The 102,195-nt window shown below is 62.6% G+C and carries 89 protein-coding genes, 2 tRNA genes, 2 rRNA genes, 1 pseudogene and 1 riboswitch (1 of these 95 cut by a window edge); of the genes and pseudogenes, 56 read left to right on the top strand and 38 right to left on the bottom strand.

Features of this window, described 5'->3' with window-relative positions; genetic code table 11:
• From AC58X1_RS09685 to AC58X1_RS09635, 11 genes are all read left to right on the top strand, one after another.
• A 23S ribosomal RNA gene (locus AC58X1_RS09685) occupies positions 1 to 2,357 on the top strand; the annotation flags it as partial.
• A 126-nt stretch (positions 2,358 to 2,483) separates the two neighbouring features.
• Positions 2,484 to 2,599 (top strand): 5S ribosomal RNA (rrf, locus tag AC58X1_RS09680).
• 293 nt (positions 2,600 to 2,892) lie between these two features.
• The gene (locus AC58X1_RS09675) at positions 2,893 to 4,536 is read left to right on the top strand and encodes an acetolactate synthase large subunit (protein WP_101321786.1); all 1,644 of its coding nucleotides are present in this window, start codon (positions 2,893 to 2,895) and stop codon (positions 4,534 to 4,536) included.
• A gap of 228 nt (positions 4,537 to 4,764) precedes the next feature.
• A complete protein-coding gene (locus AC58X1_RS09670; RefSeq protein WP_497428746.1) occupies positions 4,765 to 6,702 on the top strand; it encodes a flavin monoamine oxidase family protein in 1,938 nt (645 codons plus the stop codon).
• A 144-nt stretch (positions 6,703 to 6,846) separates the two neighbouring features.
• Entirely contained in the window at positions 6,847 to 7,743 is an 897-nt protein-coding gene (locus tag AC58X1_RS09665) for a nitrilase family protein (protein WP_150570960.1), read from the top strand.
• Between the two features lie 9 nt (positions 7,744 to 7,752).
• Positions 7,753 to 8,913: a threonine/serine exporter family protein gene (locus AC58X1_RS09660; RefSeq protein ID WP_150570959.1), complete on the top strand. Its 1,161-nt coding sequence runs from the start codon at positions 7,753 to 7,755 to the stop codon at positions 8,911 to 8,913.
• Positions 8,910 to 9,902: an asparaginase gene (locus tag AC58X1_RS09655; protein WP_150570958.1), complete on the top strand. Its 993-nt coding sequence runs from the start codon at positions 8,910 to 8,912 to the stop codon at positions 9,900 to 9,902. The genes AC58X1_RS09660 and AC58X1_RS09655 overlap by 4 nt, the downstream gene beginning before the upstream one ends.
• A gap of 100 nt (positions 9,903 to 10,002) precedes the next feature.
• A complete protein-coding gene (locus AC58X1_RS09650) occupies positions 10,003 to 10,557 on the top strand; it encodes a UPF0149 family protein (RefSeq protein WP_150570957.1) in 555 nt (184 codons plus the stop codon).
• 144 nt (positions 10,558 to 10,701) lie between these two features.
• On the top strand, positions 10,702 to 11,331 hold the full coding sequence (locus tag AC58X1_RS09645; RefSeq protein WP_150570956.1) for a glutathione S-transferase family protein: 630 nt from the start codon (positions 10,702 to 10,704) through the stop codon (positions 11,329 to 11,331).
• A 30-nt stretch (positions 11,332 to 11,361) separates the two neighbouring features.
• The gene (locus AC58X1_RS09640; protein ID WP_259078897.1) at positions 11,362 to 13,392 is read left to right on the top strand and encodes a pyridoxamine 5'-phosphate oxidase family protein; all 2,031 of its coding nucleotides are present in this window, start codon (positions 11,362 to 11,364) and stop codon (positions 13,390 to 13,392) included.
• A gap of 69 nt (positions 13,393 to 13,461) precedes the next feature.
• Entirely contained in the window at positions 13,462 to 14,361 is a 900-nt protein-coding gene (locus tag AC58X1_RS09635; protein WP_150570954.1) for a LysR family transcriptional regulator, read from the top strand.
• Here AC58X1_RS09635 and AC58X1_RS09630 read toward each other — a convergent pair.
• From AC58X1_RS09630 to AC58X1_RS09585, 10 genes are all read right to left on the bottom strand, one after another.
• The gene (locus AC58X1_RS09630; protein WP_101321781.1) at positions 14,354 to 15,226 is read right to left on the bottom strand and encodes an aldose 1-epimerase; all 873 of its coding nucleotides are present in this window, start codon (positions 15,224 to 15,226) and stop codon (positions 14,354 to 14,356) included. The genes AC58X1_RS09635 and AC58X1_RS09630 overlap by 8 nt on opposite strands.
• Before the next feature lie 29 nt (positions 15,227 to 15,255).
• On the bottom strand, positions 15,256 to 16,182 hold the full coding sequence (locus AC58X1_RS09625; RefSeq protein ID WP_101321780.1) for an EamA family transporter: 927 nt from the start codon (positions 16,180 to 16,182) through the stop codon (positions 15,256 to 15,258).
• Positions 16,183 to 16,236: 54 nt separating this feature from the next.
• Positions 16,237 to 17,517 (bottom strand): TRAP transporter large permease, encoded by a 1,281-nt coding sequence (locus tag AC58X1_RS09620; protein WP_101321779.1) that lies wholly within the window; start codon positions 17,515 to 17,517, stop codon positions 16,237 to 16,239.
• Positions 17,518 to 18,045 carry a TRAP transporter small permease gene (locus AC58X1_RS09615; RefSeq protein ID WP_181089951.1) on the bottom strand — a complete coding sequence of 176 codons (528 nt, stop codon included), beginning with the start codon at positions 18,043 to 18,045 and terminating at the stop codon, positions 17,518 to 17,520.
• A 62-nt stretch (positions 18,046 to 18,107) separates the two neighbouring features.
• Entirely contained in the window at positions 18,108 to 19,079 is a 972-nt protein-coding gene (locus AC58X1_RS09610; protein ID WP_150570951.1) for a TRAP transporter substrate-binding protein, read from the bottom strand.
• Positions 19,080 to 19,136: 57 nt separating this feature from the next.
• Complete coding sequence (locus AC58X1_RS09605) at positions 19,137 to 20,021, bottom strand: glucurono-1,5-lactonase (protein ID WP_497428745.1); 885 nt, start codon at positions 20,019 to 20,021, stop codon at positions 19,137 to 19,139.
• A gap of 28 nt (positions 20,022 to 20,049) precedes the next feature.
• Complete coding sequence (locus tag AC58X1_RS09600) at positions 20,050 to 20,856, bottom strand: NAD-dependent epimerase/dehydratase family protein (RefSeq protein ID WP_497428744.1); 807 nt, start codon at positions 20,854 to 20,856, stop codon at positions 20,050 to 20,052.
• 184 nt (positions 20,857 to 21,040) lie between these two features.
• On the bottom strand, positions 21,041 to 22,279 hold the full coding sequence (locus AC58X1_RS09595; RefSeq protein WP_497428743.1) for an OprD family porin: 1,239 nt from the start codon (positions 22,277 to 22,279) through the stop codon (positions 21,041 to 21,043).
• 447 nt (positions 22,280 to 22,726) lie between these two features.
• On the bottom strand, positions 22,727 to 23,977 hold the full coding sequence (locus AC58X1_RS09590; protein WP_101321773.1) for a ribonucleotide-diphosphate reductase subunit beta: 1,251 nt from the start codon (positions 23,975 to 23,977) through the stop codon (positions 22,727 to 22,729).
• 578 nt (positions 23,978 to 24,555) lie between these two features.
• Positions 24,556 to 27,435 (bottom strand): ribonucleoside-diphosphate reductase subunit alpha, encoded by a 2,880-nt coding sequence (locus AC58X1_RS09585; protein WP_101321772.1) that lies wholly within the window; start codon positions 27,433 to 27,435, stop codon positions 24,556 to 24,558.
• Positions 27,436 to 28,165: 730 nt separating this feature from the next.
• Between AC58X1_RS09585 and AC58X1_RS09580 the strand changes: the two genes are divergently transcribed.
• Both AC58X1_RS09580 and AC58X1_RS09575 read left to right on the top strand, forming a co-directional pair.
• Entirely contained in the window at positions 28,166 to 28,870 is a 705-nt protein-coding gene (locus tag AC58X1_RS09580; RefSeq protein WP_101321771.1) for a response regulator, read from the top strand.
• Entirely contained in the window at positions 28,867 to 30,477 is a 1,611-nt protein-coding gene (locus tag AC58X1_RS09575) for an ATP-binding protein (protein ID WP_181089960.1), read from the top strand. The genes AC58X1_RS09580 and AC58X1_RS09575 overlap by 4 nt, the downstream gene beginning before the upstream one ends.
• On the opposite strand, the gene AC58X1_RS09570 is transcribed toward AC58X1_RS09575, so the two are convergent.
• Positions 30,474 to 31,175, bottom strand: coding sequence for a 4'-phosphopantetheinyl transferase family protein (locus tag AC58X1_RS09570; RefSeq protein ID WP_497428742.1), 702 nt, complete (start codon positions 31,173 to 31,175; stop codon positions 30,474 to 30,476). The two genes, AC58X1_RS09575 and AC58X1_RS09570, sit on opposite strands and share 4 nt — an antisense overlap.
• A 40-nt stretch (positions 31,176 to 31,215) precedes the next feature.
• A complete protein-coding gene (locus AC58X1_RS09565; protein WP_497428741.1) occupies positions 31,216 to 32,007 on the bottom strand; it encodes a dienelactone hydrolase family protein in 792 nt (263 codons plus the stop codon).
• Between the two features lie 134 nt (positions 32,008 to 32,141).
• On the opposite strand from AC58X1_RS09565, the gene AC58X1_RS09560 reads away from it, so the two are divergent.
• The 4 genes from AC58X1_RS09560 (at position 32,142) to AC58X1_RS09545 (ending at position 36,506) form a co-directional block, all read left to right on the top strand.
• Positions 32,142 to 32,747, top strand: a complete 606-nt coding sequence (locus AC58X1_RS09560; protein WP_101321767.1) for an outer membrane protein — start codon at positions 32,142 to 32,144, stop codon at positions 32,745 to 32,747.
• A 121-nt stretch (positions 32,748 to 32,868) separates the two neighbouring features.
• A complete protein-coding gene (locus tag AC58X1_RS09555) occupies positions 32,869 to 33,546 on the top strand; it encodes a response regulator (RefSeq protein WP_101321766.1) in 678 nt (225 codons plus the stop codon).
• On the top strand, positions 33,543 to 34,889 hold the full coding sequence (locus AC58X1_RS09550) for an ATP-binding protein (protein ID WP_101321765.1): 1,347 nt from the start codon (positions 33,543 to 33,545) through the stop codon (positions 34,887 to 34,889). Before AC58X1_RS09555 ends, AC58X1_RS09550 begins: the two co-directional genes overlap by 4 nt.
• 291 nt (positions 34,890 to 35,180) lie before the next feature.
• Positions 35,181 to 36,506 carry a dicarboxylate/amino acid:cation symporter gene (locus tag AC58X1_RS09545; protein ID WP_101321764.1) on the top strand — a complete coding sequence of 442 codons (1,326 nt, stop codon included), beginning with the start codon at positions 35,181 to 35,183 and terminating at the stop codon, positions 36,504 to 36,506.
• A gap of 173 nt (positions 36,507 to 36,679) precedes the next feature.
• On the opposite strand, the gene AC58X1_RS09540 is transcribed toward AC58X1_RS09545, so the two are convergent.
• Both AC58X1_RS09540 and AC58X1_RS09535 read right to left on the bottom strand, forming a co-directional pair.
• A complete protein-coding gene (locus tag AC58X1_RS09540) occupies positions 36,680 to 37,174 on the bottom strand; it encodes a SprT family zinc-dependent metalloprotease (RefSeq protein WP_150570945.1) in 495 nt (164 codons plus the stop codon).
• Positions 37,175 to 37,304: 130 nt separating this feature from the next.
• Positions 37,305 to 37,904 carry a Yip1 family protein gene (locus AC58X1_RS09535; RefSeq protein WP_101321762.1) on the bottom strand — a complete coding sequence of 200 codons (600 nt, stop codon included), beginning with the start codon at positions 37,902 to 37,904 and terminating at the stop codon, positions 37,305 to 37,307.
• Positions 37,905 to 38,189: 285 nt separating this feature from the next.
• Here AC58X1_RS09535 and ttcA point away from each other — a divergent pair, with 285 nt between their 5' ends.
• Entirely contained in the window at positions 38,190 to 39,014 is an 825-nt protein-coding gene (ttcA, locus tag AC58X1_RS09530; RefSeq protein WP_497428740.1) for a tRNA 2-thiocytidine(32) synthetase TtcA, read from the top strand.
• Between the two features lie 3 nt (positions 39,015 to 39,017).
• A complete protein-coding gene (locus AC58X1_RS09525) occupies positions 39,018 to 39,689 on the top strand; it encodes a DNA-3-methyladenine glycosylase I (protein WP_497428739.1) in 672 nt (223 codons plus the stop codon).
• A 174-nt stretch (positions 39,690 to 39,863) separates the two neighbouring features.
• Here AC58X1_RS09525 and AC58X1_RS09520 read toward each other — a convergent pair whose 3' ends face one another.
• The 3 genes from AC58X1_RS09520 to arsC are packed head-to-tail and all read right to left on the bottom strand — an operon-like array spanning position 39,864 to position 41,222.
• Positions 39,864 to 40,274 carry a DUF2069 domain-containing protein gene (locus AC58X1_RS09520; protein WP_312390240.1) on the bottom strand — a complete coding sequence of 137 codons (411 nt, stop codon included), beginning with the start codon at positions 40,272 to 40,274 and terminating at the stop codon, positions 39,864 to 39,866.
• A complete protein-coding gene (gene wrbA, locus AC58X1_RS09515) occupies positions 40,267 to 40,872 on the bottom strand; it encodes an NAD(P)H:quinone oxidoreductase (RefSeq protein ID WP_101321759.1) in 606 nt (201 codons plus the stop codon). The genes AC58X1_RS09520 and wrbA overlap by 8 nt, the downstream gene beginning before the upstream one ends.
• Positions 40,869 to 41,222: an arsenate reductase (glutaredoxin) gene (gene arsC, locus AC58X1_RS09510; protein WP_101321758.1), complete on the bottom strand. Its 354-nt coding sequence runs from the start codon at positions 41,220 to 41,222 to the stop codon at positions 40,869 to 40,871. The genes wrbA and arsC overlap by 4 nt, the downstream gene beginning before the upstream one ends.
• Positions 41,223 to 41,309: 87 nt before the next feature.
• Between arsC and AC58X1_RS09505 the strand changes: the two genes are divergently transcribed.
• Positions 41,310 to 41,777, top strand: a complete 468-nt coding sequence (locus tag AC58X1_RS09505) for a TlpA disulfide reductase family protein (protein ID WP_101321757.1) — start codon at positions 41,310 to 41,312, stop codon at positions 41,775 to 41,777.
• Between the two features lie 43 nt (positions 41,778 to 41,820).
• Here the strand turns inward: AC58X1_RS09505 and AC58X1_RS09500 are convergent, their stop codons facing one another.
• The 4 genes from AC58X1_RS09500 to AC58X1_RS09485 form a co-directional block, all read right to left on the bottom strand.
• Entirely contained in the window at positions 41,821 to 42,225 is a 405-nt protein-coding gene (locus AC58X1_RS09500; protein ID WP_101321756.1) for an META domain-containing protein, read from the bottom strand.
• The gene (locus AC58X1_RS09495; protein WP_101321755.1) at positions 42,222 to 42,659 is read right to left on the bottom strand and encodes a hypothetical protein; all 438 of its coding nucleotides are present in this window, start codon (positions 42,657 to 42,659) and stop codon (positions 42,222 to 42,224) included. The genes AC58X1_RS09500 and AC58X1_RS09495 overlap by 4 nt, the downstream gene beginning before the upstream one ends.
• Positions 42,660 to 42,690: 31 nt before the next feature.
• Positions 42,691 to 43,680 (bottom strand): 2-hydroxyacid dehydrogenase, encoded by a 990-nt coding sequence (locus AC58X1_RS09490; protein WP_150570943.1) that lies wholly within the window; start codon positions 43,678 to 43,680, stop codon positions 42,691 to 42,693.
• 85 nt (positions 43,681 to 43,765) lie between these two features.
• Positions 43,766 to 46,522 (bottom strand): response regulator, encoded by a 2,757-nt coding sequence (locus AC58X1_RS09485; RefSeq protein ID WP_497428738.1) that lies wholly within the window; start codon positions 46,520 to 46,522, stop codon positions 43,766 to 43,768.
• Positions 46,523 to 46,743: 221 nt separating this feature from the next.
• Between AC58X1_RS09485 and AC58X1_RS09480 the strand changes: the two genes are divergently transcribed.
• The 7 genes from AC58X1_RS09480 to AC58X1_RS09450 all read left to right on the top strand — a co-directional run bounded on the left by AC58X1_RS09480 (position 46,744) and on the right by AC58X1_RS09450 (position 55,059).
• Positions 46,744 to 47,457 (top strand): response regulator transcription factor, encoded by a 714-nt coding sequence (locus tag AC58X1_RS09480; RefSeq protein ID WP_101321752.1) that lies wholly within the window; start codon positions 46,744 to 46,746, stop codon positions 47,455 to 47,457.
• A 3-nt stretch (positions 47,458 to 47,460) separates the two neighbouring features.
• A complete protein-coding gene (locus AC58X1_RS09475) occupies positions 47,461 to 48,843 on the top strand; it encodes a HAMP domain-containing sensor histidine kinase (protein ID WP_101321751.1) in 1,383 nt (460 codons plus the stop codon).
• Positions 48,844 to 48,933: 90 nt separating this feature from the next.
• Positions 48,934 to 49,833 (top strand): cysteine synthase CysM, encoded by a 900-nt coding sequence (gene cysM / locus AC58X1_RS09470; protein WP_150573746.1) that lies wholly within the window; start codon positions 48,934 to 48,936, stop codon positions 49,831 to 49,833.
• Complete coding sequence (gene rlmD, locus AC58X1_RS09465; RefSeq protein ID WP_497428737.1) at positions 49,833 to 51,188, top strand: 23S rRNA (uracil(1939)-C(5))-methyltransferase RlmD; 1,356 nt, start codon at positions 49,833 to 49,835, stop codon at positions 51,186 to 51,188. Before cysM ends, rlmD begins: the two co-directional genes overlap by 1 nt.
• 99 nt (positions 51,189 to 51,287) lie before the next feature.
• Positions 51,288 to 53,528 (top strand): GTP diphosphokinase, encoded by a 2,241-nt coding sequence (gene relA, locus AC58X1_RS09460; RefSeq protein ID WP_101321749.1) that lies wholly within the window; start codon positions 51,288 to 51,290, stop codon positions 53,526 to 53,528.
• A 131-nt stretch (positions 53,529 to 53,659) separates the two neighbouring features.
• Positions 53,660 to 54,493, top strand: coding sequence for a nucleoside triphosphate pyrophosphohydrolase (gene mazG, locus AC58X1_RS09455; protein WP_101321748.1), 834 nt, complete (start codon positions 53,660 to 53,662; stop codon positions 54,491 to 54,493).
• A gap of 26 nt (positions 54,494 to 54,519) precedes the next feature.
• The gene (locus AC58X1_RS09450; protein ID WP_101321747.1) at positions 54,520 to 55,059 is read left to right on the top strand and encodes a DUF2058 domain-containing protein; all 540 of its coding nucleotides are present in this window, start codon (positions 54,520 to 54,522) and stop codon (positions 55,057 to 55,059) included.
• A 104-nt stretch (positions 55,060 to 55,163) separates the two neighbouring features.
• On the opposite strand, the gene AC58X1_RS09445 is transcribed toward AC58X1_RS09450, so the two are convergent.
• The gene (locus tag AC58X1_RS09445; RefSeq protein WP_101321746.1) at positions 55,164 to 55,343 is read right to left on the bottom strand and encodes a hypothetical protein; all 180 of its coding nucleotides are present in this window, start codon (positions 55,341 to 55,343) and stop codon (positions 55,164 to 55,166) included.
• Between the two features lie 450 nt (positions 55,344 to 55,793).
• On the opposite strand from AC58X1_RS09445, the gene AC58X1_RS09440 reads away from it, so the two are divergent.
• Positions 55,794 to 55,994 (top strand): hypothetical protein, encoded by a 201-nt coding sequence (locus AC58X1_RS09440; protein WP_497428736.1) that lies wholly within the window; start codon positions 55,794 to 55,796, stop codon positions 55,992 to 55,994.
• A 428-nt stretch (positions 55,995 to 56,422) separates the two neighbouring features.
• Here AC58X1_RS09440 and AC58X1_RS09435 read toward each other — a convergent pair whose 3' ends face one another.
• From AC58X1_RS09435 to purM, 3 genes are read right to left on the bottom strand one after another with little or no spacing between them, the layout of a single operon-like run.
• The gene (locus AC58X1_RS09435) at positions 56,423 to 57,133 is read right to left on the bottom strand and encodes a DUF3108 domain-containing protein (RefSeq protein ID WP_101321744.1); all 711 of its coding nucleotides are present in this window, start codon (positions 57,131 to 57,133) and stop codon (positions 56,423 to 56,425) included.
• Between the two features lie 8 nt (positions 57,134 to 57,141).
• Positions 57,142 to 57,792, bottom strand: a complete 651-nt coding sequence (purN, locus tag AC58X1_RS09430; protein WP_101321743.1) for a phosphoribosylglycinamide formyltransferase — start codon at positions 57,790 to 57,792, stop codon at positions 57,142 to 57,144.
• A complete protein-coding gene (purM, locus tag AC58X1_RS09425; RefSeq protein ID WP_101321742.1) occupies positions 57,792 to 58,850 on the bottom strand; it encodes a phosphoribosylformylglycinamidine cyclo-ligase in 1,059 nt (352 codons plus the stop codon). Before purM ends, purN begins: the two co-directional genes overlap by 1 nt.
• 336 nt (positions 58,851 to 59,186) lie before the next feature.
• On the opposite strand from purM, the gene AC58X1_RS09420 reads away from it, so the two are divergent.
• The 5 genes from AC58X1_RS09420 (at position 59,187) to AC58X1_RS09400 (ending at position 63,628) form a co-directional block, all read left to right on the top strand.
• Positions 59,187 to 60,242, top strand: a complete 1,056-nt coding sequence (locus AC58X1_RS09420) for a DUF2066 domain-containing protein (RefSeq protein WP_497428735.1) — start codon at positions 59,187 to 59,189, stop codon at positions 60,240 to 60,242.
• Positions 60,243 to 60,259: 17 nt separating this feature from the next.
• The gene (locus AC58X1_RS09415; RefSeq protein ID WP_497428790.1) at positions 60,260 to 61,333 is read left to right on the top strand and encodes an AI-2E family transporter; all 1,074 of its coding nucleotides are present in this window, start codon (positions 60,260 to 60,262) and stop codon (positions 61,331 to 61,333) included.
• A 156-nt stretch (positions 61,334 to 61,489) separates the two neighbouring features.
• Positions 61,490 to 62,194, top strand: a complete 705-nt coding sequence (gene hda / locus AC58X1_RS09410; RefSeq protein ID WP_101321740.1) for a DnaA regulatory inactivator Hda — start codon at positions 61,490 to 61,492, stop codon at positions 62,192 to 62,194.
• Positions 62,195 to 62,321: 127 nt separating this feature from the next.
• Positions 62,322 to 62,957: a C40 family peptidase gene (locus AC58X1_RS09405; RefSeq protein ID WP_101321739.1), complete on the top strand. Its 636-nt coding sequence runs from the start codon at positions 62,322 to 62,324 to the stop codon at positions 62,955 to 62,957.
• Between the two features lie 134 nt (positions 62,958 to 63,091).
• Positions 63,092 to 63,628, top strand: a complete 537-nt coding sequence (locus AC58X1_RS09400) for a C40 family peptidase (RefSeq protein WP_181108265.1) — start codon at positions 63,092 to 63,094, stop codon at positions 63,626 to 63,628.
• Positions 63,629 to 64,076: 448 nt separating this feature from the next.
• On the opposite strand, the gene AC58X1_RS09395 is transcribed toward AC58X1_RS09400, so the two are convergent.
• Entirely contained in the window at positions 64,077 to 65,396 is a 1,320-nt protein-coding gene (locus AC58X1_RS09395) for a PQQ-dependent sugar dehydrogenase (RefSeq protein ID WP_497428734.1), read from the bottom strand.
• Positions 65,397 to 65,477: 81 nt separating this feature from the next.
• A complete protein-coding gene (locus AC58X1_RS09390; protein WP_150572520.1) occupies positions 65,478 to 66,056 on the bottom strand; it encodes a hypothetical protein in 579 nt (192 codons plus the stop codon).
• 150 nt (positions 66,057 to 66,206) lie between these two features.
• Positions 66,207 to 66,359, top strand: a riboswitch (cobalamin riboswitch).
• Positions 66,360 to 66,478: 119 nt separating this feature from the next.
• On the opposite strand from AC58X1_RS09390, the gene cobO reads away from it, so the two are divergent.
• The 15 genes from cobO to AC58X1_RS09315 all read left to right on the top strand — a co-directional run bounded on the left by cobO (position 66,479) and on the right by AC58X1_RS09315 (position 79,018).
• Positions 66,479 to 67,090, top strand: a complete 612-nt coding sequence (cobO, locus tag AC58X1_RS09385) for a cob(I)yrinic acid a,c-diamide adenosyltransferase (RefSeq protein ID WP_101321735.1) — start codon at positions 66,479 to 66,481, stop codon at positions 67,088 to 67,090.
• Positions 67,087 to 68,382 carry a cobyrinic acid a,c-diamide synthase CobB gene (locus AC58X1_RS09380; protein ID WP_497428733.1) on the top strand — a complete coding sequence of 432 codons (1,296 nt, stop codon included), beginning with the start codon at positions 67,087 to 67,089 and terminating at the stop codon, positions 68,380 to 68,382. The genes cobO and AC58X1_RS09380 overlap by 4 nt, the downstream gene beginning before the upstream one ends.
• Positions 68,379 to 69,029, top strand: a complete 651-nt coding sequence (gene bluB, locus AC58X1_RS09375; RefSeq protein ID WP_101321733.1) for a 5,6-dimethylbenzimidazole synthase — start codon at positions 68,379 to 68,381, stop codon at positions 69,027 to 69,029. Before AC58X1_RS09380 ends, bluB begins: the two co-directional genes overlap by 4 nt.
• On the top strand, positions 69,026 to 69,934 hold the full coding sequence (gene cbiB / locus AC58X1_RS09370; protein WP_101321732.1) for an adenosylcobinamide-phosphate synthase CbiB: 909 nt from the start codon (positions 69,026 to 69,028) through the stop codon (positions 69,932 to 69,934). The genes bluB and cbiB overlap by 4 nt, the downstream gene beginning before the upstream one ends.
• Positions 69,927 to 70,919 (top strand): threonine-phosphate decarboxylase CobD, encoded by a 993-nt coding sequence (gene cobD, locus AC58X1_RS09365; protein WP_497428732.1) that lies wholly within the window; start codon positions 69,927 to 69,929, stop codon positions 70,917 to 70,919. The genes cbiB and cobD overlap by 8 nt, the downstream gene beginning before the upstream one ends.
• Complete coding sequence (locus AC58X1_RS09360; RefSeq protein ID WP_150572523.1) at positions 70,916 to 72,379, top strand: cobyric acid synthase; 1,464 nt, start codon at positions 70,916 to 70,918, stop codon at positions 72,377 to 72,379. Before cobD ends, AC58X1_RS09360 begins: the two co-directional genes overlap by 4 nt.
• On the top strand, positions 72,372 to 72,893 hold the full coding sequence (cobU, locus tag AC58X1_RS09355) for a bifunctional adenosylcobinamide kinase/adenosylcobinamide-phosphate guanylyltransferase (RefSeq protein ID WP_150572524.1): 522 nt from the start codon (positions 72,372 to 72,374) through the stop codon (positions 72,891 to 72,893). Before AC58X1_RS09360 ends, cobU begins: the two co-directional genes overlap by 8 nt.
• Positions 72,890 to 73,945 carry a nicotinate-nucleotide--dimethylbenzimidazole phosphoribosyltransferase gene (gene cobT / locus AC58X1_RS09350; RefSeq protein WP_497428731.1) on the top strand — a complete coding sequence of 352 codons (1,056 nt, stop codon included), beginning with the start codon at positions 72,890 to 72,892 and terminating at the stop codon, positions 73,943 to 73,945. The genes cobU and cobT overlap by 4 nt, the downstream gene beginning before the upstream one ends.
• A complete protein-coding gene (cobC, locus tag AC58X1_RS09345; protein ID WP_259078918.1) occupies positions 73,942 to 74,508 on the top strand; it encodes an alpha-ribazole phosphatase family protein in 567 nt (188 codons plus the stop codon). Before cobT ends, cobC begins: the two co-directional genes overlap by 4 nt.
• 1 nt (position 74,509) lies before the next feature.
• Positions 74,510 to 75,250 carry an adenosylcobinamide-GDP ribazoletransferase gene (locus AC58X1_RS09340; protein WP_150572526.1) on the top strand — a complete coding sequence of 247 codons (741 nt, stop codon included), beginning with the start codon at positions 74,510 to 74,512 and terminating at the stop codon, positions 75,248 to 75,250.
• Between the two features lie 126 nt (positions 75,251 to 75,376).
• Entirely contained in the window at positions 75,377 to 76,576 is a 1,200-nt protein-coding gene (locus AC58X1_RS09335) for a glycoside hydrolase family 5 protein (RefSeq protein WP_497428730.1), read from the top strand.
• Between the two features lie 53 nt (positions 76,577 to 76,629).
• Positions 76,630 to 77,034 carry a MarR family winged helix-turn-helix transcriptional regulator gene (locus AC58X1_RS09330; protein ID WP_101321724.1) on the top strand — a complete coding sequence of 135 codons (405 nt, stop codon included), beginning with the start codon at positions 76,630 to 76,632 and terminating at the stop codon, positions 77,032 to 77,034.
• Positions 77,035 to 77,099: 65 nt separating this feature from the next.
• Positions 77,100 to 78,302 carry an MFS transporter gene (locus tag AC58X1_RS09325; protein WP_150572528.1) on the top strand — a complete coding sequence of 401 codons (1,203 nt, stop codon included), beginning with the start codon at positions 77,100 to 77,102 and terminating at the stop codon, positions 78,300 to 78,302.
• Entirely contained in the window at positions 78,299 to 78,421 is a 123-nt protein-coding gene (locus AC58X1_RS09320; RefSeq protein ID WP_256585591.1) for a hypothetical protein, read from the top strand. Before AC58X1_RS09325 ends, AC58X1_RS09320 begins: the two co-directional genes overlap by 4 nt.
• Before the next feature lie 45 nt (positions 78,422 to 78,466).
• On the top strand, positions 78,467 to 79,018 hold the full coding sequence (locus AC58X1_RS09315; protein ID WP_497428789.1) for a glutathione peroxidase: 552 nt from the start codon (positions 78,467 to 78,469) through the stop codon (positions 79,016 to 79,018).
• A 2-nt stretch (positions 79,019 to 79,020) separates the two neighbouring features.
• Here the strand turns inward: AC58X1_RS09315 and AC58X1_RS09310 are convergent, their stop codons facing one another.
• Entirely contained in the window at positions 79,021 to 79,281 is a 261-nt protein-coding gene (locus AC58X1_RS09310) for a DUF2798 domain-containing protein (protein ID WP_150570929.1), read from the bottom strand.
• A 122-nt stretch (positions 79,282 to 79,403) separates the two neighbouring features.
• Here AC58X1_RS09310 and AC58X1_RS09305 point away from each other — a divergent pair, with 122 nt between their 5' ends.
• Positions 79,404 to 80,333, top strand: coding sequence for a LysR family transcriptional regulator (locus tag AC58X1_RS09305; RefSeq protein WP_497428729.1), 930 nt, complete (start codon positions 79,404 to 79,406; stop codon positions 80,331 to 80,333).
• Positions 80,334 to 80,368: 35 nt separating this feature from the next.
• Here AC58X1_RS09305 and AC58X1_RS09300 read toward each other — a convergent pair whose 3' ends face one another.
• From AC58X1_RS09300 to AC58X1_RS09290, 3 genes are all read right to left on the bottom strand, one after another.
• Positions 80,369 to 81,646, bottom strand: a complete 1,278-nt coding sequence (locus tag AC58X1_RS09300; RefSeq protein ID WP_101321720.1) for an OmpP1/FadL family transporter — start codon at positions 81,644 to 81,646, stop codon at positions 80,369 to 80,371.
• 146 nt (positions 81,647 to 81,792) lie between these two features.
• Complete coding sequence (locus AC58X1_RS09295) at positions 81,793 to 82,275, bottom strand: hypothetical protein (RefSeq protein ID WP_497428728.1); 483 nt, start codon at positions 82,273 to 82,275, stop codon at positions 81,793 to 81,795.
• A gap of 248 nt (positions 82,276 to 82,523) precedes the next feature.
• Entirely contained in the window at positions 82,524 to 82,748 is a 225-nt protein-coding gene (locus tag AC58X1_RS09290; protein WP_101321718.1) for a hypothetical protein, read from the bottom strand.
• Between the two features lie 956 nt (positions 82,749 to 83,704).
• Here AC58X1_RS09290 and AC58X1_RS09285 point away from each other — a divergent pair.
• Both AC58X1_RS09285 and AC58X1_RS09280 read left to right on the top strand, forming a co-directional pair.
• Positions 83,705 to 84,034, top strand: a pseudogene (locus AC58X1_RS09285) (sel1 repeat family protein); the annotation flags it as partial.
• Positions 84,035 to 84,215: 181 nt separating this feature from the next.
• Entirely contained in the window at positions 84,216 to 85,574 is a 1,359-nt protein-coding gene (locus tag AC58X1_RS09280) for a DNA recombination protein RmuC (RefSeq protein ID WP_178080838.1), read from the top strand.
• On the opposite strand, the gene AC58X1_RS09275 is transcribed toward AC58X1_RS09280, so the two are convergent.
• Positions 85,546 to 89,022 (bottom strand): hybrid sensor histidine kinase/response regulator, encoded by a 3,477-nt coding sequence (locus AC58X1_RS09275; RefSeq protein WP_150570926.1) that lies wholly within the window; start codon positions 89,020 to 89,022, stop codon positions 85,546 to 85,548. The two genes, AC58X1_RS09280 and AC58X1_RS09275, sit on opposite strands and share 29 nt — an antisense overlap.
• Positions 89,023 to 89,230: 208 nt before the next feature.
• Between AC58X1_RS09275 and AC58X1_RS09270 the strand changes: the two genes are divergently transcribed.
• Positions 89,231 to 91,105: an MFS transporter gene (locus tag AC58X1_RS09270; protein WP_101321714.1), complete on the top strand. Its 1,875-nt coding sequence runs from the start codon at positions 89,231 to 89,233 to the stop codon at positions 91,103 to 91,105.
• 496 nt (positions 91,106 to 91,601) lie between these two features.
• On the opposite strand, the gene sugE is transcribed toward AC58X1_RS09270, so the two are convergent.
• From sugE to rdgC, 3 genes are all read right to left on the bottom strand, one after another.
• Positions 91,602 to 91,919, bottom strand: coding sequence for a quaternary ammonium compound efflux SMR transporter SugE (sugE, locus tag AC58X1_RS09265; protein WP_101321713.1), 318 nt, complete (start codon positions 91,917 to 91,919; stop codon positions 91,602 to 91,604).
• Between the two features lie 114 nt (positions 91,920 to 92,033).
• Entirely contained in the window at positions 92,034 to 92,999 is a 966-nt protein-coding gene (locus AC58X1_RS09260) for a bile acid:sodium symporter family protein (protein WP_259078921.1), read from the bottom strand.
• 73 nt (positions 93,000 to 93,072) lie between these two features.
• Positions 93,073 to 93,990, bottom strand: a complete 918-nt coding sequence (gene rdgC, locus AC58X1_RS09255) for a recombination-associated protein RdgC (RefSeq protein ID WP_101321711.1) — start codon at positions 93,988 to 93,990, stop codon at positions 93,073 to 93,075.
• A gap of 206 nt (positions 93,991 to 94,196) precedes the next feature.
• On the opposite strand from rdgC, the gene AC58X1_RS09250 reads away from it, so the two are divergent.
• From AC58X1_RS09250 to AC58X1_RS09240, 3 genes are all read left to right on the top strand, one after another.
• A tRNA-Val gene (locus tag AC58X1_RS09250) sits at positions 94,197 to 94,272 on the top strand.
• A gap of 13 nt (positions 94,273 to 94,285) precedes the next feature.
• Positions 94,286 to 94,362 (top strand) — tRNA-Asp (locus AC58X1_RS09245).
• Positions 94,363 to 94,518: 156 nt separating this feature from the next.
• Complete coding sequence (locus tag AC58X1_RS09240) at positions 94,519 to 96,225, top strand: Hsp70 family protein (protein ID WP_497428727.1); 1,707 nt, start codon at positions 94,519 to 94,521, stop codon at positions 96,223 to 96,225.
• A 48-nt stretch (positions 96,226 to 96,273) separates the two neighbouring features.
• Here AC58X1_RS09240 and AC58X1_RS09235 read toward each other — a convergent pair whose 3' ends face one another.
• The 3 genes from AC58X1_RS09235 to map form a co-directional block, all read right to left on the bottom strand.
• Positions 96,274 to 98,922 (bottom strand): molecular chaperone DnaJ, encoded by a 2,649-nt coding sequence (locus AC58X1_RS09235; RefSeq protein ID WP_497428726.1) that lies wholly within the window; start codon positions 98,920 to 98,922, stop codon positions 96,274 to 96,276.
• Positions 98,919 to 99,611 (bottom strand): DUF1266 domain-containing protein, encoded by a 693-nt coding sequence (locus AC58X1_RS09230; protein ID WP_497428725.1) that lies wholly within the window; start codon positions 99,609 to 99,611, stop codon positions 98,919 to 98,921. Before AC58X1_RS09230 ends, AC58X1_RS09235 begins: the two co-directional genes overlap by 4 nt.
• A gap of 108 nt (positions 99,612 to 99,719) precedes the next feature.
• Positions 99,720 to 100,511: a type I methionyl aminopeptidase gene (gene map, locus AC58X1_RS09225; protein WP_497428724.1), complete on the bottom strand. Its 792-nt coding sequence runs from the start codon at positions 100,509 to 100,511 to the stop codon at positions 99,720 to 99,722.
• 426 nt (positions 100,512 to 100,937) lie between these two features.
• Between map and nirB the strand changes: the two genes are divergently transcribed.
• A protein-coding gene (gene nirB, locus AC58X1_RS09220) for a nitrite reductase large subunit NirB (protein WP_497428723.1) crosses the window boundary here: on the top strand, positions 100,938 to 102,195 show its start. It continues 1,295 nt past the right edge of the window; 1,258 of the gene's 2,553 nt are visible here — the first part of the coding sequence; it begins with the start codon at positions 100,938 to 100,940; its stop codon lies off the right edge, out of view.

Genomic DNA, 102,195 nt, shown 5'->3' with positions numbered 1-102,195 from the left:
TTGTTAGGTGACTGCGTACCTTTTGTATAATGGGTCAGCGACTTATATTCAGTGGCGAGCTTAACCGAATAGGGGAGGCGTAGCGAAAGCGAGTCTTAATAGGGCGTTTAGTCGCTGGGTATAGACCCGAAACCGGGCGATCTATCCATGGGCAGGTTGAAGGTTGGGTAACACTAACTGGAGGACCGAACCGACTACCGTTGAAAAGTTAGCGGATGACCTGTGGATCGGAGTGAAAGGCTAATCAAGCTCGGAGATAGCTGGTTCTCCTCGAAAGCTATTTAGGTAGCGCCTCATGTATCACTGTAGGGGGTAGAGCACTGTTTCGGCTAGGGGGTCATCCCGACTTACCAAACCGATGCAAACTCCGAATACCTACAAGTGCCGAGCATGGGAGACACACGGCGGGTGCTAACGTCCGTCGTGAAAAGGGAAACAACCCAGACCGTCAGCTAAGGTCCCAAAGTCATGGTTAAGTGGGAAACGATGTGGGAAGGCTTAGACAGCTAGGAGGTTGGCTTAGAAGCAGCCACCCTTTAAAGAAAGCGTAATAGCTCACTAGTCGAGTCGGCCTGCGCGGAAGATGTAACGGGGCTCAAACCATGCACCGAAGCTACGGGTATCACCTTTTGGTGATGCGGTAGAGGAGCGTTCTGTAAGCCTGTGAAGGTGAGTTGAGAAGCTTGCTGGAGGTATCAGAAGTGCGAATGCTGACATGAGTAACGACAATGCGAGTGAAAAACTTGCACGCCGAAAGACCAAGGTTTCCTGCGCAACGTTAATCGACGCAGGGTTAGTCGGTCCCTAAGGCGAGGCTGAAAAGCGTAGTCGATGGAAAACAGGTTAATATTCCTGTACTTCCGATTGTTGCGATGGAGGGACGGAGAAGGCTAGGCCAGCTTGGCGTTGGTAGTCCAAGTTTAAGGTGGTAGGCTGGGATCTTAGGCAAATCCGGGATCCCAAGGCCGAGAGCTGATGACGAGTTGCCTTTAGGCGACGAAGTGGTTGATGCCATGCTTCCAAGAAAAGCTCCTAAGCTTCAGACAATCGGGAACCGTACCCCAAACCGACACAGGTGGTTAGGTAGAGAATACCAAGGCGCTTGAGAGAACTCGGGTGAAGGAACTAGGCAAAATGGCACCGTAACTTCGGGAGAAGGTGCGCCGGCGAAGGTGAAGGGTTTACCCCGTAAGCTTTTGCCGGTCGAAGATACCAGGCCGCTGCGACTGTTTATTAAAAACACAGCACTCTGCAAACACGAAAGTGGACGTATAGGGTGTGACGCCTGCCCGGTGCCGGAAGGTTAATTGATGGGGTTAGCGCAAGCGAAGCTCTTGATCGAAGCCCCGGTAAACGGCGGCCGTAACTATAACGGTCCTAAGGTAGCGAAATTCCTTGTCGGGTAAGTTCCGACCTGCACGAATGGCGTAACGATGGCGGCGCTGTCTCCACCCGAGACTCAGTGAAATTGAAATCGCTGTGAAGATGCAGTGTATCCGCGGCTAGACGGAAAGACCCCGTGAACCTTTACTATAGCTTTGCACTGGACTTTGAATTTGCTTGTGTAGGATAGGTGGGAGGCTTTGAAGTGGGGACGCCAGTTCTCATGGAGCCATCCTTGAAATACCACCCTGGCAACTTTGAGGTTCTAACTCAGGTCCGTTATCCGGATCGAGGACAGTGTATGGTGGGTAGTTTGACTGGGGCGGTCTCCTCCCAAAGAGTAACGGAGGAGTACGAAGGTGCGCTCAGACCGGTCGGAAATCGGTCGTAGAGTATAAAGGCAAAAGCGCGCTTGACTGCGAGACCCACACGTCGAGCAGGTACGAAAGTAGGTCTTAGTGATCCGGTGGTTCTGTATGGAAGGGCCATCGCTCAACGGATAAAAGGTACTCCGGGGATAACAGGCTGATACCGCCCAAGAGTTCATATCGACGGCGGTGTTTGGCACCTCGATGTCGGCTCATCACATCCTGGGGCTGAAGCCGGTCCCAAGGGTATGGCTGTTCGCCATTTAAAGTGGTACGCGAGCTGGGTTTAGAACGTCGTGAGACAGTTCGGTCCCTATCTGCCGTGGACGTTTGAGATTTGAGAGGGGCTGCTCCTAGTACGAGAGGACCGGAGTGGACGAACCTCTGGTGTTCCGGTTGTCACGCCAGTGGCATTGCCGGGTAGCTATGTTCGGAAGAGATAACCGCTGAAAGCATCTAAGCGGGAAACTTGCCTCAAGATGAGATCTCACTGGGATCTAGAATCCCCTGAAGGGCCGTCGAAGACTACGACGTTGATAGGTTGGGTGTGTAAGCGCTGTGAGGCGTTGAGCTAACCAATACTAATTGCCCGTGAGGCTTGACCATATAACACCCAAGCAATTTGCTCATGCAGATTGTGGTGGTGAAGACGAAACGCCGAAGATTCGTACACAAACATCACATATCCGAATTTGCTGGGCCGTTCATCTGGACGTTCTGGCTACAGAATTTCTTGACGACAATAGAGCATTGGAACCACCTGATCCCATCCCGAACTCAGTAGTGAAACGATGCATCGCCGATGGTAGTGTGGGGTCTCCCCATGTGAGAGTAGGTCATCGTCAAGATTCATTTCGCAAAACCCCTATCTGCGCGAGCAGGTAGGGGTTTTGTCTTTTCCGCGATTCGGAAAACTGCGGCTGCATCTGGCACCCAAATCTACCTCCCTGCCAAACGCCTCGACATACCCCACCTCGAAGGTGCGACAATATTGCACTTTGATGACGTGACTTTCTCCTGCACCCTCAACGTCAAGACTTAACCCACGGGCACCTTGCGCCTGTGCAAAGACTCTTTCAGCACCCCTGTGCTGACCGTCCTGGACGTCCCCGGCGTCCAATTACTTGAGGTAACAAGCAAGATGGCTAAGGCCGCCGATGTCGTTGTGCAATGCCTGGAAAACGAAGGTGTCGAGTATGTATTCGGCATCCCTGGCGAGGAAAACCTCGACCTGCTCGAATCCCTGCGCAAGTCGAAGATCAAGCTGGTACTGACTCGCCACGAGCAATCCGCAGGCTTCATGGCCGCCACCTATGGCCGTCTGACCGGCAAGACCGGCGTCAGCCTGTCGACCCTCGGCCCAGGCGCGACCAACCTGGTGACCGCCAGTGCCTACGCCTACCTGGGCGGTATGCCGATGATGATGATCACCGGCCAAAAGCCGATCAAGAAGTCCAAGCAGGGTCGCTTCCAGATCATCGATGTGTGCGGCATGATGGCACCCATCACCAAGTACACCCACCAGTTCGCCTCGGCCGACAACATCCCAGCACGCATGCGCGAAGCCTTCCGCCTGGCGGAAGAAGAAAAGCCCGGCGCTGTGCACCTTGAGCTGCCTGAAGACATCGCTGCCGAGCAAACCGACAGCATGCCGATCCCGCCAAGCCTGAGCCGCCGTCCGCTGGCCGAGCACAAGGCCGTCGAAGCCGCTGTCGAGAAGCTGCAGAACGCGCGCAGCCCGATCCTGGTGATCGGCGCCGGTGCCAACCGCAAGATGACCGCCAAGGTCCTCAAGCAACTGATCGACAAGACCGGCATTCCTTTCATCACCACTCAGATGGGCAAAGGCGTGGTCGACGAGCGCCACCCTCGCTTCCTCGGCAACGCCGCGCTGTCGTCGGGAGACTTTGTCCATCGCGCCGTCGAAGCTGCCGACCTGATCATCAACATCGGCCACGACGTCATTGAGAAGCCACCGTTCTTCATGGTCCGTGGCGGCACCGAGGTCATCCACATCAACTTCCGCTCTGCCGAAGTCGATGCGGTGTACTTCCCGCAGATCGAAGTGATCGGTGACATCGCCAACGCCGTCTGGCAGATCGGCGAAGCCTTGACCGATACCAGCCACTGGGACTTCACCCGTCTGCTGACCATTCGCGAGGCCAACGAAGCCCAGATCGCCGAAGGCGCCGACGACGACCGCTTCCCGGTATACCCGCAGCGCCTGGTCGCCGACATCCGCCGCGCGCTGCCGTCCGAAGGGATCGTTGCCCTCGACAACGGCATCTACAAGATCTGGTTTGCCCGCAACTACAAGGCGCATAAGCCCAACACCGTCTTGCTCGACAATGCCCTGGCAACCATGGGTGCCGGCCTGCCATCGGCGATGGCCTCGCACCTGGTCTACCCGGACCGCCCGGTGATTTCCGTGTGCGGCGACGGCGGCTTCATGATGAACAGCCAGGAACTGGAAACCGCGGTACGCCTGGGCATGCACATCACCGTGGTGATCCTGCGTGACGACGGCTACGGCATGATCCGCTGGAAGCAGGCCAACATGGGCTTCACCGACTACGGCCTGGACTACGGCAATCCCGACTTCGTCAAATACGCCGAAGCCTATGGTGCCAATGGCCACCGCGTAGAAAGCGCCGAAGGCTTCCTGCCGCTGCTCGAGCACTGCATCAAGACCCCAGGCGTGCACGTGATCGACTGCCCGGTCGACTACAGCGAGAACGACCGCATCCTCAACAGCGAGCTGCGTGAGCGCGCGCTGGCGGTGTAACGCTTAGGTCAATCAGGGCCTGTATGTACAAAGCCGCTTCTGCTGGATAAGTGCAGCCTCAACAGCTGTATTTATCCGTGCAGGAGCGGCTTTGTGCTGAAATGGCCTTGCAGCTGATATCGCACGCCAGGCCCTATTAAAATGCTGACCGCGTGGTAATTACATCCCGCCAAGTAAAGCTGCTGTAGCCTCAAGCTTGCCCTTCGATTACTTCGAAGGACTGAGGCAATGACCATTGGATCTACCCACAACCATCCCGCAGATCTCGCCGTAGAGCCAGCGCTTCCGGCTCAACCTTGGGCTGCACGCTTTCCCAATCCACCAGACCTGTGTTTTGACTATCGCCGATTGGTTGAACAGCAAGGCGGTGTCGCTCAGGCAACTCAGAAGGATCAGCGCATTTGTATTGTCGGTGCAGGCGTCACCGGGCTTACCGCGGCCAGAGAGCTGCTGCGCTGCGGCTTCAGCAATATCACCCTGATCGAACAGGCCCAGCGCGTCGGTGGCAGACACCTGACCATACCTAGTGCGACTCAGCCACACCCGAAACCCTCGACCCCATTCGAAATGGGTGCCATGCGCATGCCATTTTTCAACCGCACCGGTGAGTCGCCCAGAGACGGCCGTTCGCTAATTGCGTACTACACCAGTCTGTTCGATCTGCATCTCTCGGACTTTCCAAATCCGGGCACTCCCTGGGTAACGAGTACAGGTATTTACCTGGAAGAAGGGCAATTTGACGACAGCGCTGAGCCAACGCTGTTGGTCTGGCGAAACCCAACCGGCGAATCGCCGCCCCCTACAGCTCGCCTGCAAACTGTTCAGGGCAAGTGGAAGCGTTTTGCCGAGCAACTCGCCGAGCGCGTTGCCGGGGTCTACGGGACCGTCGCCTGGGAAAAATTCTGGGCTGCAATTGTCGCTCGCTACTATCAACTGTCCTTCAGGGATCTGGTTCGCCTGCCAGCTCTAGAGCTATGGCGTGAAGATAATCCAGGGGACTTCGGCGGGCTGGGCATGGATGCCGATGAGTCGGCCATCTTCTATTCCATCGGCATCGGCGACGGCAGCTGGGGCGCGTTTTATGACGTCTGCTGCCTGTACCCGCTACGTACAGCCATCTTTGGCTTTAGTAGTCACCTGCAATTGGTTCACGGTCGGGTAGATGAACGGGGTGTACCTCTTGCTGCGCCTTGGTTGGGCCGGCCCGCGCTGCCTGACAGCAGCGAGCTGATGTTTCAGGGGCCGCGCTATCTCGGGTTGGCGGCGCTGGATGAGTGTCTGTTGTTCATGCCCATCGAGCAGTCCGATAAATCCTTGTATGCCCATCTCGCTGCGCGTGAAGATGGTCTGCTTACCGACAGCGCCGTCTGTGGGCTACGCAAGTTGGCTGATGGCCGTATCAGGGTCGATTACCGCTGGCACCACAGTAGCCCCCACAACGAGCAATTACGAAGCGGTGACTATGACGCCGTGATCGTTACCCTTCCGTCATGGTTGATCGAGACCAATATCAAACTCCAGGGGTTCAGCTCTGCAGAGTTACCCCAGCGCATCATCAAGGCCTGGAAGACTGCTCACTGGGAGACCAGTTGCAAGGTCTACGCGCCACTGAGCAAGCGCTTCTTCGACGAGGGCTGCAAGATCCCGCAGATCCTGGTCACCGACAGTTTCGTCCACGATGTCTACGCATATCGCTACAACGCTCACTATGCCCAAGACTGCATTCTGCTGAGCTACACCTGGGAGGACGATGCGACCAAACTGGCGGCTTTCACAGATGTTGAGCTTGGGCACAAGTGCCTGGCCGAGCTCGACAGGATCCTAATGCGCTGCACCAATATCCAGCAGCCGATATCGCCCTACGTCGATGCCAGCAACATCCAGATTCAACACTGGGTAACAGATAGTAATGCGCTGGGCTGCGCCAAACTATACCGAGCCGGGACCTATTACGACGCCGTCAGCTTGATGAAATACAATCGCGATCTCGGAGCTGGTTCCGGGCTGTATCTCGTCGGGGAATCGTTTTCAGTCGATGCCGGCTGGACCGAACCATGCCTGCGCACTGCCATCGACGCGGTGATCAATATCTGCGAGCGCAGCGGTGCAGTATTCAACGGCGGCTTCACCCTGGCTGATTATCCGCATTACCAACTGCAAAGCTGAGCCGGAGCGGGGCAGGGACCCTGTCTGCTTCCTGCCTACGCCGTAGATTTTTCCTACGATTTTGCCGGAGCCGCCTGGCTGTCGGAAACTTTGCCATCCCCGCTTTACTGGCCTCCTTCCCATAACCACAACAAGGAAGCCACCATGCCCCATACCCCCAATGCCGTTAGCCCGGTACGCATTGCTGTCATCCAGTACGACCCGCAAGTGGGTCTCGAACACTGTGACGGCAACCTGAGCAAAGGCCTGGCCTTGGCTCGCCGGGCCGTGCGCGAAGGTGCCACGCTGATTGTGCTGCCCGAGCTGGCCAATACCGGCTACACCTTCCATACCCGCGCCGAGGCCTATGCCCATGCCGAGCCTCTGCACGGCGGTCGCAGCCTTGAGGCGTGGAGCAACTTCGCCCGCAAGCATCAGGTCTATCTGGCTTCTGGCTTCGCCGAGCGTGATGGCCTCAAGCTATATGACAGTGCCGTGCTGTTCGGCCCCGATGGCCTGCTCGGGCACTATCGCAAGGCGCACCTGTGGAATCAGGAGAAGCTCTGGTTCACACCGGGGGACCTCGGCTTTCCGGTGTTTGAGACCCCCATCGGGCGTATCGGCCTGTTGATTTGCTGGGATATCTGGTTCCCCGAAGTACCCAGGCTGATGGCGCAGCAGGGCGCGGATATCATCTGCAGCCTGAACAACTGGGTGTGGACGCCGCCGCCGCTGTTCGATGATGCCGGGCGCTGCATGGCGTCTTACCTGACCATGACCGCAGCCCACGTCAACAATGTCTATATCGCCGCGGCCAACCGCATCGGCAAAGAGCGTGGCGGACGCTTTCTCGGTTGTTCGTTGATTGCCGGTACCAACGGCTGGCCCATCGGCCAGGTTGCCGAGGCCGAGGCTGAGTGCATCGTCTATGCCGACGTCGACCTGAGTGCTGCGCGTAGTGCGCCGATCTGGAACAGCCTCAACGACCTGCCTCGCGACCGCCGCACCGACCTCTACGATGAGACCCTCGGTTATCGCCTGCATCCAGCGCTGCCGCGCTGAGGAGGGGTGATGAACCGTACTCGATCGGCATCGCCCAGCGGTGCCTTGGAACTGCTCCTGATCGGGCTGGCCGGCGTGCTGGTGGCGCTGGTGCTGATTGGCGACTGGCCCGTTTACGCGCAGGTTGCGTCGACGCTAGAGCAACCCATCAGCTACCTGCGCTGGATTGTCGGCGACATCAGTGAAGTCGCTTTCTACAAGCATGAGTTGCCAGCGCTTGGCCTGTTGCTGGGCGCCGGGATTGGCCACTGGGCACATCGAAACGGGCGCCGCTGGCAGGGTTTCGCGATCTGCTACGGCACCGGTTTATGGCCATGGCTGTTGCTCAGTTCGCTGCTGGGGTTGCTGCTAAGCCATGTGCTGTGGGGGTGGACGCTGGCCAGCGGCGACTGGCAACCCACCTTCGTCGCTTTCGTCTCGTTGCCGGCGGCGATGGTGCTGCTGTTTGGAGGTGGTTGGCGGGTGGCGCTCAGTGGCGCACTGCTGGGCGCGGTATTGGTCACGCCTGCCAGCCTGCTGCTGGTCAACTATGTGTGTTACCCGCTGCAGCTGCCGGTGGTGGTTGGCAATGTGCTGGGCATGGCGCTGGCCAGCGCAGTGGCGTTTATTCTGTACAAACGCTTCCCGGGGCTTTTGGAAGAGCGCCGCAATTCTGCTCTGAACGATACTCCAGCCATCAACGCCAAACCTGACCATGGCGTGCTCTGGACGCTGCGCCGGGTGCTGGCTGATTTCAGCGAAGCACCGTTCTTCGGCAATGAGTGGGCCAGCCTTGGCCTCCTGCTTGGGGTTCTGCTGGCTCATGTACTGGCGCCTGCAGCCGCGGTGTATGGCTCAATGCTGGTATTGGAAATGGTCGCAGCCCAGGCGCTGGCTTCGTTGCTGGGCGTATTGCTGTGGCGGCGACAGTGGATTGCACGCGGCTGGTATCCAACTTACATTCCTATCGTTTCGGTGGTGCCAGCCGCGCTGCTGACTCTGGGCGGTAGCTGGCAGGTCATGCTCCTCAGCGCCAGCCTCGGCGCCCTTTTCGCGCCGCCGCTGGCGGTCGCGATCAGTTCCCGGCTGCCGAGCTATATGCACGGCTATATCGGTAACGTGCTGTCGATGGCGATCTGCACATTGGCGATAGTGCCGTTGCTCAGTTTGATTGCAGGAGAAGCAGGATGACTCACATCAGCAAGCGAGCAGTACTCTCGGTTGGCAGCCTGGGGGGCACCGTCAGCATGCAGGCGGCGGCACCAGGGCAAGGCGTCACCCCTACGCTCGACTGCCTGGGCCTGTTGGCGGTAGTCCCGCAATTGGCGGAGCTGGCCGAGCTGCGAACGGCCACCCTGTGCTTGCTGCCAAGCGCGTCACTGGGCTTTGCGCAACTGTTCGAAGTACTCGCCTGGGCGCAAGCTGAGGTAGAGCAGGGCGCCCAGGCCGTGGTCATTACCCAGGGCACCGATACGCTTGAGGAGACGGCTTATTTCCTCCACTTGCTGTGGTCATCGCCAACCCCGCTGGTGCTGACCGGCGCGATGCGCTCGGCCAGCCAGCCGGGCGCCGATGGGCCAGCCAATCTGCTCGCCGCAGCTCAGGTCGGGTTGGCAGCAAGCAGTCGCGGGCGCGGTGTGCTGGTGGTCATCAATGATGAAATCCACAGCGCTGCCAAAGTGCGCAAGGTCGCTAGCCTGGCGATGGCGGCCTTTGCCTCGCCGGGTGATGGTTGTGACGGTTATCTGCTGGAGGGCAAGCCGGTATATCGCCAGCCTGGTGCTGCCCGTAGTGTCTTGCCATTACCCACCAATCGTGGCCATACCGTCGCGCTGTTGGAAGCGAGCCTGGATGCCGACACCGGTCTGTTGGAGGCGCTGCCCAAGCTCGGCTATGCAGGGTTGGTGGTAGCCGGCTTCGGTGCCGGCCACGTATCGGCAAGCTGGGCCGAGGCACTGCAAAGGATCGCCGAACAGATACCGGTGGTGATCGCCACGCGCACCGGCAGCGGGCCGACGGCCACTGCCACCTATGGCTTTGTCGGCGGCGAGATTGACCTGCGCAGCAAACGGATGCTGATGGCCGGGCGCTTGTGCCCGCGCAAATGCCGGATTCTGCTCTGGCTGCTCCTCGGCTGTGGTCTTGAACAAGCCCTCGAGGAGCATCTGGGTCAGTACTGAGCGACGCCGGCTGTGGCGGCACACACTGCAACCTGCCACCAAAGCCGGCTAGCTATGCTAGGGTGCCTGCATATCCCGTAGTGCAGGAATCCACCGAACCATGCTGCCCCGTCTTGAAGAAAAAGAACTCGCCCGCCTCGAAGATTTGCTGATCACCTACGGCAACGATTTCTCGGTGCTGAACCTGGCCGAGCTCAATGGCTTTTTCACCGCACTGGCCAGTTCTCCGGTCAAGGTCAACCCTGAGCAGTGGTTGCCGGCAGTCAGCGGCGGCAAGGTGCCGAAGTTCAAGCGTCCAGCCCATGAGGAAGCCTACACCGCGCTGATGTTGCGCTATTGCAACGACGTGGCCGCGGAGTTGGCCGAACAGCTGGATGACTTCGAGCCGTTGTTCGAAGAGAGTGAAGGCGAAGAGGGCGTAGCGATCATTCTGGAAGAGTGGTGCTTCGGCTACATGCGCGGCACGCAAGTCGCGCAGTGGGGCGAGCTGCCCCCAGAGCAGGACGCCTTGCTCAAGGCCATTTCCTTGCATGGCCTGGAAGACAATTTCGAACTGCTCGACTCGATGAGTTTCGATGAACTTCAGGCCTGCGTGCCACTGGTGATCGACGCCGCGCGTGGCTTGTATCGCTACCAGAAGCAACATCGCCACTAATGCCCAAGGTGTGCGGCAGGCCCGTGATCAACTGAACGATTATTTCGCCTGGCGAAATTATGGATTGTCACGGGCACTGATTCTATTGGTTGGCGGATGGGCGCAGGATTGTCTGCGTCATCCACCCACCACGGAGTCAGGACCATGCCAGCCCCTATCAAGCTCTACAACTTCCCCAAGTCCGGCCATGCCCACCGCATCGAGCTGATGCTGTCGTTGCTCGGCTTGCCGACTGAACTGATCTTCGTCGACCTGGCCAAGGGCGAGCACAAGCAGCCCGCGTTTCTCGCCATCAACCCGTTCGGCCAGGTCCCGGTGATCGACGATAACGGTACGGTCATCGCCGACTCCAACGCCATCCTCGTGTACCTGGCCAAGACCTACGATCAGGGTAACTGGCTGCCTGAGCAACCTCTGGCCGCGGCGAAGGTGCAGCGCTGGCTGTCGGTTGCCGCCGGCCCCTTGGCCTTTGGCCCCGCTGCGGCGCGGTTGATTACCGTCTTCGGCGCTTCCTTCAATGCGGAGGAAGTGATCGGCCGCGCACACAACCTGCTCGCCGTGATCGACCAGGAGTTGGCCACCCAACCCTTCCTGACTGGCACCAGCCCGACCATCGCCGACGTCGCCAACTACTCCTACATCGCCCACGCCCCCGAGGGCAATGTGTCGCTGGAGCCGTACGGCAACGTCCGCGCCTGGCTGGCCCGCATCGAAGCGCTGCCCGGCTTTGTCGCCATGCCGCGCACTGCCGCCGGCCTGCACAGCGCCGACTGATCTGGCCCACGCCCTCCGAGGGACGCCGTCATGCATACGCAATCCAATGAGCCGAGCTCGCCCTGGCACGCCGGCGAGAGAGCCCTGCAAGAAAAGGCCGGCGTGGCCGAGCGGATGGCAGTGTTCGGGCAGAAGGTCATTCGTGACTACATGCCCGACCAGCACCGCCAGTTCTACCAGCAACTGCCGTTCATGATTGCCGCCAGCGTTGACCCTCAGGGCAGGCCCTGGGCGACCTTGATCGAAGGAGCGGACGGCTTTGTCAGTTCGCCTGATCCGCGTCAGCTGCGCCTGGCCGCCAAGCTTGCCAAGGATGATCCAGCCGCCGCTGGGCTGGCCGCCGGGCAGGCGATTGGCATGCTCGGCATCGAGCTGCACACGCGTCGGCGCAACCGTATCAATGGCGTGATTCAAACGGCGCTAGCTGGTCAAATTGACGTGCAGGTCGAGCACGCCTTCGGCAATTGCCCACAATATATCCAGCTGCGCAACTATCGGCGTGTCGAAGGGGGCGCGCAGCCCCGCGAGGACGCGACCTCGCTGGACGCATGTGCCACAGCACTGATCGAAGCCGCCGACACCTTGTTCGTCGCCAGCTATGTCGAGCATGCCGACGGTCAGCGTTCGGTGGATGTTTCCCACCGTGGCGGGCGGGCCGGCTTCGTCAAGGTCGAGGGCAATCGCCTGACCATCCCGGACTACGCTGGCAACCTGCACTTCAATACCCTGGGCAATCTACTGGTCAATCCACGCGCCGGCTTGCTGTTCGTGGATTATGTCAGTGGCGACGTGCTGCAGCTGTCAGGGCGCACCGAGTTGCTGCTGGACAGCCCGCTGACCGAGGCATTCGAAGGCGCCGAGCGGCTGTGGGTACTGGAGGTCGAGCAGGTAGTACGACGCCCCGCGGCAGTGTCGCTGCGCTGGGACTTCGAGGCCTATGCGCCAACCAGCCTGGCCACTGGCACCTGGGCTGAAGCGCAGCAACGCCTGCAACAGGCTCAGCGCCAGCAGGACTGGCTCGGCTGGCGGGTGAGCAGGGTCGAGCAGGAGAGTCGTGATATCCGCTCGTTCTATTTGCAACCCGCAGACGGCTCAGCAATAACCTTCGCGCCTGGGCAGCACATCCCACTGCGCTTGCCGCTTGATGCGCAATCCTCCGTGATCCGCACCTACAGCCTGTCCAGCGCGCCCTCGGACGGCTACCTGCGCATCAGCGTCAAGCAGCAGGGCGCAGCGTCGCGCTACCTACATGAGCAGGTGGGCGTCGGCGATGTGCTGCACGTGCGCCAGCCGGTGGGCAGCTTCAAGCTCGACAGCAGTAGCGAGCGACCATTGGTGCTGATCGCGGCAGGGGTCGGCATTACACCGCTGCTGGCGATGCTGCGCGAGCAGCTGGCGCTCAGTGCAAGGCGGTCGATCTATCTGTTCCAGGGCGCCCGTAGCCTGGCCGAGCTGCCATTTGGCCAGGAACTGAGTGCATTGCAACAGCAGGCCGGCGATCGCCTGCACCTGTACCGAGCGCTCAGCCAGCCCGAAGCTCAAGCGGTACTTGGCCAGGACTTCGAGATGGCCGGTCGGCTGGGCATCGAGCAGATCAAAGCGCGCCTGGCGCTGGATGACTACGACTTCTACGTTTGCGGCCCGGCCAGCTTCACCCAGGATATCTATGACGGCCTGCGCCGGTTGAGCGTGACGGACGCGCGCATCCATGCCGAGGCCTTTGGCCCGTCGACGCTGACTCGTCACGGCGACGGTGCTCAGCCTGCGCTGCAGCAGCCACCTGCAGCCAGTCAGCCGGTACCGGTGCATTTTGCCGGCTCGGCCAAGGAGGCGCGCTGGACGCCTGGCTCCGGCAGCCTGTTGGAACTGGCCGAGCGCCGCGGGCTGACGCCTGAGTTCAGCTGCCGTGGCGGTTCCTGCGGCACCTGCAAGACGCGCATCGTCAGCGGCCAGGTGCATTACCCGCAGCCGCCCGCCGAGCTGCCCGAGAGCGGCAGCGTGCTGATCTGCTGCGCTGTACCGGCAGATGACGGCGGCCAGCCGCTGGTGCTGGATCTTTGATCGATGCACCCTTGTGATCAGCCGCCCGCCCCGGGAATAATCGCAGCAGGATTGATACGGGGGCGGGGCATGGATCAGATCCATCTGATGAAGGTGCTGATTGCGGTGGGTGAGCTGGAAAGCTTTGCCGCAGCGGCGCGCAAGCTCGGCCTGTCGCCGGCGGCAGTGACGCGGGCGGTCAGTGCCCTGGAAGAGGCGCTCGGGGTCAAGCTGCTGCAGCGCACCACGCGCAATGTGCGCCTGACCGAGGCCGGCAGCCGCTACCTGGAAGACAGTCGCAATATCCTCGCCAGTATCCACGAGGCCAACGAGGCGGCGGCCGGGATCAACGCCGCACCCAAAGGCAATCTGTCGGTGACCGCGCCACTGCTGTTCGGTAAAGCCTTTGTCATGCCGTGCATCGTTGACTACTTGCAGGCTTACCCTGAGGTGGACGTGTCCGCCTACTTTCTCGATCGGGTAGTCAATCTGGTGGAGGAGGGCATGGACGTTGCCGTGCGCATCGGGCCATTACCCGATTCGGGGCTGAAGGCTGTGCGCGTCGGCCAGGTGCGCCGGTTGTTGTGCGCTTCGCCTGAGTATCTACAGCGCCACGGCAAACCGCAGCATCCCGCCGAGCTGGCCGAGCATACGATGATCGCAGCCAGCGGCGTGTCACCGCGATTGGACTGGACGTTTGGCCCTGAGCAGGCGCCTGTGCAGGTGCGGATCAAGCCCCGGCTGACGGTGACCAGCAACGACGCGGCAATCGTCGCCGCCACGGCAGGTCTGGGCATCGCGCGGCTGCTGTCGTATCAAGTGGCAGCGGAGCTGGCGGCGGGGCGCTTGCAGGTGGTGCTCGAGGATTACGAGCAAGTGCCGTGGCCGATCCATGTGCTGCACCGCGAAAGCAAATACGGCTCGACCAAGGTGCGGGCGTTCATCGACCGGCTGGCGAGTAACCTTCGCGCGCACCACTACCTCAATTGAGCGCTTGATACTGCATTCTGAAACCCAGGCTAACGTGCTCGCCTTTGTGCAGCAGGCGCAAGCCTGGGCGCCCAGGCAAATGGTGCGCATTGATCGGATGGCTGACCGGCTCGAAGCAGAAGAACGGCTGGTCCTGCGGACAGAACAACAGGTAATGGTCGGCTCCGCTGGCGCTGCAGCGTAATTGATAGCCGGCTGCCGGCTGGACAATCGTGCACTCGCCCTGCCAGCCGCTGAAGGCGTGATCGACAACTGTCGTTGGCAGCTCACTCAACTGCCCGAAGCGCCATTCGGGCGGGATTTCAACCTGACGCGATGGCAAGCAACCCTCATCGCCTACCCATACCTGACGCGCCGGTGCCAGCAGCAAGGTATCAGCATGGCGAGGCAAGTACGGGTGTAGCCCAAGCCCATGCCAGCAGGGCAATTCATCCAGATGCGTAACCTGCAGATCCAGGCTCAGGCAGCCCTCGTCGAGGCTGACATGCATTACCGCCCGATAGGCAAAAGGCAGCTCGCTGTCCAGCGTCAGGCAAGCATGATCAGTGCCTTGATGAGTCACCACCCAAGGCTGCTGCCAGGCACTGCCATGGATCGCGTAGGGCGAGTGCTCGGTGTTCGCGGCCAATGCCAGCCAGCCATCAGGGCGGGCAAAGCCACCGCTGTCGATGCGATTGGACCACGGCACCAGCGGATAACAACCCAGGCGCCTTGGCGTAGCGCTGTCCAGCGCCGCTTGATCGCTATGGCGCAGCAACGCCTGGCCACTGTCCTTGACCTGCCAGTTGACCAGGCTGGCGCCCAGCTCCGGGGCCAGGCTCAGGCGTGTCAGACGGTCTTCAAGATCCAGTTCGAATAAAGCCATTCAGCAAGCTCCAGGTGCAAACACGGTGATCAGGCCGAGCGCCGATAGGTCAGCAGTACAATCCCGCAGACCACCACCGCGCCACCGATCAACTGCATGCCGCTCAGGCGTTGATCGAGCAAGGCCCAGGCCAGCAACAGCGTGGCAATCGGCTCGATATTCATTACCGGCGCGTTCTGCGCCATGTTCAGCCGCGGCACGCAGACGAACAGCAGAGTAAACGCCACGCCATACAGCACCACCAGGCTGGCCAGAGCGATCCAGCCAGCGCTGCTGCTGGGCAGCGACAAGCCCGCCGGCACCCAGCCGCCGACCCCGGCTACCAGCATGCTGGCGAACACGATCATCAGGGTCAGCAAGCTACGCACCGGTCCGCGTACGCCGGCCAGCTTGTGATCGGTGATCCACAACGCACAGGCAAACACACAGGCAGCGCAGAAGGCGAGGCTCACGCCGAGGGTCCAGTCCGGGTTGGCCTCAGCGCTGTCGGCCAGGCGTGACGGTACATCCAGCGCCAGCACCAGACCGAGCAGAATCAGCCCCATCAGCAGCACGGTGCGCCGCGTCGGTCGCGGCCCGCCGAGGGCCCAGCTGAGCAGCGCCAACAGAATCGGGAAGGTGTTGCCGACCAGTAGCGCCAGCGCCACCGGGATCCGCGCCACCGCCGAGTACAGGCACAGGCTCTGGGTGGCAATCAGCAGGCCCAGCAGCAGTTGCCAGCGTCGCGAACCTGCGGGCAGGCCTAGCGACTGGCGCTGCCACAGCACCAGCGCCGCCAACGCCAGCAGGGTGATGCCCGAGCGACACAGAATCGCCAGCAGCACGCCGGTGTCGTTATCAAAGGCGATCCGCGCGGCGATGTGGTTGCCGGCAAAGGCACAAGCCAGCAGCGCTAACAGCGCCACCGCCAGCTTGCGCGGGAAGAGTGAGGTATTCGAAGAGGAGGCGACAGCCATGTGCACAAATCCATTTGCAGGGGGAGGGCGGGCCCGCAGGCCCGCCTGTCACAGTTACAGCACCACGCTCGGCAGCCACAGCGAGATAGCCGGGATGTAGGTCACTGCCATCAGCACCAGGAACAGTGCTACATAGAACGGCAGCAGTGCCTTGACCGTCGCCTCGATGCTGACCTTGCCGATGGCCGAGCCAACGAACAGCACCGCGCCCACCGGCGGCGTGATCAAACCAATGCCCAGATTGACCAGCATGATCATGCCGAAATGCACCGGGTCGACGCCGATGCCAGTGATCACCGGCAGCAAGATCGGCGTCAGGATCAGAATCAACGGCGCCATGTCCATCACCGTGCCCAACAGCAGCAGCATGAAGTTGATGCACATGAGGATCACGTAACGGTTGTCCGACAGGGTCAGGAACAGCGTGGTGATCTTCGACGGGATCTGCATCAGCGTCATCACGTAGCCAAAGCTTGCGGCAAAGCCGATCAGGATCATCACGATCGAGATGGTCCGCACCGTGCGGTGCATCAACTTCGGCAGGTCGCGCCACTTGTAATCGCGGTAGATGAACATGGTCACGAAGAACGACCAGACCACGGCAATCGCCGCCGACTCGGTCGCGGTGAACACCCCGGACAGAATGCCGCCGAGGATGATCACCATCGCCATCAGGCCCCACAACGCTTCACCGGCGATTTTCAGCGCCTGGCGTAGCGGGATCACCTCACCCTTGGGGTAGTTGCGGCGCTTGGCGAAGATCAGGCACAGGCCCATCAACACCGCGCTCATCAACAGCCCTGGCATGACCCCGGCCATGAACAGCGAGGCAATCGATACCGTGCCACCGGCCGCCAGCGAGTACAGCACCGAGTTGTGGCTGGGCGGAGTCAGCAGTGCCTGCACCGAGCCACTGATGGTCACCGCCGTGGAAAACTCACGCGGATAGCCCTTGCGCTCCATCTCCGGGATCAGCACCGAACCGACCGATGCGGTGTCGGCCACCGACGAACCGGAGATCGCGCCAAAGAAGGTCGAGGCGGTGATATTGACCAGCGACAGGCCGCCACGGACAAACCCCACCAGCACCCCGGCAAACGCCACCAGCCGCCGCGACATGCCACCCTCGGCCATGATTGCGCCGGCCAGCACGAAGAACGGAATCGCCAGCAGCGAGAACTTGTTAACCCCGCTGGCAACCTGAATCATCATTGCCTGCAGTGGAATATCTATCCACCAGGCCCCGACCAGAGCGGCCAGGCCCAACGCATACGCCACCGGCATGCCCAGCAGGATCAGGGCGATGAAGCTGCCCAACAAAATGAACGCATCCATTTATGCAGCTCCTTCGCTTTCTTCGACGACATCGAAGCGCATCACCTGGCGATGGCTCTGATCGCCATAGAAGAGTTTTTCCAGCACGAACAGCAGGGTGATCGCCCCGCCGACCGGGATCGGCGCGTAGGTCATGCCCACACGAATCGACGGCAGGGTGGCGAGAAACTGGTTCCAGGTAGTCACGCACAGCTTGATGCCATAGAAGGTCATGAACGCGCAGACCAGCAGCATCAACACTTGCACCAGCAGTGCTACAGCCTTGCGGCGTGCCGGTGGCAGGCGGTCGGTAACCGTGGTCACCGCCATGTGCGCACCGGCCCGATAGCTGGCGGCCGCGCCGATGAAGGCGAACACCACCATCAGCAGGATCGCCACCGGCTCCGGCCAGCTCGAGCCGCTGCCGAGCACGTAACGGGCGAAAATGCCCCAGGGAATGATCAGCGTCATGGTCAGGATCGACAGCCCCGCCACCCAGATGCAACCGCTGTACAAGGTATCGTTGACACGCAACACAAGTGTTTTCATAAAGCACCACCGAGGCTGCACGTAGCCGTGCAGCCGCATCTAGCTGGGGAGGGAGCCGCAGGTCACTGGACTTCGGCGATACGCTTCATCAGATCGGCGTATTGCGCGCCGTACTTTTCCCGCACTGGCGCAGTGGCGTCGAAGAACGGCTTCTTGTCGACCACGATGAACTCCACCCCGGCAGCCTTGAGCTTCTCTTCACTGGCGGCCGACTTGGCGTCCCACAACGCACGCTCTTCCATCTGCGCTTCACGGGCGACTTTCTTCACCAGGGTCTGCTGCTCAGGCGTAAGCTTTTCCCAGGTGGTCTTGGACATCACCACCGGCTCAGGCAGGATCAGGTGGCCGGTCAGGGTGAAGTACTTGGCGCTCTGGTAGTGGTTGTGCTCGAGCAGGGTCGGCGGGTTGTTTTCCGCGCCGTCGATCACCCCGGTCTGCAAGGCGCTGAAGATCTCGCCGGTGTCCATGGCAATGCCGTTGCCGCCCATCGCGTTCATCATGTCGATGAACAGCGGGTTACCCTGCACACGGATCTTCATGCCCTTGAGGTCTTCGATCTTGCGCACTGGTTTTTTCGTGTAGATGCTGCGCGTGCCGCCATCCATCCAGGCCAGGGCGACCAGGTTGAATTCGGAATTGGTGATCTTGTCGAGGATCTCCTGGCCGATCTCGCCATCGATGATCTTGCGCATGTGCTCATGATCGCGGAACACGAACGGCATGTTGAACACGTTCACATCCGGCACCACCGGGCCGACGATACCGAGGCTGACCCGGGTCATCTGCACCGCGCCGATCTGCGCCTGTTCGATGACTTCCTTCTCCGAGCCGAGCACGCCACCGGCGAACATCTTGAAGGTGATCTCGCCATTGCTGGCGGCTTCGAGTTTTTTACCCATGTTCTGCTCGGCAACTACGGTCGGGTAGCCGGCCGGATGGATCTCGGCGAACTTGATATCCAGCGCCGAGGCGGTGCCGGAGAGGCTGATCGCCAACGGGAGTACGGCCAGAAGCAGCTTGCGTTTGAAGACCATGGTGACGCTCCAGTGTTGTTATTATTTGGGTATCGCACGGGTGCAGCGGGATTCGGTTCAGCCGCGCCAGGCTGTTTCTGGCAGACCCTGCACGCCCGCGTCCAGGGCGAACACGCCACCGGCCAACGGCTGATCGTGCAGGTCGCCGCCGGGGCGGATCGAGGTCACGAACAAGGTGTCCAGGTTGCGCCCACCAAAGGCGCACATCGCCGGCTTTTTCACCGGCACATTGAGTGAGCGGTCCAGTCGTCCATCGGGAGTGAAGCGGTGCACCTGGCCTGCATCGTTGCCGCAGATCCAGTAGCAGCCGTCGGCATCCACGGCAGCGCCGTCAGGCCGGCCCGGGAAGCCGCGCATATCAACGAACAGGCGCTGGTTGTGCGGGGTACCGGTGTCGATGTCGTAGTCGAACTGCCAGATGCGCTGCACGTCGGGGTGGGAGTCGGACAGGTACATGCGCGTGCCGTCCGGGCTGAACGCCAGGCCGTTGGGCACAATCATCTGGTCCAGCTGCAGGTGCAGCGGCCGGCCCTCGCCGTCGTACCGATACAGGGCACCCAGCGGCGCCGCCTGCTGCATGTTCATCAGCATGCTGCCGGCCCAGAAACGGCCTTGGCGGTCGCAGCGGCCATCATTGAAGCGCATGCCCTCGGCGCCATGTTCAACCGCGCGCAGCAGGCGGCTGTCGAGCTTGCCCTGGGCATTGGCTGTCAGCGCATAAACGCCATCCTCCATGCCGGCAATCCAGCTGCCGTTGGCCGAGCGGGCGATGCAGGCGAGCATCTGCGGCGCTTGCCAGCTTTGATGAGCGCCATCTGCGGCCGTCCAGCGGTGCAGCTGGCCGGTAGGGATATCGACCCAGTACAGCGCCTGCTCGGCAACATCCCACACCGGGCTTTCGCCGGTGGCATTGCGTGCATCCACGATCAGTTCGTAGTTCACGGTAGACAGCCTCCTTGCGCGTGGTGAATCAGTCGAATGGCCCGGCAGCGACAAACGCGCCACCTTGATACACCATCGCCGGGTCATCGGCGGCTGGCGCTGGTTGCGCTTCGACCTTGGCGCGGAACACCTCGGAGGAGTCCTTCGGCTGGTAGCCCAGGTGCGCGGCATGGCGGTTGTCCCACCACACGTCACGGTTGGCCGAGGCGCCGTAGACCACGGTGTGGCCGACTTTCTCGGTGAACAGGCCGCGCTCGATCAGTTGGGTCAGGTCGTCATAGCTCAGCCAGGTGCTGAGCATCCGCCGGTTCTGCGGCTCGGGGAACGACGAGCCGATGCGGATACTGACGGTCTCGATGTCGTAGCGATCGAAGTAGAAGCTGGCAACGTCCTCGCCGTAGCACTTGGACAACCCGTAGTAGCCGTCCGGGCGGCGCAGGGCGTGGGCGTCGATCTGCTGGTCCTGCTGGTAGAAGCCAATGGTGTGGTTGGAGCTGGCGAAGATGATCCGCTTGACCCCATGCTTGCGCGCCGCCTCGTAGAGGTGGAACACGCCGCAGATATTTGGGCCGAGGATTTCTTCGAAAGGCCGCTCGACCGAAACACCGCCGAAATGGCAGATGGCGTCGACGCCTTCGACCAACTGGTGCACGGCGGCCTTATCGGCCAGGTCGCATTCGACGATTTCTTCCTGTGCACTGGTGGCAGGTGCCATGGGTGCAATGTCGGAGAGGCGCAGTACTTCGGCGTAGCCCTTGAGGCGCTCGCGAAGCACTTGGCCGAGGCCGCCTGCGGCTCCGGTGAGCAGCAGGCGCTTGAACGGTGTGATAGTCATGGCAAGCTCGTTTGTTTTGAGTTGTTGTAGGTTGTCGTATGACTGTGCTGGATTATCGGTAGTGATTCGCAAGGTTGTCAATGCTTGCCGTGTCTGTTTTTGTCACTGCCCCAGGCTCCCAGCGACCCCTGTGGGAGCGGGTTCACCCGCGAAGAGGCCAGCACTGACACCCCATAAACCGCTGTTACAGCAGAGACAACGGATAGTTGAAGATCAAACGGTTCTCGTCGAACTCGTTGCTGCTGAAGTCGCGGCGAATGGTCGAGTTGCGCCACTTGATGCTCAAGTCCTTGAACGTACCGCTCTGGATCACATAGGCCAGCTCCGACTCACGCACCCACTCCTTGCCATCGGTAACCGCTCCACTGTGCACCTCGCGGCCACTGATGTAGCGGTTCATCAGGGTCAGCCCAGGGACGCCGACAGTGGTGAAGTTGAAGTCATGCCGCGCCTGCCACGAACGCTCGTTGGCGTTATCGAAGCTGGCGTTGTAGCTATCGTTGGCCAGGGTGCCGCCACTGGTGCCGTTGACCCGCATCCAGGTATCGCCGCTGACCTTCTGCAGGCCGACATAGAAGGTGTTGCCGCCGACCTTGGCCGAGAACATCCCTGAGTAGGTCTTGTTGTCCAGCTCGCCCGCGCGCTTGGCGCCGTCGTCTTCACCCTGGAAGTAACCGAGGTTGGCGCCCAGAGTCCAGCTGCCGACCGGCTGGCTGTGGCTGACCTGCAGGTATTGCTGCTGATAGACGTCCTTGAGTACCGCGTTCCACAGCCCGAACAAGGTGCGGTCCTGGTTGAACTTGTACTCACCACCAACGAAGTTGAAGCGGTCCGAGGCAGCGCCGCCGTAGATCATGTCGTCCATGCTCGCGTCGTTACGCGGGCTGTTGCCCCGGAACTGACCGCCGTACAGGGTCAGCCCGGCGATCTCGTTGGACGTCACCTGACCGCCGCGGAACGTCTGCGGCAGCGAACGACCGTCGTCCGAGCGCAGGATCGGCAGCACCGGCATCCACTCGCCGATCTTCAACTCAGTCTTGGAGATCCGCGCCTTGCCCGCCACTGCAAGGCGGCCATAGTCATCTGCCGGCCGGCCATCATCATGCCGCGGCAGCAGCCCGGTGCCGTAGGTACCGCCACCGCCATCGAGCTTGACCGACCACATCCCCAGCACATCCACACCAAAGCCAATCGGCCCCTCAGTGAAGCCCGAGCGCGCATCGAGGATAAAGCTCTGGGTCCATTCCTCGGCCTTGCTCTGCGGGTTGGCCGGGTCGACGAAGTTGCGGTTGATGTAGAAGTTGCGCAGGCCCAGCGTGGCCTTGGCGTCCTCCATGAAACCTGCGGCAAAGCTCACCTGCGGCAATGCACCGAGGGCGGTTGCGGTGAACAGCGCGAGGGGAAGATGTTGGCGGATTTTCATTATTGTTGTGCTCCCTGAGGGTAAAGCTTTCCGTATGCCAGGCGCGTGCAAGCGGCCAGCGGCAGTGGCGGGGGTAGGCGAGGCCGGTCAGGCCAAACGGTTTCGAGCCTGCGCGCGAAGGCTAGCTGCCGCGGGCAGTGCTGGGCTGAAGAGGACGGCGGAGGCGAACAGCGTGGAGGAGGGCTGAGATCGTCATAGGGGCTTCACTGAATTGTTGTTTTTGTTGTGTGTTGTCGTACGACTTTGCGGATTATTAACGGCGGGGAAAAAGCTTGTCAATGGGGTGTTAGGCGGGATTCAGCGGCGGGGTAGGGGATGATACGCGCCCGAGGGCTCTGGTGCGGGGTGTTTGGGGTTGCTAAAGACATCGTATGACAGATTAAGCAAAGGGGCCGCAAAGCGGCCCCAATAATTCAGCTGACAGCCCGTTTCAGGGCTTCACCAAGATCAATCCCAGCTCAACGCCCCACCGGTCTGATACTCGATCACCCGCGTCTCAAAGAAGTTCTTCTCTTTCTTCAAGTCCATGATCTCGCTCATCCACGGGAACGGGTTGGTGGTGCCTGGGTACTCTTCCTTCAAGCCGATCTGAGTCAAACGACGGTTGGCGATGAACTTGAGGTAGTCCTCCATCATCGCTGCGTTCATGCCCAGCACGCCGCGCGGCATGGTGTCGCGAGCGTATTCGATCTCCAGCTGGGTCCCTTGCAGGATCATCTGGGTGGCTTCTTCCTTCATCGCCGCATCCCACAGGTGCGGGTTCTCGATCTTGATCTGGTTGATCACGTCGATACCGAAGTTCAGGTGCATCGACTCGTCACGCAGGATGTACTGGAACTGCTCGGCAACGCCGGTCATCTTGTTGCGACGGCCCATCGACAGGATCTGGGTGAAGCCGCAGTAGAAGAAGATGCCTTCCAGAACGCAGTAGTAGGCGATCAGGTTGCGCAGCAGTTCTTTGTCGGTTTCTGGGGTGCCGGTGTTGAATTCCGGGTCGGAGATGGCGCGAGTGTACTTCAAGCCCCAGGCAGCCTTCTTCGCGACCGACGGGATCTCGTGGTACATGTTGAAGATCTCGCCTTCATCCATGCCCAGCGACTCGATGCAGTACTGGTAGGCGTGGGTGTGGATCGCCTCTTCGAAGGCCTGGCGCAGGATGTACTGGCGGCACTCGGGGTTGGTGATCAGGCGGTACACGGCCAGGGCCAGGTTGTTGGCAACCAGCGAGTCGGCAGTGGAGAAGAAGCCGAGGTTGCGCATGACGATACGGCGTTCGTCTTCGGTCAGGCCGTCCTGGTCTTTCCACAGGGCGATGTCGGCGGTCATGTTGACCTCTTGCGGCATCCAGTGGTTGGCGCAGCCGTCGAGGTACTTCTGCCAGGCCCAGTCGTACTTGAACGGTACCAGCTGGTTGAGGTCGGCACGGCAGTTGATCATGCGCTTCTCGTCGACCGCAACGCGGGCCGCGGAGCCTTCCAGTTCAGCCAGGCCTTCGGCGATGTCGAGGTCGTCCAGGGCAGCCTTGGCACGCTTGACCGCGTCCGAGTCGGCAGCCGTGGCAGCACGCGCTTCAAGGGCGGCGGCGCCACCGGCGCTGTCGAGCTTGTCGAGAGTGGCGGCGGCTTTGGCCTGCGCCGGGGTGCTGCTTTTTACGGCAAGTTCGTCGTCTTCTTTGTCGAATTCGTCCCAGCTCAGCATGTCATGGCTCCTGCTAGAGGGTTGCGCGCGGCAACCGGTTGGATTTTCAAGTGATGCCTGTACAGCGCAATGCCCACAAGGCGTTACGGCGGGCGCTGAGAGCGTGCTCTCATCACATTTAAAGGTGTCTGGCTCAGCGCCTGGCCTGTCCTCGAACGAGGGGCCAGGGTGCTGGAAATCTTGTCGTCAGCTCGCCCTTTCGGGGGGCGCGAAGTATACCGGAAACGAGGCTGGATCGGGGGCCCCTCGGCCGCTACGGATGGTAATTTTTTGACCCGCAGAGCACGCCTGTGTTCACTCGATTCCAGCTGCTTGTTACGGGATGTGAGTCTAGCGCTAAATACGATTTGTTCCTACATCTTGTGCTTCTTTATTTTGCCGCACACTGCATATGGTGTTTTATCTTGATCAGGGTCAAACAGAAGGATTGCCCGTAAGCGCCTGACGACAGGGCGCGAGCGGGTGTCGCAAGGGCCTCGCCAAGCCTGACTCAAGCGCTGCCGTCCAGGCAAAAAAAACCGCAGCCATTACCGTGTGGGCAATGGCTGCGGTGGTGTCAGCTCAGCGCTGCGCCGGCCTTATTGGCAAGCTTCGCAATCCGGCTCGTCGATCGCGCAGGCCTTCGGCACAGGTGCTGGACCTGCGGCCTGGACCGGGGCGCTGTCGCCGCCGCTGGAAACGGCGTTGAGCTTGCCGGTGTTGATGGTCGACTTCTCGGTGCTGGTCGCGGCCAGGGCACGGAGGTAGTAGGTGGTTTTCAGGCCACGGTACCAAGCCATGCGGTAGGTCACGTCGAGCTTTTTGCCCGAAGCGCCGGCGATGTAAAGGTTCAGCGACTGCGCCTGGTCGATCCACTTCTGGCGACGGCTGGCGGCATCGACGATCCACTTGGTGTCGACTTCGAACGCGGTGGCGTAGAGGTCTTTCAGCTCTTGCGGGATACGCTCGATCTGCTGCACCGAACCATCGTAGTACTTCAGGTCGTTGATCATGACCGAGTCCCACAGGCCGCGGGCCTTGAGGTCGCGCACCAGGTACGGGTTGATCACGGTGAACTCGCCGGACAGGTTCGATTTCACGTACAGGTTCTGGTAGGTCGGCTCGATCGACTGCGATACGCCAGTGATGTTGGCGATGGTCGCGGTTGGCGCGATGGCCATGATGTTCGAGTTACGAATACCTTTCTGTACGCGAGCACGTACCGGTGCCCAGTCGAGGCTCTCGTTGAGGTCGACGTCGATGTACTTCTGGCCACGGGCTTCGATCAGGATCTGTTGCGAGTCCAGTGGCAGGATGCCTTTGGACCACAGCGAACCCTGGAAGGTCTCGTAGGCGCCGCGCTCGTCAGCCAGGTCACACGAGGCCTGGATGGCGAAGTAGCTGACCGCTTCCATCGACTTGTCGGCGAACTCGACGGCAGCGTCGGAGCCGTAGGCGATGTGCTGCAGGTACAGTGCGTCCTGGAAGCCCATGATGCCCAGGCCGACCGGACGGTGCTTGAGGTTCGAGTTACGTGCCTGCGGTACCGAGTAGTAGTTGATGTCGATCACGTTATCGAGCATGCGCACGGCAGTGTTGACGGTGCGTTGCAGCTTGGCGGTATCGAGCTTGCCGTCAACGATGTGGTTCGGCAGGTTGATCGAGCCCAGGTTGCAGACTGCGATCTCGTCCTTGTTGGTGTTCAAGGTGATCTCGGTGCACAGGTTCGAGCTGTGGACCACGCCGACGTGTTGCTGCGGCGAGCGCAGGTTGCATGGGTCCTTGAAGGTCAACCATGGGTGGCCGGTCTCGAACAGCATCGACAGCATCTTGCGCCACAGGTCTTTGGCCTGAATGGTCTTGAATACCTTAATCTTGTTGTACTCGGTCATGGCTTCGTAGTACTCGTAACGCTCTTCGAAGGCCTTGCCGGTCAAATCGTGCAGATCAGGTACTTCGTTCGGCGAGAACAGAGTCCACTGGCCGTCGTCGAAGACACGCTTCATGAACAGGTCAGGGATCCAGTTGGCGGTGTTCATGTCGTGGGTACGACGACGATCATCACCGGTGTTCTTGCGCAGTTCGATGAATTCTTCGATGTCCAGGTGCCAGGTTTCCAGGTAGGCGCAGACCGCGCCCTTGCGCTTGCCGCCCTGGTTGACCGCAACGGCGGTGTCGTTGACCACTTTGAGGAACGGCACGACGCCCTGGGATTTGCCGTTGGTGCCCTTGATGTACGAGCCCAGCGCGCGCACTGGCGTCCAGTCGTTGCCCAGGCCGCCGGCAAATTTCGACAGCATGGCGTTGTCGTGGATCGCGTGGTAGATGCCCGAGAGGTCATCCGGCACGGTGGTCAGGTAGCAGCTCGACAGCTGTGGACGCAGGGTACCGGCGTTGAACAGAGTCGGGGTCGAGGCCATGTAGTCGAACGACGACAACAGGTTGTAGAACTCGATCGCACGGGCTTCCTTGTCTTTCTCTTCCAGCGCCAGGCCCATGGCCACGCGCATGAAGAACACCTGCGGCAGCTCGAAGCGCACGCCATCCTTGTGGATGAAGTAGCGGTCGTACAGGGTCTGCAGGCCGAGGTAGGTGAACTGCTGGTCGCGCTCGTGGTTGATCGCCTGGCCCAGACGCTCGAGGTCGAAGTCGGCCAGGGCCGGGTTCAGCAGCTCGAATTCGATGCCTTTGGCAACGTAGGCAGGCAGGGCCTTGGCGTACAGCTCGGCCATCTCGTGGTGGGTGGCGCTGTCGGCTACGTTGAGGAAGCTCAGGCCTTCGGCACGCAGGGTGTCCATCAGCAGGCGGGCGGTGACGAACGAGTAGTTCGGCTCACGCTCGACCAGAGTACGGGCGGTCATCACCAGGGCGGTGTTGACGTCCTTCAGGGCAACGCCGTCGTACAGGTTCTTCAGGGTCTCGCGCTGGATCAGCTCGCCGTCGACTTCAGCCAGGCCTTCGCAGGCTTCGCTGATGATGGTGTTGAGGCGGGCCATGTCCAGCGGCGCCTTGCTGCCGTCGGCCAGGCTGATGCGGATCGACGGGTGCGGCTCGACCACGGCATCGTTGTTGGCGCGGGTAGCACGCTCTTTGGCGCGCTGGTCGCGGTAGATCACGTAGTCACGAGCCACTTTTTGCTCGCCGGCGCGCATCAGGGCCAGTTCGACCTGGTCCTGGATTTCTTCGATGTGGATGGTGCCACCCGACGGCATGCGACGCTTGAAGGTTGCGGTGACCTGCTCGGTCAGGCGCGCAACGGTGTCGTGGATGCGCGACGAAGCGGCGGCAGTGCCGCCCTCAACTGCAAGGAACGCCTTGGTGATGGCCACGGTGATCTTGTCGTCGGTGTAGGCGACGACAGTGCCGTTACGCTTGATCACACGCAGTTGGCCAGGCGCAGTGGCAGCCAGATCCTGGTTCGAATCAGCGGCCTGCGGCGCTTGGGCCTGCGGGTTCTCGCGAGTTGTGTCGGTTTGCATCGGTGGGTGTCTCCACAGTTTCAATAGTGTTCGGGCGTGTCATCCACGCCCACCGTTCCATCCGCCAGTTGGCTTGCCCGAGCGGGGAGCCCACGCGCACGTGGATCCGCCAGCTCGGGCGTGCCGACTTCGGGACAGACTCAGGAATAAGGGGCAATAGCTTGCCGCTCCCTGGCCGAAGTCAAAGGTTCTGCGTTACAACGCAAAATCTGTTGCTGTCGGGGTCGCCAGGCTGTGCCTGCAACACCCGTACCCGAACAAGCCCTGTGCAAGGCTTGCCTCGGTCTGCCTGCGCAGGAGCGCTTTGGCTGCTTGTATTGCCATAAGTTCAGGTCGAAAAAACGCTTGAATTTCGCCGCTGACTTGTGTTCTCGATTTCGGCCCAACCCCAACATCTAGTGGTTCGCCGCGATGGGGATACAAGATAATGCGGTCTGAGGGTGTTTGCAAGGCGACCGCCTGTGGATAACGTGTGTACAGATTGTGTGTGATTCGTGGGTATCGGCTGTAGGCCTTGTCCTCACGGCTTTTCACTTTTTTTCCGCACCGTAATGACCCGTTGCAGAATGTTACTGCTGTGCGGCGCATCACGCTAATTCGTCCTGGCCTGTCTCGGACCAGCGGTGCCGACAGAGCCGATTGGCAGGCGCAGATGTGCGACGTAGTATCCGCGAACAAGGCTACATTCAGGTGACCAGCGGCAGCCCATCCATAACAACAGAGGCCAGGCATGGACCAACCCAGCAACCGCATCCTCATCGTCGAGGACGATCAGCGTCTCGCCGAACTGACCGCCGAGTACCTCCAGGCCAATGGCTTCGAGGTTGCGGTCGAGGCAGACGGCGCGCGCGCGGTGCGGCGCATTCTCGACAGCCAGCCGGACCTGGTGGTGCTGGACCTGATGCTGCCCGGTGAAGACGGCCTGAGCATCTGTCGGCGGGTACGTGGCCAGTACCAAGGCGTGATTCTCATGCTGACTGCGCGCAGCGATGAGCTCGATCAGGTTCAGGGCCTTGACCTGGGCGCCGACGACTATGTCTGCAAGCCGGTGCGGCCGCGGCTGCTGTTGGCGCGTATCAATGCCTTGCTGCGGCGCAGCGACAGCCCCGACAGCAAAGTGCAGGCGCTGCGCTTTGGCCCGCTGCAGATCAACAACAGCCTGCGCGAGGCCTGGCTCGATGAGCAGCCGATCGACCTCACCGGTGCCGAATTCGACCTGCTCTGGCTGCTGGCCAGCCATGCCGGCCGGGTGCTGTCGCGCGAGCAGATATTTACCGCCCTGCGCGGCGTCGGCTACGACGGCCAGGACCGTTCGATTGATGTGCGTATCTCCAGGATTCGCCCCAAGATCGGTGACGATCCCATTCATCCGCGGCTGATCAAGACCTTGCGCAGCAAGGGCTATCTGTTCGTGGCTGAGGCGGCGCCGGCCTGATGAAGTCGATTTTCCTGCGTATTTATGGCGGCATGCTGGCGGTATTGGTGCTGGTGGCGGTGCTCGGCGTGGTCAGCCTGCACCTGGTCAACCTGGTGCGCGCCGAGCAGCACCGCGAGCGCCTGGCGCAAGGCACGTTCAGCCTGATGGCCGACAACCTCGCGCCGCAGAACCCGGTCGAGCGCCAGCGCTCGCTGTTGATGTGGGAGCGCCTGCTCGGCGTGCCGCTGGATGTCCGGCCAATGGCCGCGCTGACCCTCGACGGCGGCCAGCGCGCGCGGCTCTACCGCGACCTGGTGGTGGTCGACAAGACCGGCCCGCATGCCGCACGGGTATTGCGCCGGATCGGTCGCGAAGACCAGCTGCTGGTGGCCGAGGTCAAGCAGATTAGCGAGCAGCTGGCGCGGGCCACGGTGTACCTGCTGGCTGATGAGCTGGTGCGTTATCCGGTCAGCGAACAGCCGCAGCGCCTGGCGCAACTGCGCCAGAGCAAAGGCTTCGGTTTCGATATCGGCCTGCAACGGTTGGAGCGGGCGGCACTGGATGACGACCAGCGCCACCGGGTCGAGGAGGGCGATACGGTGATGGCGCTGGGCAAGGACGGTGATTCGGTGCGGGTGTTCTCCGGCGTGCCCGGCTCACCCTGGGTACTGGAAATCGGCCCGCTGTACCAGCTCAATCCCTACCCGCCGCAATTGCTGATTCTGATCGCGTTTCTCGGTTTGTGCCTGATCGGCCTGGTGGTGTACCTGCTGGTACGTCAGCTGGAGCGGCGCGTGTCCGGCCTGGAAGCGGCGGCCACGCAGATTGCCCAGGGCAGCCTCGATACCCGCGTGCCGGCCGGCGGCGCCGATTCGGTGGGGCGTCTGGCGGCGGCATTCAATGGTATGGCCGAGCACTTGCAGCGCTCGCTGAACATGCAGCGCGAGCTGGTCCGGGCGGTGTCGCACGAGCTGCGCACACCAGTGGCACGGCTGCGCTTTGGCCTGGAGATGCTCGAAACCGCCAGCACCGATCAGGCGCGGGCCAAGCACCTGGCGGGGATGGACGGCGATATCCAGGACCTCGACAAGCTGGTCGACGAAATGCTCACCTACGCGCGTCTCGAACAAGGCGCGCCGGCCTTGCAGTTTCAGGCCGTCGACCTGGATGCCTTGCTGGCGCGGGTCATCACCGAGCTGGCGCCGCTGCGCCCGCAGATAAATGTGCTGCGTGGCCTGTGCCAGGGCGCCGATGAGGACGGCGCCTGGGTCGAAGCCGAACCGCGCTATCTGCACCGTGCGCTGCAGAACCTGGTCGCCAACGCCATGCGCCACGCCGAGGGCGAAGTGCGCGTTAGCTATCACCTTGGTCAGCAGCGCTGCCGCATCGATGTCGAGGATGACGGCCCGGGCGTGCCGGAAAGCGTCTGGGAGCGCATCTTTACCCCATTCACCCGGCTGGACGACAGCCGCACCCGGGCCTCGGGTGGGCACGGGCTGGGCTTGTCGATCGTGCGTCGAATCATCTATTGGCACGGCGGGCGGGCGGTGGTTGCGCGCAGTGAAGGCTTGGGTGGGGCGTGCTTCAGCCTGAGCTGGCCGCGCCAGCAGGAAGCTGAAGACTAGACGCTGACCAGGCTCAACAGCTGCCCGTGGTTGACGCAGAAATGGCCCTTCAGCTCGGCGCCGTGGCGCCATTCAGGCGACAGGTCAGTCAGCAAGCGCAGCCGCGCCAGGCCGTCTGCAGACCACTCCAGCAGCTCTGCGTGCTCGAAGTAAAAGCGCTGCAGGGTCAGTGGATAGAGCGTCTTGAACAGGCTTTCCTTGAGCGAAAAGGTCAGCGTCACGCTAAGTGCCAGCTGGCTGCGGTCGAGCCGTTGCAGCTCGGCCGGGGTGAGGATCTCTTCGGCGAGGCGTTCGGCGCGGGCTTCATCCAGCAGTGCTTCCTGATCCAGGCCGATGCCTCGGCAGCTGGCAGCATCGGCCACCACGGCGGCGGCCCAGCCTTTGCCGTGGGTGATCGAGCCGCGGATACCTGCCGGCCAGATCGGTGATCGGTCGGCATGGGTCGCGGGCACATAGTCACGACCGTCCAGTTGCTGCAGAGCGGCGCGCGCGCAGACTCGGCCGGCCAGGTACTCGGCCTGGCGCTTGGCTACGGAGCGCTGGAGGCTGGCGCTGGGCTCGATGCCCGCGCGCTGGAAGTCGTCGGCAGCAAGCCTGGTCGGGTCGAACGCACAACTGACCAGCACCGCGCCAGGGATCGGGCGCGGTAGTGGCCAGTGGTGTTGCAAGGGGGCGCAGCAGGTCGGCAGTCGGTTCATGGCGCTATTGTGCCAGAGCTGGCCATTGCCAGCGCAGCGGTCACTTGAACAGCTTGTCCAGAAACGCCTGCATGTCTGCCCATGAGCTTTTGTCGGCCGCTTGGTCATAGCCGATATCAGGCCCGCCATGCTGGCCATGACTGAGACGGTCGGCATCGGGGTTGCTGAAACCATGTTTGGCGCCGGCGATGCTGACAAACTGATAGTCGGCCTTGGCCTTGTCCATCTCTTCCTTGAAGGCCGCGACCTGCTCCGGGGTGACCATGCTGTCTGCCGCGCCGTGCTCGACCAGCACCTTGGCCTTGACGCTGCCGGGGCTGGCTGGAGTCTGCGTGACCAAGGCGCCGTGGAAACTCACCACACCGGCCAGCTCCTCGCCACGCCGGGCCGCGTCGAGCACGACCTTGCCGCCAAAGCAGTAGCCAATCGCAGCGAGCTTGTCGGGGTCGGTTTTTGGTTGAATCTTTAGCAGCTCAAGGCCCGCATCGAAGCGCTTGGCAGCTGCTTCCGGGTTCTCCAGCGCCGCCTTCATGAACGCCATCGCATCGGCCGGGTGCTCGGTGTGCTTGCCATCGCCATACATGTCGATCGCCAGCGCGCTGTAACCCAGCGCTGCCAGGTCACGGGCGCGGCGCTTGGCATAGTCATTGAGCCCCCACCACTCATGCACGACCACGACGCCCGGCCGTTTGCCGTCGATAGCATCGTCATAGGCGTAATAGCCAACCAGGCGCTTGCCGTCGTCATCCTGATAATCGATCTGGCGGGTCTGTACCGCCGCTTGAGTAAGGCTGGCGCAGCTCAACAAAGCCAGGGCAAACAGATAACGCATGGTCGCAACTCCTTTAGGCGAGGGAAGCGCAGGCTGTTCAGCGGCGGTTCAGGCAGGGTTCAGCCGCGGTTCAGGGCGCCATGCTTACTCTAGCTTCCAGACCGAAACAGCGCATCCAACTGGAGTAAGAACCCATGAAAACAGTCAATACCCTGCTTGCAGCAATGGCCGTATGTGCCGCCGGCTTCAGCGTTCAGGCCAACGCCGACGACACCTTCGCCAGCCTGACCTACGGCCAGACCAGCGACAAAGTGCGCAAGTCCGGGCTGCTCTCGCGCAGCACCGACAACCTCAACACCGATGGCGTGATCGCCAAGGACGGCACCTGGGGTGTGCGTCTGGGCAAGATGAACAACGAAGGTCGCTACTACATGACCTACGACAACGTCTCCGGTGACCACAGCGGGCTCAAGCTGCGCCAGGAAAACCTGCTCGGTAGCTACGACCTGTTCCTGCCCGTGGGAGACACCACCAAACTATTTGGCGGCGCCAGCCTGGGCGTGACCAAGCTGACCCAGGAATCCTCCGGTTACAGCCGCGACACCAATTACGGCTACGCTGCAGGCCTGCAAGCCGGCGTTATCCAGGAAGTCACCGACAACGCCTCGGTCGAACTGGGCTACCGCTACCTGCGCACCAACGCCAGCACCGAACTGGTCGAACACGGCGGGCCGAAAATCGGCAGCATGAGCCTGACCAGCAGCGCCCAGACCTACCTCTCGGCAAACTACAAGTTCTAAGGCGTGCTGGTACTCTGTATCGGCGTTTGCAACGCACAAGGCTGCTGGCTCGCCAGCGGCCTTGCGCCGTGCATGCGCCAGAGAGGCAAGACAGCGTCGTGATGGTTATAAGGAGAAAGGCATGAAACTGCTGGTGGTCGAGGACGAGGCGCTGCTGCGCCATCATCTGCACACACGCCTGAGCGAAACCGGCCATGTGGTCCAGGCGGTCGGCAACGGCGAAGAAGCCCTGTACCAGGCAGAGGAGTTCGCCTTTGACCTCGCCATCATTGACCTCGGCCTGCCGGGCATGAGCGGCCTGGACTTGATCCGCCAGCTGCGCAGCCAGGGCAAGAGCTTCCCGATCCTGATTCTCACCGCACGGGGCAACTGGCAGGACAAGGTCGAGGGCCTGGCGGCCGGCGCCGACGATTATGTGGTCAAGCCGTTCCAGTTCGAGGAGCTTGAAGCGCGCCTGAATGCCTTGCTGCGCCGCTCCAGCGGCTTCACCCAGTCGACCATTGCCGCCGGGCCACTGGTGCTCGACCTCAATCGCAAGCAAGCCAGCCTCGACGATCAGCCGCTGGCGCTGACCGCGTATGAATACCGCATCCTTGAATATCTCATGCGTCATCACCAGCAGGTGGTGGCGAAGGACCGCCTGATGGAACAGCTGTACCCAGGCGATGAAGAGCGCGACCCGAATGTCATCGAAGTGCTGGTCGGCCGGCTGCGCCGCAAGCTCGAGGGCGAGCACGGCTTCAAACCGATCGATACCGTGCGCGGCCTGGGCTACCTGTTCACCGAGCGCTGCCGATGATCCGTTCGCTGCGCGTGCGCCTGATGCTGGCGGCGGCGCTGCTGGCGCTGTTGTTCATGCTGGCGCTGCTACCGGCCCTGCAGAAGGCCTTCAGCCTGGCCCTGCAGGAGTCGATCGAACAGCGCCTGGCATCCGATGCGACCACGCTGATCTCCGCCGCGCGTATCGAGCAGGGCCGCCTGCAGATGCCTGATCAGCTCCCGGATGAGCGCTACAACCTGCCTTACACCGGGTTGATCGGCTACATCTTCGACCGCGACGGCAAGCTGGTCTGGCGTTCGCGGGCTACCGCCGACCGCGACATCAACTACCAGCCGCGTTATGACGGCCGCGGCAACGAGTTTGCCCGCATTCGCCAGGACAACGGTGAAGAGTTCTTCGTCTACGACGTGGAAGTAAAATTGCTCGGCGGCAAGAGCGCCGCCTACAGCATCGTTGCCCTGCAACCGGTACGCGAGTATCAGGACACCCTCGAGGGCCTGCAGGAAAAACTCTACCTGGGCTTCGGCGCTGCCTTGCTGGCCTTGCTGGTGCTGCTTTGGGCCGGCTTGACCTGGGGGCTGCGCTCGCTGCGTCGGCTGAGTGTGGAGCTGGACCAGGTCGAGAGCGGTGCTCGCCAGGGCTTGAGCGGCGAACATCCCCGCGAGTTGTTGCGTCTGACCGGCTCGCTCAACCGCCTGCTGCACAGTGAGCGCGAACAGCGTCAGCGCTATCGTGACTCGCTGGACGATCTAGCGCACAGCCTGAAAACGCCGCTGGCGGTGCTCCAGGGCGTGGGCGAAAGCATGGGCCACGGCAGTGGCGAGCGCGAGCAGGCGCGAGTGCTGCAGAGCCAGATCGAGCGCATGAGCCAGCAGATCGACTACCAGTTGCAGCGCGCCAGCCTGCGCAAGAGCGGACTGGTTCGCGACCGTGTCCAGCTCGCGCCGCTGCTCGACAGCCTGTGCAATACCTTGGCCAAGGTCTACCGCGACAAGCACGTGGCGATCACCCTGGTCGTCCCTGCGCAGGCGGAAATACCCATGGAGCAGGGCGCCGCGCTGGAGCTACTGGGCAACCTGCTGGAGAACGCCTACCGGCTATGTTTGGGTCAGGTGCGGGTGAGCTTGAGCGAAACCCCGGACAGCCTGCTCCTGTGCATCGAAGACGATGGCCCGGGCGTGCCGACCGATCAGCGCGAGCGCATCCTCCAGCGCGGCGAGCGGCTGGACCGCCAGCACCCGGGGCAGGGCATCGGCCTGGCCGTGGTCAAGGACATCATCGACAGCTACGACGCCCAGCTGAGCCTGGACGATTCGCCGCTGGGCGGTGCTGCCTTCAGGATTGTGTTCACGCGCGGCTGACCCCGCGCCCGGGCGGATTCCCGCCAACCCGCCCGTTCATTTCCCGCCAACGGGCGGAAATCCGCCAGCTCAGGCCCACCTGGTTGCCCTGTCGTTGGGCATGCCACCCCCTCTAGATCAGGCTTTGCACCTCATTCGAGCACTTTGGCATCGCCCTTGCTATTCACTTGGCAGAGGCCTGTAAAGGCAGCTCGAACACAACGACAAATCCCTCCGGGTGCAGGAGGGTTAGCGCTTTAGGTGCCCCCGCCCTGGGAAGGGTGGAAACCGGCACACTCGAGGAAATAAGCCATGACGACTCGTCAGCCGCTGTACAAATCGCTGTATATCCAGGTGTTGGTTGCCATCACCATCGGTATTCTGCTCGGTCACTTCTACCCTGAAACCGGCGTTGCGCTCAAACCCCTGGGTGACGGCTTCGTCAAACTGATCAAAATGGTCATCGCCCCGATCATCTTCTGTACCGTCGTCAGCGGTATCGCTGGCATGCAGAGCATGAAATCGGTCGGCAAGACCGGCGGCTACGCGCTGTTGTACTTTGAAATTGTCTCGACCATCGCGCTGATCATCGGCCTGGTTGTCGTCAACGTGGTCAAGCCAGGCGCTGGCATGCACATTGACGTCAACACCTTGAACGCCAGCAGTGTCGCTGCCTATGCCGCCGCCGGCGCGCAGCAGACCACTATCGGCTTCCTGCTCAACATCATCCCGAACACCGTGGTCGGTGCCTTCGCCAACGGCGATATCCTCCAAGTGCTGATGTTCTCGGTGATCTTCGGCTTCGCCCTGCACCGTCTGGGCAGCTACGGCCGGCCATTGCTGGACATGATCGATCGCTTCGCTCACGTCATGTTCAACATCATCAACATGATCATGAAGCTGGCTCCGATCGGTGCCTTCGGTGCCATGGCCTTCACCATCGGCCAGTACGGCGTCGGCTCGCTGGTGCAGCTGGGCTACCTGATGGCCTGCTTCTACATCACCTGCCTGGCGTTCATCCTGATCGTCCTCGGTGGTATCTGCCGCGCGCATGGCTTCAGCGTACTCAAGCTGATCCGCTACATCCGTGAAGAGCTGATGATCGTACTTGGCACCTCGTCCTCGGAATCGGCCCTGCCACGCATGCTGGCCAAGATGGAGCGTCTGGGCGCGAAGAAGTCGGTAGTAGGTCTGGTAATCCCGACTGGCTACTCGTTCAACCTTGACGGTACTTCGATCTACCTGACCATGGCTGCCGTGTTCATCGCCCAGGCGACTGACACGCAGATGGACATCAGCCACCAGATCACCTTGCTGCTGGTGCTGCTGGTTGCCTCCAAAGGCGCTGCTGGCGTCACCGGTTCGGGCTTCATCGTCCTCGCCGCGACCTTGTCTGCTGTCGGCCATCTGCCGGTTGCCGGTCTGGCGCTGATCCTTGGTATCGACCGCTTCATGTCCGAAGCCCGCGCCCTGACCAACCTGATTGGTAACGGCGTAGCGACCATCGTGGTTGCCAAGTGGGTCAAGGAGCTGGACGAAGACAAGCTGCACGCTGAACTGGCTTCGGGCGGCTCGCCGCTGACCGACACTCGTCCAACCGACGACCTCGGTGTAGCTGAAGGCCCAGCGCGCTCTTAAGTCATCAGGCAATAACCTGGGGCCGCTCTGCGGCCCTTTCGCGACACAAGGCCGCTCCTACAGACGACTGCGCATGACTGGCTTGCGTGGTCAACTGTAGGAGCGGCCTTGTGTCGCGAAAGGGCTGCGAAGCGGCCCCAAGTTCGTCCAATCTCCGCAAAACCGTTCCGGCTTCACTCCACCCGCGTCTGCCCGCTATACGCCAGCACCTGCCGACAGCGCTTGCACAGATACCGCCGCCCTTGGCGCACCAGCTTGTGCCGCACCGCCGTAAAGGCAAAGTCACTCTCCGGGCACGGGCACTGATAGATATAGCGCGTCGCCGTACGCCGTTGCACCGCATAGTTGTGGCAGCGATTAGGCGGCAGCTCGTAGACCCCGCGCATGATCAACTGCCACTCTTCGCCATGGGCTTGGATACTGTCGCCGAACAACTGATGCGCGACCAGATGCGCCACTTCATGGGCCACAGTCTGGCGCAGAAAATCCTCGTGGTTTTCCCGGTACAACTGCAGATTGAAGCGCAGCAGGTTTTCATGCAGATGGGCAACGCCGGCCTTCTGGCCGCGCAGCTTGAAGCTCACCTGTGGGCGGATGAAGCTCCGTTTGAAGAACGCTTCGGCTTGCTGATAGCAGGCTTCAACGCGGGATTCGAGCAACTCGGGCATGGCGATCTAGGTTCTCCTCAGCCGCGCATTATGCCGCAACCCCCCAGAGGCTGCCGAGCCATCGGTCAGCACACAGTCAAAGGCCGCCTTGCGGCGGCCGGTGACTTGATGCCCCAGTGTTGGTTTGGATCTAGTTGGTATACACAGGCCCCACGCCCAAGCCCCAGATGACCACCGTGGCCGCCATGATCGCCACCAGCACCACCAGGCCTACCGCCAGCACGGAACTTGAGAACAGAAAGCCTTCATCCGCCGGAATGTTCATGAACGTCGGCAAGCCCACATACAGCAGGAACACCGTGTAACTGATGGCCGCCGTGCCGATCACCATGCCCAGCCACAGGTGTGGGTAAAGCGCCGCCAGCCCGGCGACGAACAATGGCGTAGCGGTGTAGGTGGCAAACGCGATGCAGCGTGCCATTGATGGCGTGGCGTCATAGGTGCGCGCCATCCAGTGGATGAAAGCGCCCATTACCGCGACCCCGATCAGCATCGCCAGGTACGACATCACGCTCATCCAGAACGCGCTTTCAACGGTCAGCATGACCGCCGGTCGGTCACCGATCACCCAGCCGACCTGGGTGGTGCCGATAAACGCTGAAACGACGGGGATGGCCGCCAGAATCAGGGTATGGGTCAAGTACATGTGGCTGATCGATTCTTCCTCGCCACGAATCTCCTGCCACTCTTGGTCGGGATGGGTAAACAGCCCAAGAACGTGATGGATCATACCGGTCACTCCTATGGTCGTTGCCTGACGCACCCCAGATGGAGCACATGCGGCCCGCGGCCAGGCACCGAAGCAAGCGGTAATATGGCCTTAAGTCGCAGTATAGGAAGCACATCCCTGCGCAATAGGCGCTTTTTAGAGCAAATCGCGCTGTCGCCGCAGTTGTTGATTCCGTTGCAGTCTTTGGTCGGCCTGGCGCGGTTAATTGTCGCGAAAGCCTTCGCCCGCGCCGGCTTTATGCGTAAAATGCTCGGCTTTTGTCACACCTCGCGGATTCCAAGCGCTATGGGCACCCTCTCGGTCAACCAGAACAAACTGCAAAAACGCCTGCGTCGTCTCGCCGGCGAAGCCATCACCGACTACAACATGATCGAAGATGGCGACAAGGTCATGGTCTGCCTGTCCGGCGGCAAGGACAGCTACACCATGCTCGATGTTCTGCTGCACCTGCAGAAGGTGGCGCCGATCCAGTTCGAGATCGTCGCGGTGAACATGGACCAGAAGCAGCCAGGCTTCCCCGAGCATGTTCTGCCGGCCTACCTGAAGACCCTGGGCGTCGAGTACCACATCGTCGAGAAAGACACCTATTCGGTGGTCAAGGAACTGATCCCGGAAGGCAAGACCACCTGCTCGCTGTGCTCGCGCCTGCGCCGCGGCACGCTGTACACCTTTGCCGATGAAATCGGCGCGACCAAGATGGCTCTTGGTCACCACCGCGACGACATAGTCGAAACCTTCTTCCTGAACATGTTCTTCAACGGCTCGCTCAAGGGCATGCCGCCCAAGTTGCGTGCCGATGATGGCCGCAACGTAGTGATCCGGCCGCTGGCCTACTGCAGCGAGAAGGACATCCAGGCCTACTCGGACATGCGCGAATTCCCGATCATCCCGTGCAACCTGTGTGGCTCGCAGGAAAACCTGCAACGTCAGGTGGTCAAGGAAATGCTCATCGACTGGGAGCGCAAGCACCCAGGCCGCACCGAGAGCATATTCCGCGCGATGCAGAACGTGGCGCCGTCACAACTGGCCGACCGCAACCTGTTCGATTTCACCAGCCTGAAAATCGATGAAACCGCGGCGCCGCGCTTCCTCGATGTGGTGAACATCTGACCCATGCGCGATTATCAGTGGCTGCATGAGTTCTGCCTGAATCGCTTCGGCTCGGCCAAGGCCCTCGAGGCGTTCCTGCCGCAACCGCGCACCCCGGCGCAGTTGCGTGACATCAGCGACGACCGCTACCTGTCGACGCTGGCGCTGCGGGTATTTCGCGCAGGCCTCAAGCACAGCCTGGTAGATGCCAAGTGGCCGGCTTTCGAGCAGGTGTTCTTTGGCTTCGAGCCGGAAAAGGTGGTGCTGATGGGCGCCGAGCACCTTGAGCGGTTGATGCAGGACACGCGCATCATCCGCCACTTGGGCAAGCTCAAAAGCGTGCCACGCAACGCACAGATGATCCTCGACATCGAAAAACAGCACGGCAGCTTTGCCAGCTTTATCGCCTACTGGCCGGTGACCGATATCGTCGGCCTGTGGAAGTACCTGGCCAAGCATGGTAATCAGCTCGGCGGCCTGTCGGCACCGCGCTTTCTGCGCATGGTCGGCAAGGATACCTTCATCCCCACCGACGACATGTCAGCCGCGCTGATCGCCCAAGGCGTGATCGACAAGGCGCCGACCAGCCAGCGTGATCGTGCGCTGGTGCAGGAGGTGTTCAATCAGTGGCATGCCGAAAGCGGCCGGCCACTTTGTCAGCTCTCGGTGATGCTGGCGCACACCGTCAACCACTGACCCAGCCGTTACACGGTCCCTGTAGGAGCGGCCTTGCCGGGGCGCCGGACCGGTCGCGAAAGGGCTGCGTAGCGGCCCCGGGATTTGTGCAGCACCGCAAAATCGCCGGGCGCGCTGCGCACGCCTTTCGACCGGTCCGGCGCCCCGGCAAGGCCGCTCCTACAAAAAAACAGATCAGCATTCGCCTGCCAGGCGCCTTTCATGCTGAAACTTCCAGCGCACGTATAGCAGTGCGCTGACGAACAGGCCCAGGCTCACCAGGGTTTCCATCCAGCCAAACAGCGCCCGCGCTGGGTCGAACGCCGCCAGCACGCCTTTGATGAAGTAGATATTGACCACGAAGCATGTCCACGCATGGGCCCGTGCGCTGCCCATCAGCATGCCTGGCAGCACCAGCAGCAGCGGGATCAATTCGACCGCAAGGATCACCTCGACCCGCGCCCCATGCAGGTTGGCAAACCACAGGTTATTGACCAGCAGCAGGGCGATCAGGCCGACCAGGCAAGCCAGGCTCAGCGCGCGGGTAAGGCGCAGCCGCGGTGCCAGCCAGGCCAGCGCTGGTAGTGGCTTGGCACGCTTAGCCACGCGCGCCACCCAAAGCCTTGGCCGTGCTCGCCAGGCGTTGCCCGAGTGCTCGGCACAGGGCTATTTCGTGGCTGTCCAGCTCGCGCTTGCCGTCGGCGCCGGCATGATGACTGGCGCCGTACGGGGTACCACCACCGCGGGTTTCCAGCAGCGCCGACTCACTGTAGGGCAGGCCGGTGATGAGCATGCCGTGGTGCAGCAGCGGCAGCATCATCGACAGCAGGGTAGTTTCCTGACCGCCGTGCAGGCTGGCGGTGGAAGTGAACACTCCAGCCGGCTTGCCGACCAGTTCACCACCCAGCCACAGGCTGCTGGTGCCGTCGAGGAAGTACTTCAGCGGCGCCGCCATGTTGCCGAAGCGGGTCGGGCTGCCGAGGGCAATCCCGGCGCAGTGGCGCAGGTCATCCAGGCTGGCGTACAGCGCACCGCTGGCAGGGATATCGGGGGCGACTGCTTCGCACTCGGTGGAAATCGCCGGCACGGTCCGCAGGCGCGCTTCCAGGCCAGCCATCTCGACGCCGCGGGCAATGTGCCGGGCCATCTCGCTGGTGGAGCCGTGCCGGCTGTAATACAGCACCAGGATATAGGGCTCGCTCACGGCAGGATCTCCAGCACTTTTTCCGGTGGGCGGCCAATCACAGCCTTGTCACCGGCCACAAGAATCGGCCGTTCGATCAGTTTGGGATGGGCAACCATTGCCGCGATCAGCTGTGCTTCGGTCAATGCCGGATTGGCCAGCTCAAGGGCTTTGTATTCGTCTTCACCGCTGCGCAGCAGTTGCCGCGCGCTGATGCCGAGCTTGCCCAGCAGCGCTGTCAGGGTAGCGGCATCCGGTGGCGTCTCCAGGTAGCGCACGATGTGTGGAGCAAGGCCGCGTGCTTCGAGCAGCTCGAGGGCGCCGCGGGATTTCGAGCAGCGCGGGTTATGATAGAGAGTCAGATCAGTCATGACGGGTCGCATCCAGCTGGGTGTGGCGGCTATTCTAACCGCTGCGGCTGAATTACAGGTTTGAAATACTTCGAGAAGGATTGACCCATGGCAAAGCGTTTGGCGGCGGCACTGGCCATCACTGCAAGCCTGTTGCTCGGCGGTTGCGGTGCTGATTATGGCGTGGACCAGCACGGCAATACGGTAAAGGCCGAGCAGATCGAGGGGCAGTGGCTGGTGCTCAATTACTGGGCAGAGTGGTGTGGCCCATGCCGTACCGAAATCCCCGAACTGAATGCCGCCGCCAAGCAGTGGCAGGCTGATGGCATCAAAGTGATCGGGGTCAATTACGACGGGTTGCAGGGCGACGATCTCAAGCAAGCCTCGCAAACCCTGGGCATCGACTTCACCGTGCTCGCCCAGGACCCGGCCGAGCGCTACGAGCTGCCGCGCAGCGAAGCCTTGCCGGTGACCTACATCATCGACGACAAGGGCAAGGTGCGTGAACAGCTGCTCGGCGAGCAGACCCTGGATGGGCTGCAGGCCAAGATCAAGGCACTCAAAGGCGGTGCCTGACGATCAGGCGGGACCGCCAGCGGTCCCGCCCAAGCCAGCACACTCAGCTTTCTTCAGGCCAGAAGCGCAGCGGCTTGCCTTCAGCCGGCCAGAAACGGATCTGCTCGATTGCCGACACATCCCAGCGCTGCACCGTCTCCAGCGCCTGCAGGAAGCGCTGCTCCTGTTCCATCAGCGCGGGCGCGCAGAGCTTGCGGGTCTTGCCGACCTTGCCGAAGCTGAGCTCGTCACCCTTGAGGGTGTACGGCGCAAACCAGTGGTTGCAGCCGGCATTGCCATAGGCGCGGCCGTCTTCACCCAAGGTCAGGGTCAGGTTGCTGTAATCCATCAGCGGGCGCTCACCGATCCACTCCAGCACATAGCCTTGGTCCTGGCGCAGCGCTGACGGCTGCGAGGCGCAGCCCAGCAAGCTGCCGGCGATCAACAGCGCGCTCAGCAGGTTTTTCACTGGGCGCTCTCCTGGCAGCGTGGGCACACATGCTTGTCGCCCTTGCTGGCCCAGCCCAATGCCGCTACGCGCTCGCTGGCGGCTGGCTTGTGGCCTTTGCTGCCGAGCTTGGCGTCCACGGCGAATTCGAAGTCGAGCACGGCTTCACAGCTGTCGCACTTGATCTGCCAGTTGAGAATCGCCAGCTCCTTGAACGCCGGGCCGCTGGCCACGGCAACCCACTGGCCGCTCGGGTTGATCAGGTGGCGCACGCTTTCGACGGTCAGGCGCATGCTCAGGTCTTTGCTGCCCTTGAGCGTCACCAGCAGGACATCGTCCTTCTGGATCGAACCACCATTACCGGTCACCTGGTAGCGCCCCGGCACCAGCGCGCGGCATTCGATCAGGGTGTGTTGCGGGTTGAATAGGGTGTAGCGGAAATCGTGCTCGACCATGGGTCCTCCAGAAATGCCGCGTATCCTAGCATCAACTTGGGAGCAGATTCTGCGGCTTGCCTGCCGCCCAGCAGATGATGTTGTCCAGGGTGGTTTTGGCGATCGCCTGCAGCGCCTCATGGGTGAGGAAAGCCTGGTGGGCGGTGATGATCACATTGGGGAAGGTCAGCAGCCGCGCCAGTACGTCATCCTGCAGCGGCTGGTCGGAGCGGTCCTCGAAAAACAGCTGGGCTTCTTCTTCGTAGACGTCCAGGCCCAGATAACCCAGCTGGCCACTCTTGAGCGCATCGATCAGGGCCGGAGTGTCGACCAGCGCGCCGCGGCCGGTATTGATCAGCATGGCGCCTGGGTGCAGCGCCGCCAGGCTCTGGGCATTGATCAGGTGCCGGGTGTGCTCGGTCAGCGGGCAGTGCAGGCTGACGATGCGCGCCTGGGCCAGCAGCTCGGGCAACTCCAGATAACGCGCGCCAAGGGCGAGCATGTCCGGGTTGGGGTAGGGGTCATACGCCAGCAACTGGCAGCCGAAGCCGGCCATGATCCGGGCGAAGGCCTGGCCGATCTGGCCGGTGCCGATCACCCCGACGGTCTTCCCGTGCAGGTCGAAGCCGGTCAGGCCATGCAGGGTAAAGTCGCCTTCGCGGGTGCGGTTGTAGGCCCGGTGCAGGCGCCGGTTGAGGGCCATGATCAGCGCTACGGCGTGCTCGGCCACCGCGTGCGGTGAGTAAGCCGGGACCCGCACCACAGCCAGACCCAGGCGCGCGGCTGCGGCCAGGTCGACATGGTTGTAGCCGGCCGAACGCAGCGCGATCAGGCGCGTGCCGCCGGCTGCCAGGCGCTCCAGCACGTCGCTGTGCAGCTCGTCGTTGATGAACGCGCAGACCACCTCGTAGCCATCGGCCAAGGGCGCGGTGTCGACGGTCAGCCGGGCAGACTGATAGTGCAGGTCCAGGTCGCTGTCGCGGCATACCTGGCTGAAGCTTTCCTGGTCGTAGTGCTGGCTGCTGAACAAGAGAATGCGCATGGCAGAGGTCCTTTGCGGCTGAGCAGGGCAGTGTAGCCAGCCTGGTGTGGAGCGTATTGACCCAGGCCAGCGTAGCTGGCGCGGGTCACACGCTCAGCTGAGCCTGCTCGGCTAACCGTTCGATAGCCTGATCGAGTTCATCCAGCGCCTGCATGGCCTGCGGGCTGTCCTGCTTGAGCAGGGTTTCACTGCGCTGGCAGGCCGCACGCAACTGCGGCACGCCGCAGTAGCGCGAGGCGCCATTGAGGCGGTGCACCCGCTCGATCATCGCCTCGCGATCACCCGCCACCCGCGCCACCTGAATGGCTACGCGATCAGCCTCCAGCGAATCGAGCAACATGCGCAGCATGTCTGCTGCCAGATCAGCCTTGCCGGCTGCCAGGCGCAAGCCTTCTTCGGGGTCGAGCACCTTCAGCTCGCTGCTTTCCGGCAACCGCTCCAGCGGCTGCTCCTGCTGCGGTGGGGCCAGGTTGAGGCCGGTCCATTTCATCACCACCTGGGCCAGCTGGCGCTCGCTGATCGGCTTGGTCAGGTAGTCATCCATGCCGCTGTGCAGCAGGGCACGTTTTTCGTTGGCCATGGCATGCGCGGTAAGGGCGACGATGGGCAGCGGGTTGCCGGTCTGGCCGCTTTCCCACTGGCGGATCTGCTCGGTGCAAGCGCGGCCGTCCATGCCCGGCATCTGCACGTCCATCAGCACCAGATCGAACGCTTCATCCTGCACCGCCTCGACCGCCGCATAGCCGTTGTCGACCGCCAGCACTTCGGCGCCGAGGCCCTCGAGCAGGGTCTGTACCAGCAGCAGGTTGGCTGGGTTGTCGTCGACGCAGAGGATCTTCGGCATGCGCTGGCTGCCCGGCATACGCACTTCGCTCAGTTGCCGGCGCGGCTGGATCAGCTCAAGCAGCAGCCGGCGCAGCTTGCGCGTGCAGGTGGGCTTGGACAGCAACTGGCCGTGCGGGTTGGGCAAGCTGGGATGATACAAGCCCTGCTCGGTGGTCGGGCAGAGCACCACGCACAGGCACTGCAGGCGTTCCAGCTGCTGGTTGTACTGGCCGAGCAGATCGGGTGAGAGGTTGTTCAGGTTGGCGCCGAATACAGCAAATTCGAACGGTTGCCCGGCCTGATGGGCGGCTTGCACGCCTTGCACCAGTTGCTCGAACGAGGCGAACACGCTGACGCTCAAGCCGCAGTCCTGCAGCTGGTGCTCCAGCGCCTGGCGGGCCAGCTCATGGCCGTCGACGATGGCCGCACGGCGACCCAGCAGCGCTTGTAGCGGCAGTTCCGAGCCATCGTCGTGGGCCCTGGGCAGATTTAGACTGATCCAGAACTGCGAGCCCTCGCCGGGCGCGCTGTCGACGCCGATTTCGCCGCCCATCTGCTCGATCAGGCGCTTGGAGATGACTAGCCCAAGGCCGGTACCGCCGGGCTGGCGCGACAAGGAGTTGTCGGCCTGGCTGAAAGCCTGGAACAGCGTGCGCACGTCCTGCGGGGTAAGGCCGATACCGCTGTCCTGCACGCTGATGCGCAGCTGCACATGGTCACCCTGTTCGTCTTCGAGCATCGCCCGCACGACGATCGTGCCTTCGCGGGTGAACTTGATCGCGTTGCTGACCAGGTTGGTGAGGATCTGCTTCAAGCGCAGCGGGTCACCGACCAGCGACAGCGGCGTATCCCGGTAGACCAGGCTGAGCAGCTCGAGCTGTTTGGCGTGGGCGGCTGGGGCAAGAATGGTCAAGGTGTCCTGGATCAGGTCGCGCAGGTTGAACGGGATGCTGTCGAGCACCAGCTTGCCGGCCTCGATCTTGGAGAAATCGAGGATCTCGTTGATGATCCCCAGCAGGTTGTCGGCAGACTGTTCGATGGTGCCGAGATAATCCAGCTGACGCGGCGCCAGTTCGCTCTTCTGCAGCAGATGGGTAAAGCCGAGGATGCCGTTGAGCGGGGTGCGGATCTCGTGGCTCATGTTGGCGAGGAACTCGGACTTGATCCGGCTGGCCTCGAGGGCTTCCTTGCGTGCCATGTCCAGCTCGATGTTCTGGATTTCGATGGTTTCCAGATTCTGGCGCACGTCTTCGGTGGCCTGGTCGATGCTGTGCTGCAGTTCTTCATGGGCGCTGTGCAGGGTCTCGGCCATGCGGTTGATGCCGGCCGCCAGCTCGTCCAGCTCATGGCTGCCCATGGCCGGCAGGCGCGCTTCGAGGTTGCCGTCCTTGAGCTGAGTGACCGCCTCCTTGATCCGCCTGATCGGGTCGTTGATGGTGCGGCTCATGCGCAGGGCGACCAGTGCGGTCACGCTCAGGCAGGCGAGAATCAGCAGCACGCTGGTGAACAGGTTGCGGTAACCGCGCAGCAGGGTGCCATCATGCGACAGCTCGATTTCCACCCAGCCGAGCAGGCGCTCGGCTTCGGCCGGCACTGCGTCAGCGGCCAGGTCGCGGTGATGGCCGAACACCGGCATCAGGTAGCGGGTGGCGTCATTGCCAGTGCGTTGCAGCAATTGCGTGCCGCTGCCGCCGCTGGGCGGCTGGTTGAGCATGCTCGGCCCGGCATGGGCCAGCTGGGTGCGCTGTGGGGTCAGGAACACCACCGCGCGCACGTCGCTTTGCTCCAGCGCCTGGCCGGCAATCCTTTCCAGCTGGTCAGTGGCATGGCGGGCGAGGGCGGGCGCCGCCAGCGGCGCCAGTTGTTCGGCAATCATCTTGCCGCGCTGGAGCAACTGGGTACGCAGCTCGTTTTGTTGCAGCCAGGTGAAATAGATGCCCAGCACCAGTGCCATCAAGGTAGCCGGCAGCAGCGCCAGCAGCATGACCCGGCTTCTGATTCCCAAACGATCGAGCACACTCGCCTCCTGTGATGTGCCTGATGGCCGTCGCCGAGCGGGACGGAATAGTTGCCGAACGTTACTCCGGCTGCGGGCGTAAAGCGATCATTTCAGCGCCCCAGGCGGGCTGGCAGGCTGCGCTTGCAGCCGGAGGCCCTAATGGTTTGGTCGTAATCCAGTTGCCTAGCCTTGAGTTACTGGCCAATAATCGCGCAATTGAGAATCAATGCCAGAAGCCAATGAATCCCGTAGCCATTCACCACTCGAACATTCTCGCCATCGAAGACGACCCGGTCCTCGGCGCTTACCTGCACGAAGAATTGCAGCGCGGTGGGTTTCAGGTGACCTGGTGCCGCAACGGCCTTGACGGTCTGGAAACAGCAGGCCGGCAGGTGTTCGATGTGGTCCTGATGGATATCCTCCTGCCGGGGCTGAACGGCCTCGATGCACTCGCGCAGCTGCGGCGCAAAAGCGCCACGCCAGTGATCCTGATGTCGGCCCTGGGCGCTGAAGCGGACCGTATCACCGGCTTTCAGCGCGGCGCCGATGACTATCTGCCCAAGCCCTTCAGCATGGCCGAGTTGCAGGTGCGCATCGAGGCGATCCTGCGCCGGGTTGAGCTGGAGCGCCGGCGCCAGGCACCGCAACCTGTCGAGCCAGGCGAGCTGCGCTTTGATGACGCTATAAGCGATGTTTGCCTCGGCTCCAACTGGGCCGGCCTGACCCCCAGCGAATATCGCCTGCTGGACACCCTCTACCGCAGTCCGGACGAGGTGCTGAGCAAGCCCCTGCTGTATCAGCAAGTGTTGCAGCGGGGTTACTCCCGCCACGATCGCAGCCTGGACATGCACGTCAGCCAGATCCGCCGCAAGCTCAAGGCGGTCGGTTACCACGAGCGGCAGATCGTCACCGTTTGGGGCAAAGGTTATGTGCTCAGCGCCGGCGAGGGCTGAACCATGCTCGATCGACATTCGTTGTTCTGGCGCCTGGCGATTTTGCTGGTGGGCTTTTGCCTGTTGATGATCGGCCTGAGCTACAGCTGGGGTCGCTACATGGAAACCCAGAATGCATTTCTCTCCAAGCCCGCCCGGCAACTGCTGCAGGCCTACGCGGTCGAGGCTGAGCAGGCCTGGCACGAGGGCGGCCAGGCCGGCATCGATCAATGGTTGCAAGGTATGCGGGCGCGTGAGCAGGGCTTTGTCGGCGTCATCAACAGCCACCTGCACAGCTTGAGCAGTACCCCGCTGACGGCCGAGCAGACCCAGCGCCTGACCCGCCTGCGCCAGGTCGACTGGCCGATGAGCCGACGCAGTGTCGATCAACCGTGGCTGCGCTTGCCGTTTGCCGACCCCGCCGCGCAGGCCATGCTGGTCATCGAATTGCCCACGCGGCTCAATCCGGGCCAGTACCTGTGGCTGTGGCGGATCCTGATCAACGGGGTGATTCCCGGCCTGTTCACCTTGCTGCTGTGCGTGGGTCTGTACCGCATGCTGATTGTGCCGTTGAACCAGCTGCGCGAGCAGGCCAATGCCTGGCGCGCCGATCAGCTCTCGGCGCGGCTGGACGCGACTACCATGGGCCGGCATGACGAGCTTGGTGAGCTGGCGCGTGCCTTCGACCAGATGGCCGAGCGCCTTCAAGGCACAGTGGCCTTGCAGCAACAACTGCTGCGCGACCTGTCCCACGAAATGCGCACGCCGCTGAGCCGCCTGCGGGTGGCCGGCGATGGCGAGGCTGACCTTGGGCGCCTGCGCGAGCGCGTCACGCGGGAGGTCGATTGCATGCAGCAACTGGTCGAAGACACCCTGCAACTGGCCTGGCAGGACGCCGAACGGGCGCCGATGAACCTCGAACCGATCCAGCTGCAGGCGCTGTGGGACATGCTCGCCGAGGACGCCTGCTACGAAAGCGCCTGGCAGCCTGCACGTCTGCGCTGTGAATTGCCGGCCACCTGCTGGGTGCAGGGCAACCTCAACCATTTGGCCCAGGCCGTGGAAAACCTGTTGCGTAATGCCATTCGTCATTCGCCTGGCGACGGCGTGATCACCCTCGGCGGTCGGCGTGAGGGCAGTTACTGGCGGATCTGGCTGGAAGACCAGGGCGGCGGTGTGGCTGAGGACGATCTGGAGCGTATCTTCGCGCCGTTTTCGCGGCTGGACGGTTCGCGCCCCGGCGACGGCGGCTTTGGCCTCGGCCTGAGCATCGCCCGCGGCGCCATTCAACGCCAGGGCGGGACGCTTTGGGCCGAGAACGGCAAACGCGGCCTGCGCCTGTGCATGCGCCTGCCAGCGCATGTCGAAGCGAGCGAATCGGCGCCGGCACAGCTGCTATATAGCTGACAGCTATATCGACCACAGATTGCGTGATATGGCCGGCAAGGGAATGCCGGTATGATAGGCGCCCCTGTCGTTTTGATTGCGAAAGACACCATGACCCTGCAGTACCCAACCATCGCCGATTGCGTCGGCAATACGCCTCTGGTTCGCCTGCAGCGCCTCGCAGGTGCGACCAGCAATACCTTGTTGCTCAAGCTCGAAGGCAACAACCCGGCCGGCTCGGTCAAGGACCGCCCGGCACTGTCGATGATCACCCGCGCCGAATTGCGCAACCAGATCAAGCCCGGCGACACCCTGATCGAAGCGACCTCCGGTAACACCGGTATCGCCCTGGCCATGGCTGCGGCGATCAAGGGCTACAAGATGATCCTGATCATGCCCGACAACTCCACTGCCGAACGCAAGGCAGCGATGACCGCCTATGGCGCCGAGTTGATCCTGGTGAGCAAGGAAGAGGGCATGGAGGGCGCCCGCGATCTGGCCGAAAAGCTTCAGGCCGAAGGCCGCGGGTTGATCCTCGATCAGTTCGCCAACGGCGACAACCCGTTGGCCCACTACACCAGCACCGGCCCGGAGATCTGGCAGCAGACCCAGGGCAGCGTCACTCATTTCATCAGTTCGATGGGCACTACCGGCACCATCATGGGCTGCTCGCAGTACCTCAAGGAGCAGAACCCGGCGGTGCAGATCGTTGGTCTGCAGCCCATGGACGGCTCGTCGATCCCCGGCATCCGGCGCTGGCCTGAGGAATATCTGCCAAAGATATTCGACGCCACTCGAGTTGATCAGGTGATCGACATGTCCCAGGCCGAAGCTGAACACGTCACCCGCCGTCTTGCCCGGGAAGAGGGCATTTTCTGCGGTGTGTCCTCTGGTGGTGCGGTGGCCGGCATGTTGCGCCTGTCGCAGCAGGTGGAAAACGCCGTGATGGTCGCGATCGTCTGCGACCGCGGTGATCGCTATCTTTCCACTGGCCTGTTCGACGCGACCTGATGACCAAGAAAAGTAAAGGCGGCCTGCGTTTCCAGCCGGCCGGCGGCGATCGTGCTGCGCAAGTTCCCGTAGGCAAGAAGCAGCGCCTGGACATCGAACGCCTGGCTGGTGATGGCCGCGGCATCAGTTTTCATGAAGGGCGAACCTGGTTCGTCAGCGGCGCCCTGGCCGGCGAAGCGGTTGAAGCGCGGGTGCTTGGTGCCCGTGGCAAGATCGTCGATGCGCGCCTAGAGCGGGTCCTGCAAGCCAGCCCCGAGCGGCGCCCGGCGCCGTGCCGGCACTATGATCGGTGTGGCGGTTGCAACCTGCAGCACCTGCCGCACGCCGAGCAGCTGGCGCTCAAGCAGCGCATGCTCGCCGAGCAGTTGCAGCGGGTGGCCGGGATCCAGCCAGAGCAATGGGCAGCGCCGTTGTCCGGGCCTGAATTCGGCTACCGCCGACGCGCGCGGATTGCCGTGCGCTGGGACGTCAAGAACCGTCAGCTGGAAGTCGGTTTCCGTGCCGAGGCCAGCCAGGCGATCATCGCCATCGACGAATGCCCGGTGCTGGTACAGCCCTTGCAAACGATCCTGCGGCATTTGCCGACGGTGTTGCGCAGCCTGAACAAACCGCAGGCGCTGGGCCATGTCGAGTTGTTCAGCGGCAGCGCCGAGGCCGTCCTGCTGCGCCACGTGGCGCCGTTGCCAGAGGACGACCTGGCACGGCTGCAGGCCTTCTGCAAAGAGGCGGGCGCCCAGCTATGGTTGCAAGGGGAGGGCGAGCCTGCGCCGGTTGAGGCCGGGCAGACCCTCGGTTTCACTTTGCAGCCGTGGCAGATGCAGCTAGCGTGGCGCCCGGGCGATTTTGTTCAGGTCAACGCCCAGGTCAATACGGCCATGATCGAGCAGGCCTTGGCCTGGCTCGCACCGCAGCCTGACGAGCGTGTGCTGGACCTGTTCTGCGGCCTGGGCAACTTTGCCCTGCCGCTGGCCAGGCAGGCCCACGAAGTGGTGGCGGTGGAAGGCGTGCAGGTGATGGTCGAGCGGGCGGCAGCCAATGCCCGTGACAACAATGTGCATAACGCGGCGTTTTTTCAGGCCGATTTATCTCAACCTCTGGCAGGTGCCGAATGGGCCGCCGAGGGTTTTTCTGCGGTACTCTTGGACCCACCGCGCGACGGTGCTTACGAGGTGGTGCAAGGCATCGCCCGCCTCAAGGCCAAGCGGCTGGTGTATGTCTCGTGTAACCCGGCGACGCTGGCGCGTGACGCGCAGGTGCTGGTCGCCCAAGGGTACCGGTTAACAAGGGCCGGGATTCTCGACATGTTTCCTCAGACGGCGCATGTCGAAGCCATGGCGTTATTCGAAGTGGGCTAGCCAACGCTGGCCCTCTTGGTGCGGCTTCCAGGGAATGGTAGGCGCACGGTGATTGTCAGTGCGGCCGTGGGCTGCGCTGTATGGAAAGGTAAAGCAAAGATGGTACAGGTGAGAGTGCACCAGCCGGTCAACAGCGACGGCAGTATCAATCTCGAAGCGTGGCTGGATCATGTGGTGAGCGTCGATTCGGCGCTGGACCGGGTGAACCTGAAAGAAGCCTGCGAGTTCGCCCAGGAAGTCGAGAAGAAGGGCAACCCGGCCAAGCATTCGTGGGCGGACGGTACGTCCAGTTTCCAGGCCGGCCTGGAGATCGCCGAGATCCTCGCCGATCTCAAACTCGACCAGGATTCGCTGGTCGCGGCGGTGATCTATCGCGCGGTACGTGAAGGCAAGGTCACCTTGGCCGAGGTCGGTCAACGCTTTGGCCCGGTAGTGTCGAAGCTGATCGACGGCGTGCTGCGCATGGCCGCCATCAGTGCCAGCCTGAGCCCGCGCCAGTCGCTGGTGCTCGGCTCGCAGGCGCAGGTCGAAAACCTGCGCAAGATGCTCGTGGCCATGGTCGACGACGTGCGCGTCGCCCTGATCAAACTGGCCGAGCGCACCTGCGCGATTCGTGCGGTGAAAGCCGCCGATGAAGAAAAACGCCTGCGCGTGGCCCGCGAGGTGTTCGACATCTATGCGCCACTGGCGCACCGGCTGGGTATCGGGCATATCAAGTGGGAGCTGGAGGACCTGTCCTTCCGCTATCTTGAGCCTGACCAGTACAAACAGATCGCCAAGCTCCTGCACGAACGCCGGCTGGACCGCGAGCGCTTCATCAACGATGTGATGAACCAGCTGCAGAACGAGTTGCTGGCCACCGGCGTCAACGCCGATATTAGTGGCCGGGCGAAACATATCTATTCGATCTGGCGCAAGATGCAGCGCAAAGGCCTGGAGTTCAGCCAGATCTACGACGTGCGCGCCGTGCGCGTGCTGGTCCCGGAGATCCGCGACTGCTACACCGCCCTGGGCATCGTCCACACCCTCTGGCGGCACATTCCCAAGGAATTCGACGACTACATCGCCAACCCCAAGGAAAACGGCTACCGCTCCCTGCACACCGCAGTGATCGGCCCGGAGGGCAAGGTGCTCGAGGTGCAGATCCGCACCCACGGCATGCACGAAGAAGCCGAGCTCGGCGTCTGCGCGCATTGGCGTTACAAGGGCACCGACGTCAAGGCCAGTTCCAACCACTACGAAGAAAAGATCTCTTGGCTGCGCCAGGTGCTGGAGTGGCACGAAGAGCTGGGCGACATCGGCGGCCTGGCCGAGCAGCTGCGTGTCGATATCGAGCCTGACCGGGTGTATATCTTTACCCCCGACGGCCACGCCATCGACCTGCCCAAGGGCTCGACGCCGCTTGACTTCGCCTACCGCGTGCACACCGAGATCGGCCACAACTGCCGTGGCGCCAAGATCAACGGCCGCATCGTGCCGCTCAACTACAGCCTGCAGACCGGTGAGCAGGTCGAGATCATCACCAGCAAGCACGGCAGCCCAAGCCGCGACTGGCTGAACTCGAACCTTGGCTACGTCACCACCTCGCGTGCACGGGCGAAGATTGTCCATTGGTTCAAGCTGCAGGCGCGCGATCAGAACGTCGCCGCCGGCAAGACCCTGATCGAGCGCGAACTGAGCAGGCTTGGCCTGCCTCAGGTCGATTTCGATCGGTTGGCCGAAAAAGCCAACGTGAAAACCGCCGAAGACCTGTTTGCTGCGCTCGGTGCCGGCGACTTGCGCCTGGCGCATCTGGTCAACGCAGCCCAGCAGTTGCTTGAGCCGGAACGGATCGAGCAGATCGAGCTGACCCCGCGCAAACCGTCTGGCGTGCGTAACGGCAAGCGTGCCGATATCCAGATCCAGGGTGTCGGCAACCTGTTGACGCAGATGGCCGGCTGCTGCCAGCCGCTGCCCGGCGAGGCGATCGTGGGCTATATCACCCAGGGCCGCGGTGTGACCATTCACCGCCAGGACTGCGCCTCGGTGCTGCAACTGAGCGGGCGTGAGCCGGAGCGGATCATCCAGGTCAGTTGGGGCCCGGTGCCGGTGCTGACCTACCCGGTCGACATCATCATCCGCGCCTACGACCGCCCAGGCCTGCTGCGTGATGTGTCGCAGGTGCTGCTCAACGAGAAGATCAACGTGCTGGCGGTCAACACCCGCTCGAACAAGGAAGACAACACCGCCTTGATGTCGCTGACCATCGAAATCCCCGGTCTGGATGCCCTCGGGCGTCTGCTCGGGCGGATTTCGCAGTTGCCCAACATCATCGAGACGCGGCGTAACCGTACTCCTTAGAACCGCGGGGACTCTTTCGCGGCGGTCCGGCGTCCCGGTGATCCCGCTCCCACAGGTCGATCAGGGCCCCTGGGAGTGGGTTTACCGGGACGCCGGACCGCCGCGGAAAGAGCCCAACCGAAGGACCTGCCATGACTTACACCCTTGAAGACCTGCTGCACCTCATGGCCCGTCTGCGTGACCCGCAGCATGGCTGCCCATGGGACTTGAAGCAGGACTACGCAAGCATCGTCCAACACACCATCGAAGAAGCCTACGAGGTGGCCGACACCATCGAGCGGGGCGATTTCGCCCACCTGCAAGGTGAACTCGGCGACCTGCTGTTCCAGGTGGTTTACTACAGCCAGCTGGCCCGCGAAGAAGGCCGTTTCGAGTTTGCCGGCGTGGTCGACGGCATCACCCGCAAGCTGATCCGCCGCCACCCGCATGTGTTCCCCACCGGCGAGCTGTACGCGCCGCTGGACACGCCGAGCCTGAGCGAAGCCCAGGTCAAGTCGCGCTGGGAAGAGATCAAGGCCCAGGAGCGCGCCGAACACAGCGTGCCCGAGCAGTTGTCATTGCTTGACGACGTTCCCGCAGCCTTGCCGGCCTTGTCACGCGCCGCCAAGCTGCAAAAGCGCACGGCCACGGTCGGCTTCGACTGGCCCGACCCGCTGCCGGTGCTGGACAAGGTCCGTGAAGAGCTGGATGAAGTGCTGCAGGCCATGGCGGATAATGATGCCGATGCATTGGAAGACGAGATCGGTGACCTGCTGTTTGCCACGGTCAACCTCGCCCGCCATCTCAAGCAAGACCCGGAAAACGCCCTGCGTCGCGCCAATCGCAAGTTCGAGCGGCGTTTTCGCTTCATCGAACAGGCCTTGCGCGACAGCGGCAAGCCTATCGAATCCTGTAACCTTGATGAATTGGACGCCCTTTGGGGTGAAGCCAAACGCCAAGAAAAGAACCTGCCCAGCTGCGGCTGAGCTGTTGCATAAGTGAGTGAACATCCATGAGCCTTTCCCTTCGCGACCAATTGCTCAAGGCCGGTCTGGTTAACCAGAAGCAGGTCCAGCAGACCAACAAAGCAGAAAAGAAACAGAAGCGCCTGGAACAAAAAGGCCAGGTCGAGGTGGACGACACCCAGCAGCGTCTGGCCAAAGAGGCCATGGCGGAAAAAGCCAAGCGTGACCAGGAACTGAATCGCCAGCAGCAGGAGAAGGCCGAGCAGAAGGCCCGGGCGGCGCAGGTCAAGCAGTTGATCGAGGCGACCCGCCTGCCCAAGTTGACCACCGAGGATTACTACAACTTCGTTGACGACAAGAAGGTCAAGCGGATTGCGGTGAACGCGCTGATGCGCAGCAAACTGAGCAATGGCTCGTTGGCTGTAGTGGCGTTGGGTGGGGGTTACGAGGTGATTCCGCGGGAGGCGGCGGTGAAGATTCAGGAGCGTGATCCTGGGCGGATTCTGTTGCTCAACACGCATGTCGAGGAGGCCGATGAGGATGATCCGTATGCGGCTTACAAGATTCCTGATGATTTGATGTGGTAACGCCCGTCACGGGTGGTGTATTTAGTTACAAAGGGCTGCTTGGCAGCCCTTTTTCATGCGGCGCCTGGTGGGGAAACTGCCAGGCGCGTTGATCGATACAGGGGTTATTGCTGGCGCTGGTTCTCGAGGGTTTCGAGTTCGGCGCGGTATTGCTGGGCTTCGTGTTCCTGGTGGAACATGCCCACCAGTTCGCCTTGCTGGTGGACGTCCCAGATCCGCACACCGGCGGCCAGGCCTTCATGGGACATTTTCGATTCGTCGCGTTCGGTTACTTGGACTGTCATCGTTGAAAACTCCACTTTGAGTTGGCTGCGGCAGAGTGTCGCAGGACTTAGTTATAGGGTTTATTAGCAGGCTAAGTAAATAAACTCGGCATGAAGGATTTTTCATCGACCTAGGATCGTGCGCTTTCTGAGCAGCCTTGCCGGGCGCAGGGCCGGACGGAAGCGGCTACGCAGCGCCCTTGGCTATTTCTGAACTGCTCACTGTTGCTGTGGGCAGCGCTGGCTTTGGTTCTTGTGCGGCGGGATCAGGCGTCCGGCTGGGCAGCCCTTTGCCTTGGGTAGCGAACTTTCCTACACCCTTATCAGAAACCGTCCAGGCCCCTGAAAAGCGTCAGCTCGGTATGGTTGGCAGGCAACAAAAGCCGTGAAAAAACGCGGCCCGCCCCCCGCCCCGTCGGCAACTCATCGACCCTATCGGCGACGCTTGCAGACGCTGAAAAGGACGCCACCATGATCAGCATGGACAAGCTCTTCGCTATTAATCAGGCTGCCTGCGAGGCCCTCAGCGTACCGTTAGCCGCAGGCCCTGCAGTCAGCTGCATCCGCAGCTTCACCATTCTGCCACCGCGCTACGCCGCCGTCGGCGGCAACTCCGGCTTGCGCGAGCGCCTGCCGCAATCTTTCGTCATTCTTCGCGGATCATCAAGTTAGGCCTTGTTCTTATCTCGCCCGCCTTCCTCATCCTCGGCCTAAGCCACTGGCTAAGCCTGCTACTGTGCTGGAAACCGCGCTGGCCAAAAATCATCCGCGAAGCAGGGCTACCCGGAAAACCCATCCCGCCGCTGACCACTTTGGCCGACAGACCGCCTCATATCCAGGAACGCCTGCGTGAGAACGCCCATCTTTGGGCCATCCGCCCGGGCCAGCGGCCGGCGAAAAAACCACGCGTTGCCCGTAGGCCAGCGAAAGCCGACAACCGATGCACTACAGCTGAGGAGTCTTTCACCGATGAGCTCCATCGTTCTGATGGACACTCTCGGTAAGCCCCCAGGTCCAGCGCAAACGCACTCATATTCAACCCATAAAAAACCCCACATCAAAGTGGGGTCCTTTCACAGCGGATTCAGCTCAAGACAAAATCAATTGCCTTTCACCGACCGCCCATCAACCGTACCATCCTGCAGCACGATCACGTATTCCTTGCCATCAGTCTCAACCTGACGCAACTGCACCAGCAGATAATCCCAATCCTTGGCGAACCAAAGCTCGGTAATCCGCTTGCTCTGGCTAGGATCACGCACGCGCTCGACCTTGATCGCATCGACCTGCCCAGTCTTGGTAGTCACCTTCTCAGTGCCCAAAACCCGGAAGTCATAGGTATCGATCTCATCGCCATCGACGACCTGATACGACACACTCTTCTTGCCCGCCGCCACGTCATGCTGCAGTGCCAGCTGATACGAAGACTTGTCCAGCACGCCACGATTCAACGGCAGACTCACCGCATCACCACGGTCGCTACCGGTGACTTTCTTGCTCGCCCAGTCAAAGTCGAGGTCGACTTTCTTTGCCTTGCCCAGGCCACCGCGTTCGAAGTGGTAGGTCTGCGGCAACAACGCATCCTTGTCCACCCGCACGGTACTTTGCTCGGTCAAGCTGGCAATCATCATCGAAGCCTTGAAGTTCAGGCTCCAGGTCCCGTTGGCATTCTTCACCAGGCTACGCTCGGCGGTGCCGCTCATGGGCAGCTGCTTCCAGTCGGCGGTGTAGCTGGCCGAGAAGGGCTTCAGATCAGCTGCCTGAAGAGGCAGGGCAAGCACGGCGAGAGCCATCAGCAGGGCGCGACGCATAAAATCTCCTAGGGACGAATCAAGTGACCGCTGGCCGCCAGCGGCTGGCCATCCAGTAACGCACCGTGCTCGCCCAGACGCAAGCGTCCTTCGGCGAACCAGCGCACCGCCAGCGGGTAGATCTGGTGTTCCTGGTGGTGAACCCGGGCTGCCAGGCTTTGCACGGTGTCATCTGCTGCCACCGCAACCACTGCCTGTACGACCAGAGGCCCGCCATCGAGTTCCTCGGTGACAAAGTGCACGCTGCAACCGTGCTCGCCATCACCCGCTTCCAGGGCGCGCTGGTGGGTATGCAGGCCTTTGTACTTGGGCAGCAACGAAGGGTGGATATTCAGCAGGCGGCCTTGATAGTGACGCACGAAACCGCCGCTGAGGATGCGCATGAAACCGGCGAGCACCACCAGGTCCGGGGTGAAGCCGTCGATCAGCGCCATCAGCGCTGTATCGAATGCCTCACGACCGGTGAAACCCTGATGCTCCAGCACCGCAGTCGCGATGCCGGCCGCTTTGGCCCGTTCCAGGCCATAGGCATCGGCGCGGTTGGAGATCACTGCGCAGATGCGCACCGGACCGTCTGGCTTACAGCTGTCGAGCAGCGCCTGCAGGTTGCTGCCGGAACCCGACAGCAACACCACAACATTACAGGTCTTGCCCGGCATCAGTGCGCCTTGAGGTTCTGCAGGTCGACCTGAGGTGCGCCTTCGGCGGCATCGGCGATCTGACCGATCACCCATGGCTGCTCACCGGCTGCACGCAACACGTTGAGGGCGTTTTCGACCTGGTCCTGACCAACGCAGATGACCATGCCCACGCCGCAGTTCAGGACGCGGTGCATTTCGTGCTCGTCGACGTTGCCTTTTTCCTGGAGGAAATCGAACACTACCGGACGCTGCCAGCTGGCCACGTCGATGATCGCCTGGGCGTTTTTCGGCAGGACGCGCGGGATGTTGTCGAGCAGGCCACCACCGGTGATGTGGGCCATGGCCTTGACGGCGCCAGTGTCCTTGATCAGCTTGAGCAGCGGCTTGACGTAGATGCGCGTTGGCGCCATCAGCAGGTCGGCCAGCGGCTTGCCGTCGAGCTGGGTGCTCTCGATGTCGGTCGCGGAGACTTCGAGGATCTTGCGGATCAGCGAGTAGCCGTTGGAGTGCGGGCCGGACGAAGGCAGGGCGATCAAGGCGTCACCGCTGGCGACTTTCGAGCCATCGATGATCTCGGCTTTTTCGACCACACCGACGCAGAAGCCGGCCAGATCGTAGTCTTCACCTTCGTACATGCCAGGCATCTCGGCGGTTTCACCACCGACCAGCGAGCAGCCAGCCAGCTCGCAACCGGCACCAATACCCGTTACCACGGTCGCTGCAACGTCAACGTTGAGCTTGCCGGTGGCGTAGTAGTCGAGGAAGAACAGCGGCTCGGCGCCGCAGACGATCAGGTCGTTGACGCACATGGCGACCAGGTCCTGGCCGATGCTGTCGTGGCGGTTCAGGTTCAGTGCCAGGCGCAGCTTGGTGCCGACGCCGTCGGTGCCGGAGACCAGCACCGGCTGTTTGTAGCCGGCCGGGATCTCGCAGAGGGCGCCAAAGCCGCCCAGGCCACCCATGACCTCAGGGCGTGCGGTGCGCTTGGCCACGCCCTTGATGCGTTCGACCAGTGCTTCGCCGGCGTCGATGTCTACACCGGCGTCTTTGTAGCTCAGGGAGGGTTGCTTGCTCATTGATCCAGGCCTTTAGAGGTAGGGATACGGAAAAACGACCGCGACGGCCAAGGCCGGCTGTTGCAGCGGCGGCTGCCTGTTCGTCACTGGTCTGCGAAGGCGCGCGATTTTATCAGGGTTGCCGGGCAGCGGCCATCCTCAGGCCGACGGGCAGGGCGGTAAATGTTTAAAAACATCCTTTCATGGGCCGCGACTGGTTGCCTGACCGGTCGCTGTATAAGGTATAGGTATGGCGCGGGGACAAAATTGCCGGCGGACGGAGCGATCGACAGGCGCTGCGGTCACAGCCAGCAGGTACAGGCTCCGCGCCCTCGTTCATCTGGACAGGAATCCTCCATGCGTCTTCTCAATTACCTGGCTGCCGGTTGCCTCGCCTTGCTGGCCAGTGCGGCCCAAGCCGAAAGTGTTGCCGGGCTTTATCAAGTACGTGAAACGGTCGAAGGCCAGGGCAGCGAGGCCCGCTCCCAGGCCACAGCACGTGCGCTCGACACGTTGATCCTGCGTCTGACCGGCGATCCGAAGGCGCCGCAGTCGCCAGCCCTGGCCGCGCTGCGCAAGGACCCGCAACAGATCATCAATCAAGTTGGCAACGAGGCCGGCCCGCCCGAGAGCGTGCTGGTCGAGTTTGACGCAGGCAGTACCGAGCGTGCCTTGCGTCAGGCTGGCCTGGCCTTGTGGGGCAGCAATCGGCCGTCGATCCTCAGCTGGTGGTTGAACGACAGCGTCGACGGCAGCAGCCTGGTCGGCGATGGCCAGAGCGCCGCTGAGCCGCTACGCCGCGCTGCGCAACATCGCGGCCTGCCGCTGCGCTTGCCGTTGGCCGACCTGCAGGAGCAACTGGTCGCCAATGCCAAGCAGCTGGAAGGCAAGGATCCGAGCGCGCTGCGCGAAGCTTCCGAGCGTTACGCTGCCGATGCGCTGTTGGCCGTGCACGCTCGTGAAGCCGACGGCAAGTGGCAGGGCAAATGGCAGCTGTGGCTGGGTGACCAACGTGAGCAAGGCGATGCCGAAGGCGCTGATCAGGCTGCCTTGGCCGACGCGGTGATGCTGGCGGTGAGTACTCGTCTGGCGCCGCGCTATGTTACTCGACCGGGTGCCAGCAGCGAGCTGCTGGTGCAGGTACAAGGCATGAACCTCAAACGTTATGCAGAGCTCAGCCGCGTGCTCGAACCCTACGGTCCGCGCCTGCAACTGGCCGATGGCGACAAGCTGACCTATCAGGTCAGCGGCAACCGCGAGCAACTGCGCGCCCAGCTGGGCCTGGCCAAACTCCGTGAACTGCCAGCCGAACCGGCCGCCGCCGCACCTGCAGCCCCTGTTACAAATGAACCAGCCGGGGCTGCGCAAGCTCCGGCAGCAAAACCTTTCGATGGCTTGCGCTTTGCCTGGTAAGAGAAAACATGAACATGATGACTGATCAGCGTCGCTGGGTATGGCTGGGCGTGGCCCTAGTAGTGGCGGTACTGCTGTATAGCCTGCACAACATCTTGTCGCCGTTTCTGGTCGGCATCCTTCTGGCGTATCTGGCTGACCCGTTGGTCGACCGCCTGGAGCGGGCGGGTCTGTCTCGCACTTGGGGCGTAGTGGTGGTGTTCGCCTTGTTCACGCTGATCTTCATGGCCTTGCTGCTAGTGCTGATCCCGATGCTGGCCAAGCAGCTGGTACGCCTGTATGAGCTGACGCCGCAGATGCTCGACTGGCTGCAGCATGTGGCACTGCCGTGGGTGCAAAGCCGCCTGGGCCTGGCCGATGGTTTCTGGAAGTTCGACAAGATCAAGGCCGCCATCAGCGAGCATATGGGCCAGACCACCGACATTGTCAGTGCGGTACTGAGTCAGGCCACGGCGTCGAGCCTGGCCCTTCTTGCATGGCTGGCGAACCTGGTGCTGATCCCGGTAGTGGGCTTTTACCTGCTGCGTGACTGGGACCTGATGATGGCCAAAGTGCGCAGCCTGCTGCCGCGTCAGCGCGAGGCACAGATCGTCGAGCTGGCAGGTGAATGCCACGAAGTGCTAGGTGCATTTGTTCGTGGGCAGTTGCTGGTGATGCTGGCGCTGGGGGTGATCTATGCCAGTGGCCTGATGCTGGTCGGCCTGGAGCTTGGCTTGTTGATCGGCCTGCTGGCCGGCCTTGCTGCGATCGTGCCTTATATGGGCTTTATTATCGGCATTGGCGCGGCGTTGATTGCCGGGCTGTTCCAGTTCGGCGGTGATCTCTATCCGATGCTGGGTATCGTTGCTGTGTTCATGGTCGGCCAAGCGCTTGAGGGCATGGTCCTGACTCCGCTGCTGGTAGGCGACCGGATTGGCCTGCACCCGGTGGCGGTGATCTTTGCCATCCTCGCCGGCGGTGAGCTGTTTGGCTTCACCGGTGTCCTGCTGGCCTTGCCGGTAGCCGCGGTGATCATGGTGCTGCTGCGCCATGCCCACGAGATGTACAAGGAGTCGGACCTGTACGGCGGCGAAGAAGACCCTCAGCTTTAACGCGGGGGAGGGGGCTGCGAGTACAGCCCCGCTTCGGTGCAAGCCCTTGATTTTACTTGCCCTCTCGCCGGCCCTGATTGTGCCGCCCGCGCTGCAGGTATAGACTTTGCAGACTTTCCTCCAAGGCCCCGTGGTCCTCGTGACCGTCAGCCCAGCATGAAACCGATCCAGTTGCCCCTGGGTGTGCGTCTGCGAGATGACGCCACCTTCATCAACTACTATCCGGGCGCCAATGCCGCAGCACTGGGCTATGTCGAGCGCTTGTGCGAAGCCGACGCCGGCTGGACCGAGAGCCTCATCTACCTATGGGGCAAGCAGGGTGTGGGTCGCACCCACCTGTTGCAGGCTGCCACCCAGCGTTTCCAGCAGCGCGGAGAGCTGGCGGTCTACCTGCCCCTGGCGCAGTTGCTCGATCGCGGTATCGAGCTGCTCGATCACCTCGAACAGTACGAGCTGGTGTGCATCGACGATCTGCATGTGATCGCTGGTAAAGCCGACTGGGAAGAGGCCATGTTCCATCTGTTCAACCGCCTGCGCGACAGCGGCCGACGCTTGCTGCTGGCCGCATCCAGTTCGCCGCGCGAATTGCCGATCAAGCTTGCCGACCTCAAGTCGCGCCTGACCCTGGCGCTGATCTTCCAGATGCGCGGGCTGTCCGATGAAGACAAGCTGCGCGCCCTGCAACTGCGTGCCTCGCGCCGCGGTTTGCACCTGACCGACGAGGTCGGCCATTTCATCCTCACCCGCGGCGCGCGCAGCATGAGTGCGTTGTTCGATCTGCTCGAGCGGCTTGATCAGGCCTCGCTGCAGGCTCAGCGCAAGCTGACCATCCCTTTTCTGAAAGAAACGCTGGGCTGGTAAAGCCCTGAAACCAGCGGGCTACAGCGTAAAAACGGAAAAGTCACATTTTTTTCGATAAAATTTGCAAATGACCCTGATAGAAGGCATAGTCGCAGCCTCCTTTAGAACTAAAGACACGGTCGTGCACATGCTCAAGCACTTCGCACCCCTCGTGCCACTCGCACTTGTGACCCTGCTTTTTGGCTGCGCGGCGCATAGCCCGGTTTCCCAGCCCCAGGATCACCCACAGGTTGCCGCACATTCTGCGGACCTGATCAAACCTTCCGCTTCTTCGGTCTTCGGCGAAGAGCCAATGGCTACCGACGAAGACCTCGAGGCGTTCTCCAGCAGCAAACCTTACCAGTTGCCAGTCCTTGCCGACAGCATCCTGGAGCGCGGCATGGCCTTGATCGGCACCCGCTATCGCTTTGGCGGCACTTCGGAGAAGTCCGGTTTCGATTGCAGCGGTTTCATCGGTTATCTGTTCCGCGAAGAGGCTGGCATGAACCTGCCACGCTCGACCCGCGAGATGATCAACGTCGATGCACCGAAAGTAGCCCGCAACAAGCTCAAGCCAGGCGACCTGCTGTTCTTCAGCACTAACGGCCGCGGTCGCGTAAGCCATGCCGGCATCTACCTGGGTGACAATCAGTTCATCCACTCGAGCAGCCGTCGCAGCGGTGGTGTGCGTATCGATAATCTCCAGGATCGTTACTGGAGCAAGACCTTCATCGAGGCCAAGCGCGCCCTGGCCATGGCGCCAACGATGATCTCGCGTAACTGATAGCCAGTTGCTATATTCGCACGGCGGCGATGCTTAAAAAGCTCGCCGCCGTGCGCATTTACAGAAAGCGTCTAATCTAATTTCTCAACTCTTTTCGACTGCGGTCGATCGGCCTCTTACAGGAAGTTTCAGCCATGGTGACAGTGGCGCGCTTCGCATTTCTTTCGCTGGTGGCGATGCTCGCTGCCTGCTCCAGCCGTGCTCCGGCACCGGCACCTGTGGTTCAGCCACAAATCACCTTCAATCAACAACCCAGCTCTTCGCCGGTTGCGGCGGATGTGTTGTTCCGGGCTATCGGGTTGGTTGGCACGCCTTATCGCTGGGGCGGCAATACGCCGGATTCGGGGTTTGATTGCAGTGGGCTGATTGGCTATGTGTACCGGGATGCTGCTGGTATCAGCTTGCCGCGGTCGACTCGCGAGATGATTGTGATGCGGGCGCCTAGCATTGATGTCAATTCGCTGCAGTCGGGGGATTTGGTGTTCTTTGCTACCGGGGGCGGCTCGCAGGTTAGCCATGCCGGGATCTATGTCGGGGAAGGGCGCTTTGTGCATGCGCCGCGGACTGGCGGGACTGTGCGGTTGGATTATCTGAGTAATAGCTATTGGGCCAAGGCGTATTTGCAGGCCAAGCGAGTATTGCCGGCTGGGCATTTGGCGCAGAATCCCTGAATTAGCGATCTACGCGTCCCTGTGGGAGCGGCCGTTAGCCGCGAAGGGCTGCGTAGCGGCCCCGGTGATCTCTGGTCGTTCACTGGTGCTGCGTGCTTATCCATTCTCTGTGGTGGCCTTGCGGGCCCCTTTCGCCCTTACGGCGAGTCACTTTTTTGGCAAACGCCCCAAAAAAGTAACCAAAAAAATGCTGGGCTCCACATCCGGCCCCTTCGCTACGCTGCGGGGTTCCCTCGCTCCGGTCTTGCTCCCGGGAGGACCGCGCTGTACGGGCCATCCTGGCCCGCAGCGCTTGCCGGCCATCCATGGCCGGCACCTCCCTTCGCAAGACCTGCGCTCGGCCTCCTGAGTCGCCGGTGGATCAAGATCAAAAGCAGATCAAGAGCACGCCTCGCTTCGCTGGCGCAGATCAAGAGCGAAAGTCAAAAGCCGGGGCTGCTCAGCGCTCTCATTGCTTTGCTGCGCTCACACGCCAAATCACATTGCCCACATCATCGGCTACCAGCACGCCCTCGCGCTGATCGCTGACCACGCCAACCGGTCGGCCCATTGCCTCACCTTGTTCACTCAAGAAACCGCTCAGTAGGTCCAGCGCCTGGCCTGCTGGCTTGCCGTCCGCATCGAACGGCACAAAGATCACTTTGTAACCACTGTGTGGCTTGCGGTTCCACGAGCCGTGTTGACCAATCAGCGCGCCACGGCCAAACGGTGCGGGCAACAAACCTGGCTCGATAAACGCCAGGCCAAGCGAAGCGGTATGTGGCCCCACGGCGTAATCCGGTACCAGCGCCTGGGCGACTTTGGCCGGGTCTTGTGGTTGCACCCGCACGTCCACGTGCTGCCCGTAGTAGCTGTACGGCCAGCCGTAGAAACCGCCATCCTTGACCGAGGTGATGTAGTCCGGGACCAGGTCGCTACCGATCTCGTCGCGCTCATTGACCGCCGTCCATAGCGCCCCCGATTGCGGCTGCCAGGCCAACCCATTCGGGTTGCGCAGCCCGGAGGCGAAGATGCGGTGGCTGCCGGTTGCGCGGTCCACTTCCCAGATCGCCGCGCGGCCTTGCTCTTGCTGCATGCCGTTCTCTGCCACGTTGCTGTTGGAGCCTACCGTGACGTACAGCTTGCGCCCGTCGGGGCTGGCGATCACGTTCTTGGTCCAGTGGTGATTGAGGGTGCCACCCGGCAGGTCGGTGACCTTCTGCCCGCGGCCGTCGATCTGCAACGCATCGGTCACGTAATCGAAGCGCAGCAGCTTGTCGGTGTCGGCGATGTACAGGTCCTTGCCTACCAGCACCATGCCGAAGGGCGAGTTGAGCCCTTCGATAAAGCGGCTGCGGGTTTCGGCGACGCCGTCATGGTCGCGGTCGCGCAGCAGGGTGATGCGATTGGCGGTGGGGACGCCGGCACCGGCCATGGACATGGCTCGTTTCATGAACCAGCCGCGCAGGCCTTTGCCGTCGTCCGGCTTGGCCGGTGCGTTGGTTTCGGCGACCAGCACGTCGCCATTGGGCAGCACATACAGCCAGCGCGGATGGTCGAGATGGTCGGCAAATAGCGCAACCTGAGTGCCGGCCGCTGCAACCGGTTTGCCACCCTGCGGCCAGCCGACCGCCGGCGCGACGTTGACGGTTGGCAACAGGGTTTTGTTTGGCGCCGGTAACTGCGGTGTGGGGCCGATGCCATCGTCGACTCTGAGGCTGGCGGTCTCGCCGCAGCCGCCGAGGCCTGCGAGCAAGGCGAGCACAACGGCACTGCGCATTCTGTCCATGGGCGGGCTCTCGACAAGGGCTATGGCATACAGAACCATAGGCGCCGGGCGAGGTTCAACCCGGCGCGGCGCAGGGCTGCTTCACGCTTGCTTGAACAGCAATGCAACACCAGGGAAATACTGGCCGAGCTCGTTGTGCAGCTTGCGATAGGCGTACGGGAAGTACCAGGCCACGGCGCAGGTGGTGTGCTTTTGCAGGTCATCGACCAGGTCCTGGAGTTCTTCCGGGCTGGCGTGCTGGCCGGCTTTCCACGGGCTGACGAACAGCGCCCCGGCTTTGAGCTGGCTGGCATAGGCAATCGGCTTGGCGGCGCTGGTGGTTTCTTGCAGGGCGGCGGTCAGGTCGAGCCGGGCGATGCGCGGCCAGCGCTGGCTGGCGTGCAGGTGGATCGACTCCTCGGCGGTGCTGATGGCCAGGTCACAACGGCCTTCGCGCTCGCCTTCTTCGCGTTGCTTGCTGCTGGCAAACTGGGTCAGGGCGACCAGCTCGGCTTGCCAGGCAGCCGCAGCCAGCAGGCCGACGTTGGCCGCTGCGCCATGCCAGTAAGGCGCGTCGCTGGCATGGTTGAGTTCGGCGAAGCGATCGATGCAGTCGACCCAGCGCTCCAGGGCAGGACGCAAAAACTCCAGGCGCGGGTTGTTGATGATCAGACCTTGCATGCTGCGCACTCCTTATTGTGATTATCGCGGTCAGCTACAGTGATGGCGATATGATATCAATGCTAGCAGTCTGCGCTGTACTGTCGAATCGGCCATTGATCCAGGCCAAACCGGCCTTGTTTCATTGACGCTCCCGGTGCAACCCTCTAACCTTCGCGGCGTGTTTCAGGTGCCCTGCGGACTGCGGTCTGGCGGGGTGAAACTGGGAAGCCGGTACCAGTCCGGCGCTGCCCCCGCAACGGTAGGTGAGCCGCGTACGTAGCGCTCACGAGCCCGGAGACCGGCCTGTTACTGCCAACGGCATCACGGAGGGTGATGCACAGTTCACTGTGGTTTGCGCCACGGCGCCTGCGCGTTCTCCGTTTGCCTGCCTTTCGATCTGTCGCCGCCCGGTGCGCGCGCAGGCACTTGCGGAGAACCTTATGAGCGACAACCCCGAACGCGACGAACGCCACCTGGCGCGCATGCAGCGCAAAAAGGCGATCATCGACGAGCGCATCGCCAACTCTCCCAATCAATGCGGCCTGCTGCTGGTGCTGACCGGTAATGGCAAGGGCAAAAGCAGCTCGGCTTTCGGCATGCTCGCCCGCGCGCTGGGCCATGACATGCAGTGCGGCGTGGTGCAGTTCATCAAGGGTCGCAACAGCACCGGCGAGGAGCTGTTCTTCCGCCGTTTCCCCGAGCAGGTGCGCTACCACGTGATGGGCGAGGGCTTTACCTGGGAAACCCAGGACCGCCAGCGCGACATCGCCGCGGCAGAAGCCGCCTGGGCGGTATCGCGGCAAATGCTGCAGGACCCGTCGATTCATTTCGTTGTGCTGGATGAGCTGAACATCGCCCTCAAGCATGGTTATCTCGACCTGGACCAGGTGCTCAGTGACATTCAGGCTCGTCCGCCAATGCAGCACGTGATCGTCACCGGCCGCGGCGCCAAACCGGAAATGGTCGAACTGGCCGACACCGTCACCGAAATGGGCATGCTCAAGCACGCCTTCCAGGCCGGTATCCGCGCGCAGAAGGGCGTGGAACTATGAGTGACCCGCGCCAGTGCCCGGCGGTGCTGATCGCAGCGCCCGCTTCCGGGCAGGGCAAGACCACCGTGACCGCAGCCCTGGCGCGCCTGCACCGCAACCTCGGGCGCAAGGTGCGGGTGTTCAAGTGCGGTCCGGACTTTCTCGACCCAATGATTCTGGAGCGGGCCAGCGGCGCGCCGGTGTACCAGCTCGACCTGTGGATGATCGGCGCGCAAGAGAGCCGGCGACTGCTCTGGGAAGCTGCCGCCGAGGCCGACCTGATCCTCATCGAAGGGGTCATGGGCTTGTTCGATGGCACTCCGTCCAGCGCTGATCTGGCGCGCCATTTCGGCGTGCCGGTGCTGGCGGTGATCGACGGTACCGCCATGGCCCAGACCTTTGGTGCGCTGGCCCTGGGCCTGGCACGCTACCAGGCCGATCTGCCGTTCGCCGGGGTGCTGGCCAACCGGGTTGGCAGCCTGCGCCACGCGCAACTACTTGAAGGCAGCCTGACCGAAGGCCTGCGCTGGTACGGCGGGCTGTCGCGCGAGCGCGGCATCGAGCTGCCCAGTCGCCACCTGGGCCTGGTGCAAGCCAGCGAACTGAACGACCTTGACCAGCGCCTCGACGCTGCCGCCGAGGCCCTGGCTGGCAGCTGCGATGCAGCGCTGCCGCCAGCGGTGAGCTTCGATGGCCCCGCTTTGCCAGCACCGTTGCCCTCGCTGGCTGGGGTGCGCATTGGCGTAGCGCAGGACGAAGCGTTTGCCTTCATCTATGGCGCCAACCTCGACCTGCTGCGGGCCATGGGCGCGCAGCTGGAATTTTTCTCGCCGCTGCACGACAGCGAGGTGCCGCAGGTCGACAGCCTCTATCTGCCAGGCGGCTACCCCGAATTGCACCACCATGCGCTGGCCGCCAATACGCCGATGCTGGACGCGATTCGCGCTCACCACAGTGCAGGCAAGCCGCTTTTGGCCGAGTGCGGCGGCATGCTCTACCTGCTTGAAAACCTGACCGATGTTGCCGGTGAGCGCGCCGCGCTGGTTGGTTTGTTGACTGGCGAGGCGGTGATGCAGAAGCGCCTGGCAGCACTGGCCCTGCAAGCGGTGGAACTGCCCGAAGGCACCCTGCGTGGGCACACCTATCACCACTCGTTGACCACCAGCGAGCTGGAGCCAATCGCCCGTGGCCTCAGCCCCAACGGCGGCCGCGGCAACGAGGCGGTGTACCGCCTGGGCCGGCTGACGGCCTCATACGTGCACTTCTATTTCCCCTCTGACCCCCACGCGGCGGCGGCGCTGTTGCGACCATGAGCGAGCATGCCTTCTCCGATGCCGAACGCGCCGCGGTGTACCGGGCGATCGGCGAGCGCCGCGACATGCGCCACTTTGCCGGTGGCGAAGTAGCGCCGCAGGTGCTTACACGCCTGCTGACGGCCGCGCATCAGGCCCCCAGTGTTGGCCTGATGCAACCGTGGCGGTTTATCCGCATCAGCCAGCGCGACTTGCGCGGACGCATCCAGACACTGGTCGAGCAGGAGCGGGTGCGCACCGCCGAAGCCCTTGGCGAGCGCTCCGACGAATTCATGCAGCTCAAGGTCGAAGGCATCAACGACTGCGCCGAGCTCTGGGTGGCAGCGCTGATGGACAAGCGCGAAGCGCACATTTTCGGCCGCCGCACCTTGCCGGAAATGGACCTGGCCTCGCTCGCCTGCGCGATCCAGAACCTCTGGCTGGCCGCGCGCGCCGAAGGCCTGGGCATGGGCTGGGTATCGTTGTTCGACCCGCAGGCACTGGCCGAGCTGCTGGCCATGCCAGCCGATGCCAAGCCGGTGGCGGTGCTCTGCCTGGGCCCGGTCGAGGCGTTTTACCCAGCACCGATGCTGGCCCTGGAAAACTGGGCCGAACAACAGCCACTGAGCGCCATGCTCTACGAAAACCAATGGGGAGAACGCGCATGAGCGTGGCCTTGCTGACCGTCGCCGGTGTTGCCCTCGACGCGCTGCTGGGTGAGCCGAAACGGCGCCACCCGCTGGTTGCTTTCGGCAATTTTGCCGCACGCCTGGAGCAGCGCCTGAATGCGGGTGGTCGCGGCTGGCGCAGCCATGGCGTCAGCGCCTGGTTTCTGGCCGTGGTGCCGTTGACCTTGCTGGCACTGTTGCTGTCCTGGCTGCCGCTGATCGGCTGGCTGGTCGATGTGCTGGCGCTGTACTGTGCGTTGGGGCTGCGTAGCCTCGGTGAGCACGTAATGCCGGTGGCTGACGCACTGCGCCGCGGTGATCTGGCCGAAGCCCGGCGTCGGGTCGGCTACCTGGTCAGCCGCGAGACCGCTGAACTGGACGAAACTGCCGTCGCCCGCGCTGCCAGCGAATCAGTCCTGGAGAACGGCAGCGATGCAGTGTTTGCTGCTTTGTTCTGGTTCATCATCGCCGGTGCGCCCGGGGTGGTGCTGTACCGGCTGAGCAATACGCTCGATGCCATGTGGGGCTATCGCAACGAACGCTTCGAGCGCTTCGGCTGGGCGGCGGCGCGCATCGACGACGTCCTCAACTACATTCCTGCAAGGCTGGTCGCCCTGACTTACGCGCTGCTCGGCAAGACCCGCCTGGCGCTGACCTGCTGGCGGCGTCAGGCGCCACTGTGGGACAGCCCCAACGCAGGCCCGGTGATGGCCAGCGGTGCCGGTGCGCTCGGCGTCGAGCTGGGTGGGCCTGCGGTTTATCACGGCGAGCTGCACGAGCGGCCGCAGTTGGGCGAGGGGCCACCGGCCGATGCCGACGCCATCGAGCGCGGCTGGAGCCTGGTGCAACGCGGCGTCTGGTTGTGGCTGCTGCTGATCTGTCTGGGAGCGTATCTGAATGCTTGAACATGGCGGCCGCCTGCAACGCGCAGTGCGTGAGTACGGGATTGCCCGCGAGCAGTGGCTGGACCTGTCCAGCGGTATTGCCCCATGGCCCTTCGCAATCCCGGCGATTGCGCAGGCTGCCTGGGCGCGCTTGCCGGAGAGCGAAGATGGTCTGGAGCAAGCTGCGCGTCACTACTACGGCGCCACGCAGCTGCTGCCTGTGGCAGGCTCGCAGGCCGCCATTCAAGCCTTGCCACACCTGCGCGCGGCGGGCCGGGTAGGGGTGCTGACGCCGTGCTATGCCGAACATCCCTACGCCTGGCAGCGTGCCGGGCATCAACTGATCGAGCTGGCCGAGGATGATGTCGAGCAGGTGCTGGATAGCCTCGACGTGCTTGTTGTGGTCAACCCCAACAACCCCAGCGGCCGGCTGTTCACGCGCGAGCAGTTGCTTGCCTGGCATGCACGGCTGGCTCGGCGTGGTGCTTGGCTGGTGATCGATGAGGCGTTCATCGATACCAGCCCAGCCCAAAGCGTGGTCGACTGTGCCGAGCGAGCGGGGCTGATCGTGCTGCGTTCGTTCGGCAAATTCTTTGGCCTGGCCGGTGTGCGGCTGGGGTTTGCCATGGCCGAACCAAGCCTGTTGGCCCGCCTGGCCGAACTGCTCGGGCCGTGGACCGTGCCGGGGCCGACCCGCGTGCTGGGTCAGGCCTGCCTCAACGACAGCGCTGCGCAATTGGCCCAGACTGTCCGCTGCGCGCAGGCCAGCCAGCGCCTGGCGGCTTTGCTGGACGACGCAGGCCTGGCGCCGACCGGCGGCTGCGAGCTGTTCCAGTACCTGCGTTTTGAACAAGCCCGTCATCTGCATGCATTTCTCGCCCGCCGCGGCATCCTCGTGCGCCTGTTCGAGCACCCCGCAGCGCTGCGCTTCGGCCTGCCCGCCTGCGCGGCAGAAGAGCAGCGCCTGGCCCAGGCGCTGGCTGACTATGAAAAGGAATCGGCATGACCACGCTCATGGTGCAAGGCACCACCTCCGACGCCGGCAAGAGCACCCTGGTGACTGCCTTGTGCCGTTGGCTGCTGCGCCAGGGCGTTGCCGTGGTGCCATTCAAACCGCAGAACATGGCGCTCAACAGTGCCGTCACTGCCGACGGCGGCGAAATCGGTCGCGCCCAGGCTGTGCAGGCGCAAGCGTGCCGGCTGGCACCGCACACCGACATGAACCCGGTGCTGCTCAAGCCCAACAGTGACACCGGTGCCCAGGTGATCATCCATGGCCGCGCCGTGACCAGCATGAATGCGGTCGCCTATCACGACTATAAGGCCATCGCCATGCAGGCCGTGCTGGCCTCGCACCAACGCCTGCAAGCGGCATATCCGGTGGTGATGGTCGAAGGCGCCGGCTCGCCGGCCGAGATCAACCTGCGTGCTGGCGACATTGCCAACATGGGCTTTGCCGAGGCGGTCGACTGCCCGGTGATTCTGGTGGCTGATATCAATCGTGGTGGCGTGTTCGCCCATCTGGTCGGCACCCTCGAGCTGCTTTCGGCCAGCGAGCAGGCGCGGGTCAAAGGTTTTGTCATCAATCGTTTTCGTGGCGACATCGCTTTGCTCCAGCCGGGCCTCGACTGGCTCGAGCAGCGCACCGGCAAACCGGTGCTGGGCGTGCTGCCGTACGTTACCGATCTGCACCTGGAGGCCGAGGACGCCATCGATGCGCGCCAGCCGGCCAAGGCCGAGCAGGTGCTCAAGGTGATCGTGCCGGTGCTGCCGCGGATCAGCAACCACACCGATTTCGACCCGCTGCGCCTGCATCCGCAGGTCGATCTGCAGTTCATCGGGCCCGGCCAGCCGATCCCGCCGGCCGACCTGATCATCCTGCCCGGCTCCAAGAGCGTGCGCGCCGACCTCGCGCAATTGCGCGAGCGTGGCTGGGCCACGGCCATCGAGCGTCACCTGCGCTACGGCGGCAAGCTGATCGGCATTTGTGGCGGTTTGCAGATGCTCGGCCATGAAGTGCGCGATCCGCTCGGGCTGGAGGGCCCCGCAGGCACCAGCCCGGGTCTGGGCCTGCTCGACTACGTCACCGAACTTGCAGCCGACAAACAACTACGCAATGTTGCCGGCAGCCTGCTGCTGGAGCAGTCACCGGTGGCCGGCTACGAGATCCACGCTGGCGTCACCCAGGGCGCGGCGCTGGAGCGGCCTGCGGTGGTCTTGGCCGACGGCCGCTGCGACGGCGCGATCAGCGCTGACGGGCAGATCCTCGCGACCTATCTGCACGGCCTGTTCGAAGGCAGCCAGTCCTGCGCGGCGCTGCTGCGCTGGGCGGGCCTGGAAGCCGTGCAGAGCATCGACTATGAAGCACTGCGCGAGCGCGATATCGAGCGCTTGGCTGACCTGATCGAAAAGCACCTGGACACTGACCAATTGCGCCAACTGTGTGGAGTCGCCGGCCATGCATAGTCTGATTCTGGGTGGTGCCCGCTCGGGCAAGAGCCGCCTGGCCGAGCAACTGGCAGACAGCTGCGGACTGCCGGTGACTTACATCGCCACCAGCCAGCCTCTCGATGGCGAAATGAACGAGCGCGTGCAGTTGCATCGCCAGCGCCGTCCGGCACATTGGGGCCTGATCGAAGAGCCCGTGCAGCTCGCCGCTGTGCTGCGCGCCGAAGCCGCTGAAGGCCGCTGCCTGCTGGTCGACTGCCTGACCCTGTGGCTGACCAACCTGCTCATGCTCGACGACCCCGAGCGCCTCGCTGCTGAACGCGATGCGCTGCTCGAGTGCCTGCCGGGATTGCCGGGCACGCTGATTCTGGTCAGCAACGAAAGCGGCCTGGGCGTGGTGCCCATGGGCGAACTGACCCGCCGCTACGTCGACCTGGCCGGCCTGTTGCACCAGGCGGTGGCCGAGCGCTGCCAGCGCGTGGTGCTGACGGTCGCCGGCCTCCCTCTCATGCTTAAAGGACCTGCTCTATGAACCCTTTCTGGTGGCGTGATGCCTGCCAAGCTGTTGATCACGCTGCCATCGAACGGGCCCGTGCGCGTCAGCAGCAATTGACCAAACCGGCCGGCTCACTCGGTCAGCTGGAAACCCTTACGCTGACCCTGGCCGGCCTGCAGGGCCGCGAGCGGCCAAGCCTGGAGCAGGTCGCCATCAGCATTTTTGCCGGTGACCATGGCGTGGTCGCGGAGGGCATCTCGGCCTACCCGCAGGCCGTGACCGGGCAGATGCTGCGTAACTTTGTCGGCGGCGGTGCGGCGATCAGCGTGCTGGCGCGGCAATTGGGTGCGAGCCTTGAGGTGGTCGACCTCGGTACCATCGAGCCGAGCCTGCAGCTGCCAGGTGTACGCCACCTGCAACTGGGGACCGGTACCGCCAACTTCGCTCAGCAGCCAGCGATGACCGACGCGCAATTGCAGGCTGCCCTGCAGGCCGGCCGCGACAGCGCCCAGCGTGCTGCCGAGCAGGGTACTCAACTGTTTATTGGCGGTGAGATGGGCATCGGCAACACCACCGCTGCGGCGGCCCTGGCCAGCGTGCTGCTGGCTTGCCCAGCGCGTGAACTGAGTGGCCCGGGCACTGGCCTGGACAGTGTCGGTGTGCAACACAAGGCCGCCGTGATCGAGCGCGCGCTGAAGCTGCATGGCCTGCAGGCAGATGACCCGCTGCGGGCGCTGGCCTGTGTCGGCGGCTTTGAAATTGCCGCGCTGGTGGGGGCTTATCTGGGCTGTGCCCAGCAGGGTGTTGCAGTTCTGGTCGACGGCTTTATCTGCAGCGTCGCGGCGCTGGTCGCCGTGCGCCTCAATCCGCAGTGCCGGCCTTGGCTGTTGTTTGCCCATCAAGGCGCCGAGCCGGGCCATCAGGTGCTGCTCGAGGCGCTGCAGGCCGAGCCGTTGCTCGCCCTCGGCCTGCGTCTGGGCGAGGGCAGTGGCGCAGCTCTGGCGGTGCCGCTGCTGCGGCTGGCCTGCGCGCTGCACGGGCAAATGGCGACCTTTGCCGAAGCGGCAGTCGCGGATCGCCCGGCATGATCATCGACCTGCTGCGCCATGGCGAAACCGAACTGGGCGGCGGCCTGCGTGGCAGCCTGGATGACGCCCTGACGGCCAAGGGGTGGGCGCAGATGCGTACGGCAGTGGAGCAGACCGCTCCGTGGCAGGCGCTGATCACCTCGCCATTGCAGCGCTGTGCACTGTTTGCCGACGAGCTGGGGCAGCAACTGGCGCTGCCGGTGCAGCGCGAAGCGGATATCCGTGAACTGCACTTCGGTGATTGGGAAGGGCGCACAGCGCTGCAGATCATGCAGGACCAGGCCGATCAGCTCGGCCAGTTCTGGGCCGATCCTTACGCCTACACGCCGCCCGGCGGCGAGCCGGTGGCCGCCTTCGCTGAACGGGTGCTGACGGCCATCGACCGCCTTGCGCTCGAATATGCCGGGCGGCATGTATTGCTGGTGACCCACGGCGGTGTGATGCGCCTGCTGCTGGCGCGGGCGCGAGGCTTGCCGCGTGAGCAGTTGCTGCAGGTCGAGGTCGGCCACGGTGCGCGGGCGCGCCTGCAGTGGCAGGCCGGCATCCTTCACGAGGTGCTCTGAGATGCTGCCCTGGTGGATCGCCCTGCAGTTTCTAAGCAGCCTGCCCGTGACCTTGGCAGGCATGCCCGAGCCGCGTCAGATGGGCCGCTCGTTGCTGTTCTATCCACTGGTGGGCTTGCTGTTTGGCGTGCTGCTGTGGCTGGCCAGCTACCTCTTGCAAGGCACCGCCGCGCCGTTGCAGGCGGCCCTGCTGCTGACACTGTGGGTACTGCTCAGCGGGGCGCTGCACCTGGATGGACTGGCCGACAGCGCCGATGCCTGGCTGGGCGGCTTCGGTGATCGTGAACGCACGCTGCTGATCATGAAAGACCCGCGCAGCGGGCCAATTGCAGTGGTCACCCTGATGCTGGTGCTGCTGCTCAAATTCTGCGCGCTGTGGGTGTTGCTCGAGCGCGATGCGGGGGCTTGGCTGCTGCTGGCGCCTGTAGTTGGACGGGCGGCGATGCTTGGGTTGTTCCTGAGTACTCCGTATGTTCGCGCAGGTGGCCTGGGGCAAGCCCTGGCAGAGCACTTGCCGCGTCGCGCCGGCAACGGAGTCCTGCTCGCCACCGTGCTGGGTTGCGTCTTGCTCGGCGGCTGGACTGCGCTGTGCACAGGGCTGCTGGCGTTGCTGGTGTTTATCGGCCTGCGCCGTGCGATGTGCCGTCGGCTGGGTGGTACCACCGGCGATACCGCCGGTGCCGTACTGGAATTGCTGGAGCTGACAGTGGTGCTGAGCCTGGCCTTGATGCCACTGGCCTGAGTCATATGCGCTCGGTAAATGTTTGGAAATATCGTGCAATTTGCGGCAATCGTTCGTTAGATGCCGCTGGGCAGGGGCGGGCGTATCCTCGGCCGCCCGTTAACCTCTACCTTGGAGGCACTGCTCATGCGTCAGTGGATTCTCGCCAGCCTGTTGCTCCTGACCAGCGCGCACGTTCCTGCGGCCGATCTCATGAGTTTCTGGGATACACCGCGCCATGGCGGCAACAGTTTCAATCGGCTGCCACCGACCCAAGCCTACTTCGAAGCCTTGCATGGCTACGGCGCCACTTGGGTGCGGTTGTCCTACGACAAATGGCGCCCGGAGCAACGCGACTTCCTGCTCGGCGATGCCGACGCCTACCAAGGCCTGACGGCTGCTGACGTGAGTCAGTTACGTCAGGTGCTCGACCACGCCCATGCCGCCGGGCTCAAGGTGGTCATCGCGCCGCTCTCATTGCCGGGCATGCGCTGGTCGCAGAACAATCAAGGCCGGTTCGATGACCGCCTGTGGCAAGACAAACGCTACTGGGACCAGGCCGCTGCGTTCTGGCGTGACCTGGCGGATGTGCTCAAGGACCATCCGGCAGTCGCTGGTTACAACTTGATCAACGAACCCGCACCAGAAAAGCAGGGCGGGCTGGCCGAGCATGCCGACCGCCAGCAGATGCGCCAGTGGTACGTCGCGCAACAGGGCGGCGCACGCGACCTGCCAGCGCTGTACAAGCAGATCATTGCAGCCGTCCGAGAGGTTGATAGCGTCACCCCGATCATGCTCGATGCCGGCTGGTTTGCTGCGGCTGATGCGTTCAGTTACTGGCCAGAGCCGTTGGCTGATCAGCGCTTGCTCTACAGCGTGCATATGTACGAACCGTACGCAGCCACCAGCGCGCCCAACATGACCCGCAAGGTGCCATTGGCCTATCCGGGTACGGTGCCGTTCGCCGGGCGCGAAGAGCATTGGGACGGCCAGCGTGTGGCGGCATACCTGCAGCAGTCGCTGGACTGGGCCGATGCCGTGCAGTTGCCGCGTTCGCGCCTGGTGGTCGGCGAGTTCGGTTGCATGCGCCGTCTGCCCGGCTGCCAGCAATATCTTGAAGACGTGCTCGCAGTTACCGACAGCAACGCGCTGCACTGGGCCTTCTACAGCTTCCGTGAAGACAGCTGGGATGGCATGGACTATGAGCTAGGCACCGGCAAGGTGCCATGGCGTTACTGGCAAGCCATCGATGAGGGCGCGGCAGATCCAATAGCGCGCAAGGCTACCCCCGCATTCGAGCCGATTCGACGACGCTTGCAGCCGCAGGCAGGTGCCCCCGGTGCTTAGGGCGCAGATGAAACCTGTTGCAACAAATGGAGTGCGGGTATATACACGTAATCATGTTGACCAGTGAATGCATCTGCACCCACCTACGTCGTGCCGCCCGCGGGGTTAGCCGACACTATGACGAGGCCTTGGCTGACTTCGGCATCAACGTTGCCCAGTTTTCCCTGTTGCGTCAGCTGCAGCGGCTGGACCGCCCGAGCATAACCACTTTGGCGCAAGTCATGGGCCTGGACCGGAGTACCCTGGGACGCAACCTCAAGGTGCTTGAGGCCGAAGGCCTAGTGACGTTGGCCGAAGGTGCCGACCAGCGCAATCGGGTGGTGCTGTTGAGCGAGGCGGGCGCGACCTGCCTGCATGACGCCGGCCCGGCCTGGGAGCAGGCACAACTGACATTGGTGGACAAGCTCGGCGCCGGACAACGTGACGAACTGGTGCGCTTGCTGGGCGTTTTGGCCTGACGTGGTTCGACTATAAACGGGTATATACCTGTAATTAACCTTGCGGCTTGCTGGAGAAAACAATAATGACATCGGTGTGGCGAACCAGCGGCTGGGTGCTTCTCGGCGCAGCATTGATCCTGGCCTTGTCGCTTGGCGTGCGCCATGGCTTTGGCCTGTTTCTAAATCCCATGAGCACGGAATTTGGCTGGGGGCGTGGGGTATTTGCCTTTGCCATTGCCCTGCAGAACCTGATCTGGGGCCTCGCCCAGCCTTTCGCCGGAGCCCTGGCGGACCGCCTCGGCGCGGCGAAGGTGGTGATCATTGGCGGCATCCTTTATACCGCTGGCCTGCTGACCATGAGCATGGCTGACTCGCTCTGGTCGCTGTCGCTGAGTGCCGGCCTGCTGATCGGTATCGGCCTTTCCGGCACCTCGTTCTCGGTCATCCTCGGCGTGGTCGGCCGCGCGGTGCCAGCGGAAAAGCGCAGCATGGCCATGGGTATCGCCAGCGCCGCCGGCTCGTTCGGCCAGTTCGCCATGCTGCCAGGCACCCAGGGCCTGATTCAGTGGCTGGGCTGGTCGGCGGCGCTGCTGGTGCTGGGCCTGATGGTGGCGCTGATCGTGCCGTTCGTGGCCATGCTCAAGGATCGCCCCATGCCCAGCCAGGGCGTCGATCAGACGCTCGGCCAGGCGTTGCGCGAGGCCTGTTCGCATTCGGGCTTCTGGCTGCTGGCGCTGGGCTTTTTCGTCTGCGGTTTCCAGGTAGTGTTCATCGGTGTGCACCTGCCGGCGTATCTGGTTGACCAACATCTGCCCGCCGCAACCGGGACAACGGTGCTGGCGCTGGTCGGCTTGTTCAATATTGTCGGCACCTACACCGCCGGCTGGCTCGGTGGACGGATGTCCAAGCCACGCCTGTTGACCGCGCTGTACCTGCTGCGCGCGGTGGTCATTGTTCTGTTCCTGTGGGCGCCGGTGACCCAGTTCAGTGCCTACCTGTTTGGTATCGCCATGGGCCTGCTGTGGCTGTCGACGGTGCCGCTGACCAACGGCACGGTGGCAACCCTGTTCGGCGTGCGCAATCTGTCGATGCTGGGCGGGATCGTCTTCCTGTTCCACCAGATCGGGGCGTTCCTCGGCGGTTGGTTGGGCGGGGTGGTTTACGACCAGACGGGCAACTATGACCTGGTCTGGCAGATTGCGATTGTGCTCAGCCTGGTCGCGGCTGGGCTCAACTGGCCAGTGCGCGAACGACCTGTCGCGCGCCTGCAGGCGCAGCCGGCATGAGGCGCTATGTGCTGCAGGGCTTGCTGGCCGGGGCAGGCTTGCTGCTGCTGGCGGTGGCCTGGTGGGGATGGCAGCAGGGCGGTCTGGCATTGATGCAGCTGGGCATGGGCGTCTGTTAAGGGCTACCCTGCAGGTTCAAGGACTTGCAGGAGTGACTGAGAATGATGCATGCACGCTGGCTATCGATACCGTTGCTGTGCCTGGCTCCGCTGGCCGCGAGCTGGGCGGCGGACTGCCCTGAACTCCTCCAGGGCAGCCTGCCCAGGCTGGGCGGCAAAGAGCAGATCGACCTGTGCCAGCGCTTCGCCGGCAAACCGCTGGTGGTGGTCAATACTGCCAGTTACTGCGGTTTCGCTCCGCAGTTCGAAGGGTTGGAAGCCGTCTACAAGGCCAATAAAGAACAAGGCCTGGAAATCCTCGGCGTGCCCTCCAACGACTTCAAGCAGGAAGACAAAGACAGCGAGAAGACCGCCAAGGTCTGCTACGCCAACTACGGCGTCACCTTCACCATGACCCAGGCGCAGCACGTGCGCGGCAACGATGCCACGCCCCTGTTCGCCGAGCTGGCCAAGCAAAGCAGCGCGCCAAAGTGGAACTTTTACAAGTACGTGGTTGATCGCCAGGGCAAGGTCATTGGTAACTTCTCCAGCCTGACCAAACCGGACGATCCGGAATTCAAGGCCGCCATCGCCAAGGCCATCGCGTCCAAGCCGTGATGTCAGTGCGGGTGCACGGTAAGTGCAACCAGGCGCACTACCACTGGCCGTACCATCAACACACATAAGAAGGCTACCGGCATGGCCAGCTGGTAGGCTTTGAACACGTTGCGCAGGTAATCGTCATTGATGCCGGAATTGGCAGCGGTGATGACGAAGCACATCAGGCACGCCATGATCGCCGACATATACAGAGCGAATACATAAGGCGTGGCGGCGGGGCGCAACTTACGGTTAGAGCGGGTTTGAGGCAGTTCTTGCATGAGAGAGCTCTCCCTGGTTAGCCGATTCAGGCTTGCAGGTTAGCAAGTGCTCGGTTGGCCTTGTAGACCGGATTCGTTGAGTTCTTTATAAAGAGAATCTTACGAATATCGGGATCTGTCCTGTGGATCTGCTCAATACCATTCGCAGCTTCATCAAGGTGGTCGAGACCGGCAGCATTGCCGCTGGCGCCCGCACGCTGGGCCTGTCGCCTGCCGCGGTCAGCCAGAATCTGGCCCGGCTTGAAGCGCACCTGCAGGTGCGCCTGTTGGCTCGAACCACGCGCAGCATGAGCCTGACGCCGGCGGGCAGCCTTTATTACGAGCGAGTCAGGCAAATCGAGCATGATCTGGCGTTGGCCGAACTGGCGGTGACCACGCCTTACAGCGAGCCCCAGGGGCGGCTGTGCGTTGCCTCGACGTCAGCATTTGGCCGGCATGTGCTGGCGCCGCTGATCCCGGCGTTCAGCGCGCGATACCCGCAGCTTTCAATAGAGTTGGTAACGAATGATCGACGCGTCGATCACGCCAAGGAAGGGGTCGATGTAAGCCTGCGTATCAACGCCCAGCTGGAAGACAATCTGGTCGCCCGCCATCTGGCGCAGATTCCTTTCGTCTGCTGCGCATCGCCCGGTTATCTGGCCAAGATGGGCATGCCGCCTGCGCCCGAGTCGCTACGCACGCACCGTTGCCTGGTGTTCCGGTATCCGGTGGATGGCCGTTACCTGCGCTGGGGGTTCGTCCGTGACGGCTTGCGCTTTGACGCCGAGTTTGGCCAGGTGCTGGTCAGCGATGATGTCGATGCATTGGCGCAAATGGCCGTGAACGACGGGGGTATCACTCGCCTGGCCGAGTTTATCGTCAGGCCGCATTTGCAGTCGGGAGCGCTGGTGGCGTTGTTTGAAAACCGCGATGCAGGTCAGGCCTACGCGCAGACCGAGCCGATGGATGTGTTTGTATGCGTGGCGGACCGCTCTGCCATGACCGCCAAGGTGCGTGCGTTCATGGATTATCTGCAGGAGTGTCTAGGTGATGTCTGGCCTGTGCCAGGGTGAATTGGGGGCCGCAGAGCGGCCCCCGTACCTCAACCTCAGAAGCGATAGGTCAGCGATGCACCTACGCCATGAGCGCTGTTTTCGTACTTGGCCTGGTACGAGCCTTTCAACAGGCCTTCCTGCGCCGTGCCCGGCTGGTTGTTGACCTTGGTGTCTTCTTCCCACAGGTAGGAGTAAGCCACGTCGATGGTCATATCTTCGTTCGGGCTCCAGCCTGCGCCAAGGCTGAAGATCTTGCGGTCACCGGTCGGAATCCGCGGCGAGCGGTTTTCGTTGTTGGTCGGCGACTGATCGACCGAGAAGCCAGTACGCAGCGTCCATTGTTTGTTGACCTTGTACGATGCGCCAATGGCATGCGCCCAGGTGTCATGCCAGTTCTGCTCTTCGCTGATGGTCTGGAACGCTGAACCGCGCAGCGCTGCCGGAACGTCGTTCTCGACAGTGATGTCCTTCAGGCGGCTCCAGCGGGTCCAGGTGCTGCCGGCGTACAGCGTCCACTGGTCGTCGAGTTCGTGAGTGACCGAGAAGTCCACCGATTCCGGCGTCTTGATATTCAACTTGGCGTCGAATTTGTCACCGTTGTACGGGCCGATCAGTGCTGTGCTGACGCGGGTTTTGCCTTCCAGCTTGTAGTCGACCATCGAGTGATAGGTCAGGCCGAGGCGGGTGCGATCAGTTGCCTGGACCATGACGCCGACGTTGTAACCGATGGCAACGTCGTCGCCTTTGATTTTCACTTCGCCATCGCCCTGACCGATGAACCGCTGGTTGAGGTTGGAACCCAGCTCACCCTCGATACGGTTGATGGTCGGGCCGAAACCAATCGATACCTTGTCGTTGAAGGCATAGCTGACAGTCGGCTGGAAGGTGACCACTTCTACATGGCTTTTCTTGCCCCAGTAGCGCGCAGCGTCGTCGCTACCGTAGTCGGTAACCAGACCAAACGGCACATAGACACCAAAACCGACGCTCCAGTGATCATCGATCGGCTTGACGTAGTAACCCATGGGGACGCCGACGACCGGCACCATATCGCCATCGGTTTCACCGCCATAGCTGCCTTGACCGCTAATCTTGGACTTGGCAATCACGGCTGCACCACCGACGGTGACTTGTTCGCGCTTGAGCCGCGACATGCCGGCAGGGTTGCCGAACACGGTGCTGGCGTCTTCGGCAGAAGAAGAACGACCCGCGAAACCTGTCCCCATACCGCTGATGCTCTGCTCGTTGAGCGCAAAGCCGCTGGCCAGCAATTGGCTGGAAGCGAGGGCAACAGCAACGCCGAGGGAGGTTTTGAGCATTGATTTTTTCATTATTGTGAAACTCCTTGGGATCTCCGGGGCGAAAAGCTACCAACAAATCGCGCGTCGCGCTATAGGCTCAAACGCAGGAGATAGAGCGGTTTTGTAGGACAATCCGACCAAAATCGTACTTTTTCTCGATTTCTGTAGGAGCAGTCCTACGACTCCGGCGCCATCACTGGCTCGATGCAGGTATGCCAAGCATGGGTGAAGTCACGCAGCCGTCCCTGCGGATGGAAAATCTGCCGCCATATTCGCGCGTGCCCGAGCAGGTCGTCTGCCGCCGGTAAGGGCAACGCACGCTGTTCGATCAGCATCCAGGCGATGGCGGTGGAGTAGCGCAGGTTGACGGCCAGCTCCAGGTGCGGCCCGCGCAGGAAGGCATGCTGGCTGGCCAGGCCGCGGATCAGGCTGGCTAGTTCCGGGTCGTGGGCAAGAAACTCGTCCCAGAGCGCCTGGTGGCGGCTTTCGCCGATTCGGTAGAGGCCGTGCCCGCGGCGGTCGTGCAGGGCAGAGCCCAAACCCGACTGGCTGGCTGCAACACCCAGCAGCAAGGCTTCGGCGCTGGCGCAATGCCGGCCGAGGTAAACCAGGGTGGGTTTGATTACATAACGACACAATTCACTGGCAGCGATACCCATGATGCCCTCATTCAATTAAGGGCCGACGGGCGCTGGAGCTTGGCAGCTGGGGAAGGGTCAGGCCCGTCGGAAGCGGATCGCACCGCTCGAGTTGAAGTGTAGTGTGATAATCACGGTGTAAAGGCCTGTTTTTAAATCGATTACTGCCAGAGGTTGGGGGCCATATGCTTTGCAGCAATTAAGCCAAGAGCCAACCGGCAGTAGTTTCGATGGCAAATTCAGCGCGCGAATGGGCTGATATTCAGCCCTTACGCGACCAGCGACTGACGCGTGCGGTCGATCACTGCTTGCAGTGGGCCGGCGCGGTTGTACTGCTCTGGATACAGACGTTCGCTGTGGCAAGCAATGCCATGCTCGTCAACCAGGGTGAAGCTGAAGCTGCCCTTACGCGGGGCAACGATGAGGCACTTCAATGGAGCGAAGGCCTGGGAAAGCGTGCCAACGGCACTGTGAAACTGATGATGATTTGTCATTATGTGGAGGTTCCTGCTTTGGACACGGGATTCGATCCGTGCATCTTATAAACGTTCCAGTGACGCCTTTATTAAAGTGGCGCTGAACCTGACTGGAACAGGGCAGCCAGAGGTGGCGCATCAAATTAGGTAGGCGCTTGGCTGACTGGTAGGTACGTCAAAAGGCGGGCAGGCACACCGAGGCAAAGGTTCATGGCCTCTGGGTGAAGATCCCGATCAATCTGCAAGGGTGATTCGCGCTTGAGCAGCTTTGGCTGCCGAGTGAATCATCGAAAGGGCCGGTCCTGTTTCAGCAGTTCGTGCTCTTGGGGGGAGCCGGGCACTGCAGGGACCTTACTGGCCAGAATTGACTTTCAGCTGGGTACTAACGAGGGCCACCCTACAGGATTAATCCAAGGCTGGCAAATTTATTTAGAGAATGACCCGCGAAGCCGATCATTATGGCGCTTATGCACACGCCTGTGAAGGGGCAATTGTATAGCCTTTATTAGCCGAGATGGGCCACTTTGGTTCATTTGGTTGCAGCATTGCGGTGCACTTGTACACATTCAGCGCAGCCATTGTCAGGCTGCGCCATTCGTTCGGATAGCTCGGGCAATGCCTGGGCCGCGTCCTTAAGTCAATGAAAAAAAACACTTATTTGAGCTGGTGAAAAAATCGTCAACTTGACTGCAGCCCCCATTTCACAAGGGTTTGAAGACATCATGAAGTGGTTGTCCACCGAGTTATCCACAGGTTCTGTGGATTGTCCCGCGCGTTCGCTCTAGCACGGGCGTGCCAGCACTTTCGATTGCTGTCGGACAATCCTGTCGAAATAGTCGGGGCGGTGTGGCCCGTTTGAAAAGGTCAATAAAGGAACGGCAGATTTTGTGAAAATTTCATCAACAGAGGCGCAGCCCTTTCGTTGAAAAATCCGGTAGAGTGGCGCGCCTCACGAATTGCCATCGCTGTCGGTTATGAATTTTCGCGGTAAAAACCTCGCTCCATCGTCTGTATCTGCGCCTGCACCCAAGCGTTTTTCCTTGAAGGTCGCCTTGTGGCTGCTCGATAGTCCGCGCCTGGGCGAGAAGCACAGCGTCAAACACCTGGCTGGACGCCTGCTCAAGCAGCCTGCGCGGCAAGGGGTGGTGGTCGCCCAGAGCCGTCTGGGGCAGATGCTCTGTCGCGATTGCGGCAATGCCCGCGACCGGCGTATCGGCCACGAGCTGCTGCGCCAGGCCGCACGTGCCGGCGATCCGCAGGCTCAGGCCGAGTACGCCCGGTTGAATCCGGCCAGCGAGCACAATCCTTCCTGAAGCCGCTGCGCCGGCCTGTTAAGCTGCCTGCCTCTGGATAGACGCAATTGAGGTAGCTATGGCGGTCGATCTGCTCAGCATCGTGCTGGGCCTTGTAGCAGCGGCAATTCCTTGCCTAGGCTGGGTCTGGCACCTACAGCAGCGCCATGCTGCCCAGCAGCGCCAATGGGCCTTGCTCGAAGAGCGCCTGAGCACGGCATTGCTCGCGCAGCAAGGGCTGCAGGCCCAGCTTGACGCCAGCCGTGACGAAATCAGCGACCTGGCCGAGGCCAATAGCGCCAAGCAGGCCAGCCTGGCCGCCCAGGGCCGCGAAGTCGAACTGCTGCAGGTCGAGCGTGACAATGCCCGCGACGCCGCCCATGCCTGGCAACTCGAACGCAGCAACCGCGAGTCCGAGCTGCGCCGCCTGGAAGCCCATGCCGCCGGCTTGCAAGCCGAGCTGCGCGAGCAGCAGGAGAGCCATCAGCAGCGCCTGGAAGACCTGCAAGAGGCCCGCGACACGCTGCGCGCGCAGTTCGCCGAAATGGCTACAAAGATCTTCGACGAGCGCGAGCAGCGCTTCACCCAGACCAGCCAGCAGCAACTCGGACAGTTACTTGATCCGCTCAAGGAACGTATCCATGCCTTCGAGAAGCGCGTCGACGAAACCTACCAGCAGGAGGCCCGTGAGCGCTTCTCGCTGAGCAAGGAGCTGGAGCGTCTGCAGCAGCTCAACCTGCGCCTGTCGGATGAAGCCACCAACCTCACCCAGGCGCTCAAAGGGCAAAAGACCCAAGGCAACTGGGGCGAGCTGATTCTTGAGCGGGTCCTCGAACACGCAGGGCTGGAGAAGGGCCGCGAGTATCAAACCCAGGTCAGCCTGAAAAGCGCCGACGGCGAGCGCTTTCAGCCAGACGTGCTGATCATGCTGCCCGGCGACAAGCAGGTGGTGGTCGACGCCAAAGTCAGCCTGACGGCCTATCAGCAGTGGGTCAGCGGCAATGACGAAGCGGCGCTCAAGCAGCATGTGCAATCGCTGCGCAGCCACGTCAAAGGCTTGTCCGGCAAGGACTACAGCCGCCTCGAGGGGCTGCATAGCCTCGATTTCGTGCTGCTGTTCGTGCCGATCGAAGCGGCTTTCTCCGCGGCATTGCAGGCCGAGCCGAACCTGTTCCAGGAGGCCTTCGATCGGCAGATCGTGATTGTCAGCCCTACCACCTTGCTGGCCACCCTGCGCGTGATCGACAGCCTCTGGAAGCAGGAGCGCCAGGGCCAGAACGCGCGGGAAATCGCCGAGCGGGCCGGCTGGTTGTACGACAAGTTCGTCTTGTTCATCCAGGATCTGGACGAGCTCGGCAGTCGCTTGCAGCAGGTCGACAAGGCTTACTCCGCTGCGCGCAACAAGCTCTGTGAAGGGCGTGGCAACCTGATCAGCCGCAGTGAGCAGCTCAAGTTGCTCGGCGCGCGGGCCAGCAAGAGCCTGCCGGCGGACTTGCTGGAGCGCGCCTTGAGTGACGAAGCGCTTACTGAACCAGGCTCAGATGGCGGTTGAGCAGAGCGCGCAAGGCGGCTGGCTTGACCGGCTTGGCCAGGTAATCGAGGCCGGCGGCGTGGACCATGGCAATGGTTTCGCTGCGGCCATCGGCGCTGATCACCACACCCGGCACCGGCTCACCGAGGCGCGTGCGTAGCCAGGCCATCAGCTCGGTGCCGGTGTCGCCTTCATCCAGGTGAAAGTCGACCAGCGCCAGGTGCGGGCGCATGCCATTGGCCAGCAGCGCTTCGCATTCCTGACGATTGCGCGCAGTCCAGACCTGACAGCCCCAGCGGCTGAGCAGGCTGTTCATGCCGAGCAGGATGCTGTCTTCGTTGTCGACACACAGCACCTGCAGGCCCGCCAGCGGTTGCCCCGGCTGCTGTTCAACGGCTGCAGCCGGCGCGACGCTGCCGCTGGCAATCGGCACACTGACCCGGAACACGCTGCCCTTGCCCGGCCACGAGCGCACCTCCAGGGCATGGCCGAGTACCCGGCACAGACCATCGGCGATCGCCAGGCCCAGGCCCAGGCCTTTTTCGGCGCGGGTCTGGTGGCTGTCCAGGCGCTTGAACTCCTGGAAGATCACCTGCAGTTTGTCGTCGGTGATGCCCGGGCCGCGGTCCCACACTTCCAGCCATAGCCGGCCGCCCTGGCGGCGCACGCCAAACAGGATCGGGCTTTTGCCGTAACGCAGGGCATTGGTCAGGAAGTTCTGCAGCACCCGGCGCAGCAGCTTGATGTCGCTGTTCACTCGCAGGCGGCTGCCACGGACACGGAACTCCAGGCCCTTTTCTGCCGCCAGCACTTTGAACTCGGCGCCCAGCGCGTCGAACAGATCGCTCAGGGCAAAGGCTTTCACGTCGGGAGTGATCTTGCCGTTTTCCAGGCGCGAGATGTCCAGCAGGTCGCTGATCAGCTCTTCAGCCGAACGCAGTGAGCTGTCCATGTGCTGCACCAGTTGCTGGGACTCGCTGCTCATGCCCTCGGCTTGCTGCGACAGCGCTGCCGAGAACAAGCGTGCAGCGTTGAGCGGCTGCATCAGGTCATGGCTGACCGCGGCGAGGAATCGGGTTTTCGACTGGCTGACGGCCTCGGCCCGGCTCTTCGCCTCGGTCAGCGCCTGGTTGAGCTGGGACAACTCATGGGTGCGTTCGGCGACCCGTTGTTCGAGGCCTTCGTTGGCCTCTTTGAGGGCCTGCTCGGCCTCGCGGAACGGGGTGATGTCGGTAAAGCTCATGACAAAACCACCACCCGGCATCGGGTTGCCGATCAGCTCGATCACCCGACCATTGGGGAACAGCCGCTCGGAGGTGTGCGCCCGGCCCTGGCGCATCCAGTGCAGCCGGCGCGCCACATGCACCTGCGCCTCGCCCGGGCCGCACAGGCCGCGGTCGGCGTTGTAGCGGATGATATCGGCGATCGGCCGGCCAACGCTGATCAGCCCCTCAGGGTAGTTGAACAGCTCCAGATAACGCCGGTTCCAGGCCACCAGGTGCAGGTTCTGGTCAACCACGCTGATGCCCTGGTTGATGTTCTCGATGGCACCCTGAAGCAACGCACGGTTGAACTGCAGCACCTCGCTGGCCTCGTCGGCGATGCGCACCACGTCTTCCAGCTGCATGTCGCGGCCTTCGATGGCAGCCTTGACCACGGCGCGGGTCGAGGAGGTGCCGAGTACGCCGGCGAGTAGCCGTTCGGTGTGTTCGATCCAGTCGCCATCGGCGTTCTGGTTGGGGTTGAAGCCCTTGCCCTGGCGGTAGGCGAAGCGAATGAAGCTCTGCCGGGCGCGTTCTTCGCCGACAAAGCGGGCGGCGAGGTTGAGCAGGTCGTCGATCTGCACCGCCAGCAGCGAACGGCTGTTGGGCCGCTCACTGGTTTGCTGGCCGATGAACCGGCCCGCCTGCCAGTGCTCGGACACGCGCGTGCGCGACAGGATCGAGACCCAGGCAAACAGGATGAAGTTGCCCGCCAGCGACAGCACCACACCTTGGGTCAGTGGCGTGATCGGCAGGTTCAGTGGGTTGCTGTCGAGCCAGGTCAGGCCTGGGAACAGTTGCAGCGACCAGCCCAGGCTGTGCGCGGTAATCGGCAGCACCAGGGTGTAGAACCAGAGGAAGATCCCCGCCGCCAGCCCGGCGAATACGCCACGGCGGTTGGCCTGCTTCCAGTACAGCGCGCCGAGCATCGCCGGGGTCAGCTGGGTGACCGCAGCGAAGGCGATCTGGCCAATGGTCGCCAGGCTCGCGGTGGAGCCCAGCAGGCGGTAACTGACATACGCCAGCAACAGGATTACCACGATGGTCACCCGGCGCACCGAGAGCATCCAGTGGCGGAACGCTTCGAACGGGCGCTCGGCGTTTTTGCGCCGCAGCAGCCACGGCAGCAGCATGTCGTTGGAGACCATGGTCGACAGCGCCACCGCCTCGACGATGACCATGCCGGTGGCCGCTGAGGCGCCGCCGATAAAGGCCAGCAAGGCCAGGCTTGGATGCGCTTCGGCCAGTGGCAGGCTGATCACGAACGAGTCGGAGATCACCGTGCCCGGCAGCAGCATCTGCCCAGCCAGGGCAATCGGCACCACGAACAGCGCTGCCAGTACCAGGTACATCGGGAACACCCAGCGCGCCGTGCGCAGGTCCTGCGCTTCGATGTTCTCGACCACGGTGACGTGGAATTGCCGCGGCAGACAGATGATCGCCATCATTGCCACCCCGGTCTGGACCACCATCGACGGCCAGTTGATGGTCTCCTGCCAGTAACTCTCCAACTGCACCGACTGGCGCGCCTGGGTGAACAGGTCGTCGAAGCCGTCATACAGGTTGAACACCACGAACACGCCCACGGCAAGAAACGCCAGCAGCTTGACCAGCGCCTCGAAGGCAATCGCCAGGACCATGCCGCGGTGGTGCTCGGTGACGTCCAGGCTGCGCGTGCCGAACACGATCGAGAACAGCGCCAGCACCAATGACACCACCAGTGCGGTGTCTTGCACACGGGTGCCGGTGGCATCGGCATTGGCGCCGATCAACAGGTTGACGCCGAGCACGATGCCCTTCAGCTGCAAGGCAATGTAGGGCAGTACGCCGACCAGGCAGATCAGCGCCACCACCACCGCCAGGCTCTGCGACTTGCCATAGCGTGCGGCGATGAAGTCGGCAATCGAGGTGATGTTCTGCTGCTTGCTGATCAGCACCATCTTCTGCACGACCTGCGGCGCGAACACCAACAGCAGCACCGGCCCCAGGTAGATCGGCAAGAACGCCCAGAGCTGTTCGGCGGCCTGGCCGACCGCGCCAAAGAATGTCCAGCTGGTGCAGTACACGGCCAGCGACAGGCTATATACCCAGGCGCGCAGGCGCGGCGGCAGAGGCGTGCTGCGGCGGTCGCCGTAAAAGGCGATGGCGAACATGATGGCCATATAGACCAGGGCGACCACGGCGATCAGCCCGCTGGACAACGACATGAAAACTCCGCAGCAATAGGGTAGAGCGTGGGCCCGGTGAACAAGTCTGGCATGTGCCTTGCGCGTCGTCAGCGTCGACCATGGTCGCAGTGGCGTGTCGTCGCAGTGCGGCCTGAGTGCAGGCGACCTGCATCTGGATGTGGCGCAATGACGCTCAGGTGCATTCTAATCAACAAACAGCCACCGGCATCACTCAGGGAATCGATTGATGAGTCACCCCTCGCAATTTACCTTGCTCGGCAAGCGGCGCTTCTTGCCGTTTTTCATCACCCAGTCACTGGGCGCGTTCAATGACAACCTGTTCAAGCAGTCGTTGATCCTGGCGATCCTGTACAAGCTCAGCCTTGAGGGCGACCGCTCGATCTGGGTCAACCTGTGCGCGCTGCTGTTCATTCTGCCGTTCTTCCTGTTCTCGGCACTGGCCGGGCAGTTTGGCGAGAAGTTCGCCAAGGATGCGCTGATACGGGCGATCAAGCTGGCCGAGATCGTCATCATGGCGATCGGCGCGGTGGGTTTTGTCAGCAATCACCTGGTGCTGATGCTGCTGGCGCTGTTCGCCATGGGCACCCACTCGGCGCTGTTTGGGCCGGTCAAGTATTCGATCCTGCCGCAGGCGCTGCGCGAGGACGAGTTGGTCGGTGGTAATGGCCTGGTCGAGATGGGCACGTTCCTGGCTATTCTGGCGGGCACCATTGGCGCTGGCGTGATGATGTCGTCCAGCAGCTATGCAACGGTGGTCGCCGGCGGCATCGTCGGCACCGCCGTGCTCGGCTATCTGGCCAGCCGCTGGATCCCGCGCGCTGCTGCGGTGGCGCCGCAGATGAAGCTCGACTGGAACATCTTCAAGCAGTCCTGGGCGACCCTACGCTTGGGGCTTGGGCAGACGCCGGCGGTGTCGCGCTCGATTGTCGGCAACTCGTGGTTCTGGTTTGTCGGCGCTATCTACCTGACCCAGATCCCGGCCTACGCCAAGGACTGGCTGCACGGCGACGAGACGGTGGTGACGCTGGTACTGACGTTGTTCTCGGTAGGCATCGCGGTGGGTTCGCTACTGTGCGAGCGGCTCAGTGGGCGCAAGGTGGAAATCGGCCTGGTGCCGTTCGGCTCGTTCGGCCTGACCTTGTTCGGCCTGCTCTGGTGGTGGCATTCGGGCGATGTGCCGAGCACCGACGTGGCGCACGACTGGCTGGCGTTGTTGGGCATGCACCAGGCCTGGTGGATCATGCTGTCGATCGTTGGCCTTGGGGTGTTTGGCGGGTTCTATATCGTGCCGCTGTATGCGCTGATCCAGGCGCGGACTGCCGAGGGTGAGCGGGCGCGGGTGATTGCTGCCAACAACATTCTCAATGCGTTGTTCATGGTGGTGTCGGCGTTGGTCACCATTGTGCTGTTGAGCGTGGTCGAGCTGACCATTCCACAGCTGTTTCTGGTGGTGTCGCTGCTTAATATTGCCGTTAACGCTTATATCTTCAGCATCGTGCCTGAATTCACCATGCGCTTCTTGATCTGGCTGCTGAGTCACTCGATGTATCGGGTCGAGCATCGGGACCTGCAGCGTATTCCTGATGAGGGGGCGGCGCTGCTGGTGTGCAACCATGTGTCGTTCGTCGATGCGCTGTTGATCGCTGGGGCGATTCGCCGGCCGATTCGGTTTGTCATGTACTACAAGATCTATAACTTGCCGGTGCTCAACTTCATCTTCCGCACCGCTGGGGCGATCCCGATTGCTGGGCGAAGTGAGGATGAAGCCACCTATGAGCGGGCCTTCGCGCGCATCGCTGCGGCCCTGACGGCGGGTGAGGTGGTGTGTATCTTCCCTGAGGGCAAACTGACGGCCGATGGTGAGATCGATGAGTTCAAGAGTGGGGTCACGCGGATTCTGCAGGAAACCCCGGTACCGGTGATTCCGCTGGCCTTGCAAGGGTTGTGGGGAAGTTTCTTCAGCCGCGATCCGGCCAAGGGCCTGTTCAAGCGGCTGTGGTCGCGGGTGACCATTGTGGCTGGGGAGGCTGTTGTTGGGGATTTGGCGGGGCCTGAGGTATTGCGGGAGCGGGTTTTGGGGTTGCGTGGGGGGCGGCGTTGAGGGTTTTCTGGACTGGGGGCTTATCCGTTTTTTGTGGTGGCTGTTAGGGCTCCTTTTGCCCTTACGGCGAGTGACTTGTTTGGCAAACGCGCCAGAAAAGTAACCACAAAAAACGTTTGGCTCCACATCCGGCCCCTGCGCTGCGCTGGCGCAGATCGAGAGCTGGGGCCGCTCTGCGGCCCTTTCGCGACACAAGGCCGCTCCTACATTTTGACCGCGCATGATGCAATTACGCGTTGCCTGTAGGAGCGGCCTTGTGTCGCGAAGCGACCCCGGCAAGCGCTGCGGGCCAGGAGGGCCCGTTCAGCGCGGTCCTCCCGGGAGCAATACTGGAGAGAGGGAACCCCGCGGCGCAGGGGCCGTATGTGGGAGCGACGGCTTTTGGTTCGTTTTGCCGCGGACGCAGTACGACCAAAAGGGACTCGCCGTAAGGGCGAAAGGGGCCCGAACAGCCGCCAAATCAAATGGATAGTGCGCAAAACCGCCAGTCACTCCATCAGCTAGCACTAACCTTCAACCCCACCAACCCAGTAATGATCAAAGCCACACTAAGCAGCCGAATCAAAGCCATCGACTCCCCAAACAGGATAATCCCGGCAATCACCGTACCGACCGCCCCCACCCCGGTCCAGATGGCGTAAGCAGTCCCCAGCGGCAACTCCTTCATGGCCAACCCCAGCAAGCCAAGGCTGATCACCATCGCCCCCACCGTAAGCACAGTAGGCAACGGCCGGGTAAACCCGTCGGTATATTTCAAACCCACCGCCCAGCCCACTTCGAACAGGCCGGCGAAAAACAGAATGATCCAGGACATCTGTGAGTCTCCATCTTATTAAGGATGGGGCCGTCCCCAGGCTGGTCACGCAGTGCGTGGTGAGGTCGTCCTCACGTGTGCACTATATTGCACAAGTGCGTTTACCAAGGCAAGTCAATGAGCCTCGGGCCTGGTTTCAACCCGGGTATGCCCCGGCTCCCGCATGCGCCGGAACCAGGTCGAAAGCAACGCACCAGAAATGTTGTGCCACACACTGAACAACGCGCTCGGCACCGCCGCCAACGGCGAAAAATGCGCCGCCGCCAACGCCGCGCCCAGCCCCGAGTTCTGCATGCCAACTTCCAGCGCCAGCGACTTGCGCTGAGCCAGCGGCAACTTGCACAGCTTGCCGGTGAGGTAGCCAAGCAAATAGCCAAAGCTGTTATGCAGTATCACCACTGCCATGATCAGCAACCCCGATTCGGCGATCTTCGCCTGGCTGGCCGCAACTACCGCGCAGACGATCATCACGATGCTCACCACCGATACCAGCGGCAGCACCTGCACCGCAGCCTGCACCCGTGCGCCCAGCAAGCGCTGGGCGAGCACGCCGAGAATGATCGGCAGCATCACCAGCTGCAGAATCGACCAGAACATGTCCATGAACGAGACCGGTAGCCAGGCCGAAGCCAGGAACCAGATCAGCGCAGGTGTCAGCAACGGCGCCAGCAGGGTAGTCACCGCCGCGATCGCCACCGCCAGCGCCAGGTCACCCTTGGACAGCCAGACCATCACGTTCGAGGCCGTGCCACTCGGGCAGCAACCTACCAGAATCACACCGACGGCAATCTCTGCCGGAAGCTGGAACAGCTGACACAGCAGCCAGGCCATGCCCGGCATGATCACAAAGTGCGCGACAACCCCAAGCGCAACCCGCCAGGGCTGGCGGGCGAGGGCGGCGAAGTCGTCGAGCTTGAGGGTCAGGCCCATGCCGAACATCACCAGCCCGAGCAGCGGCACGATGGCTACCTTCAGGCCGATGAACCATTGCGGCTGCAGGAACGCCAGGCAGGCAAACAGTAATACCCAGAGGGCGAAGGTGTTGCCGACGAAACGGCTGAGGGCGGCGAGGGCACGCATGGGACAATCCTTGTTCTTCTATTAAGTAGCCAATCGATGCAGGTGGGGCTGCGCGGGCAACCCCACGCCGCAATCAGACGCCCTGCGGAATGTCTTCACCACCCAGCGCTTCAAACAGCGCCGGCAGGAACTCCTTGAAGGTCATCATCATCAGCAGGAAGCTCGCATCGAACTGCTGCTGCGCTTCTTCACCGCCGTCCTGCTCGGCCTGCTCTTGCAGCAGTTCTTCGAACTTCAGGCGCTTGATCACGGTCTTGTCGTCGAGTACGAACGACAGCTTGTCCTGCCAGGCCAAGGCCAGCTGGGTGACGACCTTGCCATTGCCCAGGTGCAGCTGGATCTCGTCGCTTTTCAGGTCCTGGCGCTTGCAGCGGACGATGCCGCCGTCTTCGTGGGTGTCACGCAGCTCGCACTCGTCCAGGACATGGAAGTCCTCAGCCGCCTGCGAAGTGACCCACTCGGTCATGGTCGCGCTAGGCGCGGCCTTCACGGTGACCGGGCGTACCGGCAGCGAGCCCATCACTTCACGCAGGGTCGACAGCAGGTCTTCGGCGCGCTTGGCGCTGGCCGAGTTGACCAGGATCAGGCCCTGACGCGGGGCGATGGCGGCAAAGATCATCGAGCGACGAATGAAGGCGCGTGGCAGGAACGCCTGGATGATCTCGTCCTTGATCTGGTCGCGTTCTTTCTTATAGACCTTGCGCATCTGCTCGGTCTCGATCTCTTCGATCTTTTCTTTGACCGCGTCGTTGACCACGCTGCTGGGCAGGATGCGCTCTTCCTTGCGCGCGGCAATCAGCAGGTACTCGCCGCTGACGTGCACCAGCGGGGCGTCTTCACCCTTGCCGAACGGCGCGACGAAACCATAGGTGGTCAGCTCCTGGCTGGCGCACGGACGGGCCGGCTTGCTGGCCAGGGCAGTTTCCAGTGCCTCAGGCTCGAATGGGACTTCCTGGGTCAGGCGGTAGGTCAGCAGGTTCTTGAACCACATGGGGGTAGATCTCTCCTTAATGCATAAGGCGGGCATTATTCTCCGACTGGGGCCATGCGGCCAACCCTGTCAGAGGGCCATCAGGCGGTTAATGGTCAATAAAAGCCTGATAGCGCTAGGTCCTTGAAAGGCCTGCAAAATTATTTGAAAAAAGTGCTTGCCAGGGTGGTACGTCCTCCGTAGAATGCGCGCCACACCGAGACGAAGGGTGATTAGCTCAGCCGGGAGAGCATCTGCCTTACAAGCAGAGGGTCGGCGGTTCGATCCCGTCATCACCCACCACTCGATGTATAGCGCAGCGGTAGTTCAGTCGGTTAGAATACCGGCCTGTCACGCCGGGGGTCGCGGGTTCGAGTCCCGTCCGCTGCGCCATATTGAGCTTCAAGGCCCACTGAACACCTTGAAGCAACAGAGAAAGCGACCTTAGGGTCGCTTTTTTTGTTTCTGGCATTGCGTCAGAATGCCTTGTCCGCCGGTCGCGGCCAGCAGGCTGTGCTCCGGCTCTTCATTGCACGCAAGAGACCGACCATGCAGGATGCCAGTACCTCTCCAACGCCCGCCGCTGCGGCGCCCTTGCTCGGTATCGACCTGGGCACCACCAACAGCCTGATCGCCATATGGCAGGATGGCCAAGCCCAACTGATCGCCAATGCCCTCGGCGACGTATTGACGCCATCGGTGGTCAGCCTCGATGACGATGGCAGTATTCTGGTCGGCAAAGCCGCCAAAGCCCGCCTGACCACCCATCCGCTGCGCAGCGCAGCTGCCTTCAAACGGTTCATGGGCAGCGACAAGCGCTTCGAGCTGGGCGAGCATCGCTTCACCCCTGAAGAACTGTCGGCGCTGGTGCTGGGAGCCTTGAAGCAGGATGCCGAAGCGTATCTGGGCTGCCCGGTCAGCGAAGCGGTTATCTCGGTTCCAGCCTATTTCAGTGACGAGCAGCGCAAGCGCACGGTGTTTGCCGCAGAGTTGGCCGGGCTCAAGGTGCAGCGGCTGATCAACGAACCAACCGCAGCAGCCATGGCCTACGGCCTGCACGAACAAAAGTTCGAGCGCACACTGGTGTTCGACCTGGGCGGCGGCACCTTCGATGTGACCGTGCTGGAATACGCGCTGCCGCTGATCGAAGTGCATGCCTCCACCGGTGACAACTATCTGGGCGGTGAAGACTTTACCGATGCATTGTTGCTGGCGTGCCTGCGCGACTGGGGGCTCAAACTCGAACAGCTCGAGCCACAGGCGCTGGCCAGCCTGCACGACGCCATCGACCAGTTCAAACATGCGCTGGGTGAGGGTCAATCGACCTTGACCTGGCAAGGCGACGGCCAGGCGCGTGAGTGGCAGCTCGACGAGCTCAAGCTGCAGGGCATCTGGGCGCCGTTGCTGGCTCGGGTGCGCGCACCGATCGAACAGGCCCTGCGCGATGCGCGCTTGAGCCCCAAGGAGCTCGACAGCCTGGTGCTGGTCGGCGGCGCCACGCGCATGCCGCAGGTGCAGCAGTTGGTGGCCAAGCTGTTTGGCCGGCTGCCGTACCGGCACCTGGACCCAGACACCATCGTCGCCCTTGGCGCCGCCAGCCAGGCGGCTTGCAAGGCACGCGATGCGGCCATCGACGAATTGATCCTGACCGACGTGTGCCCGTATACCCTGGGCATTGCCTCGCAGCGTGGCGAGCAGAGCGCCGGCGCGTTTTCGCCGATCATCGAACGTAATACGGTGATCCCCACCTCACGGGTCGAGCGCTTCTACAGCACCCACCCGGAGCAAAAAACCGTGCGTATCGCGGTATACCAAGGCGAGCGTCCCTGGGTGCGCGACAATATTCTGGTCGACAGTTTCGAGGTCCCGCTGCAGTCGACCGGGCAGATCCAGTCACTGGACGTGCGTTTCAGCTACGACATCAACGGCTTGCTTGAAGTCGATGTGACATTCATCGAAACCGGCCTCAAACACAGCCACAGCATTGACCGCAGCCCGACCGGGCTGGATCAGGACGCGCGCCAGGCCAGCCATGAGCGCTTGTCGCGGCTGAAGATTCACCCACGCGATGCCTTGCCCAACCGCACCTTACTGGCGCGGCTGGAGCGGGCCTGGATGCAGAGCCTGGGCGATGAGCGCGAGCTGATCGGCAGCTGGCTGGATACGTTCAACGGAGTGTTGGCCGGGCAGCAGGCCGGCGAGATCAGCCGCCAGCGCCAGCAATTGAGCCAGGCGCTGGACGAGCTGCGTTACTGACCTTGGCTCGGGCCGCACTGCGGCCCGTTGCCTTGCTCAGGGTGATGGCTAGCCGTTCATCCGGCGCAAGGCCGCCTGCAAACCACCCTCCAGATCGGCCGCCTTGCCCGGCACTGGCCCATAGCGGTTGGGCAGTTTGTCGCCCGGTAGGCTCACCAGTATCAGCGGCACCACCGGCAGCACCCGGCTGAGCACCACAAGCAGGATCAGCACCGGCACGCCCTGGCCAAGATCGCGCAGGCGCCGCAGCATGGCGCTGACCATCAGTAGCACCATCGGCGCTGCCATCGCCGGCAGCAAGGTCATCAGGCTGCCGCAGGCGATCACCGCTAACAGATGCAGGCCGAAGCCCTTGCGGTCGAGGCGGCTGTTGAGCTTCCACACCGCCCACATTGGCTCCGCCACCTGCTTGCTGTTGTTGCGCAGCATGCGCTCGGTCCAGCCCAGCAACGCCATGATCGCGCAGCGCAGGCCGGGGTCGAGGTCGACGTTGTCCTTGGCTTTCTGCAATCTACGCAACAACCGCGTTTTCGGCGGTGCGCAGTCATTGAGCAGGCTGTCGAGGGCATCCAGAGCGTCGTTGAACGGGGCGCTGGCCATCCCTTGTTTACGCAGTAGCTGCCCGCTTGGATGTGTGCACTTGCCGGCCACCAGGCTGCGGCGTAACGGCTCGTACCAGTAGTCCTCGATGTACAGCGCCTCGAGGCGATCGCGCAGGCGGGTGCGCTGGGCTTCGTCGAGGCTGCGATCGTGATAGAGCACGGCGCAGAACAGCATTTTGCCCAGTGGGTAATCGTCGAGCACCGCCGGTTCGTTTTCCAGGCAGGTCAGCAACTGCGCAGCGGTGGGCAGGCGGCTGCTGTCGAGGGCCGTGCGCAGGCTCAGCACGCGGCTGGCGAGCAGGCCTTGCAGCGGCTCGTTGTAGTCCAGCGCGGCCAGCACATCGCTGCTGCCATGCGGCCCGGCGATGGCCTGCAGCAGCGCGCTGTGCAGCGAGGCAAACGGGTGCTCGGCAGGGTAGTGCAGTTGCCCGGGCAGTTGCGGGTCGATCAACGCCAGCCAGCGGCTTGGCTGGTCGAACAGCGCCAGCATGAACAGCTGCTGACGGTGCCAGGCCCACAGTGATTCGCCTGCCGCCGGCGCTGGTAGTGGCGCGCCATGGGCGGCCAGGGCTTCCTGCGTCTGCAGGGCGAACGGCCGGGTGAACATGCGGCGCATGTCGAACTGGCTGTTGAGTTCATGCAGGGCGTGCTCGGGATACACCCGCATACGCCGCAGCCACTCGCGGCAGACCGGGCGGATGGCGTCTTCACTGAGCGCTTCAGGCAACTGTGCGCGTGGATCATTGGCTGCGCAGAGATCTACCAATGCCTGCACCACCGGCGACTGTTCGAGCCAGTGCAGCTGCTGCGCCGCTTGCGCCTGCAAGCCTTCGAGGATCAGATTATCGAGAGTGTCTTCCCGCGCTGGCTCAGCGACTACCAGACGCAGCAGCTCGGCTTCACCGCGTTGCAGGGCCCAGGCCAGCCAGTACAAGCGCTGCAAGTCTGCGTCCGGCTGCTCCTGCAGCAACCAGGCCAGCAACGGCAATTCGTCGTCACCGTCTAGGCGCCAATCGATGAATGTCGCGGCAATGTCGCCCAGTTCAAGCCGCGCCGCTTCGAGCCAGCGCGACAAGGTCTGCGGGCTCTGCGACGGGCTACCCCAGGCCTGCGCCGGGTCGGCGAGGTCGGCCGGCCAGCTGTCGCACGGGGTCTGCAGGTCGAACGCCTGGATCAGCAGCGGCAAGCGCTGCGGCTGGTGCCGTGCGCATAGGTTGAGCAGCCAGCGCTCGGCCTGCGGGTGGCGATGTTCGCGCCACAGCCGCAGCCAGCATTCCAGTGCCTGCTGTTCAGCGCCAAGCGCCTCGGCCTGGCGCGCCAGCAGGTACAGCAGGTCGACATCGTCGGGCGCCTGTTGCAGTTGCTGCTGCACCTGCGCGTGCAGGGTCTGGCTGCCGATCCCGGCCTGGCAGAACTGCACCAGCAGGCGTTGCAGCAGAGCCTCGTCGTTGGGGAAGGCGAGGCAGGTGTGAGCCTGCACGAACTGCTCGTACTCGAACAGCGGGCGCTGATTGAAGCAGTATTCCAGGCTGCGGAAGTACCACAGCGTCTCCAATTGCGCAGCGGGTGGCCAGTCGCGCATCAGGCTGGTATCGAATGGATCGGGTTCGCTCAGGCGCTGGAGGAATGCTTCGACCTCCTGCGGGTCTTGCAGGCGCAGCAACTGTTCAGCCCAACCCAGGCGCTGTGCCAGCAGGCCGGCACAGCGGTGCGAAATCGGCCCGCAGCTGCGCAGTTCATGCAGCAGCTGCCAGCTCAGTTGTTCCAGTTCGTCCAACGGCAGTTCGTCGAGCTCGGCGATGTAGCCCTGCCAAGCGGCGGGATCGAAACGCAGGGTGGGGTCTTCCAGCAACCGGTGAAAACCGCGCAATGCGCCTGACATCTCGTCAGCTCTGGCTTCGGCTTCGACCACTGGCGCGGCGTCGGCCTCGCTTTCACGGGCCAGGCGCAGCGCTTGTTCGTAGGCCTCGCGCAGCGCCTGGAAACCTTGCGGGTCAGTTTCCGGATGATGTGCCGGCAGCAGACCGCGGTAGGCCTGGCGGATCAGATTGAGGTCCTGGGTCGGTTCCAGGCCAAGGCGTATCCAGCAACTCATGACCAGCAGTCCTCTTCCAGCGATGCCGGGCGTTCCGGTTCAGGTAATGGCAGATCCCAGCTGAGGCTGGCCAGCAGCTCGCTGGCACCCAGGCGCAGGTTGAGCAGGATGCAGCGGTTCCAGTGCTCATTGCCCTGGCGTTCGAGTTCGGCGGCGAGTGCCTGGTCGCTGCTGTCAGAGACGTTCCACAGCGCCTTGCCGAACAGGTAGCCGGCCAGGTAGCCGTCCCAGCTGTTGTAGTAATGACGGGCACGCAAGGCCAGGCGGTAATGCAGGTAGAGGCTTTCTTCGGCAGTGATATAGGACTTTTTCAGCCCGGCGCGCAGCAGAAAGCTCATCCGCCCCAGGTCCCAGGCGCGGGTGCCGCCGGGGCCGCAGTCCGGGTAGGTGCGGGCGGCGTACTGGTACTTGATCCGGTCCCGCTCGGGCAGGCGCTCGAGCAGCGCTTGCCATTGGATGGGCAAGCAGCGCTGGAACTGCCAGTAGGCTTCGGACAGCTCGGTGGCGTGGCCGTTGTCAGCCATGCCGAGCATGTCCAGCAACTGCGCACGGTTGCTGATGCCCCACCAGCGTTCGAGGTCGCTCTGGTCGTCGCCCTCGTGATAGTCCGGCGCGGTGTAGCTGGCACCGTTGAGGGCAGCCATCGGTGCGGACAAGGCATGCAGCCAATGCTGCGCGGTTTCTTCCATGACACGGACTCCTGGGCCGGCGCAGAACAGGGATGACGGCCGGCCTTGCGGGTGGCGATTGTAAATAGCGGCCAGCACGGCGGCAAATGGCCTGCTCGGGATGGCGCTTCAGCTGACCGTTTTTCCGGCCAGACGTTCTTCCTCGCGCAGGGTCAGCACTTCATAACCGTCAGCAGTGACCGCAACGGTGTGTTCCCACTGCGCCGACAGCGCGCCGTCGCGGGTGATCACCGTCCAGCCATCTTTCAGCTCGCGGGTGCCGCGCGCGCCCTGGTTGATCATCGGCTCGATGGTGAAGACCATGCCAGGCTTGAGCTTCATGCCCATGCCGCGTTGGCCGAAGTGGAGGATTTCCGGTTTTTCGTGCATCTGCTGGCCGATGCCATGGCCACAGTATTCACGTACTACGCTGTAGCCAGCCGCTTCAGCGGTGCTGTGAATGGCGTGGCCGATGTCGCCCAGAGTGGCCCCCGGGCGAACTTGCTCGATGCCGCGCCAGAGCGCGTCATAAGTGGTTTCTACCAACCGCTCGGCTTCAGCGCTGATCGCGCCGATGCGGTACATCTTCGACGAGTCGGCGATATAACCGCCTTGTTCCAGGGTGATGTCGACGTTGACGATCGAGCCTTCAGCGAGCACTTCGTCAGCCTTGGGCATGCCGTGACAGACGACGTGATCGACCGAAGTGTTCAGCGAATAGGGGAAACCGTATTGGCCCTTGCTGGCCGGCCGGGCGCGCAGGGTCTGGACGATGAACGCCTCGGCGTGGTCGTTGATCTGCATCGTGGTCACGCCGGGGCGGATGAAACCGTCGAGTTCGGCAAACACTTGCGCCAGCAACTGGCCGGCGCGGCGCATCAGGTCGAGTTGTTCGACTGTCTTGAGGATGACTTGGGACATTGGCGCTTCAAAGACCTCGCTTGAATCAGGCTGCAGCATATCCCCATGGCACCCAGCCTTGCCAGCGCAGCGCCGTGCCCCAGGATGGGGACACGTGCACCAAGACGAGTCGAAAATCCACCATAGGCGGCGCATCGACTTTCTCGCCACTACCGTCTGCACCCGCGCCGATCCCTGTAGCGGCCTTGCCGGGGCGCCGGACCGGTCGGAAAGGGCCGCAAAGCGGACCCATGGTTCACCTCAATACCCCAGAACTGGCACAGTCCCTGCTTTGACCCAGCAACAACACGCCCCACTGATCAACGGCGATCAATCAGGGGCCTCACCCAGATGAGAACAGGCAAAGGCGCCTGGAGCTTCGGCTCCAGGCGTTTTTTTTTGTCTTTGCGGCGGCCAACCCCGCCAACCCGTGATCGAGGATCGGCTATGCAGGCAACAGCGAACGGCGGACAACTTCAGCGACTGGTCATCGTCGGCAACGGCATGGTCGGCCATCACTGCGTCGAGCAACTGGTCGAGCGCGGCGCATTGGCGCGCTTCGAGGTGCGCGTATTCGGCGAGGAGCGTCAGCGCGCCTACGATCGCGTACATCTCTCAGAGTACTTCGCCGGCAGCGACAGCGAAGCGCTGGCCATGTGCGAGGCGGATTTCTACGATCGCCACGGCGTGCACCTGCACCTCGGCGAGGGCGTGCTCGAAATCGATCGCGAGCGCTGTGAAGTGGTCACCGCAGAGGGCCGTTATGGCTACGACCAGTTGGTCCTGGCCACCGGCTCTTATCCGTTCGTGCCGCCACTCGAAGGCTCCAGCGGCACGTCGCGGCTGGTCTACCGCACTCTGGATGACCTTGACGCCATTCGCGCCGCCGCCAGCGGCAGCCGCCGGGGTGTGGTGGTCGGTGGCGGCTTGCTGGGCCTCGAGGCGGCCAACGCCTTGAAGTCGCTGGGCCTGGAAGCCCACGTGGTGGAGTTCGCGCCGCGCTTGATGCCGGTGCAGCTCGACAGCGAAGGCGGCGCGGCATTGAAGGCGCAGATCGAGGCGCTGGGCGTGGGGGTGCATGTGTCACGCGCCACCCAGTCGATCAGCACCGGCAGTGAGTACCGCTATCGAATGAATTTCGACGGTGGCGAGTATCTTGAAACCGACCTGGTCGTGTTCTCTGCCGGTATCCGCGCACAAGACGCCCTCGGCCGCGCCTGCGGCCTGGAGATTGGTGCGCGTGGCGGGGTGGCGATCGACCACGATTGCCGCAGCAGCGACCCGCAGATCTTCGCCATCGGCGAGTGCGCCTCGTGGAATGGCAGCGTGTTCGGCCTGGTCGCGCCCGGTTACAGCATGGCGCGCAACCTTGCTGCGCTGTTGCTTGGTGAAACGTCCACCCCGTTCACCGGCGCCGACATGTCAACCAAACTCAAGCTGCTTGGAGTCGATGTCGGCTCGATCGGCGACGCCCACGGCGCGACTCCCGGCGCGCGCAGTTACCGCTTCATCGACGAGGCCAACGCGGCCTATCGCCGGCTGGTGGTCGATGCCAGCGGCAAGCACGTGCTCGGCGCGGTGCTGGTCGGTGACAACAGCTACTACGACACCCTGCTGCAGTACTGCCAGAACGGCATTGCCCTGCCAGCTGATCCGGCCACGCTGATCCTGCCGCAGGGCGGCGGCGCGCCGGCGCTGGGTGCCG

This window comes from Pseudomonas sp. PGPR N4, from assembly GCF_059693665.1.
Note: the sequence above shows the minus strand (reverse complement) of the source record. Positions and strands in the feature narration are given on the sequence as shown.

What these genes read in the sequence shown, in the direction of transcription:
- AC58X1_RS09640 (WP_259078897.1), top strand. Translation starts at nt 11,362, where the DNA reads ATGCATACGCAATCCAATGAGCCGAGCTCGCCCTGGCACGCCGGCGAG.
- purM (WP_101321742.1), bottom strand. Translation starts at nt 58,850, where the DNA reads ATGAGCAAGCAACCCTCCCTGAGCTACAAAGACGCCGGTGTAGACATC.
- AC58X1_RS09570 (WP_497428742.1), bottom strand. Translation starts at nt 31,175, where the DNA reads ATGAACCGACTGCCGACCTGCTGCGCCCCCTTGCAACACCACTGGCCA.
- AC58X1_RS09230 (WP_497428725.1), bottom strand. Translation starts at nt 99,611, where the DNA reads ATGGAAGAAACCGCGCAGCATTGGCTGCATGCCTTGTCCGCACCGATG.
- AC58X1_RS09340 (WP_150572526.1), top strand. Translation starts at nt 74,510, where the DNA reads ATGCTGCCCTGGTGGATCGCCCTGCAGTTTCTAAGCAGCCTGCCCGTG.
- AC58X1_RS09325 (WP_150572528.1), top strand. Translation starts at nt 77,100, where the DNA reads ATGACATCGGTGTGGCGAACCAGCGGCTGGGTGCTTCTCGGCGCAGCA.
- AC58X1_RS09595 (WP_497428743.1), bottom strand. Translation starts at nt 22,279, where the DNA reads ATGAAAATCCGCCAACATCTTCCCCTCGCGCTGTTCACCGCAACCGCC.
- AC58X1_RS09505 (WP_101321757.1), top strand. Translation starts at nt 41,310, where the DNA reads ATGGCAAAGCGTTTGGCGGCGGCACTGGCCATCACTGCAAGCCTGTTG.
- AC58X1_RS09395 (WP_497428734.1), bottom strand. Translation starts at nt 65,396, where the DNA reads ATGGACAGAATGCGCAGTGCCGTTGTGCTCGCCTTGCTCGCAGGCCTC.
- AC58X1_RS09290 (WP_101321718.1), bottom strand. Translation starts at nt 82,748, where the DNA reads ATGACAAATCATCATCAGTTTCACAGTGCCGTTGGCACGCTTTCCCAG.
- AC58X1_RS09330 (WP_101321724.1), top strand. Translation starts at nt 76,630, where the DNA reads ATGTTGACCAGTGAATGCATCTGCACCCACCTACGTCGTGCCGCCCGC.
- AC58X1_RS09295 (WP_497428728.1), bottom strand. Translation starts at nt 82,275, where the DNA reads ATGGGTATCGCTGCCAGTGAATTGTGTCGTTATGTAATCAAACCCACC.
- cobT (WP_497428731.1), top strand. Translation starts at nt 72,890, where the DNA reads ATGAACCCTTTCTGGTGGCGTGATGCCTGCCAAGCTGTTGATCACGCT.
- AC58X1_RS09445 (WP_101321746.1), bottom strand. Translation starts at nt 55,343, where the DNA reads ATGACAGTCCAAGTAACCGAACGCGACGAATCGAAAATGTCCCATGAA.
- AC58X1_RS09300 (WP_101321720.1), bottom strand. Translation starts at nt 81,646, where the DNA reads ATGAAAAAATCAATGCTCAAAACCTCCCTCGGCGTTGCTGTTGCCCTC.
- AC58X1_RS09625 (WP_101321780.1), bottom strand. Translation starts at nt 16,182, where the DNA reads ATGGCTGTCGCCTCCTCTTCGAATACCTCACTCTTCCCGCGCAAGCTG.
- mazG (WP_101321748.1), top strand. Translation starts at nt 53,660, where the DNA reads ATGACTTACACCCTTGAAGACCTGCTGCACCTCATGGCCCGTCTGCGT.
- AC58X1_RS09630 (WP_101321781.1), bottom strand. Translation starts at nt 15,226, where the DNA reads ATGGCTTTATTCGAACTGGATCTTGAAGACCGTCTGACACGCCTGAGC.
- AC58X1_RS09380 (WP_497428733.1), top strand. Translation starts at nt 67,087, where the DNA reads ATGAGTGACCCGCGCCAGTGCCCGGCGGTGCTGATCGCAGCGCCCGCT.
- AC58X1_RS09675 (WP_101321786.1), top strand. Translation starts at nt 2,893, where the DNA reads ATGGCTAAGGCCGCCGATGTCGTTGTGCAATGCCTGGAAAACGAAGGT.
- AC58X1_RS09555 (WP_101321766.1), top strand. Translation starts at nt 32,869, where the DNA reads ATGAAACTGCTGGTGGTCGAGGACGAGGCGCTGCTGCGCCATCATCTG.
- AC58X1_RS09310 (WP_150570929.1), bottom strand. Translation starts at nt 79,281, where the DNA reads ATGCAAGAACTGCCTCAAACCCGCTCTAACCGTAAGTTGCGCCCCGCC.
- cbiB (WP_101321732.1), top strand. Translation starts at nt 69,026, where the DNA reads ATGAGCGTGGCCTTGCTGACCGTCGCCGGTGTTGCCCTCGACGCGCTG.
- AC58X1_RS09650 (WP_150570957.1), top strand. Translation starts at nt 10,003, where the DNA reads ATGCTGCCCCGTCTTGAAGAAAAAGAACTCGCCCGCCTCGAAGATTTG.
- AC58X1_RS09565 (WP_497428741.1), bottom strand. Translation starts at nt 32,007, where the DNA reads ATGCGTTATCTGTTTGCCCTGGCTTTGTTGAGCTGCGCCAGCCTTACT.
- hda (WP_101321740.1), top strand. Translation starts at nt 61,490, where the DNA reads ATGAAACCGATCCAGTTGCCCCTGGGTGTGCGTCTGCGAGATGACGCC.
- map (WP_497428724.1), bottom strand. Translation starts at nt 100,511, where the DNA reads ATGTCCCAAGTCATCCTCAAGACAGTCGAACAACTCGACCTGATGCGC.
- AC58X1_RS09580 (WP_101321771.1), top strand. Translation starts at nt 28,166, where the DNA reads ATGGACCAACCCAGCAACCGCATCCTCATCGTCGAGGACGATCAGCGT.
- cobO (WP_101321735.1), top strand. Translation starts at nt 66,479, where the DNA reads ATGAGCGACAACCCCGAACGCGACGAACGCCACCTGGCGCGCATGCAG.
- AC58X1_RS09610 (WP_150570951.1), bottom strand. Translation starts at nt 19,079, where the DNA reads ATGGTCTTCAAACGCAAGCTGCTTCTGGCCGTACTCCCGTTGGCGATC.
- AC58X1_RS09275 (WP_150570926.1), bottom strand. Translation starts at nt 89,022, where the DNA reads ATGTCGTTGTCCAGCGGGCTGATCGCCGTGGTCGCCCTGGTCTATATG.
- AC58X1_RS09360 (WP_150572523.1), top strand. Translation starts at nt 70,916, where the DNA reads ATGACCACGCTCATGGTGCAAGGCACCACCTCCGACGCCGGCAAGAGC.
- AC58X1_RS09670 (WP_497428746.1), top strand. Translation starts at nt 4,765, where the DNA reads ATGACCATTGGATCTACCCACAACCATCCCGCAGATCTCGCCGTAGAG.
- AC58X1_RS09615 (WP_181089951.1), bottom strand. Translation starts at nt 18,045, where the DNA reads ATGAAAACACTTGTGTTGCGTGTCAACGATACCTTGTACAGCGGTTGC.
- sugE (WP_101321713.1), bottom strand. Translation starts at nt 91,919, where the DNA reads ATGTCCTGGATCATTCTGTTTTTCGCCGGCCTGTTCGAAGTGGGCTGG.
- AC58X1_RS09480 (WP_101321752.1), top strand. Translation starts at nt 46,744, where the DNA reads ATGAATCCCGTAGCCATTCACCACTCGAACATTCTCGCCATCGAAGAC.
- AC58X1_RS09390 (WP_150572520.1), bottom strand. Translation starts at nt 66,056, where the DNA reads ATGCAAGGTCTGATCATCAACAACCCGCGCCTGGAGTTTTTGCGTCCT.
- AC58X1_RS09560 (WP_101321767.1), top strand. Translation starts at nt 32,142, where the DNA reads ATGAAAACAGTCAATACCCTGCTTGCAGCAATGGCCGTATGTGCCGCC.
- rdgC (WP_101321711.1), bottom strand. Translation starts at nt 93,990, where the DNA reads ATGTGGTTCAAGAACCTGCTGACCTACCGCCTGACCCAGGAAGTCCCA.
- AC58X1_RS09260 (WP_259078921.1), bottom strand. Translation starts at nt 92,999, where the DNA reads ATGCGTGCCCTCGCCGCCCTCAGCCGTTTCGTCGGCAACACCTTCGCC.
- AC58X1_RS09435 (WP_101321744.1), bottom strand. Translation starts at nt 57,133, where the DNA reads ATGCGTCGCGCCCTGCTGATGGCTCTCGCCGTGCTTGCCCTGCCTCTT.
- AC58X1_RS09635 (WP_150570954.1), top strand. Translation starts at nt 13,462, where the DNA reads ATGGATCAGATCCATCTGATGAAGGTGCTGATTGCGGTGGGTGAGCTG.
- AC58X1_RS09405 (WP_101321739.1), top strand. Translation starts at nt 62,322, where the DNA reads ATGCTCAAGCACTTCGCACCCCTCGTGCCACTCGCACTTGTGACCCTG.
- AC58X1_RS09440 (WP_497428736.1), top strand. Translation starts at nt 55,794, where the DNA reads ATGATCAGCATGGACAAGCTCTTCGCTATTAATCAGGCTGCCTGCGAG.
- AC58X1_RS09235 (WP_497428726.1), bottom strand. Translation starts at nt 98,922, where the DNA reads ATGAGTTGCTGGATACGCCTTGGCCTGGAACCGACCCAGGACCTCAAT.
- arsC (WP_101321758.1), bottom strand. Translation starts at nt 41,222, where the DNA reads ATGACTGATCTGACTCTCTATCATAACCCGCGCTGCTCGAAATCCCGC.
- cobD (WP_497428732.1), top strand. Translation starts at nt 69,927, where the DNA reads ATGCTTGAACATGGCGGCCGCCTGCAACGCGCAGTGCGTGAGTACGGG.
- AC58X1_RS09315 (WP_497428789.1), top strand. Translation starts at nt 78,467, where the DNA reads ATGCATGCACGCTGGCTATCGATACCGTTGCTGTGCCTGGCTCCGCTG.
- AC58X1_RS09645 (WP_150570956.1), top strand. Translation starts at nt 10,702, where the DNA reads ATGCCAGCCCCTATCAAGCTCTACAACTTCCCCAAGTCCGGCCATGCC.
- AC58X1_RS09660 (WP_150570959.1), top strand. Translation starts at nt 7,753, where the DNA reads ATGAACCGTACTCGATCGGCATCGCCCAGCGGTGCCTTGGAACTGCTC.
- AC58X1_RS09535 (WP_101321762.1), bottom strand. Translation starts at nt 37,904, where the DNA reads ATGATCCATCACGTTCTTGGGCTGTTTACCCATCCCGACCAAGAGTGG.
- cobU (WP_150572524.1), top strand. Translation starts at nt 72,372, where the DNA reads ATGCATAGTCTGATTCTGGGTGGTGCCCGCTCGGGCAAGAGCCGCCTG.
- AC58X1_RS09415 (WP_497428790.1), top strand. Translation starts at nt 60,260, where the DNA reads ATGACTGATCAGCGTCGCTGGGTATGGCTGGGCGTGGCCCTAGTAGTG.
- cobC (WP_259078918.1), top strand. Translation starts at nt 73,942, where the DNA reads ATGATCATCGACCTGCTGCGCCATGGCGAAACCGAACTGGGCGGCGGC.
- rlmD (WP_497428737.1), top strand. Translation starts at nt 49,833, where the DNA reads ATGACCAAGAAAAGTAAAGGCGGCCTGCGTTTCCAGCCGGCCGGCGGC.
- AC58X1_RS09335 (WP_497428730.1), top strand. Translation starts at nt 75,377, where the DNA reads ATGCGTCAGTGGATTCTCGCCAGCCTGTTGCTCCTGACCAGCGCGCAC.
- AC58X1_RS09590 (WP_101321773.1), bottom strand. Translation starts at nt 23,977, where the DNA reads ATGCTGAGCTGGGACGAATTCGACAAAGAAGACGACGAACTTGCCGTA.
- AC58X1_RS09550 (WP_101321765.1), top strand. Translation starts at nt 33,543, where the DNA reads ATGATCCGTTCGCTGCGCGTGCGCCTGATGCTGGCGGCGGCGCTGCTG.
- AC58X1_RS09320 (WP_256585591.1), top strand. Translation starts at nt 78,299, where the DNA reads ATGAGGCGCTATGTGCTGCAGGGCTTGCTGGCCGGGGCAGGCTTGCTG.
- AC58X1_RS09420 (WP_497428735.1), top strand. Translation starts at nt 59,187, where the DNA reads ATGCGTCTTCTCAATTACCTGGCTGCCGGTTGCCTCGCCTTGCTGGCC.
- AC58X1_RS09600 (WP_497428744.1), bottom strand. Translation starts at nt 20,856, where the DNA reads ATGACTATCACACCGTTCAAGCGCCTGCTGCTCACCGGAGCCGCAGGC.
- AC58X1_RS09270 (WP_101321714.1), top strand. Translation starts at nt 89,231, where the DNA reads ATGAGTCACCCCTCGCAATTTACCTTGCTCGGCAAGCGGCGCTTCTTG.
- AC58X1_RS09620 (WP_101321779.1), bottom strand. Translation starts at nt 17,517, where the DNA reads ATGGATGCGTTCATTTTGTTGGGCAGCTTCATCGCCCTGATCCTGCTG.
- purN (WP_101321743.1), bottom strand. Translation starts at nt 57,792, where the DNA reads ATGCCGGGCAAGACCTGTAATGTTGTGGTGTTGCTGTCGGGTTCCGGC.
- AC58X1_RS09495 (WP_101321755.1), bottom strand. Translation starts at nt 42,659, where the DNA reads ATGGTCGAGCACGATTTCCGCTACACCCTATTCAACCCGCAACACACC.
- AC58X1_RS09540 (WP_150570945.1), bottom strand. Translation starts at nt 37,174, where the DNA reads ATGCCCGAGTTGCTCGAATCCCGCGTTGAAGCCTGCTATCAGCAAGCC.
- AC58X1_RS09545 (WP_101321764.1), top strand. Translation starts at nt 35,181, where the DNA reads ATGACGACTCGTCAGCCGCTGTACAAATCGCTGTATATCCAGGTGTTG.
- AC58X1_RS09665 (WP_150570960.1), top strand. Translation starts at nt 6,847, where the DNA reads ATGCCCCATACCCCCAATGCCGTTAGCCCGGTACGCATTGCTGTCATC.
- cysM (WP_150573746.1), top strand. Translation starts at nt 48,934, where the DNA reads ATGACCCTGCAGTACCCAACCATCGCCGATTGCGTCGGCAATACGCCT.
- AC58X1_RS09490 (WP_150570943.1), bottom strand. Translation starts at nt 43,680, where the DNA reads ATGCGCATTCTCTTGTTCAGCAGCCAGCACTACGACCAGGAAAGCTTC.
- AC58X1_RS09400 (WP_181108265.1), top strand. Translation starts at nt 63,092, where the DNA reads ATGGTGACAGTGGCGCGCTTCGCATTTCTTTCGCTGGTGGCGATGCTC.
- AC58X1_RS09475 (WP_101321751.1), top strand. Translation starts at nt 47,461, where the DNA reads ATGCTCGATCGACATTCGTTGTTCTGGCGCCTGGCGATTTTGCTGGTG.
- AC58X1_RS09585 (WP_101321772.1), bottom strand. Translation starts at nt 27,435, where the DNA reads ATGCAAACCGACACAACTCGCGAGAACCCGCAGGCCCAAGCGCCGCAG.
- relA (WP_101321749.1), top strand. Translation starts at nt 51,288, where the DNA reads ATGGTACAGGTGAGAGTGCACCAGCCGGTCAACAGCGACGGCAGTATC.
- AC58X1_RS09525 (WP_497428739.1), top strand. Translation starts at nt 39,018, where the DNA reads ATGCGCGATTATCAGTGGCTGCATGAGTTCTGCCTGAATCGCTTCGGC.
- ttcA (WP_497428740.1), top strand. Translation starts at nt 38,190, where the DNA reads ATGGGCACCCTCTCGGTCAACCAGAACAAACTGCAAAAACGCCTGCGT.
- AC58X1_RS09450 (WP_101321747.1), top strand. Translation starts at nt 54,520, where the DNA reads ATGAGCCTTTCCCTTCGCGACCAATTGCTCAAGGCCGGTCTGGTTAAC.
- AC58X1_RS09240 (WP_497428727.1), top strand. Translation starts at nt 94,519, where the DNA reads ATGCAGGATGCCAGTACCTCTCCAACGCCCGCCGCTGCGGCGCCCTTG.
- AC58X1_RS09655 (WP_150570958.1), top strand. Translation starts at nt 8,910, where the DNA reads ATGACTCACATCAGCAAGCGAGCAGTACTCTCGGTTGGCAGCCTGGGG.
- bluB (WP_101321733.1), top strand. Translation starts at nt 68,379, where the DNA reads ATGAGCGAGCATGCCTTCTCCGATGCCGAACGCGCCGCGGTGTACCGG.